The sequence below is a fragment of the Xanthomonas sp. 3498 genome, assembly GCF_014199795.1.
GTDB classification, from domain to species: Bacteria; Pseudomonadota; Gammaproteobacteria; order Xanthomonadales; family Xanthomonadaceae; genus Xanthomonas_A; species Xanthomonas_A rydalmerensis.
Map to the genome: position 1 here is coordinate 55,088 of NZ_JACHOH010000005.1, position 114,848 is coordinate 169,935.

Genomic DNA, 114,848 nt, shown 5'->3' on the forward strand with positions numbered 1-114,848 from the left:
TTGCGCTAGCCAATCTCGATCAGCGGTAACACGCGGCACTAACGCCAATCCGTACTGGTTCGCTCTGGGGAATAATTCATCCGAGCGGTTCAGCGCTTATCGCGCCTCTTTTCATGAAGTCCTGAGCGACGAACTGCTTGCCGACATCCGCATTCACCTCCAGCGACAGCGGGCTCTCAGCCACAATGCGTTTCGCGACATGTTGAGGCCAAGACCTGCCACTTCGCGGGTGTCAGGCCAGCCCATCGGCCACGCAAATCCACCACGATCAACGAATAAGTCAATCCGACCCCGTTATCCCCCGTTATCGCCTTATGTCTCGCTCTTTGGGCGCCCGGCACCAAACAGAAAGGGTCGCACTTCTTCAATGATTGCGAGTTTGATGTCCTCGGCGCTCGCTCCGCGAGGAACCTCGATTGCTACCACGTCCTCGACTAACTCAGCAGTATTGTTTACATACTTCTTGGCGCGCGCGAAGGTTTTCTGCCTATGGGCTGCTGCGCCCTTGGGCAGGACGAACACAACAAGCAGATTGTCAATCCTGCGCCTACTGCCATCGCTAAGGTCCACAAAGATTCCGGTACTAATTTTTGTCAGAAATGCTTTGCCCAAAGGATTGGCTTTTACTTGAGAGGTTGCATCCTCCGATTGGATCACCACCCCAAAGGTTAGATGCGTAGCTTCAACAGGCTGCCTCCCATCTCCGCCACTTACAGTCCGCCAAGCAACTAAAGTCCCATCTGACTCCATTACCTTCATCCAGCGGTACTTTCCTGCGGCATACAGCGGCGTGTAAAGAGAGTTGCTAGTTGCTTTTACACACTTGAAGTTATCTGCGTCGTCAATTGCAACGATGGCGTCGCGCAGCCGTGTAGTGAACCGAGTGCCCATGCTGCTCCTAGAGAGACATAACACCTGAATTAATCCGAACCGCGAAGCGGTCTCGGCTGAACAAATTGTTAGCAGTCAATCTCTGATGAACTCGCGAACAATACGCCTATCGGCTCCAGGGTCAAGTTGCTCTAGGCGCGCAATCAGTGGAGCGATCCCAGCATCAGAGATGGCGGAGACCTGCACATGCAGAACTGGGATGATATTGCCTGGATGATCTGCCCCGACTAACGGAAGCAGTCGCAGGCTTCGCCAAACCTCACGACAATATTCCTCTCCTGGCGCATAAGCAAAAATTGTCCAGTAATGCAAGAGGTGATCCCGGCTTAGCTCTTCTACACTTACAGAATCCATAATAAAATCTCCTTGACGGCTAAAACCAGAATTAAGCCGGCCCGCGACGTGGATTTGGCTTGAATCAATTGTTAGGCCCACCGGTAAGCGGCGCTTTTTCTTAGTCGTCCGACCCGCATTCGCATAAGTAGCAAATCGCGCCTGCATCCTTAACAGTTTCGCCAAGACCCGCCAGCTTCGCTGGTGTAAGGCCAGCCCATCGGCCACACGAGCCCACCATAATCAATGAGTAAGTCAACCTGACCCCGTTATCCCTTGCCGACATCCGTATTCACCTCCAGCAACAGCGGGCTCTCGGCCACGATGCGTTTCGCGGCATGGTCGAGGCCAAGACCCGCCGCTTCGCTTATGCCAGACCAGCCCCATCGGCCACGCAACCCCACCATGATCAACGACTAATTTAACCTGACTTCTTTATCGTGGCGCACACACAAAATTTCACTCTAACTCCTATTTTTTCTCGAAGCGGCGTCTTCTTTAATGAATTCTTAGGTGCCAAAGCCGTAGAACGCTCCGATTGCTGTGGCAAGAATATTGCCTGCGGCTGCTTTTGTTACTTCCCACGCGGTCGTTCCGGCCTTACCTATCATTGACCCCACCCACCCACTCACCCTTGGCCCCCACTGGCGCTCGGCAAGCTCCGCAGAGGAAGCATCACTCTCGATCGCGCTTTGCAAATCTGATAAGTCTGCTTGTTGCACTCCGACGTTATGGAGCCCCCTCAGCAATGACTGGATATCACCTTTATTGACTGAATTCGTGATGTCACGGATTGACCCGCTGCCAACTACGATCGTTGCGTTGTCGCCGAAAACTGCGTTACGAAAAATTTCATTCGCTCCAACGTTTTCTGCCTTATTACGCACATCCTTCTCCGGGGTATCTGCAGGGATCTTGTCGGATATCTTTAGGCAGAACTCCAGCAGGCGCGAGCGAACCTCCGTCAGGATGCCCTGACCGGCCCCGATTCCGAATCTTCCCCATGCTTGTTGAACATAGTAAGTGTCGGAGAGAGGCTTCGACAGAAGCGCCATTACCTCGGATGGGATCGTGACCGCGATATTGTCTTTTTGAGCCCAATCTTCGATTGCGGATACACTATCGGCTATCCGATTCGTGGTCAGCTTTTCGCGAATATCCGGGTCTAGATGATGAGTGGGTAGCGTCTGATTGCTGTAGTGATAGTAGCCGTTGCTAACGTGGCCAACGAGCATTAGGTGAAGAACCCGGTAGGGTGGCACTCCCGCGTCACTCGGATAGCCCCGAAGTTCGTGCTCAACCCAGCGACCAAGTTCTTCGTCTCCAAGACGGTGCGCGAGAATCTGCGCCTTGATCAGCGACGACTTCAGGCTTGCGTTGTCGTCACCGAGTAGTTCGATCAGGTCATCGAGTAACTTCATCTTGGCACCTAACCCCTGAATTACGTCGCGCCGCGAAGCGACGTCGGCTTGGGCGAATTGTTGGCGCGCATCTGCACTGCTCGCGGGATCGTCCATGACCGCAAGACGGTACTGATGACTGGGCTCCACCCGAACGAAGCCACGTGTTTAGCTGGGTCAAAGTAGTATTTAAATAGCGGACCAATACCTATCCCACCACGAAAGGCTAGGATTTATGCCGACGGTACTGATTGTTGGTACTCGGGCTACGGTAGCTACCACCCTTGTGCGAAGACCCATGGCCCGACGCGTAATGCCCACCATGACTGGTTGTATGGTGTGAACCAGACGCACGCACACGTGCGTCCGCAGATGCAGCAGCCAGGCACATGGCCAATCCAGCCAGCGCCGCGATGATCGAGACTTTGGTAAACATCGATTTCCCCCTGAGAATAACGTGGCGTTCTAGCGTTCCCATTGCAGATGCACGCGCTGCGCCGCGTATCCCGCAGGCGCAACCGTCCAATCAGGTCCGATGGAAGTCCGTTCTCCCCCACAGACGATCCTGTTCTAGCACGGCGTCACACTTTTTGGGGAGACAAATGCGGCCGTCAGTCGGGAACATTCCGAGGTGAGGGCGGCCCGCTAGGCAAAGGGTGTGTCTTGATTCAGGCCCCGATTAAGTCAGGGCACATCCAATGCATTGTTTCTCTGGGTCAGTTCCGCCACGTCGCCCTCGGTGACGACACGCACCCGTCCTCCCTTGGCGCTCTTTCCACCCGGCACCACCAACCACACCTGCGCCGTCCTCGGCTCCAAATCCCGCGGCGCTTCCAAGGTAGGAAACGCCGCCCGTGCCAGTTCCCGGCCACGCGCATCCTCCAACACCACGTATCCCGCCGGCGCATCCGCATGGCCAAGGCTGTGCACAATCACCTCAATAGCATCGCCAGCCACCCGCACATCCCCACGCCCAATCCCCAGATCCGGCCGCTGCTCGACCGGAACCGCCGCAGACACAACCAGCTCGAACTCCATCACCACCGTCTTGCCGGCCGGGAACTCCACATCCACCGCCCCGCTCCTCTCGAACGTGAACTCGCGCGTGGCGGCCTTGCCATCGATCTTCCCATCACCATCGCGATCGACACCCGAGCGCATGCGCCATTGCCCAGCGGTGACATTCCATCCGGTCATCTGCGCCTGCTGCGTCTTACCGCTGGTGTTGTAGCCGATAACGGTGAAGCGATCCTGCCGCGGTTTCGGTAGCAGCAAGGCCACCTGCACCGCGCCTTCGGGGTCAGCGAAGCGCCAGCTGACGGTGTGCCCCGGGTAGGTCTGGTTGCGCTTGAGGGCGACGCCACCGAGGCGGGCGCGCTGCAGGTTCACGGTGGGCGATTCGACGCGGTCGCTCCACCAATGGCCTTCGGTGTTCATGTAGAAGGTCTGCAGTTTGTCGCGGGTCTCGGCGCGGTACAGGGTTTCCAGCCAGCGCGGGTCGCCGCTCTGTTCCCAGGCGACGTGGTGGGCGAAGTCCGGGGCGTCGTCGGCCTCGGCGTCGGCCGCCGCCTTGGCCAGGCTGGCGCCCCAACTGTCGCGCTTGCCGAGCACGTCGAGGAAGTTCTCGTTGAGCATTGACAGACCGCCGGGGCCGGCCTTGGCCACGCGGTAGTCGATGGGCTGGAAGTAGCGGGCGTCGCCGGTCCAGCGGTAGGCGGCCCAGAAGGTGTGCAGGGTGTCGGGGCCGCCGCTGCCGTCGAACAGGCTGCCGCCGCGGGTCTTGCCGGTGGCCCAGTTGATCTCGTTGGGCAGCGCCCACTGGCCCTTGGCGTCGGTGTAGGCGTGGGCCAGGTAGCCGTCGGCCAGGCCGGTGACGATGCGGCGGCTGTTGGGGTCGGCGTTGTAGCCGCCCAGCAGCAGCGCCGGGTGCAGGATCGGGAACGAATAGGGTTTTTGCCACTGCCAGTTCGGCTCGCGGTAGACCTTGCGCCCGCCGAACCAGTTGCTGGCGAACAGCAGGTGGCCCTGCGGGTTGACCTGGATGATTGTGTCGAAGGCCTTCACCGTGCGCATCAGCCGCTCCACCGTCAGCGGGTCGCCCCAGTTGAGATAGAGCATGGCGCTGTTGATGTTGATGCCGTCTTCGTAGGAATGCAGTTCGTCGGTCTCGATGGTGGAGAGGCCGTCGGTGAACATGCCGTTGCGGTAGTTGGCGTCGGACAGCGCGGTGAGCGAGGCGTTGAGCTTGTCCGGGTCCACGCCCATCAGGGCGACGCCGGGCCATTGCTGGGTGAGGTCGGAATCGTCGGAGATGCCGCCGCCGAAATCGCCGTAGTCGACCTGGCGCTGGTCGATCCACCAGTGGATGTAGCGGCGCGTGGCCTTCAGGTCTTCCAGCTGCCAGAACGCCCATCCCGGCACGCCCTTGGGCGGCTGCGGCAACTGCACCGGCAGCGGGCCCTGGTTGCCGTAGCTGATGTCGGCCCAGTACTGGCGGCCCAGCGCGTTGTCCGGATCCACCCGCAGCAGGTCGTGGATGTCGGCATCCAGGCGCGCGTACAGGCGCTGGCGCTTGGAGGTGGTGTGTTCCTCGACCAGGAAGCCCCAGTTGTCCTTGACCTGGTTGAAGCGGTCGGCGATGTGCTCGGCCTTGGCCTGCGCGCGCGGCTTGAACAGCAGGCGCAGTTGCGCGCCGTCCAGCGCGCGCGCGTCGAAGCCGGGGGCGGCCGAGGCGATGCTGAGCATCAGGCTGTCGTCGCCGAGGATGCGGTCGCGCAGGTCAAGCCACAGCGTGCGCGCCCGCCCGGGCGCGACCGAGACCGACACGTCGAGCATGTCGCGGCCGGGCCAGATGGGGTCCTTGACGCGGATGTTGAGCGGGATCAGGCCGTTGTGCGTGGCCGGCAGCTGCAGCGCCGGCAAGTCGATGGCGATGCCGTCCAGGCCGTCGTGCATGTTCTCCCAGCCGTACGACCAGCTACGCATCAGCGGCTGCGCGGCCGGGGCGTCGCCGAGGTTGGAGGGGATGAGCATGTGGACGATGGGCAGCGGCGGCACCGCGGTCTTTTCCTCGGCACGCTTGCGCGACGGCGCCTTGCTCGGCAGCGCGACCACGGTGCTGCGCTCGTCCGGCGGGTAGCGCCCGGCGATGTAGGCGCGCAGTGCGGCGAGGTTGGCGTAGTCCGGGGCGATGTCGCTGTGCACGGTGTAGCGCAGCGTGGCGCTGGGGTTGGCCGGCTCGGCGCCGGCGCCGACGTCGTAGGCCCAGATCTCCTGGATCGGGGTTTCCTGAGCGACGTTGGTGAAGCGCAGGTGGCCGCCGCGTCTGCGTTCGAACTGATCGACGCTGCGCACCGTGCCCTGGGCGCGCGAGAACAACGGCGCAGGCGTGGCGCCATCGGCGGCATAGGTGGCCTGGCCGTAGGCGGCGCCGCGCAGTTCGATGCGGTTGAACGGTTCGTCGGGCAGGGCCAGGTCCAGCGCCTTGCCGCCTTCGACGTAGACGTTCCAGTCGGGCAGCTGGAAGTAGTCGTTGCGGCCGGGCAGGCGCGAGCGGTTGTACACGCCGGGCCAGGTGGTCTCGGCGATGCCATCCGTCGCCTTCCACATCCACTCCTTCAGGTCCTTGGCGTCGGCGAACTCGACCTTGCGGATGCGCGTGGATGGCGCGTCCAGCACCGGCGGTGCACGGCCGTGGTCCCAGCCGAAGCGGTGCAGCCAGGCGTTGCGCGCGGCGCTGTCGGGTACGGCCTCGGCGCTGCGCGGTTCCTGCTGCCGGGCCAGGGCGGCGACACCCGCGGCATCGAGCATGCGGTCGTACACGCGGATCTCGTCGAAGTCGCTGCCGCGCAGGAAGTTGTAGCGGCTCTGCACCTGGTGCGGCGCCAGCACGCGCGCGGCCAGGCCGAGCTGGTCGAGCGCGGCGTCGAAGTCGAGCGAGCCGCCATCGGCGCAGGCCTGCGTGCAGTCCACGCGCGCCGCTTCCTTGCCGTCCACGTACAGGCGTACGCCGCGGGTCTCATCCCAGGCGAAAGCCAGGTGAGTCCAGGCACTGGGCGCCGGGTTGCGGTCGAGCTTGAAGGAGACGCGGGTGCGCGCCAGGTTGGCATCGGTGACGAAGGCATCGAAACCGTGGCCGTTCCAGTCGATGCGCAGCCAGGCCATGTCCCAGCTGGTGTGGTCGGCGTAGCCGACGCGGAAGATCACGAACGGCGCTTCGCCCACCGGGTAGCGCGACCGCCAGAAGAACGACAGCGTGCCGCGTTGGGTGTAGATGTTGCCGGGGGCATTCCAGGACAGCACACCGTCGTCGGCCCATTCGATCGCCTGCCCGGACACGCCGGTGGGGACCAGAGCGATCTTGTCGCGGAAGTTGGGGGTTGCATCGCCCTGGGCGACGTCGGCGTCCAGGCCGTGGTCGGCGGAGACGCGGAACAGGAGTTCGGGTGCGGCGGCTGCGGCGATGGTGGGGAGTGCGAGGGTGCAGAGCAGGGCCAAGCAGTGTGCGATGCGGCGTGGAGCCTTCGCGTTGGCGATGCGTGCGTTACAGCTCTGGAGTGCCAAAGTGGATCGGGAAAGCCCGTCGCGGCTGAAGCCGCTCCTACGAAGAGCAGATGCTGGTGTAGGAGCGGCTTCAGCCGCGACGCGCGATGCCGGCACATCCGATGGCGTGCATACGGAGCCGATGGCGGTCAGGCATCGCATCGCATATGCCTCCAGGCGCTGCCATCCCCGGACCCCCATTGCCGCCACACCACGGGCAGCGCACATGGCGCTGCGGCACATTGCCTGTTTCATCTCGCTCCTTTGCGATCGGCGCGCGCCATGACAGCGCGCGGCGACCTCCCTCCCCGGCCCGCGAGTATGCGGGCAGCGGGGCGTTGCCGATGCCGCAGCGCGGCACCGGCGAACGCAGTCTTCAGAACTTGTAGCGCACGCCGATCGCGTACTGGCGGCCGGTCTCGCTGTAGGTCAGCGGCAACTGCGCGCCGCCCGCACTGGTCTGCACCCACTCGTAGTACGGCACGTTGGTCAGGTTCGACCCTTCCAGGCTGATGTCGATCTTCTCGTCGATCTTGTAGGTCAGCTTGGCGTCCACGACGTTGGTGCCGCGCATGCCGTGCACGTCGAAGCCGGTTTCCGTGGCCGGCACCTGGGTCAGGTAGCCGTCGCGGTGGGTCAGCGACACACGCCCGCTGAAGCGCTCGCCTTCGTAGAACAGCGTGGCGTTGTAGGAGTTCTTCGACAGGCCGGTGAGGTCGGTGTTGAACGACAGCGCGCCGGTACCGGTGACGTACTGGATCTTCGACTGCACGTAGGTGTAGTTGAGCTGGGTGCCGAAGTTGGCCCACTTGCCCGGCAGGAAGCTGAAGGGCTGGATGTAGTTGAACTCGGCGCCCTTGAGCTTGCCGCCCGGGGTGTTGAGCGGCACGCTGAAGACGAAGTCGTCGCTGGCCGCCGCGCCGGTGCCGTCGAGCAGACTGACCGGCAGGCCGCTGCTGGAGTACGGGGCGATGGTGCGCGCAGTCTGCACGAAGCTGTCGATGTCCTTGTAGAACAGCGCCAGGCCGAGCATCGCGCCTTCCTGCAGGTACCACTCGAAACCGAGGTCGGCGGTCTTGGCGCGGATCGGATCCAGGTTCGGGTTGCCGCCGCTGACCGTGCGCGCGCCGCCGGCGACGGCGACCGTCACGCCCGGGGTCAGGCTGCCCAGGCCCGGCCGCGTCATCACCTTGGCGGCGCCGAAGCGGATCAGGAAATCCGGGGTGATCTCGGCGACCAGGTTCAGCGACGGCAGGGTGTCGTTGTAGGTGCGCTCGACCGTGGTGTTGATCAGGTTGGAGCCGACCAGGGCGTAGCCGGTGGAGGACTGGGTGGTCTTCACGTAGCGCACGCCGACGTTGCCGGAGAACGGAATCGCGCCGATGTCGAAGGCGAAGTCGCCCATCAACCACGCGCCGCGGTCCTTCTCTTCCACGCTGCGGGTGTTGACCGCGCGCTCGGTCAGCGTCCAGGTGCCGGTGCCGCTGTAGATGCCCAGCGCGTCGGCGATGCCGTTTAGGTCGGGTACCGCCCAGTTCGACGGCGTGCCCTCGATGCCCTTGAGCCCGGCCAGCGCGACCAGGTCGGTCGGCACGATGCGGTTGCCGGTAGCGAAGGTCGGCACGCTGGTCTCGGAGGCGCGGCGGAACTCCTTGGTGTCGAAGCCGTAGTTCTTGGCCAGCACGCCGCCCTTGAGGGTGAAGTTGGGGCCCAGGTTCCACTCGAAGTTCAGCGAGCCGGTGTCGAAGCTGTTGTTGGCCGACTGCGGACGCATGCGCACTTCGGCCAGGGTCCAACCATTGGCGGCGGTCGGGTCGATGCCGTAGTTGAACACCGGCGAGGTGTAGCTGTTGCGGTAGTCGTAGCTGTACCCGGCGACGTTGTTCTTGTCCATGATCACCGTGGTCTGGATCGGGTTCCGGTGCTTGGAACTGGAGGTGCCGATCTCGCCGGTGATCTTGAAGGTGTCGCTGAAGCGGTGCTCGCCGTTCAAGGTGAGCTGCTTGAAGACCGTGTTCCACTCGTCGTGGCGGTTCTCCGAGCGGATGTCGGTGTTGTCGAAGCGGCCGTACAGCAGCGCACCGGAGGCCGGGTCGACGTAGCCGTCGCGCACGATCATGTCCGGCTTGCCGTTCTGCGAGCGGCCGCGGCTGAAGCTGATCGCCTCGATGTAGTGCTCGTCGCGCTTGGCGTCGATCTTTGAGTACAGGCCGTCCAGCGAGAACTCGGTGCTGTCGTTGGGCTTCCACTGCAGCGAGCCGGTGACGCCCAGGCGGTTCTGCTCGTGCTCCATCTGCGTGTAGCGCGGGATACGCGGGCTGAACACGTTGGCGCTGTTGGCGGCGGCGAACGGCGAGGTGGGGCTGTAGCCGTTGTTGCTGGGGCCGTTGGCCCAGCGCGTGGTGCCGCTGCCTTCCTCGAGCACCTGGCGCTCGGAGTAGGCCACCGACATCAGCGCGCCGAAGGTGCCGTCGGCCCAGGTGTTGGCGACCAGCGCGGCGATGCGCGGATCGGCCTTCTGCGACATGCCGTTGTAGGTGGCCTGGCCGTTGGCGGCGAAGGTGAAGCCGTCGTAGTCGAACGGCCGCGCGGTGCGCAGGTCGACCGTGGCGCCCAGCGAGCCCTCCTCGACGTCGGCCGAGGCGGTCTTGCGCACCACCATCTGGGTGAACAGGTCCGAGGCGAACACGTTGAAGTCGAAGCCGCGGCCGCGGTTGGTGCCACCGCTCTGGTCGCTGGCGCCCACCGTGGTCAGCGCTTCCATGCCGTTGATGCGCACGCGGGTGAAGTCCGGGCCGAGGCCGCGCACGGAGATGTTGCGGCCTTCGCCGGCGTCGCGGGTGATGACCACGCCGGGGATGCGCTGCAGCGATTCGGCCAGGTTGGTGTCGGGGAACTTGCCCACGTCCTCGGCGACGATCGCGTCGACCATGCCTTTCTCGGCGCGCTTGATGTCCAGCGCCTTCTCGACACTGGCGCGGTAGCCGGTGACGACGACGGTGTCGAGCTCGGTAGTGGCATCGGCCGAGGCCGTGGCCGGCGGCGCGGACGCCGGCGCCTCCTGCGCCTGCAGGGCACCGGCCTGCAGGGCACCGGCCTGCAGGGCCAGGCCGATCGACAGCGCGAGCAAGGTAACCGGTGTCTTCCGGCGTTCGGTACGTGATTGCATGTCCTCCCCTCCCAAGGGTTACATGACGGCGTGGAACTGCGGGCGTTGTCGCGAATGACACCGCTGGTCAAAATCAACGTTAACAGTTGCGAAACATTGCGGCATCTTGCAGCGCAACAGAGTGCTAGGCGGGAAGAGGGTCTTTGCAGTCAATGAGATAGCGCAAGAGCGCGACGCCGGCCAGTGCCGAAGCGCCTGCTGGCGCACAGAAATGACACCGCTGGTCACTTGTTCTGGCCGACGTCCGCGTTTCGCGGCATGCTTGGCGTCCTTTCGGCCGCCGGACCCGCCCGCCATGACCGCTTCCCGCATCGTCTGCTTCGGCGAACTGTTGCTGCGCCTGGGCGCGCCCGGCCACGAACGCCTGCTGCAGACCCCGCGCCTGGAGGTACAGGTGGGCGGCGCCGAGGCCAACGTGGGCGTGGCGCTGGCGCATTTCGGCCACGCCGTCTCGGTGGTCAGCGTGCTGCCGGACAACCCGCTGGGCCAGGCCGCCGCCGGCGAACTGCGCCGGCATGGCGTGGACACCGCCGGGGTGCGCTTCGTGCCAGGGCGCATGGGCCTGTACTTCCTCAGCACCGGCGCCGGGCATCGGCCCAGCGAAGTCACCTACGACCGCGCCGGCTCGGCCTTCGCGCTGGATGCCGGCGACCAGCACGACTGGCCGGCGCTGCTGCACGGCGCGCAGTGGCTGCACCTGTCCGGGGTGACCCCGGCACTGGGAGAACGCGGCGCGGCGGCGGCGCTGGCGGCGGCGCTGGCGGCACGCGCGGCCGGAGCGCGGGTGTCGTTCGACGGCAACTACCGCCCCAAGCTATGGGAGGCCTGGAACGGCGATGCGCCGGGCATCCTGCGGCAGCTGCTGGCGCAGGCGGACGTGCTGTTCGCCGACTACCGCGACCTGGAAGTGGTGCTGGGCCACCGCTACCCGCAGGACAGCGTGCAGGCGCGGGTGGAGGCCGGCGCGCGCGATGCCTTCGCCGCGTTCCCGCAGCTGCAGGCGATGGCCTGCACCCAGCGCGTGGCGCACAGCGTGGACCGGCACAGCCTGGGCGCGATGCTGCTGCGCCGCGACGGCAGCGTGGCGCAGGCACCGGCCGAGGAACTGAGCGGCATCGTCGACCGCATCGGCGGCGGCGACGCCTTCGCCGCCGGCGTGCTGCACGGCTTGAGCCAGGGCTGGGACGACACCGCCACGATCCGCTTCGGCCTGGCCGCCGGCTGCCTCAAGCACACGCTACCGGGCGACGTGCTTGCGCTGAGCGAGGCCGAGGTGCAGGCCTGCGTGGGGGCGACGCGGTTCGATGTGAGGCGTTGAAAGGCCGGGATTGGGGATTGGGGATTGGGGATTGGTTTTGCGGCGCTGGCGGTGTGGGTTTTACTTGCGGATTGGCGCTGCGCTGCGGCGGGTTTTTTAGTCCTGATGCTTGATGCTGTGCGGGCAGTTCCGGCACCGCGGCTTCGCTTGTCGCGGCTGAAGCCGCTCCTACGGGGGGAAGCTGCCGCGGGGATGGATGGGTCTTTGTGGGAGGGACTTCAGTCCCGACGCGGTTCGGTCAACTCACGCATTGCCGCTTCGCTTGTCGCGGCTGAAGCCGCTCCTACGGGTGCAGCGGGCGCTCTTCTTGTAGGAGCGGCTTTAGCCGCGACCGGCAATCGCACGTTGGCGATGCGCGGTGCGAGCGCAATGGCGCACATGTCGCTGCTTCGGTGTTGCGGGCAGCGCCGCTAATCCACTGCACGGCCTTGGCCTGCCGCAACTGCATCGCCCTCGCCTGCTTCGCTACGCAGGTACCGCTCATCTCGGCCTCGCCATCGCCGCGGTGGCCACCGGAAAAAGAAAACGGCCGACATCGCTGCCGGCCGCATGTTCTGTCCGGGCTTCGGGATCAAGACGACTCCCGAATCCCCACTCCCGAATCCCCGCGCCTCAGAGCTCCACGCAATCGAACTTCACGTCGGGGTCGACCTCGGCATCGTAATCCACGTCCTTGCGCTCGAAGCCGAACAGCTTGAGGAACTCGTGTTTGTAGCCGGCGTAGTCGGTGAGTTGGAACAGGTTCTCGGTGGTCACCTGCGGCCACAGCGCCTTGCAGGCGTCCTGCACGTCGTCGCGCAGTTCCCAGTCGTCCAGGCGCAGCCGGTTCTCGTCGTCGGTGGCCGCCGGCTGGCCATCCTCGCGATACAGGCGCTCGCGGAACAGGCGGTCGGCCTGTTCGATGGTGCCTTCGTGCAGGCCCTTTTCCTTCATGATCTTGTAGACCATGGAGATGTACAGCGGCATCACCGGGATCGCCGCGCTGGCCTGGGTCACCACCGATTTCAGCACCGCCACGTTGGCCGTGCCGCCCTGCGGTTGCAGGCGCGCGTGCAGGCGCTGCGCGGTCTGGTCGAGGTCGACCTTGGCCTTGCCCAGCGCGCCGTGCCAGTAGATCGGCCAGGTGATCTCGGTGCCGATGTAGCTGAAGGCGACGGTGCGCGCGCCCGGGGCGAGCACGCCGGCGGCGTCCAGTGCGTCGATCCACAGTTCCCAGTCCTGGCCGCCCATCACGGTGATGGTGTCTTCGATCTCCTGCTCGGTGGCCGGCTCGATCGAGGCCTCGATGATGGCGTCCTTGTTGGTGTCGATGGCGGTGGCGGTATAGGTCTGGCCGATCGGCTTGAGTGCCGAGCGCTTCACTTCGCCGGTGCTCGGCAGCTTGCGCACCGGCGAGGCCAGCGAATACACCACCAGGTCGACCTGGCCGCCCATGTCCTGCTTGATCAGCTCGATCACCTTCTCGCGCGCCTGGTCGGAGAACGCGTCGCCGTTGATCGACTTGCTGTACAGGCCATCGGCCTTGGCCTGCTTGTCGAACGCGGCGGCGTTGTACCAACCGGCGGTGCCGGCCTTCTTCTCGCTGCCGGGCTTCTCGAAGAACACGCCGAGGGTGGCGGCGCCGAAACCGAACGCGGCGGTGATGCGCGAGGCCAGGCCGTAGCCGCTGGACGCGCCGATCACCAGCACGTTCTTTGGCCCATCGTGGCGCACGCCGCGCGCGCGCGTGGCGGCGATCTGCTCGAGCACGTTGCGCTCGCAACCGAGCGGATGCGTGGTGGTGCAGATGAAACCGCGGACTTTCGGATGGATGATCAACGTGAATTCCTCATCGGCACAATGCCCGCGGCATCTTAATGTCTGCGGCCGGCGCGCAGAAGTCCCGGCGGCAGCACACGGCGGGGTATGGAGTTCGGTGTGGGTGGAGGCGCGCGCGTTCGGGGGTGTCGCGTCGCGACTGAAGTCGCTCCCACATGGGGCGGCGTCGCGGTGGCGGATGTTGTGCTGACTGGAGGGAAAAGCGCTGAGCGGCGAGCCGCGCACCGCGGCGTCGGTTGTCGCGGCTGAAGCCGCTCCTACGGGATGGGACGGTACCGCCATTGGGACGGTGCCGCCATGTCGGATGGAGACACTGTGGGAGGGACTTCAGTCCCGACGCAGTGCCGCTGGCCGGTGCAGCGCTGCCACTTTTGCGCGCATCAGATGATGCGCAAGGTGATCGCCTTGAGCACGGCGCGGGTGCGGTCGCGGGTGCCGAGCTTGTCGAGGATGGTGGAGACGTAGTTCTTCACCGTGCCCTCGGCCAGGAACAGGCTACGCGCGATCTCCTTGTTGGAGTAGCCGCCGGCGAGCAGGCGCAGGATCGCCACTTCGCGTTCGTTGAAGGTGTCGCGCGGGGCGTCCTCGTCGCGGTAGCGGTAGCGCGCGCGCACCGGGTCGGTGCTGACCGGCTGCAGCAAGGTCTCCCCGGCGGCCACGCGCGCGATCGCCTCGCGCAGGTCCTCCGGTGCGGCGTCCTTGAGCAGGAAGCCCTGCGCGCCGGCGTCGGTGGCGCGCAGCAACAGGTCGGATTCGTCGAAGGTGGTCAGCAGCAGCACCGGCGTGCGGTCGCCGCGCGCGCGCAGTTGCTGCAGCGCCTGGATGCCGTCCATGCCCGGCATGCGGATGTCGCTGAGCACCACGTCCACCGGCGTGGCCGCGACCGCGTCGAGCAGGGCCTGGCCGTCGTCGGCCTCGCAGGCGACGACGATGCCCTGGGTCTGCAGCAGCGCGCGCAGGCCTGCGCGCACCAGCACCTGGTCGTCGGCCAGGGCGATCCGCAGCGCGCTCACAGCGGCAGCCTCGCGCTCAACTGCATGCCGCCCAGCGGCGTGCGGCCCAGCTCCAGGCGTCCTTGCAGGGCGGCCAGGCGCTCGCGCATGCCGGCGATGCCGTTGCCTTCGCGGATGCGCTCGGCGCGGTGGCCGTCGTCCTCGATGTCCAGGCACAGCTGCTGCCGGTCCTGGCCCAGCCGCACCCGCACATGCGCGGCGTCGGCATGCCGCGCGGCGTTGGTGAGTGCTTCCTGCACCAGCCGCAACAGGGTCTCGGCCAGGTGCGGATCGGTGATGCGCAGCGCCGGGTCGATCTGCAGCTGCAACTGCGGTCGTGGGAACGGCGCGGCCAGGGCGCACAGCGCCGTCTCCAGATCCACGCCGCGGTCGTCGCGCAGCGACTGCACCACCGCACGGATATCGGTCAGCAGTTCACCGGACAGCTGCTCCACGGTCGCCACCTCCGTGCGCTGCGCCAGCGCCGGATCGGCCAGCAGCAGGCGCAACTGGATACGCATGGCGGTGAGCTTGTGCCCGGCCACGTCGTGCAGTTCGCGCGCCAGGCGCAGGCGCTCGGCATCGCGGGTGCTGTCGGCCAGCAGCGCGCGGGTGGCCAGCAGGTCGGCGTTGACCCGCGCCAGCGCCTCGCGCGCCAGCTCGGCGGTGCGCGCGTAATGCGCGCTCAGGCCGGCGAAGGCGTGGAAGCCGGCGTAGATCAGCGTGGTCGGCAGCGGATGCCGGATCCCGGCGGCGGACAACGCCAGGAACGTGCCGAGGTTGGCCAGCAACGCCAGCGCCAGCACCTGCCGCGGCGGCCACTGCAGCGCCACCTGCGCGACCACCACCACCAGCAGCACCGGCGCGGTGCCCACGTGCGGTTCCAGCCAGACCAGGGCCATCGCGGCCGCGGCCTCCAGCCATAGTGCGGCGTCGCGCCAACGCCCGGGCAGGTAGTGGGCGCCGATCAGCGGCAGCAGGAACAGCGCCGCCGCGATCCAGCGCCAAGCCGCCAGGGCATGCGGCGCGAACTGGAACGACCACAACACGGTGGCCACGGTCAGCAGCCCGGCCAGGCGCTTGGGTTCGATCAGGTCACGCAGGAATCGATTCATGCGACGGATGCTGACCGGGGGTCGACGCCGCAGCAATGGGGCGCACGCAGAAAGTGACTTCCGGCAGGCGGCCGGCATGACCAGCGGCCACTGTCGCGCCACCACGATGGCGGCACACTGCGTCCATGCCCGCTGCATGCCGGACGATCGGCACACAGGACGGACCCGATTCATCCACCCTGCCACGCACTGCGTGGCGCACGCTGCCATGAGGAACACCGCCATGCTCCTGACCCTGCGCCATCCGGATCTGCTGTTCCTGCTGCTTAGCCTGAGCTGGGGTGCCTACGAAATGGTGCTCGGGCGCCGCCGCCGCGCTGCCGACGGCGGCGCCCGCGACCAGGGCACGCTGCGCCTGCTGTGGCGCGTGCTGTACGCCGCGGTGGCGCTGGGCGTGTTGCTGTCGCTGCTCGGCGTGTGGCGCTACGCGCCGCACTTGCGCGAACCGCTGCGCTGGACCGCCTGCGCGCTGCTGGCCGGCGGACTGGCGCTGCGGCTGTGGTCGATCCGCGTCCTGGCGCGCTGGTTCACCGTGGACGTGACCATCCAGGAGGGCCACCGCCTGGTCCGCCACGGACCGTACCGGTATCTGCGGCATCCCTCGTACACCGGCGTGCTGCTGGCGTTCTACGGGCTGGCGCTGGGCATGGGCAACGTGCTGTCGCTGCTGGCGATCGTGCTGCCGGTGACCTGGGCGTTCCTGCGCCGCATCCAGGTCGAGGAAGCGATGCTGACCCAGGCCTTCCCCGAGGAGTACCCGGACTACGCCGCGCACAGCTGGCGGCTGCTGCCGTGGGTGTGGTGAGGCCGCGGCGATCGCCCTGCGGGTCCTGATCCTGGCCGCCCTGCACCACCTGGCGATGCCGCTGCTGATCACGCACCGATGGCGGGACGCATGCTGGCCATGGCGGTGGACCATTGCCGCATCAGCTGATTGGTATTACCAATATTCGCGAGCATCTCGTTGAAGTGATTGACGCCGCCTGAGATCCGGCGCCTAATGGCCCTGCCATCGCTTTCCCACCGCGCAATTGGTATGACCAAAAGTTTCATGGCTACTAGCCCGCCGGTTGCCGCCGAGCCCCCTGCCCGGCTCAGCGACCGGGTCGCCGCGCAGTTGCGCACGCTGATCGCGCAACGCGGCCTGGCGGCCGACGCGCGCCTGCCCGCCGAGCGCACCCTGGCGGCGGAACTGGGCGTCTCGCGCCCGGTGCTGCGCGAAGCCATCGCCCAGCTCGCCAGCCAGGGGCTGCTGCGGGCCCGGGTGGGCGGCGGCACCTACGTGCAACGGCCACCGACCCCGGAGGACCAGGTGGTGGCGCCGCTGCAGCCGTTCCTGCCGCTGCTGCACGCCGACCCCGAGTACCGCTTCGACGTGCTGGAGGCCCGCCACGCCCTGGAAGGCGCCACCGCCTGGCACGCCGCGCTGCGTGCCACCGACGACGACCGCGCGCGCATCGACGCCGCGTTCGAGGCGCTGCAGCAGACCCATGCGCAGGCCGACGCGGCGGCGCAGGCGCACGCCGACGCCGCCTTCCACCTGGCCATCGCCGAGGCCACCCACAACCGCGTGCTGCTGCAGGTGATGCGCGGGCTGTTCGACCTGCTGCAGGCCAACATCTCGCAGAGCCGGCAGCAGCTGTTCGCCTCGCCGCGCATCTTCGCCGCGCTGCACGCGCAGCACCGCGCGCTGCGCGACGCGATCCTGGCCGGCGACCCCGAACGCGCCCGCGCCGCCGCGCACGCCCACCTGGAATTCGTGCACAGCGCGCTGCGCACCCTCGACGAGGACGATGCGCGCCGCGCCCGTGCCTCGCGCCTGCCTTCCTCTCCCTGACCGCCCTGCCGCCATGATCATTTCCGCCTCCACCGACTACCGTGCCGCCGCCCAGCGCCGGCTGCCGCCGTTCCTGTTCCACTACATCGACGGCGGCGCCTATGCCGAGCACACCCTGCGCCGCAACGTGTCCGACCTGAGCGACATCGCCCTGCGCCAGCGGGTGCTGCGCGACATGTCGGCGCTGGACCTGCACACCGAACTGTTCGGCGAACGCCTGGCCTTGCCGGTGGCGTTGGGGCCGGTGGGCCTGACCGGCATGTACGCGCGCCGCGGCGAGGTGCAGGCGGCCAAGGCCGCAGCGGCCAAGGGGGTGCCGTTCACCCTGTCCACGGTCTCGGTGTGCCCGATCGAGGAAGTGGCGCCGGCGATCGATCGGCCGATGTGGTTCCAGCTGTACGTGCTCAAGGACCGTGGCTTCATGCGCAACGCGCTGGAACGGGCCAAGGCGGCGGGCGTGACCACCCTGGTGTTCACCGTGGACATGCCGGTGCCGGGCGCGCGCTACCGCGACGCGCATTCGGGCATGAGCGGCCCCAACGCGCCGCTGCGGCGCATGCTGCAGGCGGTGACGCATCCGCGCTGGGCCTGGGACGTGGGTCTGCACGGGCGTCCGCACGACCTGGGCAACATCTCCACCTACCGCGGCCACCCCACCGGACTGGCCGACTACATCGGCTGGCTCGGCGCCAACTTCGATCCATCGATCGCGTGGAAGGACCTGGAGTGGATCCGCGAATTCTGGACCGGGCCGATGGTGATCAAGGGCATCCTCGACCCGGCCGACGCGCGCGACGCGGTGCGTTTCGGCGCCGACGGCATCGTCGTCTCCAACCATGGCGGGCGCCAGCTCGACGGCGTGCTGTCCAGCGCGCGGGCGCTGCCGGCGATCGCCGATGCGGTGAAGGGCGAGCTGAAGATCCTGGCCGACTCCGGCGTGCGCAGCGGCCTGGACGTGGTGCGCATGCTGGCGCTGGGCGCCGACACGGTGCTGCTCGGCCGCGCCTTCGTCTACGCGCTGGCCGCCGCCGGCCAGGCCGGGGTGGAGCATCTGCTGACCCTGATCGAGAAGGAGATGCAGGTGGCGATGACCCTGACCGGCGCCAAGTCGATCGCCGCCATCTCGCGCGATTCGCTGGCGCAGGTGACGCGCGAGGGGATGGTCGCGGCGTAGCGCCGCTGCGGCCCGAGCGCCGCCGCAACCTGCCTGACTCTGCCCTACCCGGCCTTGCGCCGCGCCGGCGCCTTGCGCGCAGCCGGCTTGGCCTTGGCCGCCGCCGGTTTGGCGCGTGTCGCCTTCTTCGCCTTGCCGGCCGCCGTCTTGGTGGCCTTTTTCGCGGTCTTGCGCACCGGCACGCGCTCGTCCTGCTTGGCCGGCGTGCGCTTCTTGGCATCCAGGCTCTTCTGCAGCAGCGACATGAAATCGACCACGTTGGTGGTGGCATCCTCGCGCTGCGGCGACTCGGCGTCCTCGTCGACCTGGGTGGTGCCCTCCTGCGCCTTGATCCGCTTCTGGATCACCGCGTGCAGCCGCTCGCGGAATTCGTCGTGGTAGGAATCGGGATCCCAGCGCCCGGACATCGAGTCGATCAACTGCGCCGCCATCTCGGTTTCCTTGGCGCTGATCCGGTAGTCGGCGGCCTTGCCGCTGGGCAGCGTGTAATCGTCCAGGTCGACAAGTTCCTGCGGATAGCGCAGCAGGATCAGCACCAGCGCGTCCTGCAGCGGCATCACCGCCGACAGATACTCACGGGTGCGGATCACCACCCGCGCGATGCCGACCTTGCCGGTATTGCGCAGGGTCTCGCGCAGCAGCACGTAGCCCTTCTCGGCCTTCTTGCCCGGCACCAGCACGTAGGGTTTCTCGAAGTAGCGCAGGTCGATCTCGGTGGCGTCGACGAAGGCCTCCACCTCCACCGTCTCGTGGCTTTCCGGCGCGGCCGAGGCGATGTCCTGCTGCTCGACCACCACGTAGTTGCCCTTGCTGTATTCGTAGGCCTTGACGATGTCCTTCCACGGCACTTCCTCGCCGGTGTCGGCGTTGACCCGCTCGAAGCGGATCGGGCGTTTGTCGCGCGAGTCGAGCATGCGGAAGTGCAGATCGATCCGGCGTTCGCCCGACATCAGCGACACCGGCACGTTGAGCAGGCCGAAGGACAGCGTGCCGGTCCAGATCGGGCGCGGCATCAGTGCGCCTCCCCGCCGGCGGCCTGCGCCGGCAAATGGTCCAGCGCCTGCCAGGCGTCCTCGATCACCTGCCGCGCCTGGTTCCAGTCCAGCCGCGAGTCGCCACGCATCAGGTCCCAGTGCGCGGCGAGTTCGTCCTCGGTCTCGGCCCCCGGCCCGCGCGGCCAGCCGCGGGCATGGGTCTGCAGGGCGAAGGCGTAGGCCGGGCACAGGTCGCGCCATGGGGTGCGGTGGCGGGCGCGGCGCTGGCGGTAGTCGGCCAGGCTGTAGCGGCGATAGTCCGGCGCGTCGTGCGGACGCGGCGCGGCGCCACGGCGGCGGTATGCCGGTGCGCTCGGCAAGGGATCCAGATGGGCGTTGAACAGCAGCGGGTCGGGGCGGTCGCTGGGGCGCATGGCAGGCTCCGGGCGGCAACGTCGGCGGGGGGATGCGCAGCAGTAGCGCTGTGGCCGTTAGCGACCCGTGACCGACGCGTGGAGGATGCGCGATTCGCAATGGCTTCACCGCGGCGGCGGTGAACTGGACTTCCGCCGCCATTCCCTGGAGGAACCGGACATGTCCACACCTACCGATCCGCTGCGCCGCGCGGCTCCCGTTCCCGGCGAACAGCGCGGCAAACGCGATACACAACTCAACGAAGACCGCGGCGCTGGCGACAGGCCCGAGACCATCGTCGAACACGAACCGCGCACCGGCGAACACCGCCCTGCCCCGCAGGACACGCCAGCGCACTCCACGCCGGACACGGTGCACGGACGGCATGCCGACGCGAACCAGGACGAAGCGCTGGAAGAAACCTTCCCGGCCAGCGACCCGGTGTCGCCGTTCGTGCCCGCGAAGCCGCCGAAGGCGTCTTAGGGCGTCGAAGACGTCGTTATCGCTGTATTGCCGCGGTCGCTGTAGTGCTGCGCATGCCTCATCGTTGTAGGAGCGGCTTCAGCCGCGACCGAGGCGTTCCCGAGAACGCCCGTCGCGGCTGAAGCCGCTCCTACAGAGGCATCCGGGTGCGCGCTTTCGCCTACACCTTGCCCGCCGCCTCCAGCGCGGCGTACTCGCTGTCGCTGAACAGCCGCGAGCGCACCAGGAACCGCACGCCCTCGCCGTTCTCCAGCGAGAACATGCCGCCGCGGCCGGGCACCACATCGATGATCAGCTGGGTGTGCTTCCAGTAGGCGAACTGCGACGGGCTGATGTAGAACGGCGCCTCGCCGATCTCGCCCAGCAGCACGTCGCGGTCGCCGACGATGAAGTCGTCCTGCGGATAACACATCGGCGAGGAGCCGTCGCAGCAGCCGCCGGACTGGTGGAACAGCAGCGCGCCGTGCCGCGCCCGCAGCGTCGCGATCAACTGCAGGGCCGGCAGCGTCGCCAGCACCTGCGGCGGCGGCGCGGCCTCGGGCGCGGACATGTCCATCAGGCGGCCATGTCCAGCACGATGCGGCCTTCGATCTTGCCGGCGTGCATGCGCGCGAACACGTCGTTGATGTTGTCCAGGGTGTCGGTGGCCACCGTCGCGGCGACCTTGCCCTGCTCGGCGAATTCCAGCGATTCCTGCAGGTCCAGGCGGGTGCCGACGATCGAACCGCGCACGGTCACGCCGTTGAGCACCATGCCGAAGATGTCCAGCGGGAACTGGCCCGGCGGCAGGCCGTTGAGCGAGACCGTACCGCCGCGGCGGACCATGCCGATGGCCTGCTCGAACGCCTTCGGCGAGACCGCGGTGACCAGCGCACCGTGTGCGCCGCCGATTTCCTTTTTGAGGTACGCCACCGGATCGGTGGTCCGCGCGTTCACCGTCACCGTTGCGCCCAGGCGCGTGGCCAGCGCCAGCTTGGCGTCGTCCACGTCCACCGCGGCCACGTTCAGGCCCATTGCCTTGGCGTACTGCACCGCCATGTGGCCGAGCCCGCCGATGCCGGAGATCACCACCCAGTTGCCGGGCCTGGTGTCGGTGACCTTCAGGCCCTTGTACACGGTGACGCCGGCGCACAGGATCGGCGCGATCTCGACGAAGCCGATGTTCTTCGGGAGATGGCCGACGTAATTGGCATTGGCCAAGGCGTATTCGGCGAACCCACCGTTGACCGAGTAGCCGCTGTTCTGCTGCGCCTCGCACAGGGTTTCCCAGCCGCCCAGGCAATGCTCGCAATGGCCGCAGGCCGAGTACAGCCACGGAATGCCGACGCGGTCGCCTTCCTTGACGTGGTCCACGCCGGCGCCGACCGCCACCACATGGCCCACGCCCTCGTGGCCGGGGATGAACGGCGGATTCGGCTTCACCGGCCAATCGCCTTCGGCGGCGTGCAGGTCGGTGTGGCACACACCGCAGGCCTCGATCTTGACTAGAATGTCGCCGGCCTGCGGCCGCGGCACCGCCACTTCCTCGATCGCCAGCGGCTTGCCGAACTCCCGCACCACGGCGGCTTTCATCGTCTTGTCCATTGCAATGCTCCTGAGAAAAACGGTACTTCACCATCGCGCGTCCAGCGACGGATTGCCTTGATCCAGATCAGTTGCCGGGCCGGACGACGCCACGCCTGCCGCGTGGCGCCGGCCGGCCCCGTGCCTCAGAAAAAGCCCAGCGCCTTCGGCGAGTAGCTGACCAGCAGGTTCTTGGTCTGCTGATAGTGGTCGAGCATCATCTTGTGGTTCTCGCGGCCGATGCCTGACTGCTTGTAGCCGCCGAACGCGGCGTGCGCCGGATAGGCGTGGTAGCAGTTGGTCCACACGCGCCCGGCCTGGATCGCGCGGCCCATGCGGTACAGCCGCGCCGCATCGCGGCTCCACACGCCGGCGCCGAGTCCGTACAGGGTGTCGTTGGCGATCGCCAGCGCCTCGGCCTCGTCCTTGAAGGTGGTCACCGACACCACCGGGCCGAAGATCTCCTCCTGGAAGATGCGCATCTTGTTGTGGCCCTTGAACACCGTCGGCTTGACGTAGAAGCCGCCGGCCAGGTCGCCGTCCAGCGCGTTGCGCTCGCCGCCGATCAGCACTTCGGCGCCCTCCTGCTTGCCGATGTCGATGTAGGACAGGATCTTCTCCAACTGCTCGCCGGAGGCCTGCGCGCCGACCATGGTGTTGGGATCGAGCGGGTTGCCCTGCTTGATCGCCGCCACTCGCTTGAGCGCCTTCTCCATGAACTTCTCGTAGATCGATTCCTGGATCAGCGCGCGCGACGGGCAGGTGCACACCTCGCCCTGGTTGAAGGCGAACAGCACGAAGCCCTCCACCGCCTTGTCGAGGAAATCGTCGTCCTCGGCCATCACGTCGGCGAAGAAGATGTTGGGCGACTTGCCGCCCAGCTCCAGCGTCACCGGGATCAGGTTCTGGCTGGCGTACTGCATGATCAGCCGGCCGGTGGTGGTCTCGCCGGTGAAGGCGATCTTGGCGATGCGCGGGTTGCTGGCCAGCGGCTTGCCCGCTTCCAGGCCGAAGCCGTTGACCACGTTGAGCACGCCCGGCGGCAACAGGTCGCCGATGACCTCCATCAGCACCAGGATCGAGGCCGGGGTCTGCTCGGCCGGCTTCATCACCACGCAGTTGCCCGCGGCCAGCGCCGGCGCCAGCTTCCAGCACGCCATCAGCAGCGGGAAGTTCCACGGGATGATCTGCCCGACCACGCCGAGCGGTTCGTGGAAGTGGTAGGCGATGGTGTCGTGGTCGATCTCGGAGATGCCGCCTTCCTGCGCGCGCACCGCGCCGGCGAAGTAGCGGAAGTGGTCCACGCACAGCGGCACGTCGGCGTTGAGCGTCTCGCGCACCGGCTTGCCGTTGTCCCAGGTCTCGGCGTAGGCCAGCAGCTCCAGGTTCTGCTCGATGCGGTCGGCGATCTTCAGCAGCACGTTGCTGCGCTCGGTGCTGGAGGCCTTGCCCCAGGCATCCTTGGCCGCGTGCGCGGCGTCGAGCGCGGCCTCGATATCCTCGGCGTTGGAGCGCGCCACCGAAGTGAACACCTTGCCGCTGATCGGCGTGCTGTTGTCGAAGTACTGCCCGCTCTTCGGCTCCACCCACTTGCCGCCGATGAAGTTGCCGTAGCGCGACTTGAAGATGGACTGCGGATCGGTGGCATGCGGCTTGGCGGTGCTGACGGCATTCATCGTGGTGTCTCCTTCGGCGGTCGAGAAGGACAGGGCAGGCCCGTCCGGGTAGCTGCGTAGGCGCAAGACCGATGCCAGGTTTTGCGTGCTGCGCCGCGTCACGCGGTGGTGCCGCGACACAACGACGCATACGCGCCGGTTTTGCTGCGTCGCGTCACGCCTGCCGATTGCACCGTGCCGGCGGATGTGCTGTTTATCGGAACACCCGTATCAACAGGTGTCGCAATCTGCGACAGCGGAGCCGGACATGGCGCAGCAACCTTCCCAACATCAGCTCGGCCAGGCCCGCCGCGCGTTCTTCGAACGCGGCGGCGCGCCGGTCGGGCAGGTACCCGATACCATCCTGCAGTCGTGGCAGCGCTGCCAGCGCCTGGGCCTGGCCGCGGATGCGCAACCGGCGATCGAGCCGCTGGGAGCCTCGCGCCTGCGCGCCCTGCGCGAGGCGCACGAGCGGCTGTGGCGGCTGGCCCGCGCCGAACTGGAGGGCCTGGCCGGCGACGCCGCGGCCACCGGCAGCATCGTGCTGCTCACCGACGAGGCCGGCTGGATCCTCGACGCCGAAGGCAGCCCGCGCTTCCTCGACAAGGCGGGCAGGGTGGCGCTGATGCCCGGCGCGTGCTGGAGCGAGACCCAGGTCGGTACCAATGCGATCGGCACCGCCATCGTCGAAAGCCGCTCGGTGGAAGTGCGCGGCGGCGAACACTATTTCGCCCCGCACCAGATCCTCAGTTGCGCCGCAGTGCCGATCTTCGATCCGTACGGCCGCCTGGCCGGCGTGCTCGACATCTCCGGCGACGCCAGCGTGCAGCACATGCATGCGCTGGCGCTGGCGCGGATGGCGGTGGCCAACATCGAGCACCGCTACTTCGACGACGGCATTCCCGGATGCGAACTGCTGCGCGTGCACCACGACCCCGCGCTGCTCGGCACGGCGCGCGAGGCACTGCTGGCATTCCGCAACGGCCGCCTGGTGGCGGCCAACCAGGCCGGGTTGCGGCTGTTCGGGCTGGAACGCCACGAACTCGGGCGCGCGCCCTACGAGGCGCTGTTTGAGGAACCGCTGTCGCGGCTGCGGCAGCAGGGCAGCGTGTTCGACCTGCAGGGGCGGGCGCTGCATGGACGCATCGATAGTCCGGCCGACGACCGCCCGCGGCGGCGCCCGCAGCAGGCGCCGATCACCGTGACGGCGTCGCGGCCCTCGGCCGCGGCCGCGTCCGACGCGCCGCTGTTCGACGCCGCACAGGAGCTTGCGCTGGAACGCGCGCGACGCGTGCTCGACGCGCAACTACCGGTGCTGGTGCAGGGCGAAACCGGCACCGGCAAGGAAGTGTTCGCGCGCGAACTGCACCGGCGCAGCGCGCGCGCCGGGCGCCCGTTCGTGGCGGTCAACTGTGCGGCGCTGCCGGAAGGGCTGATCGAAGCCGAGCTGTTCGGCTACGAGGACGGCGCCTTCACCGGCGCGCGCAAGCACGGCAGCCCGGGCCTGCTGCGCCAGGCCGATGGCGGCGTGCTGTTCCTGGACGAGATCGGCGACATGCCGCTGGCCTTGCAGCCGCGGCTGCTGCGCGTGCTGCAGGAACGCGAACTGCTGCCGCTGGGCGGCGGCAAGCCGGTGAAGCTGGATTTCGCCCTGGTCTGCGCCACCCACCGCGACCTGGACGCGGCGATGGCCGAACAGCGTTTCCGGCCCGACCTGTACTACCGCATCGCCCACCACTGCGTGCAGGTGCCGTCGCTGCGCGCGCATCCGGACCGGCGCGCACTGGTCGGCGAACTGTGGGCGCGGCTGGGGCAGGGCAGGCGCCTGACCGAGGCGGCCCTGGCGACACTGGGCGCCTATGCGTGGCCAGGCAATCTGCGCCAATTGGTAGCCTGCCTGCGCACGCTGGTGGCGTTGAGCGAGCCGGGCACGCTGGTCGATACCGACGCCTTGCCGGCCTATCTGCCCGGCATCCGCGCGGCGGAGCAGGGCGGCACCCACGTCGCACCGTCGCCGCTACCGGCCGCCGATCTCGACAGCCTGGCGCTGCACGCCATGCGCCAGGCCCTGGACGCATGCGACGGCAACGTCTCGCAGGCCGCACGCCGATTGGGCATCAGCCGCAGCACGCTGTATCGGCGGCTGCAGTTGGGGGCGCAGTAGCGCGGGCGGTGCAGACGCGGGGGACCTCTTCGGCAAGAAGCCGCGCGATCCGCTAGCCCTGGATCGTCTGTAGGAGCGGCTTCAGCCGCGACAACGATTCATGGGAATGCCTGTCGCGGCTGAAGCCGCTCCTACGGCGGTTTGCCGCGGTCGGGAAGCGGCAGCGGCAAGCGCATGCACGACGGCTCAGTCGTAGCTGTTGTTCATGCACGGCGAGCTGACCGGCGTCAGCACACTGAAGCTGCTCGCGTACAGCGCGATGATGCAGGTCCCCGGCGCATCGCTCTGCACGTAATTGCATTGTTTGCTGTTGCGGCTACGCGAGCTGCCGTCGCTCATCTGGAACGACAGGTTCCAATAGTCGTTGGAGCCGGTTTGCGCACGTAGCGGTATGGAGGCGATCGTGCCACCCGCCGGCAGCGACGCCGAAGCGGCCGGATCCATGTAATCGCCGCAGGTGTGTTTGACGCTGACGTTGTTGATCGTCTGGCCGGTGCAATTGACCACCGTGAAGGTGCCTTGGTACGGCGTGGCACTGACGCCTTCGGCCAATGCGGGTTTGCTCTTGGTGCCGGCGTTGTCGCGGCTGTCGTCGGATGTGCTCATGGTGCGTCTCCTGGAGAGTGCATGGCGGTGTGCGGGGGGTGTCGCTACGCTAGCGCCGCCGCAAAGCGCGCCGCCAGCGTCCGCTGCCGGTTCGCGTAGACAGGTGCAGTGCGTTTGGTAGACGGCTTGCAGTGGCGGCGCAACGTGTAGACACCACGGCACCTCGTACGGATTCACACGAGGCTGCCAAGCGCCTCCTGCCGCAGCGCCGCTACCGCGTGTGCCTCGCGCTGCATCCGGGCTTCGAACTTGCCGTAGTTCGACAGGTGCAGATGCTGATGGACGCATCGACCGTCATCGGCGTACAGCTGTGGTAGGCCATCGCCGATCAGTGGCTGCGCACGTAGCCAGCCGAACGACGGCAGGCGACGCAGCAGTCTCGCAACGCCAGCGGAGACGAATACGTGCCGCGCTCGCCCCTGACGCATCGCCATATCGAGCATGCGCAGGTGGCTGGGATCCAGATCGGACACCACCAGGGAGTTGCGTCCGACCGTTGGCAGATGCAGCAGTTCGACGAACGACACCTCCGCGGCGTCTCCCGGCAGGAAGCCCAGTCGCGCGAAGTTGCGGTGGTAGCGACGGCCATCCCCGCGGTAGCCGGGCAGGAGAAACGGATGGTGGAAACGGTGCTGGCGCCAGAAGTCCACGCCGTCCTGGTGATAGCGCAGCAGTTCGGGGAAGATCGGGCTGCGCTCAATGTCAGGTGCATAGTTCGCATCGAGCCCAACGAACAAAAAGCGTGCGTCCCATGGAGCTGCTCCTTGAAACGGACGTTCGCTGAAGTGCCGGCGAAGTTCTGCGCTGGGATGCAGGGTATACATGTGGCGTCCGGAGGCGGCACCTCCAACAGGTGATCGAGTGGCAGTTTCTCTCGGCTAGTGCGGCAAATCCCACTGCAGCCCGATCGTATAGCTGCGATCCGGACCCGGCTCGTAGTAGCGGCCGTTGCCGTCGTTGACGATGACCGAGCCGATGTAGCGGCGATCGAACGCGTTGTCGATGCGCGCGAAGGTGCGCAGGGTGCCGTGCGCGGTGGTCCAGCGCCGCGCCGCTTCCAGGTTGAGCAGCGCGTAGCCGGGTGCGGACTCGCTGGCCAGGTCGTTGACCACGGTGTCGCCGGCGGCAACGCCCTCCACCGCGAACTGCCAGGCGCGCGGCTGCCACTGCCAGCGCGCGAACAATTGCTGGCGCGGCACGCCGGGCAGGCGGGTGCCGGCCGCCACCACCGCGGTGGGCGTGGCGCAGCCGCTGCTGGCGCAGGTCAGGTAGGCCTGGCGCACCGTCGCCTGCAGCCAGGTGTAGGCCACCTGCAGTTGCGCGCTGTCGCCCAGCGGCAGGGTCAGGCTGGTCTCGGCGCCCTGGCGGCGGGTGCGGCCGATGTTGCGGTAGGTGCTGCGGCCATTGAGGTTGCTGGCCACCGCCAGTTCGTCGTCGGTGCTGGCGCGGAACAGCGCCGCGTCCCAGCTGGCGCCGGCGGCGTTGCGCCACTTCGCACCCAGTTCCAGGTTCTGGCTGCGCGCCGCGGCCAGGTCCAGCGCCAAGCCGGCACCGCCATCGCGGCGGTAGCCCAGCTCGTTGAAGGTCGGGGTCTCGAACCCGCGCCCGGCCGAGGCATAGAGCCGCAGGTCGTCGCTGACGCGGAACACCAGCCCGGCCACCGGCGTGGTCGCTGCGTAGTCGGTGCGGCCGCTGTCGTCGGGATTGCGGCCGACGATGTACGCATCGTCCGAGCGGAATCGCACCTGGCTGTGGCGCAGGCCGGCCAGCAGCGACCAGCGCTCGGCGAACTGCCACCAGGCCTGGGCGAACTGGTCTACGTTCTCCACCCGGTCCTCCTGGTCGCGGCGCAGCCGGCCCTTCACCCCGAGCGTGCTGCCGACAAAGTTCTCGTAGCCGGTGCGGTGCTGTTGCTGGCGGTCGGCGTTGGCGCCGACGGTGAACTGGAACGGGCGGCCGCCCAGCGCGCCCTGCCAGGCCCAGCGCGCGTCGAGGCCGCCGTAGTCGCCGTCCAGGTCGATCACGCCACCCGCGTTGAGCGGATTGCTCTGTGCGCCCACCGGAACCGAGAGGTATTGGGTGACGTCGCGGCGTCCGGCGTAGCCCATCAGCCGCCAGGTCTGCTGATCCACCTGCTGGGTGAAGATGGCGCCGGCCTGCACCTGGCGGGTGGACTTGCGGGTGTCGAACTGGCCGGCCGCGGCGGTGGCCTGGCGCGGGTCGGCGGCGGCCTGGGCGCGGCTCAGGCCCAGCGGATCCTGCGCATCGGGCGCTTCCAGCGCGTTGAGCAGCAGGTCCAGGCGCCGCCCGGGCGCCAGGTCGATGCCGATCTTGGCGTTGAAGGTGGTGCGCTGCGCACGGCTGTGGTCGCGGTAGCCGTCGGTGCTGAAGTGGGTGGCGGCCAGGTTGTAGTGGACCTCGCCTTGCTGGCCCAGCGCCTGCGCGCTGAGGGCCGCGGTGCCGTGGCTGCCGATCGCGCTGCGCAGCCGCCATGGATCGTCCGGCTGGCCGTCGGCGCTCCACAACTGCACCACGCCGCCGGAGGAGTTGCCGTACAGCGCCGAGAACGGCCCGCGCAGCACCTCGACCCGCTCGCTGCCGAACAGGTTGAAGTTGGACAGCTGGCCCTGGCCATCCGGCATCGTCGCCGGGATCCCGTCCAGCAGCAGGCGCACGCCGCGCACGCCGAACGCCGAACGCGCGCCGAAGCCGCGGATCGACAGCTGGGTGTCCTGCGCATAGTTCTGGCGGTCGCGGGCGAGCAGGCCGGGCACCCCGGCCAGGGCCTCGGAGGCCTGCACGCCGAGGCGGTCGCTGTCGCCCAGGCCGGTGGTGGTCAGCGACGCCGGCAGGTCGAAATCGGCCACGCCGCCGACGCGGGCGGCCTGGACCTGCAACGCGGGCAGGGTGGTGGCGGGGTCCTCGCCGGGCGCGGCGTGGGCAAGGGAGGACAACGCCAAGGCGCAGGCCCCGCAGAGCAGGGCGGAGGGCAGGGGAACGGACATGCGCCATCATCGCCCATGTGCCGCCGGGCCGCACCCGGCCAAGCGCGGCAGCGTTTGTTAGGATGAGGTGTTTGACCGCGCCGGCTCCGGTCCCCCCGGCCCCCACCTCCGCCACCGAACGAGTACCGCCGTGTCCTTCTTTGCAAACGTGGAACAGGTCCCAGGCGACCCGATCCTGGGCCTGACCGAGGCCTACAACGCCGACTCCCGCCCGACCAAGGTCAACCTGGGCGTGGGCATCTACTACGACGAAAACGGCCGCATCCCGCTGCTGCGCGCCGTGCAGCAGATCGAGCAGCAGCTGGCACAGGACGCCAAGCCGCGCGGCTACCTGCCGATCGACGGCCTGCCCGCCTACGACCTGGCCACGCAGAAACTGCTGTTCGGCGCCGAGTCGCCGCTGCTGGCCGCCGGCCGCGTCGCCACCTCGCAGACCGTCGGCGGCAGCGGTGCGCTGCGTGTGGGCGCGGACCTGCTGAAGAAGCTGCTGTCCACCTCGACCATCGCCATCAGCAACCCGAGCTGGGAGAACCACCGCGCGGTGTTCGGCGCCGCCGGCTTCGACGTGGTCGAGTACACCTACTTCGATCCGGCCAGCCACGGCCTGAACTTCGACGGCATGCTCGCCGACCTGCGCCAGCTCGCGCCCGGCAGCGTGGTGCTGCTGCACGCCTGCTGCCACAACCCCACCGGCGCCGACCTGAGCCAGGCGCAGTGGCGCACCGTGGCCGAGCTGCTGAAGGAACGCAACCTGTTCCCGTTCGTGGACATCGCCTACCAGGGCTTCGACAAGGGCATCGACGCCGACGCCTACGCGGTGCGCCTGCTGGCCGAGGTCGGCATCGACAGCTACGTGGTCGCCAGTTCCTACTCCAAGTCGTTCTCGCTGTACGGCGAGCGCGTCGGCGCGCTGTCGGTGGTCTCGGCCAACGCCGCCGAGAGCAAGGCGGTGCAGTCGCAGGTCAAGCGCATCATCCGCACCATCTACTCCAGCCCGTCCACGCACGGCGCCGCGCTGGTCGCCGGAGTGCTCAACAGCCCCGAACTGCGCACGATGTGGGAGCAGGAGCTGACCGAGATGCGCGAGCGCATCCACGCCCTGCGCGCCGGCATGGTGCAGAAGCTGGCGGCCCTGGGCGCGCCGGAGTTCGGCTTCATCCAGCAGCAGGCCGGCATGTTCTCGTACTCGGGCCTGAGCAAGGCGCAGGTGGACCGGCTGCGCGATGAGTTCGGCATCTACGCGGTCGGCACCGGCCGCATCTGCGTGGCTGCGCTGAGCCAGAAGAACCTGGACTACGTGACCCAGGCCGTGGCGACCGTGCACAAGGGCTGATCGCGCGCGGAAGCGTCGCAACACGAAGCCGGAAGCGCCTGCGCTTCCGGTTTTTTTGTGCCTGCGCTTGCGCACGTGCTGTGGGAGGGGCTTCAGCCCCCGACGCATGCCGTCCTCCTGACACGCCAATCTCCCATCGGCCATGGCGTTGCGACGCCATTGCATGCCATCGCTCGCGCGCTAATCGAAATCTCATGCAACAGCCGCGACAATAGGCGCCTTCCCTCAACGAAAGGCTGCCTGCGCCCATGTCGCGAACCTCGCTGACCCGCTTCCTGATCGAAGAACAGCACGCCGGCCGCATCGGTCCGGAGCTGCGCCAGCTCATCACGATCGTGTCCCGCGCCTGCAAGCGCATCTCCATCGCGGTCAGCAAGGGCGCCCTCGGCGGCGTGCTCGGCGACGCCGGCACCGGCAACGTGCAGGGCGAGGCGCAGAAGAAGCTGGACGTGCTCAGCAACGACATCCTGCTCGAAGCCAACGCCTGGGGCGGGCACCTGGCCGCGTGCGCCTCGGAAGAGATGGACCACTGCCAACCGGTGCCCGACAAGTATCCCAGCGGCGATTTCCTGCTGCTGTTCGATCCGCTGGACGGCAGCTCCAACATCGACGTCAACGTCTCGGTCGGCACCATCTTCTCGGTGCTGCGCGCACCGCCGGGCACGGACAAGCCCGGCGACGAGCACTTCCTGCAGCCGGGCACCGCGCAGGTCGCCGCCGGCTACTGCATCTACGGCCCCAGCACGATGCTGGTGCTGACCCTGGGCCACGGCACCCACGCCTTCACCCTGGAACGCGAGGAGGGCAGCTTCCTGCTGACCCAGGCCGACATGCGCATCCCCGAGGACACCGCCGAGTTCGCGATCAACATGTCCAACCAGCGCCACTGGGAAGCGCCGATGCAGCAGTACGTGGCCGACCTGCTGGCCGGCAGCGAAGGCGTGCGCGGCAAGAACTTCAACATGCGCTGGATCGCCAGCATGGTTGCCGACGTGCACCGCATCCTCACCCGCGGCGGCATCTTCATCTATCCGTGGGACAAGAAGGATCCGGGCAAGGCCGGCAAGCTGCGGCTGATGTACGAAGCCAACCCGATGGGCATGCTGGTGGAGCAGGCCGGCGGCGCCGCCAGCACCGGCCGCGCGCGCATCCTCGGCCTGCAGCCGGAGCAGTTGCACCAGCGCGTGCCGGTGTTCCTGGGCTCCAAGAACGAAGTGGCCGAGGCGGTGCGGTATCACCTGGAGCACGACGCACGTCCTCAGTGAGCTTTCGCCATGCGAGCGGACTGCCCGGTGGTAGTCCGCCGATAGCGGTTGCGATCGACGACGTCGTATAGTCGCAGGCGAAGCGGCTCGACGTATGTAACCGGTTGTCTGCACAGGGGTGTTTTTGCAGGCGCCGCGATGCAAGCGGGGATCTTTATTGTTCGTATCGCCCGCGTTGGCCTGGTGCCGACGCGGGCGTGCCGATGGCTGTGTTTCATCGCAGGATGTCCCATCGCCGATGCCGCATCGGTAATGGGTGGACGCAACGGTTTTCAACTCAGGGGGAAACGCAATGAAAGTCGTACTCGGAATGCTGTTGCTGCTTGTCTGCGGAAACGCGCTTGCCGACACCGCGCAACAAGGGAAAATCATCCGGTTCGTGGTCGAAGGCAATTACGCATCGATCTGGTTGGAAAACCAACCGACCAACAACGAGTGTCTTGCGAACTCGGATGGACGATGGGTCATCGATTTTTCGGTGGACTCGATCGCGAAGGAAAAGTATTCAGCCATCCTCGCCGCGGCGAGTACGCGGACTCCGGTCGTCCTGCACTACGCCACCAGCGAAGGCTGCAGTGCGTTCGGTGCCAAGCGGGTTCAGTACGTCGATCTTTCGTACTGACCCGCGACTTGGGTGCGGACGCCGGTTCGCGTCTGACCAGCCGTGCCCGAGGCGGTCCGCAGGTCGTATCGGAAGCATGTCACCGCCGCCGGCGCAGCGGCCGGTGCGTGGCGTCCTGACTGCGGTAGGGTAGCGGCTGTCCGGCCGCGTGCGCCGAGGGCGATGGCCGCCGACGGTCGTCGCCCGTGCACCCGGTCGTCCCGGGCGGGAGGAAACCATGAATCAGACCCTTGTCGTGCTGTTCTTCTTCGCCACCGCACCGGTCGCGCTGATGCCCACCGTCATCGCGCTGTTCACCCGCCATCGCTGGCGGCGGCGGATTGTGCTGGTCAACCTGGCGCTGTGGACGCTGCTGTTCTTCGCCGCCAGGAGCTTCACCCTGTACAACTCCAGCCGCTTCGAGCTGCCGACTCTGCTGGCATTGACGGTGTGGCTGGCGCTACTGGGCATTGCGATCCGCGGTAATCCTGCGCAGTCGAAGGAACCCTAGCGGAACCCCACACCCGGCAAGCGGACCTCTCTGCATCGGCATGCGCAGCATCGCAAGCCGAGTCCAATGGGGTCAGGACCGCAGGACCTTTTCCATCCGCTACCGCAAGCCGAGCGGTGCCGAGACCGAATACGAAAAGCGCCTGGCGGCGATCAGGCATCCTGAGCTTGGCCTGAGCTATCCGCACCTCACGGTGCAGGCTTTTCTGGATGAGCGCGGCGGTCGCGTCTGCAGCGTCGCCGCGATCACCACCGAACACCTGATCCTGCAGGCGGAAAAGTTGCTTGGCTGGGGTCGTCTGGTCGACGGTTCGGATAGACGCTTCGGACTTCGACGGCTCCCGGACGGCACCGAATTCCTGTACATGCATTGGGACTATTTGCTGTTCACCCAGTTGGCCCCACACCTGACGATCTTCGCGGGAGCGGCGGCCGACGTCGGCTGAACCCGGCAGTGGCGTTCGCGGGGCGAGGTGCGCCACTGGGGGCCGACGTTTGCTGGGGCAGACCTCGGCGCGGCCGGGCATGGCAAACCGTCCTCTGCTGGCAACATGCGCACGGGCGTCCGCCATAGCTGCGGCGCCGGCAGATCGCTGGTAAGGTCGCGCGATGTCCGACACGCATCCCGATTTCATCGAAGTGTTCGAGGGCGCCATGTCCCGCGAGGACTGCGCCGCCATCCTGCGCCGCCTGCGCGGCAGCACCCAGTTGCGGCCCGGCGAGGTCGGCAGCGGCGTGTTCCCCGAGCTCAAGCGCAGCCGCGACCTGCGCATCAGCGGCCTGGAACCGTGGCGCGACGTGGAACAGCGGCTGCAGCAGGCCGTCTTCGGCGGGCTGCTCGGCTATCTGCGCAAGTACCCGCAGACCCTGATCTCGCCGCTGATGCTGCAGGTGCCGGGCGCCGACGGCCAGCCGCACCGGCTCGGTGCCGACGACTTCGCCCTGCTCGACGATGCCGCGCTGTCCAACCTGGCCCGTACCTGCCTGCGCCCGGGCGCGATCAACCTGCAGTGGTACGAGGCGGGCGAGGGCGGCTATCCGTACTGGCACTGCGAACTGTATCCGCGCGATCCGAGCGCCGAGACCCTGCACCGACACCTGCTGTGGACCCTGTACCTCAACGACGATTTCGAAGAGGGCGAGACCGAATTCCTGTTCCAGCGCCGCAAGATCGCCCCGCGTGCGGGCAGCCTGCTGATCGCCCCCACCGCCTTCACCCACACCCACCGCGGCAACCGCCCGCAGCGCGGCGACAAGTTCATCGCCACCAGCTGGATTCTGTTCCAGTCGGCGCAGGCGCTTTACGGCCGGGAGTAGGGATTCGGGAATGGGGATTCGCAAGAGCGGCGTGGCGCGGCGGCCTGACGCAGCCACTGCAATCCAGCTGCCAAGAAAGCAGCTTTTACGAATCCCCAATCCCGAATCCCCAATCCCCGCTCAAAACAACTCGCCCTGCGGCGATGGCGATCGTGGTGGCAGAGGTTTGACGAAGTGGCTGCAATCCAGGCGGCGGCGCGGGGATTCGGCATAGCCCAGCCGTTTGTGCGCCAGCGCGAAGCGCCGCGCCAGCAGGTCGGCATAGACCCCTCCGCCGCGCATGCGCTTGCCGAAGGTGCTGTCGTAGTCCTTGCCGCCGCGCAGTTGCTGCACCGTGCTCATCACATGCGCGGCGCGGTCGGGATGGTGCGCCTGCAGCCAGTCGCGGAACAGCGGCGCCACCTCGTGCGGCAGGCGCAGCAGCACGTAGCCGGCGGACTCGGCGCCGGCGTCGCGGGCCGCCTCCAGCACCGCCTCCAGGGCATGGTCGTTGATCCACGGGATCACCGGCGCCACCATCACCCCGACCTGCACCCCGGCCTCGTGCAGGGCCCGCATCGCCCGCAGCCGTGCGTGCGGCGCCGAGGCGCGCGGCTCGAGCTTGGCCGACAGCCGCGGATCCAGCGACGTCACCGAGAAGTGCACGCTGACCAGGTTATCGCGGGCCAGCGGCGCCAGCAGATCCAGGTCGCGCTCGACCAGCGCGTTCTTGGTGATCAGCGAGAACGGGTGGCGGGTCTCGGCGAAGACCTCGATCAGGCGCCGAGTCAGCTGCAGCTTGCGCTCGATCGGCTGGTAGGCGTCGGTGTTGATGCCCAGTGCGATCGGGCTGGGCACGTAGCCGGGCTTGGCCAGTTCGCGGCGCAGCAGCTCCGGGGCATTGGTCTTGGCGAACAGCCGCGTCTCGAAATCCAGCCCCGGCGACAGGTTCAGATAGGCGTGGCTGGGGCGGGCGAAGCAGTAGCTGCAGCCGTGCTCGCAACCGCGGTACGGGTTCACCGACTGCGCGAACCCCACGTCCGGCGACTGGTTGCGGCTGATGATGCTGCGCGCGGTCTCCTCGCTCACCTGGGTGCGCAGGCGCGGTTCGGCGAACTCCTCGCTGTCGTCGGGGTGCCAGCCGTCGTCCTCGGCCTGGCTGACGGTCCGTTCGAAGCGGCCAGGCAGGTGGCTGCCGGCGCCGCGGCCCTTGATGGCAGTGCTCATCGGCATAGGCTACGCGCCGGCCGTCTCGGCGGATGCGACGGCGCGCGCCGGTGCGCTGAATCTTTCAGACCGATGCCTGCCGTATGGCCACATGCGCGGCTCGTGCAGGCATCGAGCGCGACGGCAACGCAGCCGATCGACGCTCCATGCCGACCGGTCGCGACGATGTCGCCGTTCGCCGGAGCGGAACCCGTCGCTCGCGAACGCGATACGACAGGCGTCACGCGGCTGCCGCGAACACGTGGCATACACCATGAAGTGCCGCGCCGGTTCGCAGAACGGGTCGCCACCAGCAAGCCCGACAGCAACCGCGCGCGATCTGGTCGGTCGCCGAAGACCCGCACCGGCATCGCCATCGCCGCAACGGCCACCGCACCCTCTAGAATCCGCCGATGCTCGTGATCGCGACTCTGCAGAACACCTGGGACCGGCTGACCGGCATCCCGCACATCGGCGCCTACCTCACCGCCGCCTACCTGCTGTACATCCTGTGGCTGAGCGGCTGGATCGTGCTGCAGAAACGCGAGCCGGCGGCGACGCTGAGCTGGGTGCTGTCGCTGGCCGCCTTGCCCTACCTGGGCTTCGTCATCTACTACCTGCTGGGCCCGCAGAAGGTGAAGCGGCAGCGCCTGCGCCGCGGCCGCTCGCGTTCGGGCATGGAGCACTACAGCAGCGTGTGTCCGCCGGACGCCGACTGCACCGAGCTGGCCAAGATCGCCCAGGCCACCACCGGCCTGGCGCCGAGCTCGGCCACCGCGGTGCAATGGCTGGTCGACGGCGCGGCCACCTACGAGGCGATCGTGCGCGACATCGGCACGGCGCAGCACCACGTGCACCTGGAGTACTACATCTTCAACCCCGACCGCACCGGCACGCGCATCCGCGATGCGCTGGTCGAGCGCGCCCGCGCCGGCGTGCGGGTGCGCCTGCTGCTGGATGCGGTCGGCTCCTCGCAGGTGCGCAAGCGCTTCCTGCGGCCGCTGCTGGAGGCCGGCGCCGAGGTGGCCTGGTTCCATCCCACCCAGTTGCTGCGGCCGTTCAAGTTCAAGCGGCCCTGGGTCAACCTGCGCACCCACCGCAAGATCGTGGTGATCGACGGGCGCATCGCCTTCACCGGCGGCATCAACGTCACCGACGAGGAGAACGAGGCGTTGCGCGCAGACGCCTACCGCGACCTGCACGTCCGCTGCGAGGGCCACGTGGTGCGCAGCCTGCAACTGGTGTTCGTGGAGGACTGGCTGTACGCCACCCGGCAGGGCCGCGACGCCTTCGACATGGCGCGGATCTGGCCCAACGACATGCCCAGCCGCGACGCTGGCACCATCCAGGCGCAGGTGCTGGTGTCGGGGCCGGACTCGTCGTGGGAGAGCATCCATCGCCTGCAGGTCGCATCGATCTACGAGGCGCAACGGCGGGTGTGGCTGGTCACGCCGTACTTCGTGCCGGGCGAGGCCGCGCGCATGGCGCTGACCTCGGCGGCGCTGGGCGGGCTGGACGTGCGCCTGCTGGTGCCCAAGCGCAGCGACTCGCGACTGGTGACGCTGGCCGCGCGTTCGTACTTCGACGAACTGCTGCAGGCCGGCGTGCAGATCTACGAGTACGGCCCGCGCATGCTGCACACCAAGGCGCTGATCACCGACGAGGACCTGTGCCTGGTCGGCAGCGCCAACTTCGACAACCGCAGTTTCCGGCTCAACTTCGAGGTCGCCACGCTGTTCCGCGACCGCGGGCTGACCCGGCAGCTGGCCGAACTGCTGGAAGGCGAGATGGCCGACGCGGTGCGCGTGCGCGACGACCGCAAGCGCTCGCTGTGGCGCTACCGGCTGCCGGAGGCGGTGGCGCGACTGACCTCGCCGCTGTTGTAGCCGCGACCATCGTGGTGCCCCCGCGCCCGGACGACCGTGGCGCGCCGGCCGCGCACCACGTGGAACCGGCACGCCCGGCGGCGCTACACTGCGCCATCCTTGGGGAGATCGTCATGTACTGGCTCTTTCTGCCGCTCGCGCTGGGTGCTTTCGTTCTGGCGTTCACGACGCCGCACATGTGGTTGCTGGTGGTGAGCCTGCTGGCCGCCCTGGCCTTCCTGCTGGCCTGGGCACGCGGCTGGTACGTGGCCAAGATCGGCGACGCCAGCCAGCGCGACGCGATGCCGATGATCGATCCGGCCGAACTACGCCGGCTGCGCGAGCAGGCCGAGGCGCGCCGCGCCGCGGCCGCCGCCAGCGACGACGCCGCGGCGCCGTAAGCGGCACGCCGGCGATGACCAAGCTCAGCGTCAACGTCAACAAGATCGCGGTGTTGCGCAATTCGCGCGGCGGCGACCTGCCCAGCGTGCTCGAGGCGGCGCGTACGTGCCTGGATGCCGGTGCGCACGGCATCACCGTGCACCCGCGCCCGGATCGGCGCCACATCCATGCCGAGGATGTGCTGGCGCTGGCCGCGCTGACCCGCGAGCGCGGCGTCGAATTCAACATCGAGGGCAATCCGTTCGCCCCGCCGCGGCCCGGCTATCCGGGGCTGATCGCCCTGTGCGCGCAGACGCGTCCGGCGCAGGCGACCCTGGTGCCCGACGGCGACGGCCAGCTCACCTCCGACCACGGCTTCGATTTCGGTCGCGACAGCGACCGCCTGCGTCCGCTGATCGCCGAACTGAAGGCGCTGGGCTGCCGCGTCAGTCTCTTCGTCGATGCCGACAATCCCGACCTGGCGGTGGCGGCCGAACTGGGCGCCGACCGCATCGAGCTCTACACCGGCCCTTATGCCGCCGCGTGGGACGAGGGCGACAGCGCCGCGGCGGCGCCCTTCGCGTCCGCCGCACGCCGCGCCCAGGCCGCCGGGCTGGGCGTCAACGCCGGCCACGACCTGGCCCAGGCCAACCTCGGCGCGTTCCTGGCGCACGTGCCGCAGGTGCTGGAAGTGTCGATCGGCCACGCGCTGATCGGCGAGGCGCTGTACGCCGGGCTCGATGCGACGGTGAAGGCCTATCTGGCGGTTCTGGACGCGAACCGGTAGCCGCTAGACCCTAGCTGCGCTGCTCTGATCGCAGCCGCATGCGGCGACGGCCACACAACGTCCGCGATGCGCGTGAAACGAGGCTCGGCACGCCACCGGGCTGGAGTCCGACAAGCACGGAACCTCACGCGCGCCAGTATCGCTGCTGACGCGCGCTACAGCCGCGCCGACTAGTGCGCCTGGACGAAACCGATCCGTTGCACGTCGGCGTTCTTCGCCGCCGCAAGCACCTTGGCCATCGCCGCGTACTCCGCATCCGGGCTGGCGTCGATGCGCAGCTCGGGCGGGTTGCCGGCCGCCTGCGCCATCGCCTCCTGCAGGCGCGGCTGCAGATCGCGCAAGGGCAGCGGCGCGGCGTTCCAGAACAGCTGGCCGCTGGCATCCAGACGCAACTGGATCGGGTCGGGCGGCGGCAAAGGCGTGGACGGCGCCGACGTTCGTTGCGGCAGGTCCATGGTGATCGTGCGCGTCAGCATCGGCGCGGTGACGATGAAGATGATCAACAGCACCAGCATCACATCGACCAGCGGGGTGACATTGATCTCCGCCAGCGGTCCCCGATTCCCTGCAGCACTGAACGCCATGGCCAGCCTCCTGTGGGTGTGGTGTCGCGGACCCAGCCTACACCCGCGACGCGGCGGTGTGCGAGGGAGGGCGACAGCGGCGTGGCGTGGCCTCGCTGCGGATGGCGAACCAATCCGGTCGCTCGGGCGCAGATGCCGTCAGCCGCGCGATGTGTACAGCGAGGCGGACGGCGCATCGCGCTGGACCACACGGCGACAGCGTCGAATGGGCAGACAGCGGGCAATCTACGCGCATAAAAAAACGCCACCGTTGCCGGTGGCGTTTGCAGTCGCGTCATGACTGAGGTATTGCGGTGAAGCGAATTGCGGTGAAGCTTATTGCTGCACGAAGCCGATCTTCTTCATGTCCGAATTCTTGGCGGCGGCCAGCACCTTGGCCATCACTTCGTACTCGGAATCCGGATTGGCATCGATGCGCAGTTCCGGCTGGTTGGTCGGATCGCGCTGGACTTCGTTTTCCATCATCTGCGGGAGCGCAGTCACTGCCACCGGGCTGTTGTTCCAGAACACCTGGTTCGACGCATCGATCCGCAGATCGATCGGCGGTGGCGGATCGCGCAACTGCGGCGGCGGGTTGATGACCCGCTGCGGCAGATCCACGTCGATCGGGTAGGTCATGATCGGCGCGGTCACGATGAAGATGATCAACAGCACCAGCATCACGTCGACCAGCGGCGTGACGTTGATGTCGGCCATGGGACCACGGCCGCCTCCTGAGCTGAACGCCATGGCTCAGTTCCCCTTCTCTTTGGTCGCAACGAAACCGACGTCCAGCATGCCCTGACTCTGCGCGATCTTGGTGATCTCGTTGATCGTGCGCATCTTGGTGGTGCGGTCGCCACGCAGGTTGAGCGGCGGCTGCGGGGTCTGCTGTGCGGCGGTCGAGAAGCGCGACTCCAGGGCTTCCTTGGAGATCGGCTCATCGTTCCAGTACAGCGACCCGTCTTCCTTGACCGCCAGCGTGATCGGATTCGAACGCTTGTCGTCCTTGTCCGGATCCTGCTTCAAGTTGGCTTGGGGCAGTTCCACCTTGACCTTGTGGGACATCAGCGGTGCCGTGATGATGAAGATGATCAGCAGCACCAGCATCACGTCCACGAGGGGCGTGACGTTGATGTCGGCCATGGGGCCGCCGCTGTTACCACTACTGAAAGCCATAACGGGCTCCGTTAACGTTGCGTGGACGACTTAGCCGGGATCAGCGAACGCGCGAGCCGGTGGCGAAGAAGTCGTGCAGGTCGTGAGCGAAGGTGTCGAACTTGGCGATCACCGAGCTGTTGACCTTGCTGAAGAAGTTGAAAGCGAACACGGCCGGGATCGCGACGAACAGACCGATCGCGGTCATGATCAGCGCTTCACCGACCGGGCCGGCCACGGCGTCGATCGAGGCGGAGCCGGTGGCACCGATCTTGATCAGCGCGCCGTAGATGCCCCACACGGTACCCAGCAGACCGACGAACGGCGCGGTCGCACCGACGGTCGCCAGCAGGGTCATGCCCGACTGCAGCTTGGTGCTTTCGCGGGTCACGGCCTGGCGCAGGGCGCGGTCGACGAACTCCGAACGGCTCAGGGTCTCGCCCAGGCCATTGCCGGCACCGGCTTCGGCGCGCTGGTGGTGCGCGGCGGCCTGCGCAGCGTCCAGGGCGATCTTGGAGAACGGCTCGGAAGCCGGCTGCTCTTCCATCGCACGGATGGCGTCCTGCGCGTTCGGGGTGTCCCAGAACAGGCTGGTGACGCGGTCGGCCTGGCTCTTCAGGCGGGTGGCGCGGAAGATGTTGATGATCGTCCAGTACCAGGACGAGGCCGACATGATGATGAGGGTGATGAGCACCACCCAGGAGACGGCGAAGTCACCCGGCTTGGAGGTCATTTCGGTGATGAGGTGCTCGAAGCCCATCTGCGACAGGGCGTTCGACGCGTTGTTGCCCCCCGCAGCGGCGGCAATGAAAATTTCCTGCAGCATGACGCGTACCTTTGTTGTGTGTGGTGGTGATGAGGGTGGTGCAAAGAGTAGACAGGGCGGGTGGACCTGCGGTGCGCAGGCCCACGTGCCTTTGTATCAGTTCAGCGCGAAGTTGACCGGGACGCGGACGCGGCCGGCGGTCTTCTGTCCATTGGCCGTAGCGGCGTTGAACCGCCACTTGCGCGCTGCTTCCATGGCGGCGCGGTCCAGGTCGCGGTTGCGGCTGGATTTTTCGACGGCAACGTTCGTCACGTTACCATTCGCATCGACATCGATGATCAGGATCACCTCGCCCTGCGCACCCGAGCGGAATGCGGCCGGCGGATACTTCGGCGGATTCATGTTCTTCGACGAGATATCGACGCTGGCGCCGATGTCGGTCGGCTGCGACGGCGGCGCGGGCGGCGACGGCGGGGTGGCCACGTCGTTCGGACGCGGTTCCGGCACGTCGATCACCGGGGCTTCCGGCGGCGGCGGCAGCGGGGTCGGCTTCGGCGGCGCCAGGTTCTTCACCGGCGGCGGCGGCGTTTCCGGCGGCTTCGGCGGCGGCGGCGGCGGCGGGGGAGGCGGCGGCGGTGCGTCCACCAGGGTGACCATGATGTTGCGTTCCTTCTCCGCCACTGCCTTGGGCGCAACGGCTGGAATCAGCAGCAACATCAGCGCTGCAAGGTGCAGCGCGATTACGAAGGCAATACCGATGATGCGCGGCCAGCTGAGGCCGGAGGCGTCATCTTTGTCGTAATGCCGATGGATGACCAGTTGTTCCGTCATGCGCCAATGACTCGATTAAGGGGGGCGGATTTCGCTGTGGAGCGGAACCCAAGTTCACGCGGGGATGACACCGCAGGAACCTCCAAGCTTATACCAATCCCTGTTACCTGCACTACTTTCAGCACTGGTCGTCGGGGGCTTTTTTTGCGTGCTACTTCAGGTTGATGATCTTCTTGGCGTCTTCCGGCTTTTTGACGCCCTTGGCCAGTGCCTGCTGCGCGGCCTGCTTGGCTTCGGCAATGCGGCCTTCCGAATGCAGCACCTTGGCCAGGTTCAGATAGGTTTCGCCGTCCTTGGACAGCGGCGCGGCCTTCTGCCAGTTCTCGATCGCCTGCGGCAGCTGGTCGGTGTAGTAGTACGACTGCGCCAGGGCGAGGTAGGTCTGGTAGTCCGGCTTCAGAATGCCCTTCTGCATGCCTTCGTTGATGACCCCGATGACGTCCTTTTCGTGGCCCTCGGTGTTGGCGTAGATCGAGTACAGCTGCTTGTATTCCTTCTCGTCGGTCAGCTGACCGGCGGCACGCAGCTTGTCCATCACCGCTGCGGCCTTGTCCATCTGGTCGGCCTGCATGTACATGCTGGCCAGGTTGAGCTGGGTCTTCTTGTCGTTGGGCGACTTGGCGGCCAGCGCCTCGGCGGCCTTGACCGCCTCACCGGTCTGGCCGGCTTCGGCGTAGGACGCCATCAGCAGCTGGTTCCAGCTGTCCTTCGGCTCCGGCGAGGCGGCGATCGCCTGCTTCAGCACGGGGATCGCTTCCTGGTAGCGCTGCGCCTGGTACAGGGCCTGGCCCTTGAGGATCAGGTCTTCCGGGCGGGTCGACTTGGACTCGGCGAGGAACTTGTCCAGCGAGGCCAGGCCTTCGGCGGTCTGGTCGTCCTGCAGCTGCAACTGCGCCAGCATCAGCATCGACTGGAAGTGGCCGTTGTTGTCCAGGCCGTTGAACTGGATCGCCTGCTTCAGGTACGCCTGCGCGGCCTTGCTGTCGTCGAGGTTGTAGGCGGCCTGCGCGGCCAGCTGCGCGGCCAGCGACTTGTCGTACTCGTTGGCGCCGCTGTTGGCCAGGATCTCATCGGCCTGGGTGCGCACCGATGCGTAGTCCTCGCCCTTGTTGTAGGTGTCGATCAGCTTCTGCAGCTTGCTGCCGAGCTTGGACGACGGCTTGCCGTTGGGCTCCTTGCGCTCGGCGTTGGGGAACAGCACCGTCGCCTTCTCGGTCTTCGCGTTGCGCGAGGAGCGGTGGTCGGAGCGATCGCTCTGCGCTGCGGCATCGGTCACCACCGCGCCACCGAGGGCACCTGCGATCACCAGGGACAACAACGCTTGCTTGCGGATGCGGAATTTCATGGGTCACCTCGGTGGAAACCGCCCGGAGCGGCACGGAAGACGGAGCGGCCATTCCTCGGCCGAGCCAGCAAACCTATCAGAAACCTGTACGCCGTGAAAACGTTTTTAGATGCGTTTTCCGTGACAGGCGCGGTGACGACGACCGACTCAGCCGCACTTGGGCGTCCTGCCGGCGCTGCGCGCCTGCGCATACACCGGCTCGAGCGCGGCGACGTCGCGCTGCAGCTCGCCGATGCGTGCACTGGGATCGGGGTGGGTGGAGAGCCATTGCGGCGGACGATCGCCGCCGGCGGCCATCATGTTCTTCCACAGATCCACCGCTTGCGCCGGATCGAACCCGGCCTGCGCCATCAGGCGCTGGCCGACGATGTCCGCCTCGGTTTCCTGCTGGCGCGAGCCCGGCAGCAGGAACAGCGTCTGTGCCGTCATGCCGCCGACCTGGCCGACGGTGTCGGCCGCGCCCTGGCCGTAGCGCGCGCCGGCCAGCGCGCCGATCACGCTCAGGCCCGCCTGCGCGCCGAGCTGGCGGGTGATGCGTTCTTCGTGGTGGCGCGAGATGACGTGGCCGATCTCGTGGCCGAGCACGGCGGCGAGCTGGTCCTGGTTCTTGGCCACGCTGAAGATGCCGCTGTTGACCCCGACCTTGCCGCCGGGCAGGGCGAACGCGTTGGGTTCCTTGTCGTTGAACAGCGCGGTTTCCCAGCCGGTGCCACGCCATTCGGCGGGCAACTGCGCGACCAGCGTGTTGACCACGCAGCGCACGTAGGCGTTGCGCTTGGGATCGGTGTCCAGCTGTTCCTTGGCCTTGGCTTCGGCGAACGCCTGCGCGCCCATCTGGTCGAGTTGTTGTTGCGAGATGCCGCCCACGACCTGGGTCCGCCCGGTTGGCGATGTCGTCGTCGCACACGCTGCCAGCAGCATCGCAAGCGACGCGCCAAGTACCACTTGCTTCATACGGTCCCCCCTCCTAACACGCGTCGCAGTGTGGGGGCCCGTGTCTTAACATTTCGTCAAACAAACCTTCAGGTTGCGCCAAACCAATAGAGGCCGGCGACCGCCAGGGCGTTGTTGAGCCCGTGCGCGGCGATCGGCGCCCACAAGGTGCCGGTGCGCTTGTACAGCCAGGCGAACGCCGCGCCCATGCCGCCATAGATCAGCCACAGCTGTGCGGTTGCGGCCAGGCTGTTGCCGGTGGTCCCCGGCACCTCGTGCACCAGGGCGAAGGCGGCGCCGCTGAGCAGCATGCCCAGCCGCGGCCGGCCGGCATCCCACAGCCGCCCGAACAGCACGCGACGGAACAGCAGTTCTTCGTAGGCTGGAGCGATCACCACCGCGAACACGATCAGGAACAACGGCATCTGCGCCATCGCCTCCTGCATCAGCGGCAGGTTGGTCGGCACCGGCTTGATGCCGATCTGCGCGGCCAGCGCGGAGATCACCGCGCTGCCGAAGAACACCCCGGCCGCAACCAGCAGCACCCAGCCCCAGGTCGACGGGAGGCGCGCGGCCTGCCACGAGGCGCGACGCTCGGCGGCGTTGGCCGGCCGCCGCAGGAAGTACAGCAGCAGCGCCGCGGACAGGGTGCTGACCAGGGCGATCAACAGCTGCGCCAGCGCGCCCGGCTGGCCGACCTGCTGCGCGACCAGCGCAGCCAGGCGATCGGCAGGGATGCCCTGCGCCTTCAACTCCATGGCCAGCTGGGCGCCGCGGATCACGCCCCACACCAGGCCGCACAGCACGCTCACCGCCAGCAGCACCACCGCCGCCAGCAGCACGTCGAGGAAGAAACCGAGGATCGGCCGGCGCGGGCGGGCCGGCGGCGTGGAAGGCAACGGCAGCGGGGGGACGGGCAACGGCGGTGCGGTCATCGCGATCCAGGGCGGAAGCGGGCGGAAGGCACAACGGGACGCCCGCCCCGGCGCAGGCCAGGGGCGGGAACCGCCGCGGTCAGATGTCGAGGTTGGCGACCTTCAGCGCGTTTTCCTCGATGAAGTCGCGGCGCGGTTCGACCACATCGCCCATCAAGGTGCTGAAGATCTGGTCGGCGGCGACCGCGTCCTCGATGCGCACCTGCAGCAGGCGGCGCGTGTCGGGGTTCACCGTGGTCTCCCACAGCTGCTCGGCGTTCATTTCGCCCAGGCCCTTGAAGCGCTGGATCTGGCGGCCCTTCTTGGCTTCTTCGAACAGCCAGGCATGCGCCTGGGCGAAGCTGCTGATGGCCTGGGCCTTGTTGCCGCGCACGATCTGCGCGCCCTCGCGCACCAGCCCATGCAGGGCCAGCGCGACCTCGCGCAGAGCCCGCAGTTCGCCGCTCTCGAAGGCGGCCATCGGCACCCAGCTGGTGAGTTCTTCGCCCATGTGGCGACGGATCACCTTCAACATCGCCGGCTTCTGCTCGTTGCCGCGTTCGAAGTGCAGCGCGTAGCGCGCCGAGCCCAGGCTGCCGCGGTTGAGCACCGCCTGCAGCGCGTCCAGGCTCGGATGCGCCTCGCCCTCGGCCTCGAGCTGGGCCACGTCCAGCGGCGGCAGGTCGATCAGCGCGGTCAGCAGCGCCGGGTCGTAGCGGTGCGCATTGCGCGCCACCGCTTCGTTGGCGCTGGCGAACAGCAGCAGCAACTTCTCCAGCGCCGCACCGGTGATCGGCGGCTCGTTGTTGGCCGGGACCAGCGCCGCGCCTTCGACCGCACTGCTGGCCAGGTAGGCGTTGAGCGCGTTGTCGTCCTTCAGGTACAGCTCCTGCTTGCCCTGCTTGAGCCGGTACAGCGGCGGCAGGCCGATGTAGACGTAGCCGCGCTCGATCAGCTCCGGCATCTGCCGGTAGAAGAAGGTCAGCAGCAGGGTGCGGATGTGCGCGCCGTCGACGTCGGCGTCGGTCATGATGATGATGCGGTGGTAGCGCAGCTTGTCCGGGTTGTACTCGTCGCGGCCGATGCCGGTGCCCAGCGCGGTGATCAGCGTGCCGACCTGGTCGGAGGACAGCATGCGGTCGAAGCGCGCGCGCTCGACGTTGAGGATCTTGCCGCGCAGCGGCAGCACCGCCTGGTTCTTGCGGTTGCGGCCCTGCTTGGCCGAGCCGCCCGCCGAGTCGCCCTCGACGATGAACAGCTCCGACAGCGCCGGGTCCTTTTCCTGGCAGTCGGCCAGCTTGCCCGGCAGGCCGGCGATGTCCAGCGCGCCCTTGCGACGGGTGAGGTCTCTTGCCTTGCGCGCGGCCTCGCGGGCGCGGGCGGCATCGACGATCTTGCCGGCGATGGCCTTGGCTTCGTTGGGGTTCTCCTGCAGGAACTCCTCCAGGCGCGCACCGAAGGCGTTTTCCACCGCCGGGCGCACGTCGGAGCTGACCAGCTTTTCCTTGGTCTGGCTGGAGAAGCTCGGATCCGGCACCTTCACCGACAGCACCGCGATCATGCCTTCGCGCATGTCGTCGCCGGTCAGGTTGATCTTGGCCTGCTTGGCGATGCCGTTCTGCTCGATGTAGGTGTTGAGCACGCGGGTCAGCGCGCCGCGGAAGCCGGCCAGGTGGGTACCGCCGTCCTTCTGCGGGATGTTGTTGGTGAAGCAGTACATCGTCTCCTGGTAGGAGTCGGTCCACTGCAGCGCCACGTCCACGGTGATGCCGTTGTGCTCGCCGGTGACCGAGATCACGTTCGGGTGCAGCGGGGTCTTCAGCTGCGCCAGGTGCTCAACAAAACTGCGGATGCCGCCCTCGTAGTGGAAATCGTCGCGGCGGCCCTCGCCACGCTCGTCGGCGAGCACGATCTTGACCCCGGAATTGAGGAAGGACAGCTCGCGCAGGCGCCGGGCCAGGATGTCGTAGTGGTACTCCACGTTGTTGTGGAAGGCCACCACCGAGGGCCAGAAGCGCACGGTGGTGCCGCGCTTGCTGGTTTCGCCCAGTTTCGCCAGCGGGGCCACGGCCGCGCCGTTGCTGAATTCCTGCTGGTAGTGGAAGCCACCCTGGAACACGTCCAGCAGCAGCTTCTCCGACAGCGCATTGACCACGCTGACGCCCACGCCGTGCAGGCCGCCGGACACCTTGTAGCTGTTGTCGTCGAACTTGCCGCCGGCGTGCAGGACGGTCATCACCACCTCGGCGGCGGAGACCTCGCGCCCGAGCTTGGCGCTCATCTGCGCGTGCTTGCCGACCGGGATGCCGCGGCCATTGTCGGACACCGACACCGAACCGTCGGCGTGGATGGTCACCGCGACATGGTCGGCATGCCCGGCCAGGGCTTCGTCGATCGAGTTGTCGACGACCTCGAACACCATGTGATGCAGACCGGTGCCGTCATGGACGTCGCCGATGTACATGCCGGGCCGCTTGCGGACCGCCTCCAGGCCTTCCAGGGCGGTGATGCTGTTGGCGTCGTAGTTGCCGTTGCTGGGCGGGGTGTTCTGTTCGTCGGTCATGCGGGTGCCGTAGGCTCCACGAGGCGGCGAAGACAGGCCGGGGCCGGTTCGCGCCGCTGGATAGGGGATTGGTGGAAATTATAGCAGCCCGGGCGGCTGCCCCCCGTGGCGGCCTAGGAGGGAACCAGGATTTGTCCATGTTCCACGTGGAACCGCGCAATCGGCAGGCCGGCACCGGCCAGCGCCTGCGGGGTTTCGGTGGCGGTGACGAAGACCTGGGCGGGTCCGGCCCGCAGACGCTCCAGCACACGCCCCTGATGGTGCCGGTCCAGTTCCGAGGCCAGATCGTCCAGGGCGATCACCGGCCATTCGCCACGTTGCTCGGCATAGTCCTCGGCTTGCGCCAGCAGGCAGGCCAGGGCGGTGAGCTTGGCCTGGCCGCGGGAGAGGGCGTCGCGGCCGGGGATCTCGGCGAAGCTCAGGCTCCAGTCGGCGCGGTGCGGGCCGGCCGAGGTGTAGCCGAGCTGCCGGTCGCGCTCGCGGTTGAGCAGCAGGGCATCGGCAAGCGAGACGTCTTGGCGGCGCCAGCCGGGCGCGAACTGCAGGTGTGCGATTTTCAGCGTCGGCGCCAGCTCGGGGGCCAGGGCGAGCAGGCGCTGCAGCAGCCGGTCCAGGTAGTCCTGGCGGCGCGAGGTCAGCGGCTCGCCCGACTCGGCCAGCTCGTGGTCCCAGGCATCGAGCGCCGCGCCGCTGCCGCCGCTCTTGAGCAGGGCATTGCGCTGCTTGAGCGCTCGCGCGTAGCGCCGCCACAGCGGCAGGAAGTCAGGTTCCACGTGGAACAAGCCCCAATCGACGAAGCGGCGCCGCGGCTCGCCCCCCCCGCTGACCAGCAGATGGCTGCCCGGCTCGAAGGTGACCACCGCCAGCGCTGCGCACAACGTGCCGAGGTGGGCGATGTCCTGGCCGTCGAGGCGGCCGCGCCACTCCTGACCGCTGTGACGCAGTCCGGCGCGGCGCCGACGTGTCGCACCGGCCTCGCCCGACTGCTCCTGCCATTCGACGAAGACGTCCAGCGCTTCCTGGCCTTGGCTGACCAGTCCGTCGCGCACCCGGCCGCGGAAGCTCCGCCCATAGGCCATCAGGTGCATCGCCTCGAGAACCGTGGTCTTGCCGGCGCCGTTGTCGCCGGTGATCAGGTTCAGCCCGGGCGCAGGCGCCAGCTCGAGCGTCGCGAACCTGCGCAGATGGTGAAAGTCGAGGCGGGAGACGTGCATGCGGGAATGGAGGCGAAAGCGCTCGCGCCGGGCGCACGCAGATCGGGATCAGGGGGAGGGCGGCAGCATACCCAAAACGGCTGGCTGGCGTTGTGCAGTCGGTGCGCCGGGCACCAGGTCGCAGTGCGATGGACGGAATGCTTCGGGCTGGCGCCGGAGGCTTGTCGGCCGAGCCGCGGAAGGGAGATCGAGCAGGGCGCAATTGGAGCAGGCGAAAATGTCGCTATTCGCTCTGTTTGCCGGCGGACCGACAAAGGAGCGTATCTCCCATGTCGGCGCAGTTGGTCCTAAGCTCGCGCAGCTAGGCGTAGCAGCGCCTCCGTACGTGCCGCCACGGTTAGGGGGCCGCGCGTCAGGTTGCGTCGATGTGTGACCTCGGCGCTTGGACCCATCCGTCCACAGAAAAAGAAAACCCGGCACAAGGCCGGGTCGCTTTCCGCGCGTGTTCCACGTGGAACACGAAGCGAAACGTCAGAGACGCAGCGGCATCACCACGTGACGCGAGCGGGCACTGCTGGCTTCGCGCACCAGCGCGGACGAGTTGGCGTCGCGCAGCTGGATCACCACGAACTCCTCGCGCAGCGCGGACAGGGCATCGAGCAGGTAGTTCACATTGAAGCCGATCGCCAGGTCGCTGACCTTGGTGTCGGCTTCGACTTCTTCCTGCGCTTCTTCCTGTTCCGGGTTATGCGCGCTGATCTTCAGCTGGCCCGGCGACACTTCCACGCGCACGCCGCGGTACTTCTCGTTGGACAGGATCGCCGCACGCTGCAGCGCCGCGCGCAGGATCTCGCGATCCAGCTTGACCTCGCGGTCGGCACCGATCGGGATCACCGCTTCGTAATCGGGGAAGCGGCCGTCGATCAGCTTGGAGGTGAAGGTGACATCGTCGCGCTTGACCCGTACGTGCGCGCGGCCGACTTCCAGTTCGACTTCGCGCTCGCCGCCTTCCAGTAGACGCTGCAGTTCGGTCACGCCCTTGCGTGGCACGATGATCTGGCGCTTGGCGCCGCCGGCGTTCTCCAGTTCGGTCTCGCACAGCGCCAGGCGATGGCCATCGGTGGCCACACAGCGCAGGGTCTGGTTGTGCAGGTCGAACAGCAGGCCGTTGAGGTAGTAGCGCACGTCCTGCTGCGCCATCGCGAACGCGGTGCGCTCGATCAGTTCCTTCAACGCCGCTTCCGGCACCACCACCCGCTCGGTGGCTTCCACTTCGTCGACCGACGGGAAGTCGTTGGCAGGCAACGTGGCCAGGGTGAAGCGGCTACGCCCGGCCTGCACGGTGATCTTGTCGCCGGATTGGGACACGGTGACCTTGCTGCCGTCGGGGAGCGCCCGGACGATCTCGAACAGCTTGCGCGCCGGAATCGTGGTTTCGCCGTCCTGGGCATCGTCGACCGCAATGCGCGAGACCATTTCCACTTCCAGATCGGTACCGGTCAGCGACAGCTGCCCGCCGTGCACCTGCACCAGGAAGTTGGCCAGAACCGGCAAGGTCTGGCGGCGTTCGACCACATTGACGACTTGCGCCAATGGCTTGAGGAAGGCTTCGCGCTGCAGTGTGAAACGCATGTGGTTCCGTGCCCCTATGCTTTAAAAGATGTGGAATAAATCAAAAGCTTGGTGGTGATGGTAGAGCGAAATTCGGTGCAAATGTAGCTCAAACCACTGAATACAAAAGATTTTTCACGCCCTCAATCCCGTGTACTACTGCCCCGGAACTGGTGGGGAAACCTGTGGATAGTTTTGCCGTCGCCGCCGCGTCGCGCTTTATCCACAGTTTCTCCCGGATTTGTCGCGAAGTCATGCACCGATTTATCAAGCGGCCCCCCGGTAGTCCCGCTTGGGCTCACTCGCTGAGCTTGCGGATCAGCTTGTCCCAATCCTCGCGCAGCTTGCCGTCGGTCTCCATCAGGTGCTTGATCTGCCGGCAGGCGTGCAGCACGGTGGTGTGGTCGCGCCCGGCGAACGCGTCGCCGATCTCCGGCAGGCTGTGTTCGGTCAGTTCCTTGGTCAGCGCCATCGCCACCTGCCGCGGCCGCGCCAGCGAGCGCGTGCGCCGCTTGGACAGCAGATCCTTGATCTGCAGGCCGTAGTAGTCGGCCACGGTCTTCTGGATGTTGGGGATGCCGATCGCCTGCTGCTGCGCGCGCAGCAGGTCGCGCAGGGTCTCCTGGGCGAACTCGGTGGTGATCGCGCGGCCAGTGAAATTGGCGCGCGCCGCCAGCGTGTTGAGCGCGCCTTCCAGATCGCGCACGTTCGAGCGCATCTTCTTGGCGATCAGGAACGCCACGTCGTCGGGGATCTCCGCGCCGCGCTCGCGCGCCTTGGCCAGCACGATCGCCGCACGGGTCTCGAAATCGGGCGGATCGATCGCCACCGACAGGCCCCAGGCCAGGCGCGACTTCAGCCGCGGCTCCAGCCCTTCGACCTCGCGCGGATAGCGGTCGCATGTCAGGATGATCTGCTGGCGGCCATCGAACAACGCGTTGAAGGTGTGGAAGAACTCTTCCTGGGTGCGGTCCTTGCCGGCGAAGAACTGGATGTCGTCGATCAGCAGCGCGTCCACCTGCTGGAACTGGCGCTTGAACTGGTCCATGGTCTTGTCCTGCAGCGCGCGGATCATCGCGCTGAAGAACTGTTCCGAGCGCAGGTACATCACCCGCGCATTCGGATTCTGCTCGCGCATGGCGTTGCCGGCGGCGAACATCAGGTGGGTTTTGCCCAGGCCGGTGCCGCCGTACAGCAGCAGCGGGTTGTGCGCGCGGTCGCCCGGCTTCTGCGCGGCCTGCACCGCAGCGGCCAGGCCGAGCTGGTTGCTGCGCCCTTCGACGAAGTTGGCGAAGGTGTAGTGCGAATCGAGGTTGCCGGCGAACGGCTCCAGCAACGGCGGCGTCGGCGTGCGTGCGGCCGCGCTCTCGCTGGGCGGTGCGGCAGCCGGTTCCGGCGCGCGCGGGCGCGAACCGACCTGCAACAGCACCTCGCCGCTGCCGGCGAAATAGGTCAACAGCTCGCGGATGCGCGGCAAGTAGCGCTCGCGCACCTGCTCGACGATGAAGGCGTTCGGGGCGTACAGCACCATGCTGTTGTCATGGCGCTGTTCGGCTTGCAGCGGTTTCAACCAAGTGTGAACGTCCTCGGCTGGAAATTCGGCTTCCAGACGTTCCAGGCAACGGGGCCAAGCATCCATCAGATCTAAATTCGTCGATAGACCGGGCATGAAGGGCGCGCTCGGGCGCGGCGCATTCGGCCGGTGGGAGAGGAAAGCGGATGGATCAGACTACCACCGGCGCGCAGGGTCGGGAATGGTTTTCCCACGGCTATTCACAGATCCATCCACAGGCCGGGTGCTGCCGTCCTCTGCCGTGGGCAATACAGGGAGTTGACCGCGGCGTGAGTGGTCCTATAGAATTTCCGGTTCTTTCCGCCCCATTCAGATCAGAGCGCCCCGATGGCCACCAAGCGCACCTTCCAGCCCAGCAACCTCAAGCGCAAGCGCGACCACGGCTTCCGTGCCCGTATGGCCACCGCCGACGGCCGCAAGATCCTGGCCCGTCGCCGCGCCAAGGGCCGCAAGCGCCTGAGCGCTTGATTGCTTCGCCGCCCCAGGCGGCGCCTGCAATCCGGACCGTGAATCATCCCGACCCGCGTAGGCGATTTCCTCGCTCTGCGCGGGTTCGCACGTCTGCGGAATACCGCGTCGTGTTCGATGCCGCGCGCCGCTGTTCCGAGCCGCTGATGAGCCTGCACTGGCGCAGTTCGCCGCACCCGGCGCGGCTGGGCCTGGCGGTGTCGCGCAAGGTCGACAAGCGTGCAGTCGTGCGCAATCGCATCAAGCGCGTGCTGCGCGAGGCCACGCGGCAGCTGCTGCCGTGGCTGGCGCCCGGCGATTACGTGGTAGTGGCGCGCAGCGCCGCCGCCCAGGCCAGCGGCGATCAACTGCGCCAGGCCTATCTGCGCCTGCTGCGTCGCGCCGGCGCATTGCCGGCCCCGTCCGCGGACGGCACAATGCCGCCGCCCGATCGTCCTTCTTCCCCCACATCCACGTCAGAACCTGCTTCTGGCTGAGCCGAGCTTGCCTGTCCGATGAACCAGACCCGCCTTTTCCTGATTTTCGCCTGGCTGATGGTCGCGGCGCTGTTGTGGATGGAATGGAACAAGGAACACGCGCCGAACGCCAACGCGGCGACGGTCGCGGCGGCGACCACGGTGCCGCCGGCGCAGGACGCCGACGCCGGCGCCACGCATGCGCCGGCCGTTCCGCAGGCCACGGTGCCCGGCACCGCGCCGGCCAGCACCACGCCCGAGACCGCCGCCGCCAGCGCCGCGCCGCGGGTCACCGTCACCACCGACGTGCTGCGCCTGACCCTGGACGGCCGCAGCGTGTTCGACGCCGACCTGCTGCTGTTCCCGCAGACCAAGCAGCCCGGCAGCCCGCCGGTGCAGCTGCTGACCGAAGATGCGGCGCATCCGTACACCGCCACCAGCGGCTGGGTCGGCGAGCGCAATTCGCCGTCGCCGGGCCCGGGCGGTTTCCGCCCCGAGCAGCCGGGCAAGGACTACGTGCTGGCCAAGGGCCAGGACAGCCTGCAGGTGCCGTTCGTGTGGAACGGCCCGGACGGCGTCAGCATCCGTCGCATCTACACCCTGCAGCGCGGCCACTACGCCGTGCAGGTGCGCGACGAGGTCGTCAACCACGGCAGCAAGCCGTGGCAGGGCTACGTGTTCCGCAAGCTGAGCCGGGTGCCGACCATCGTCAGCCGCGGCATGACCAACCCGGATTCCTTCAGCTTCAACGGCGCCACCTGGTTCAGCCCGGCTGATGGCTACCAGCGTCGTGCGTTCAAGGACTACCTGGAAGACGGCCCGCTCAACCAGACCATCTCCGGCGGCTGGATCGCCCTGCTGCAGCACCACTTCTTCACCGGCTGGATTCCGCAGGCCGACCAGCAGGCGCTGTACGTGCTGTCCAACGACGGCCCGCGGCATGTGATCGAAGCGCGCGGCCCAGGCTTCACCGTGGCGCCGGGCGCCACCGCCAGCACCGAGGCGCGGCTGTGGGTCGGCCCGAAGCTGGTCAGCCAGATCGCCAAGGAGAACGTGCGCGGCCTCGACCGCGTGGTCGACTACAGCCGCTTCTCGCTGATGGCGCTGCTCGGCCAGGGTCTGTTCTGGATCCTCAGCCACCTGCACAACCTGCTCGGCAACTGGGGCTGGTCGATCGTCGGTCTGGTGGTGCTGCTGAAGCTGATGCTGTATCCGCTGTCGGCCGCGCAGTACAAGAGCATGGCCAAGATGCGCAAGTTCCAGCCGCGCATCCAGCAGCTCAAGGAGCGCTACGGCGACGACAAGCAGAAGTTCCAGACGGCGATGATGGAGCTGTACAAGAAGGAGAAGATCAACCCGATGGGCGGCTGCCTGCCGGTGCTGATCCAGATGCCGATCTTCTTCGCGCTGTACTGGGTGCTGGTGGAGTCGGTGGAACTGCGTCAGGCGCCGTGGTTCGCCTGGATCCAGGACCTGACCGCGCGCGATCCGTACTTCATCCTGCCGGTGATCAACGTGGCGGTGATGTGGCTGACGCAGAAGCTGACACCGTCGCCGGGCATGGATCCGGTGCAGGCCAAGATGATGCAGTTCATGCCGCTGGTGTTCGGCGTGATGATGGCCTTCGTGCCGTCGGGTCTGGTGCTGTACTGGGTCACCAACGGTTCGCTGGGTCTGCTGCAGCAGTGGTGGATGACCAAGCGCCACGGCGAACCGGCGACCGCCGGCGGTGGTGGCGGTGGCGGTGGCGGTGGCGGCAAGCCACCGGTCAAGACGAAGAAGTAGACACGACAACGCCCGCCCTCCGGCGGGCGTTGCGCATGCGGCCGGGGAAGGCGCCGGCTGCATGCGTTTTCCGCATCGCCTTGCTCGCGAGTCCGTGGTCATGCGCAAGCGCCGTCGTCCGTTGTCGCCGTCCTTGGCCGTGATCGGCCTGCTCGCGTTGGCCCTGGCCGCCTGCCAGCGCCAGCCTGCGAGCAGCGAGGCCACTGCCGCCAAGCCCGCGGCGCCCGCCCCGACGATCGCCATCCCCGGCTCGCCGGCGTTGCAGTCCCAGGCGACGGCGCTGCTGCAGGGCCTGCAGGCGCAGCTGGCGGCGCAGCGCAAGATCATCGTGTTGCTGGCCGACGAGGCCAAGCAGTCGCCGGCCGACCGGCAAACCTCCAGCGGCGTCGGCCAGCAGCTGTTCCACGAGGGCCTGGAGCGCCGCGAGGCGCTGGCCAAGCAGTTCGATGCGCTGCTGGCGCTGCCGGACCCGCAGCGCTTCGCCGCGGTCGGCAGCTTGCTGGACTACGTCGAATCGGCGCCGGACCTGTACGACGCCGACCGCCTGGCGTTCCGCGAGGTCCTCGCCGACTGGCAGCTGCGCATCGGCAAGGACTCCTCGCTGCCGGCGATCAAGCTGCACCAGCGCATCGGCGAGGACCTGGAAGCGCTCGACGAGATCGAGCGCACCTACAACCGCGAGATCACCGCGATCTTCAGCCGCTTCGACCGCACCCGCGCGATCGTGCAGAAGCGCGAGAAGTGGGAGGACTACGTCGCCCACCTCGGCACGCTGTACACGCGCGAGGCGATCCTGCGCGACTACGGCGTGATCACCCCGTACCCGATGTCGATGAAGGACAGCGACCGCGAGGTGTTCGGCCGCGACCTGCCGCCCAAGACCGTGGTGCTGAGTTTCGACGACGGCCCGCATCGCGAGTACACCGACGAGATCGTGGCCATCCTCAAGCGCTACGACGTGCCGGCCACGTTCTTCGAGGTTGGCCGCAACCTGGGCAAGCTCGAAGCGGACGGCAAGGTCGATCTGTCGCCGCTGGCCAGCGTCAGCCGCAGCCTGATGGAGCAGGGCTACACCGTCGGCAACCACAGCCTGACCCACGCGCAACTGTCCAAGGAAACCGGGGCCGCGCTGCGCAGCCAGATCCTCGACACCGACCGCATGCTGCGCGCGGTCGACGCCAAGCGTGCGCCGCTGTTCCGCTTCCCCTACGGCGCGCGCAACGCCGAGGGCATGCAGATCCTCGGCGAGGCCGGCCTGAAGTCGGTGATGTGGAATGTGGATTCGCTGGACTGGGCCGACCCGGTGCCGGAGTCGATCGTGCAGCGCGTGCTCGAGCAGGTCGGCCGCGAGCAGCGCGGCATCCTGCTGTTCCACGACATCCACGAACGCACGGTCAAGGCGCTGCCGCAGATCCTGGACCGGCTCAGCGCCGACGGCTACCAGTTCGCCGCCTGGAACGGGCGCGACTTCAGCGTGGCGCGCGCGGCCAGCAACGCCGCCGCACCGGCGGTGACCAGCGGCTACGACAAGTCCTGGGCCATCGTGATCGGCATCGACGACTACGCGCACTGGCCCAAGCTGCAGTACGCGGCCAACGACGCGCAGGCCATCGCGCAGACGCTGACCGGCAGCTTCGGTTTCCCGTCGTCGCAGGTGATCGTGCTGAAGAACCAGGAGGCCACCCGCAACAACATCCTGGCCGCCTTCCATGACCGCCTGGCGCATGGCGGCGTCGGCAAGAACGACCGCGTGTTCGTGTTCTTCGCCGGCCATGGCGCAACGCGCAAGCTGGCCTCCGGACGCGACCTCGGCTACATCGTGCCCGCCGACTCGGATCCGGCGCAGTTCGCCACCGACGCGATTCCGATGACCGAGATCCAGGACATCGCCGAGAGCCTGGAAGCCAAGCACGTGCTGTTCGTGATGGACGCGTGCTACAGCGGCCTGGGCCTGACCCGCGGCGGTGGCACCAGCGCCTACCTGCGCGAAAACGCGCGGCGCATCGCCCGGCAGATGCTCACCGCCGGCGGCGCCGACCAGCAGGTCGCCGACAGCGGCCCCAACGGCCACTCGGTGTTCACCTGGGTGCTGCTGCAGGCGCTGTCGGGCAAGGCCGACCTCAACGGCGATGGCCTGATCACCGGCACCGAACTGGCCGCGTACGTGGCGCCGGCGGTGTCGAGCATCTCGCAGCAGACGCCTGCGTTCGGCAGCCTGCCCGGTTCGCAGGGCGGCGAGTTCGTGCTGCAGGTGCCGGAGGGCGAAGAGTTCCTCACCGCCAGCACGCAGCAACTGTCCTCGGCCGCGATCGCGATGAACGATCGCGTCGATGCGGCCGCGCCGGCGTCGACCGCGACGCCGAACGCCAGCACCAGCAGCGCCGCCGCGCCGGCCGCTCCGTCCAAGCCGGCAGTGGTGGTCAAGGACCTGCAGGGCGGCGAACGGCCGCTGGCGGTGCCGGTGGCGGCCGGTCCAGTGTCCGATCGGCAGCGTGCGCTGCGCGCCAACGACCGCGGCCTGCAGCTGTACAAGGAGAAGCGCTACGACGAGGCCGAAGCGCAGTTCACCGAGGCGCTGAAGCTGCGCCCGGACTTCGCGCTGGCGGCCAACAATCTCGGCTTCATCTACTATCGCCAGGGCAAGTTCGCGCAGGCCGTGCGCTGGCTGGAGAACACGCTGAAGATCGATCCCTCGCGCGCGGTGGCCTACGTCAACCTGGGCGACGCCTACCGCCAGTTGGGCGATGCGGCCAAGGCCAAGCGCGCCTTCGAGACCTACCTGGAACTGCAACCCAACGGCGCGTCGGCGGCTTACGTGCGCGGGCAATTGCAGACGCTGTAATCCACCGCGCTATCGACCTGCTGCCTCCGCCATGCCGTCTTCCGCCATCGACACCATCGCCGCCATCGCCACCGCTCCTGGTGCGGGCGGTGTCGGCGTGGTCCGCGTGTCCGGTCCGGCGGCCGCGGCCATCGCCGATGGACTGGGCCTGGGCCCCTTGATGCCACGCAGCGCGCGCTACGCGCGCTTTCGCGACGCGCACGGCGAGATCGTGGACGACGGCATCGCGCTGTGGTTTCCGGCGCCGCGCAGCTTCACCGGCGAGGACGTGCTGGAACTGCAGGCGCACGGCAGCCCGGTGCTGCTTCGGCACCTGGTGGCGCGCTGCTGCGAACTCGGCGCGCGGCCAGCGCGCCCAGGCGAGTTCAGCGAGCGCGCCTTCCTCAACCGCAAGCTCGACCTGGCCCAGGCCGAGGCGATCGCCGACCTGATCGCCGCCGGCGACCTGCGCGCCGCACGCGCGGCACGACGCTCGCTGGACGGGGTGTTCTCGCGTCGCGTCGACGAGCTGGCCGAACAGCTGATCCGCCTGCGTATCCACATCGAGGCGGCGATCGATTTCGCCGACGAGGCGCTGGACACGCTGGGCGGCGAGCAGGTCCGCGCCGGCCTGGCGCAGGCGCGCGCGGACCTGGCGCAACTGCGTGCCGACGCCGAACGCGGGCGGCGCCTGCGCGATGGCCTGCATGCGGTGCTGGTCGGCCCGCCGAACGCAGGCAAGAGTTCCCTGCTCAACGCGCTGGCCGGCAGCGATCGCGCCATCGTCACCGACATCGCTGGCACGACCCGCGACACCTTGCACGAGACCGTGCGCCTGGACGGCGTGGAACTGACCCTGGTCGACACCGCCGGCCTGCGCGAGGGTGGCGATGCGATCGAGCGCGAGGGCATGCGGCGCGCGCGCCAGGAACTGCAGCGCGCCGACCTGGCGCTGATCGTGCTCGATGCGCGCGAGGCCGAGGCCGGCCATGCGGCGATCGCCGACGCCATCGCCGACGTGCCGCAGCGCCTGTGGATCCACAACAAGAGCGACCTGCTCGCCACCGTGCCCGTGGCCAGCGCCGAGCGCGTCTATGTCTCCGCCGCGACCGGGAGCGGCCTGGAGCAACTGCATGCGCAGCTGCGTGCGATCGCCGGCGCCGCGGCCGGCGAGGGCAGCGACGGCGAGTTCTCCGCGCGCGCCCGCCACGTCGATGCGCTGCAGCGTGCCGCGACTCATGCCGATGCGGCGACGGCCGAACTGCAGCACGAACGCCTGGAACTGGCCGCCGAGGAACTGCGCCTGGCCCATGCCGCGCTCGGCGAGATCGTCGGCACGCTCAGCGCCGACGACCTGCTCGGGCGGATCTTCTCCAGCTTCTGCATCGGCAAGTAGCACGCACCTGCGTGCGCGCGCCGCCGAATTCGCTTACGGCTTCAACGCCGTCAACTGCGCGCGCTGGTCCTGCAGCCACTGTTCGAACGGCAGCGGCGCCTGCCCGGTCAGCGCCTGGTAGTCGCCGGTGACGGTAGCGACGCGGCCGGCGGCGGTGTTGGTGTCGAACGAGGCATAGATGCGTGCGACCGGCTCGGGCAGGCCGGCGCCGACCATGCCCTGCACCAGGCCCTCGACCGGTACCGGCACCACCTGGATCTGCACGTCCAGCACCTGCGCGACCAGCGCGGCGATGTCGGCGGTGGTGTAGGCGCGCGCACCACTGAGGGTGAGCGTGCGCTTGCCGTCGCCGCTGGCCAGGGCGACCGCGGCGGCGCGGGCCAGGTCGTCGCGGGCGATGTGGGCGATGCCGCCGTCGCCGGCCGCGCTGTACCAGTGGCCCGAGGCCAGCACCGGCGGCAGGCTCATGAACAGGTTTTCGAAGTACCAGTGGTTGCGCAGCACGGTCCAGGCGGGCAGGGCGCTGGCGGCCAGGCTGTCCTCGGTGCCGGCGTGATCGGCAGCCAGCAGCAGCGGCGAGTCGCGCGGTTCCGGGCACGACGTGTAGACCAGGTGGCCGACGCCGGCGCGTTCGGCGGCGGCGATCGCGGCCTGGTGCTGCTGCAGGCGGTGGCCGGGGCGGTCGAGCGCGTCGGTGCTGATCAACAACACGCGGCCGGCGCCACGGAACGCGGTGTCGAGCGAGGTGGCGTCGTCGAAATCGCCGTGGCGCACGTCCACGCCGCGCGCGGCCCAGGCGGCCAGGCGGTCGGGCTGGCGGGTCATCGCCACGACCCGCGACGGCGCCACTTGGAGGGTGTCGAGCAGGTGCGTGAGCACGCGCTGGCCGAACTGGCCGCCAGCGCCGGTGACGAGCAGGGAATCGGAAGATACGGACATGACAGGTCTCCTGAAGAAAGGGAGGCGTCGCAGGACGCCATGGTCTGGAAAAGGAACCTGGTCTATCCTAGAGACCTTGGCCGGGCTGTAAAGACGGCACTTTTTCCGCCCCTGATTACCTCGAGGTAACCACCATGGATCGCGTCTTGCCGTCGGTCGCCGCCGTCGACGGATTGATGAGCCAGCAACTGCAGGACCACCAGCGCGCCGGCATGGCCATCGACCAGTGCCCGGTGCGCGACGTGCTGGCGCAGATCGGCGACAAGTGGAGCACCCTGTTCGTGATGCTGCTGGCCGAACGCCCGCACCGCTTCGGCGAACTGCGCCGCGCGGTGCCGGACATCTCCCAGCGCATGCTCACTCAGACCCTGCGCGACCTGCAGCGCGAAGGGCTGGTCGCTCGCGAGGTGCTGCCGACGGTGCCGCCTGGGGTGGAGTATCGGCTTACCCCGCTAGGGCAGTCGCTGAGCGTGGTGCTGGCGCCGCTGGTGCGTTGGGCCGCCGATCACCATGCGCAGATCCGCGGCGCGCGCGCCGCGTTCGAAGCAAACGCACCGGCGCGAGGATCGAGCGCGGCGTTTGCCTGAGCGCATTCGGCACGGTTACCGGAACTCCCGATGACGGTGGACGTCCCGCGTGTGGAAGCGGCTTCGGGGCGGCTCTAACCAACGACGAAAGGCCATCTGCAGGAGCGGCTTCAGCCGCGACAGGCGTTACCGGGAATGCCCGTCGCGGCTGAAGCCGCTCCTACAGACATTCCCGCATCACCTGCGACATTGCGCAGACCGCAAGCCCGCGGCCCCGAGGGTTCGTGGGCTTGCGCGGATCAGCCCTCCGCAACCACCCGCGCGCTATAGCTGTCGCCATCGCGCTGCACCCGCACCGGTCCGCCGAACACCGCCGACAGCGGCGCATCGGCCAGCAGTTCCTCGCGCGTGCCGTCGGCGTACACCTGACCCTCGCGCAGCAGGATCACCCGCGCGATCTCCGGCACGATCTCCTCGATGTGGTGGGTGACCAGCACCAGGGTGATGCCTTGGCGGGCGAGGTCGCGCATCGTCGCCAGCAGGTGCTCGCGTGCGATCAGATCCAGGCCGGTGCTGGGTTCGTCCAGCAGCAGTGCCTGCGGCCGGTTGACCAGGGCGCGCGCGATCATCACGCGTCGGGTCTCGCCGGCCGACAGCTCGGCGTAGGCGCGTCGCAACAGCGGCAGCGCGTGCGAGGCCTGCAGCGCCTCGCGCGCCCGTGCCCGCATCGCGTCGGTCACCTCACGGTGCGGCGGCACCACATAGCTGGCGAAGAATCCGGACAGCACCGCACTTTCTACGTCCAACCCCGGCATGTCGGCGAGATTGACGCTGAGGTCGCCGCTGACGATGCCCAACTGGCTGCGCAGCCGATCCACCTGCCAGCGGCTCTGGCCGAGCACCCGCACCGCCGGTTCCTCGCCGGCGCGCGCCAGCGGATACAGCTCGCGGGTGATCAGTTTGATGAACGAGGATTTGCCGCAGCCGTTCGGGCCGAGGATGGCGGTGTGTTGGCCGAGCGCGATGCGCAGGCTCAGCGCGTGCAGCACGCGAACCTGGCCGCGGATCACGCTGGCGCGCTCCAGTTCGATCAACGGCGCGGCCGCTGGCATGGGGGTTGCTTGGGAAGAGGCGGCTGACATGGAACCGACACCGTTCTGTGATCGGAAGCGCTTGGCGGCTGAATACCATACGCGAGCGCCGGGTGAAGTTTGCCCGCACAACCCCCATCATGTCGTCATCCCCTCACGCCGTCTTACGCTCTGGAGCTTCTGGCAATGTTCGACGCGATCCTCGACTTCCTTGGCAACGGCCTGCTCGGCGTCGGCTGGTGGGGCATGCTCGCCGTGCTGCTGCTGTTCACCCAGCTCACCATCTTCGCGGTGACCTTGTACCTGCACCGCAGCCAGGCGCATCGCGGTGTGGATTTCCATCCGCTGCTGTCGCATTTCTTCCGCTTCTGGACCTGGTTCACCACCTCGATGATCACCAAGGAGTGGGTGGCGATCCATCGCAAGCACCACGCCAAGGTCGAGACCGAGGAAGACCCGCACAGCCCGCAGACCAAGGGCATCGCCCGCGTGTTCTGGCGCGGCGTGGAGCTGTACCGCGAAGCGCGCACCCAGCGCGGCGACATCGAGCAGTACGGCAAGGGCGCGCCGGACGACTGGATCGAGCGCCACCTTTACACCCCGTACGCCAACCTGGGGCCGGTGGCGCTGTTCGCGTTCAACTTCGCGCTGTTCGGCCTGCCCGGCATCGCGCTGTGGGCGCTGCAGATGGCCTGGATTCCGTTCTGGGCCGCTGGCGTGATCAACGGCCTGGCCCACTGGTGGGGCTACCGCAACTTCGAGTCCGCCGACACCTCGACCAATCTGACCCCGTGGGCGCTGTGGATCGGCGGCGAAGAGCTGCACAACAACCACCATGCCTTCCCGAGCTCGGCGCGCTTCTCGATGCGTCGCTGGGAACTGGACATCGGCTGGATCGCGATCCGCGCACTGGCCGCCTTGCGCCTGGCCAAGATCCTGCGCGTGGCGCCGACCCTGGACGTGCGCCCGAACATCGCCGTGCCGGACGCCGACACCCTGCGCGCGCTGCTGTCGCACCGCTTCCAGGCGATGACCGATTACCAGCGCAACGTGTTCACCCCCGCGCTGAAGGAAGAAGCCGCGCAGGCCGGCGCCAAGTTGCGCAAGCTGCTGCCGCGGCGCCTGCGCAAGGGCCTGGTCGACGACGGCCGCTGGCTCAAGCCCGACGCCCGCGAACAACTGCAGCACTGGGTGGCGCAGCGCCCGCGCATGCGCACGCTGGTCGAGCACCGTGCGCGCCTGGCGGCCCTGCTGGAAGCGCGTAGCCACGACGCCAGTGAACGCCTCAAGCACCTGCAGGCGTGGTGCCACGATGCCGAAGCCAGCGGCATCGCCGCGCTGCAGGCGTACGCGGCGCGACTGAAGGGCTACGCCCTGGCATGAGCCGCGGCGTACCGCGCACCCCGTTGCACGAACGCCGCCTCGCGCGGCGTTCGTCGTTGAGGGCCGGGCTGACGCTGGGCATCGCCTGCGTCCTCTTCGCCGGCAGCGTCGCCAACGCCGAGGCGCAGGCCATCGACAGTACCGCCAGCTACCTGCAGCGCATGGACCGCGACGGCGACGGCCGCGTCAGCCTGGACGAATACCTGGTCTGGATGAGCTACGCCTTCGACGCGCGCGACCTCGACCACGACGGCGTGCTCAGCCCCGCCGAACTGCCCGGCGGCCGCGGCCCACCGATCACCCGCGCACAACACATCGCCACCCTGACCGCCCGCTTCCGCAAGCAGGACACCAACGGCGATGGCTACCTCAGCGCGCGGGAGCTGGCGGCGCCGCCGCAGTGAGCACGGCCGTGTCGCCACACGCGCTGTGCGTTCCGTCGCGCAGCGCGCGGAGTGTCTGCTCAACAATCCCCAGCTTCAGCAGAAGCGCACCTCGCGCCCGCTAAGCTTGTCCATCTACCTGCGACATTCGACGAACCCATGCCCGAACTCCCCGAAGTCGAAACCACCCGGCGCGGCCTGGAGCCGCATCTGTCGGGGCGGCGCATCCATGGGGTGATCCTGCGGCGGCCGGATCTGCGCTGGCCGATTCCGCGGGAAGTGGCCGAGCAATTGCCGGGGCAGCGTATCGACGGCATCCGCCGGCGCGCGAAGTACTTGCTGCTGGACACTGCGGTCGGCAGTGCATTGCTGCATCTGGGCATGTCCGGCAGCCTGCGCGTGCTGCCCGGCGACACGCTGCCGCGGGCGCACGACCATGTCGACATCAGCCTGGAAGACGGCCGCGTGCTGCGCTTCAACGATCCGCGCCGGTTCGGTTGCCTGCTGTGGCAGGCGCCGGGCGAAACCCATCCCTTGCTCGCCGAGCTGGGGCCGGAGCCGCTGTCGGATGCGTTCGACGGCGATCATTTGTTCCGGCTCAGCCGCGGCCGCACCGCGCCGGTGAAGACCTTCCTGATGGATCAGCGCATCGTGGTCGGGGTGGGCAACATCTACGCCGCCGAGAGTCTGTTCCAGGCCGGCATCAGTCCGCTGCGCGAAGCCGGCGAGGTCTCGCGTGCCCGCTACGCGCGTCTTGCCGAGGCCGCCAAGGCGATCCTGGGCTATGCGATCCAGCGCGGCGGCACGACCCTGCGCGATTTCATCAGCCCGGACGGGGCGCCGGGCTACTTCGAGCAGGAACTGTCGGTCTACGGCCGCGAGGGCGAGGCCTGCAAGCGCTGCGGGCGCACGCTGCGCCATGCCAGCATCGGTCAGCGCGCCAGTGTCTGGTGCGGCCACTGCCAGCGCTGAGCGATGAGCCTGACACAGGCGGTTCGGCGCCTGCGGGGCACCTCCAACAACGCGGTTTTGTGGCGGCGCAGCGAGCCATGCCGTCGCGACCGTGAGGGCGACTTCGGCCGCGACATACATTCGCGTTAACGCGTCGGCTCAAGCGCTTCTATCAGTGGCTTTCTCGCGTTAGTAGACGCTCCTCTAAACGCCTTGCCCGCTCCCCGCGTCGCCGCCGCCGATGCGGTTGGGTGGGAAAGCGATGTCGCCAGCAGCAGTGCGCCGCCGCCGGAGCGGCGGCGCCTGGGATGCATCCGGTGAGCCCATCACCGCCGCCTTCGGCGCCGCTTGTCTATCATGGGCATCCTCTTTCGTTTCGGTCCGGCCATGCAACGACGCGATTTCCTCAAGAACGCCGCCGCCGCCTTCGCCGCCATGGGCTTGCCGGGGATGCCGATGCTCGGCCAGGCCGCTCCTGCGGTGGGCCTGCGCCGCCTGGGCAAGCCGCAGCCGTTCGACTACGCCTGGCTCAAGGGCCACGCGCGGGCCATGGCCGATGCGCCATACCAGAGCCACAAGCGGGTGCTGCCGGCGCCGGTGGAGGCGTTGACCTGGGACCAGTACCAGTCGATCCGCTACCGCCAGGACCACGCGCTGTGGGCGGCCGACCAAGGCCCGAAGTTCCAGGCCAAGTTCTTCCACCTGGGGCTGTACTTCAAGACGCCGGTGCACATGTTCGACCTGGTCGACGGGCAGGCGCAGGAACTGGCCTACGACAGCGCGGCGTTCGACTACGGCAGCAGCGGGCTGAAGGGCGCGCACCTGCCCAAGGAACTGGGCTTCGCCGGTTTCCGCCTCAACACCAAGCAGGACACCGAGCGCGACTTCGCCGCGTTCCTCGGCGCCAGCTACTTCCGCGCGGTGGGCAAGGAGGGCCAGTACGGGCAGTCGGCGCGCGGGCTGGCGATCGATACCGGTACCGGCGGCCCGGAGGAATTTCCGGATTTCATCGCCTACTGGCTCGAGCAGCCCCAGGCCGGGTCGGACACGGTGGTGGTGTACGCGCTGCTGGATTCGCCCAGCGTCGCCGGCGCCTACCGCTTCGCCATCACCAACGGCGACGTGCTGCTGATGGACATCGACAGCGCGCTGTATCCGCGCAAGACCATCGAGCGCCTGGGCCTGGGTCCGTGCACCAGCATGTACCAGGTCGGCGAGAACGACCGCCGCATGGATTGGGACTGGCGCCCGGAGATCCACGACACCGATGGCCTGGCGATGTGGACCGGCGGCGGCGAGTGGATCTGGCGGCCGCTGTGCAATCCGCCGCACCTGCGCTTCAACATGTTCGTTGACGACAACCCGCGCGGTTTCGGCCTGCTGCAGCGCGACCGCAACTTCGATCACTACCAGGACGACGGCGTGTTCTACGAGAAGCGCCCGTGCCTGTGGGTGGAGCCGAAGCAGGGTTGGGGCAAGGGTTCGGTGCAACTGGTGGAGATCCCCACCGTCGACGAGACCTTCGACAACATCGTCGCGTTCTGGAATCCGCAGGACAAGCCGCAACCGGGCCAGGAGCTGCTGTTCGGCTACCGCCTGTACTGGGGCGCGCAGCCGCCGGCGTCCTCGCCGCTGGCGCATTGCGTGGCCACCCGCACCGGCCTGGGCGGCGTGGTCGGGCAGAAGCGCCACTACTTCTCCTGGCGCTTCGCGGTGGATTTCGCCGGTGGCGAACTGGCCAAGCTGGGCAAGGAGAAGGACGCCAAGGTCGAGGTGGTGCTGCAGCTCAACCGTGGTCGCACCGAAATCGTCTCGGCCCGGCCGCTGCATGAGATTGCCGGCTACCGCGCGATGTTCGACGTGGTGCCGCCGGACGACGGCAGCGAGCAGATCGACATTCGCCTGTACCTGCGCAGCGGCGAGCGCCCGCTGACCGAGACCTGGCTGTATCAGTGGACGCCGCCGCCGGTGGCCGAGCGCAAGTTGTACTGAGGAGGCGCGCGTACGCGGTGCCGATGCTTGGCATCGGCGCGTGGACGTTCATCCCGGGAGGCGCGGCGATGCGATGTCGTCGCGCTTCGCTCGTCGGGACTGAAGTCCCTCCCACAAGGGGGATTGCACTCGGTCGAGAGAAACGCGCAGCCGCGCCTGCAAAGCAGGGCGATACATCGAACGCGTCCTGTGGGAGGGACCTCGGTCCCGACGCTGTCCGCCTCGCACTCAGTGCTTGGCCGGTTCCTGCGGCGGCGGCGGCGCGCCTTGCGTGCTGATGTCCTCGACATCGCCGATGTCGACCCGGCCCGGTGTGCGGCCGTCCCACACCTGGTCCTGCAGCTTCCAGTACGCGCTCGGTTCCCAGAACTGCTTGGCGTAGAACACTTCCGGATCGATGCTGCCGCCGCGCGGGCCGTTGATCGACAGCGGGCCGGCCGCGCCGGAGTGGCCGAGCAGGCCGCCGGTGCTGCGCATCGCTTCGCGCCGCAGCACCGCTTCCTGGCGCGGCTTGGCGACCTGGTCGCCGTACTCGGCCAGCATCGACTTGTCGAGCTTGGCCGCGCGCTTGCGCTCGTCCGGGGTCAGCTGATTCCAGTACTCCATCTTGCGCGCGCCGAACTGGTCGTAGCCGCGCTCGGCGGCCAGCGCCATCCACAGGAAGCCCATCGTGTGGTCGGCGGCGCCGCCCTGGCCTTCCCAGTACATCTCGCCCAGCCGTGCCTGCGACGGCTTGTCGGCGTAGCGCGCGGCCAACTGGTACTGCTTCCTGGCCTCGGCGTAGTCGCCCTTCTTGTCGGCGCGGATGCCGGCGCGACGATAGAACAGATCCAAGTGCGCCTCGAGGAAGCCGTCGGTCAGCACCTGCGCCGGGATGTCCTGGAAGGTGTGGTCGCCCGGGGCCGCTGCGGCCTGGCCGGGCAGGGCGAGCAGCAAAGCGCAGGCCAATGCGGTGCCGCTGCCGGCAAAAAATCCTTTCAACGAAAGCATATTCCTCATCCCATGAGTGCGATCGGCGCGATTCTAGGCATGCCGCCGGGCGCGCTCCATAGACTGATGGCATAGGCACAGGAGCCTGCGCGGCAAGCGTCAGCGGCGGTTCATCGCGGCCAGACCCGACGCACCAGCGCGGTGCATCGAGCGTTGCATCCGGGTTACAGCGGCAGGGCGATCTGCAGCGGATCGATGCGGCCTTCGCCGCGCATGATCTTCTTGAACTCGGGGCGGCTGACCGACACGTAGCGCTCGTTGCCGCCGATCTCCACCTGCGGGCCGTCCTGCACCGCATGGCCGTTCTCGTCCACGCGCACGGTCATCGTCGCCTTGCTGCCGGTGTGGCAAATGGTCTTGATCTCCTGCAGTTCGTCGGCCCAGGCCAGCAGGTACTGGCTGCCCTCGAACAGCTCGCCGCGGAAATCGGTGCGCAGGCCGTAGCACAGCACCGGGATGCGCAGCCGGTCGACCACTTCGCTGAGCTGCCAGACCTGCGCGCGGCTGAGGAACTGCGCCTCGTCCACCAGCACGCAATGCAGCGGGCCGTGGCTGGCGATGTCGGCTTCGATGATGGCCAGCAGATCGGTCTCGGCGCCGAAGCCCATGCCGTCGGCGCGCAGGCCGATGCGCGAGGCGACCACGCCGCTGCCGGCGCGGTGGTCCAGCCGCGGCGTCAGGATCGCCGTGCGCATGCCGCGTTCGCGGTAGTTGTGCGCCGACTGCAGCAGCGTGGTGGTCTTGCCGGCGTTCATCGCCGAATAGTAGAAGTACAGTTTCGCCATGCCGCCGATTCTAGCGCGGCGGCCGCGCACCCCGGCCGCCAGGCGGATCGCGAACCGGTTCAGCGCCGGCGCGGCGGTGAGGCGTCGGCGCCGGCCGGCGCCCGTTACAATGCGCGGCCAAGGGAAGTCTTCATGCACGGTCTCAATCCTCCCCAACGCGCCGCGGTCCTGCATTGCGAGGGTCCGTTGCTGGTGCTGGCCGGCGCCGGCAGCGGCAAGACCCGCGTGATCGTGGAAAAGATCGCGCACCTGATCGCCAGCGGCCGCTATCCGGCCAAGCGGATCGCCGCCATCACCTTCACCAACAAGTCGGCCAAGGAAATGCGCGAACGCGTGGCCAAGCGCATCCGCAGCGAGGCCGCCGACGGCCTGACCATCTGCACCTTCCACGCCCTGGGGCTGAAGTTCCTGCAGATCGAACACGCCGCGGTGGGGTTGAAGCGCGGCTTCTCGATCTTCGACGCCGACGATGCCGCCGCGCAGATCAAGGACCTGATGCCGGGGGCCAAGCCCGATGCCATCGAGGACGCCAAGAACCTGATCTCGCGCGCCAAGAACGCCGGGCTGTCGCCGGAGCAGGCAATGGCGGCGGCGCGCAGCAACCGCGAGCAGGAAGCGGCCAGCCTGTACGAGCGCTACCAGGCGCGGTTGAGCACCTTCAACGCGGTGGACTTTGACGACCTGATCCGCCTGCCGGTGCAGGTGCTGGAGGAGAACGAGGACATCGTGATGGCCTGGCGCGAACGCATCGGCTACCTGCTGGTGGACGAAAGCCAGGACACCAACGACGCGCAGTACCGGCTGCTGAAGATGCTGGCCGGCCCGCGCGGCAACTTCACCTGCGTGGGCGACGACGACCAGAGCATCTACGCCTGGCGCGGGGCCAACCCGGAAAACCTGATGCAGATGGGCCGCGACTATCCGGCCCTGCAGATCATCAAGCTGGAGCAGAACTACCGCTGCTCAAACCGCGTGCTGCGCGCGGCCAATGCGTTGATCGCGCACAACCCGCACGAGCACCTGAAGACGCTGTGGAGCGACCAGGCCGACGGCGAGCGCATCCGCGTGTGGGAGTGCCGCGACAGCGAGCACGAAGCGGAGAAGGTGGCCGCCGAGATCGCCTACCTGGGCACCGCCAAGCAGGTGCCGTGGAGCGACTTCTGCATCCTGTTCCGCGGCAATTTCCAGTCGCGGCCGCTGGAAAAGGCGTTGCAGATCGCCGGCGTGCCGTACCACATCACCGGCGGCACCGCGTTCCTGGAGCGGCAGGAGGTCAAGGACGTGCTGTCCTGGCTGCGCCTGTTGGTCAATCCCGACGACGACGCGGCGTTCCTGCGTGCAGTGCAGGCGCCCAAGCGCGAGGTCGGCGCGACTTCGCTGGCCAAGCTGGCCGAGCTGGCCTCGGCCAAGCACCTGCCGATGTCGCGCGCGGCCGAGTCGGTGGGCGCGCTGCAGCAGTTGCCGCCGCGCGCGGCCAACGGCCTGAGCGACTTCGTCGACATCCTGCACGAATTGCGCGCGGCCTCGACCACGCTGTCCTCGGCCGACGTGGTGCGTCAGCTCGCCGAGCAATCCGGGCTGATCCGCGAACTGCGCCATCAGTGCAAGGACGAAGCGAGTTTCCAGCGCCGCCGCGGCAACCTGGAGGAACTGGCCAAGTGGTTCGAGGGCGGCCCGCGCGGCGCCACCGTCGGCGACCTGGCCGCGCAGCTGGCGCTGCTGTCGCGCAACGACAAGGACGACGGCGGCAACCAGGTGCGGATGATGACCATGCACGCGTCCAAGGGCCTGGAGTTCCGCTACGTGTTCATCGTCGGCTGCGAGGACGGGGTGCTGCCGCACGAGGTCAGCCTGGAAGAGGGCAACCTGCAGGAAGAGCGGCGCCTGCTGTACGTGGGCATCACCCGCGCCAAGGAGCAGCTGTGGATGAGCTACAGCAAGCTCACCCGCAAGTTCGGCGAGCACATCCGGCTCAAGCCCAGCCGCTTTTTCGACGAGATCCCGGCCGAGGAAATGCAGCGCGACGGCGCCGACCCGGTGGCCGATGCGGCGCGCAAGAAGGAGCGCGCCAATGCGGGGTTGGCGGCGATCCAGGCGTTGTTTGATTAGACGCCGGGATTGGGGAATCGGGATTGGGGATTCGTAACGGCGGGGCGCGTCGCGCCGCTCCCTTCTCCCCTCGGGATCACGCAGAGGAGCTAGTCGGCTTTTCCTTCTCCCCTCGGGAGAAGGTGCTCCGAAGGGGCGGATGAGGGTACGGGCGAAGCCTCGTGCACTCACACGCTGCGAGTCGCTTCGCGCCGTACCCTCACCCCAACCCCTCTCCCGGGGGGAGAGGGGCTAGTCGGCTGTTCCTTCTCCTTTTGGGAGAAGGTGCCCCGAAGGAGCGGATGAGGGTACGGGCGAAGCCTCGTGCACTCACACGCTGCGGGTCGCTTCGCGACGTACCCTCACCCCAACCCCTCTCCCGGGGGGAGAGGGGCTTGATTGCGGGCGCTCACACACTGTCCGTTGTGTGCAGGGTTGCAGGCCTCCGGCCGGCGCGTTCTCTCCTGCCGTGTGAGTGCTTGGTTCTTTCGTCGCGGCGGAAACACGCGCGGCTCCTGCCGAGGCTTGCGGACCACATGGGCAACCCACTGTGGGAGGGACTTCAGTCCCGACGCATTGCGGTGTGCCGAAGCCAGTCGCGCCGCATCGCGGCGGCAGCCATCTCGATGAAACGAGAACGGGCCGCGCTAGGCGGCCCGTCTCTCGTTACGGCGGCGCTGACGCTTACGCCGACAGGTGTTCGATCGCCGCGACGCTGCCGAGGCGGTCGCCCAGACGCTTGAGCAGGGCCAGGCGGTTGCGGCGTAGCGCCGGGTCGTCGGCGTTGACCATCACGCCGTCGAAGAACGCGTCCACCTGCGGACGCAGCCGCGCCAGGAAGTTCAGTACGGTGACGTAGTCGTGTTGGCGCAGCGCGCCGTCCGTCTCCACGATCACCGCTTCCACCGCCTCGGCCAGCGCGCTTTCGGCCGGCTCGCGCAGCAGGGTCGGGTCGATCTGCCCCGGAATCTCGCCCTCGGCCTTGCGCAGGATGTTGCGGATGCGCTTGTTGGCCGCGGCCAGCGCCTCGGCTTCCGGCAAGGCGGCGAAGGTACCGATCGCGTCGATGCGGCGGTCGAAGTCGTACAGCGAACCAAGTGCCACGGTCGCGGTTGAAACCGCTCCTGCAGCGCCCGCGGTGCCACCTGTAGGAGCGGCTTCAGCCGCGACCGAGAACAATGCAGCGACCGCATTGAACTGCGTCGCCGGCACGCCCTTGTCGGCGTAGTAGCCGCGCAGGCGGTCGAGGATGAAATCGAACTGCTCTTCAGCTGCCAGTTCTTTAGACAACAGAGCAGGATCGATCTCAATGCTTTGCTTCAACGATACCTCTGACTGCAAATCCGACTTGAGATAAGCGCGAACCAGTTGCGCCACCTGTTCCAAAGAGGCTTTCGCCTTAATTTTTGCCCATGCCTGGATTGATGCATGCGTCACTAATTTCCGCACATCCACATCAAACCCACTCTCAATCACCGTCCGCGCCAACCCCAGCGCATTGCGCCGCAGCGCGAACGGATCCTTGTTGCCGGTGGGCTTCAAGCCGGCGGCGAACCCACCGGCCAGCGTGTCCAGGCGTTCGGCAATCGCCAGCACCTTGCCCAGCGGCGACAGCGCGATGTCGTCGCCGGCGAAGCGCGGCTGGTAGGCCTCGTCGATCGCCAGGGCGATCTCGCTGGGCTCGCCGGCGGCGACGGCGTAGTGGCGGCCGGCGATACCCTGCAGTTCCGGGAACTCGTTGACCATGCGCGACTGCAGGTCGTTCTTGCTCAGTTCGGCGGCGCGGCGCGCCTGCGCCGGGTCCACGCCGACCTGCGCGGCGATCGCTTCGGCCAGCGCGGCCACGCGCTGCACCTTGTCGGCGATGCTGCCGAGCTTGGCCTGGTAGGTGACGCTGGCCAGGCCGGCGCCCATCGCTTCCAGGCCCTGCTTGAGGTCTTCGTCGAAGAAGAACTTGGCGTCGGCGAAGCGCGGACGGATCACCCGCTCGTAGCCCTTGGCCACTTCGGCGACGTCGCGCGAGACGATGTTGGCGATGCCGATGAAATGCTCGGTGAGCTTGCCGCCGTCATCCAGCACCGGGAAGAATTTCTGGTTGCTCTCCATGGTCTCGATCAGCGCTTCCTGCGGCACCGCCAGGAACGCCGGCTCGAACTTGCACAGCACCGCCGACGGCCATTCGACCAGGTTCACCACCTGCTCCAGGTTGTCCTCGGCGATGCGCGCGCTGCCGCCGGCCTCGCGCGCTGCCTGTTCGACCTCGGCGACGATGCGCGCGCGGCGCACGTCCGGGTCTACCAGCACCTGCGCGGCCTGCAGCGCGGCCACGTAGTCGCCCGGCTGCGCCAGCGGCACCGGCGCGTCGTGCAGGAAGCGGTGGCCGCGGCTGTCGCGGCCGGCTTCCACGCCGAACAGCGGCATCGGCACCACCTCGCTGCCGAACAGCAGCACCAGCCACTGCACCGGCCGCGCGAAGCCGTAGTCGTGATCGCCCCAGCGCATCGGCTTGGGGATCGGCATCGCCGCGATCGCCTCGCGCAGGATCTCCGGCAGCAGCGTCGCGGTGCGCGCACCCGGGTTCACCGCACGGTGCACGAAGCGCTCGCCCTTGGCGTCGCTGGCGCGCTCCAGCGCGGTCCAGTCGATCCCGGCCTTGGCGGCGAAGCCCTGCAGCGCCCTGGTCGGTTGGCCGTCGGCGTCCAGCGCGATGTTGACGTAGGGGCCGAGCACTTCCGCGCGCTGCTCCGGTTGCTCGACGGCCACGCCCGGCAGCAGCACCGCGAGCCGGCGCGGCGTGGACAGCGGCTTGGCGTCGCCGCGCTCGACCGCGATGCCGCGCTTCTCCAGCCCGGCGATCACGCCGTCGAACAGCGCCTGGGCCAGGCCCGGCAATGCCTTGACCGGCAGTTCCTCGGTGCCCAGTTCGATCAGCAGGGGAAGGTGTTGGCTCATGTGTCAGACCTTGCTTAGCGGTTCCTTCTCCCTGTGGGAGAAGGTGCCCCGAAGGGGCGGATGAGGGTGCGGGCGCCTGGGGGGCGGAGTAGCCGGCCTTGCGTACCGGCGTACCCTCACCCCAACCCCTCTCCCGGGGGGAGAGGGGCTTGCATCACTTCTTGACGCCGGGAAAGCCCAGCTTCTCGCGCTGCGCGTAGTAGGCCTTGGCCACCGCTTGTGCCAGCGCGCGCACGCGCAGGATGTAGCGCTGGCGCTCGGTCACCGAGATCGCGCGGCGTGCGTCGAGCAGGTTGAAGGCGTGGCTGGCCTTGGTCACCTGTTCGTAGGCCGGCAGCGGCAGCCCGACCTCGACCAGCGCCTGCGCTTCCTGCTCGCACGCGTCGAAGCGGTGGAACAGTTCGGCCACGTTGGCGTGTTCGAAGTTGTACGCGCTCTGCTCCACCTCGTTCTGGTGGTAGACGTCGCCATAGGTGACCGGCGTGCCATCGGGTCCGTAGGTCCACACCAGGTCGTAGACGTTGTCGCAGTTCTGCAGATACATGCACAGGCGCTCGAGACCGTAGGTGATCTCGCCCAGCACCGGCTTGCACTCCAGGCCGCCGGCCTGCTGGAAGTAGGTGAACTGGGTGACTTCCATGCCGTTGAGCCACACTTCCCAGCCCAGGCCCCAGGCGCCGAGCGTGGGCGATTCCCAGTTGTCCTCGACGAAGCGCAGGTCGTGCACCAGCGGATCGATGCCCAGCGCCTTGAGCGAATCCAGGTACAACTGCTGGATGTTGTCCGGGTTCGGCTTCATCGCCACCTGGTACTGGTAGTAGCGCTGCAGGCGGTTCGGATTCTCGCCGTAGCGGCCGTCGGTGGGGCGGCGACTGGGCTGCACGTAGGCCGCATTCCACGGCTCCGGTCCGAGCGCACGCAGGAACGTGGACGGATGGAAGGTGCCGGCGCCCACTTCCAGGTCCAGCGATTGGATCAGCACGCAGCCGTGCTGCGCCCAGAACTGGTTGAGGGTCTGGATCAGACCCTGGAACGTGATCGGTACGGACCGGGTGACGGACATCTAGCAGGGGCCGGTTGAGGGGTGCGCTAGTATAGCGACCGACTCGCGGGGACTTCCGCGCACCGGACCTGGACCATGGATTCGCGCCCTGCCGCGCCCCCCGCGTCGTTGCCCGCCGAGCCCGCCGTGGCATTGCCGCCGGGCCGGTTGAGCTTCGAGCGCGTGGCCGCCGCACTGCTCGCCGACGGCCTGGTCGCGCCGGCCGAACGTGGTCGCGTGCAGTTCTCGGCGCAGACCGCGCGCACCGTCAGCGACGTGCATCCGCTGGTGCTGCTGTCCAACCTGAAACTGGCCGCGACCCGTCCGCCGGGCAGCGAGCTGAGCCTGGAACGGCTGACCGAATGGCTGGCGCAGCGCTGCGGCCTGCGCTACCTGCGCATCGATCCCACCCGGGTCGACGTGGCCGCGGTCACCGGCGTGGTCTCGCACGCCTACGCGCGCCGCCACCGCATCCTGCCGCTCGCCCTGCAGCCCGAGCGCCTGCTGGTGGCCACCAGCGAACCGCTGGCGCTGGACTGGCTCGGCGACGTGCAGCACCTGGCGCGGCGCCGCATCGAAGTGGTGGTGGTCAACCCGCTGGACCTGCATCGCTACACGATGGAGTTCTTCGGCGTGACCCGCTCGGTGCGCGGCGCCAAGGACGGGCGCACCGAACAGAGCAGCGGCCTGCCCAGTTTCGAGCAACTGGTGGAACTGGGCCGCGGTGGGGACGTCAACGCCGACGACCACCACATCGTGCACATCGTCGACTGGCTGCTGCAGTACGCCTACGAGCAGCGGGCCAGCGACATCCACCTGGAGCCGCGGCGCGAGGCCGGGCGCATGCGCTTCCGCATCGACGGCGTGCTGCACAAGGTGCTGGAAGTGCCGCCGGCGGTGATGACCGCCATCGTCAGCCGCATCAAGGTGCTCGGGCGCATGGACCTGGCCGAGCGGCGGCGGCCGCAGGACGGGCGCATCAAGACCCGCTCGCCGGGCGGGCGCGAGACCGAGATGCGCCTGTCGACCATGCCCACCGCCTTCGGCGAGAAGTGCGTGATGCGCATCTTCGATCCTGATGCCGCGTTCAAGAGTGTGGACCAGCTCGGCTTCAGCCCGCAGGAAGCGGCCGGCTGGAACGCGCTGGTGGAACGCCCGCACGGCATCGTGCTGGTCACCGGCCCCACCGGCTCGGGCAAGACCACCACGCTGTACTCCACGCTCAAGCGCCTGGCCACGCCGGACGTGAACGTGTGCAGCGTGGAGGACCCGATCGAGATGATCGCCACCGAGTTCAACCAGATGCAGGTGCAGACCAACATCGATCTGGATTTCGCCAGCGGCGTGCGCACCCTGCTGCGGCAGGACCCGGACATTATCATGATCGGCGAGATCCGCGACCTGGAAACCGCACAGATGGCGGTGCAGGCCTCGCTGACCGGACACCTGGTGCTGTCGACCCTGCACACCAACGATGCGCCCTCGGCAATCACCCGCCTGCTCGACCTGGGCGTGCCGCACTACCTGGTCGCCTCCACCCTCAACGGCGTGCTGGCGCAGCGCCTGGTGCGCACCCTGTGCGGCCACTGCAAGCGCCCGCACACGCTGGAGCCGCACGAGTGGGACGCGCTGCGCGAGCCGGGCGAGGCCTTGCCCGAGCCGCTGCAACCCTACGCCCCGGTCGGCTGCCTGGAGTGCCGCCGCACCGGCTACCTGGGCCGGGTGGGCCTGTACGAACTGTTGCCGGTGACCCCGCGCCTGCGCACCCTGATCCGCGCCGACATGGACCTGGCCGGCTTCAGCCGCGCCGCCCAGGACGAGGGCGTGCGCACGCTGCGCCGCGCCGGCCTGGAAAAAGTGGCTGCCGGGCTGACCACCATCGAGGAAGTGCTGTCGGTGTTGCCGCCGCGGGAGTGAGCGGGCGGGGGCGGCGTGGTCGGCATGGGTCTCCTCGCGCGCTGGTCTGCCGCACACGATGCGCTTGCGGGAGCGCATCGCCAAGCCGCGACCACAGAGAATGAGCGCACCGCCCACGCGTCGGATGAGAACGCCGTCCGCAGCGCCGTGATTCGCGCCGCCGTTATTTCTTCCCGGCCATCGGCGTGAGGCCGCTCTCCGCGATGGCCTTGGCCGCCGCAGGAGACGCCAGGTAATCCAGCAGCGCCTGCGCCGCCTGCGGCTGCGTGCTGGCGGTGGCGACAGCGCCGGAGTACAGCGTCATCTGCTGCGCCTGCTTGGGGATCAGGCCGACGATGGCGATGCCCGGAACCGGCTTGAGTTCGCTCAGTTGCTGGAAACCGAGTTGTGCCTCGCCGCGCGCGACCACTGCGCCGACCGGCTCGGCGGGAATCATCCGCGCCTTGGCGGCGAAGCCGGCGCCGAGCCGCATCCGCGGGAACAGCGTGCGCGACAGATAGACGCCGCTGGCGCTGTCGGAATAGGCCACCGATTGGCTGTCGAGCAAGGTCTTGCGGAAGGCCTCCATCGTGGAGATGTCCGGTTTCGGTGCACCCTGTTTGACTGCCATGGCGATGTAGGACTCGCCCAGGTCCACGCGGCTGGCGGGGCGCGCCTGGCCGTTGGCCACCAGCGTGTCCAGCGCCGCGCCGACCATCAGCAGCACGTCCGCCGGCTCGTGCCGGGCGAGGCGGTTGGGAATGGCCTGCGGCGTGTCGCCCATCGACGGCGCCGCCTCGATGTGCAGCCTCACTCCCGTACTGCGTTCGTAGTCGGGCGCGACGGCGCGGATGGCGCCCATGATGCCGCCGGAACTGAGCACCGTCAGCGTCGTGGGCTGGGCGGGACGGCCGGACTCCGGCGCCGCCGCCACCGATGCGGACACGCTCAGCAGCGTGACCAGGACCAAGGAAATCAGCGGACTGCGCATATCGAACCTGCCAGGAAGGAAGAGCGACAGCCTGCGCGCGCCGCGCTGAAGCGGATGGGAAGCCGTGGCCGCGCACCGACCCGACCGCATGCCCCGCCGGATCGCTTGTGCGCCACCGCGCTGCCATCCCACCGCGGCTCCGTCATGCCGGGGATCAGGCCCGGCCGCGTCGCGGCCGCCTCCCCTTGCTCGCAGTTATATGCTTATGCCATCGACACCTTCGGCGCTCGGAAAAAGCCGCGCGCTGCCGTCTAGAATCCCACCATGCCGTTGGCTTCTCCCGTCCGTCGCCGTGCTGCGCCCTTCCTGATCCTCGAAACCGGCGAACCGGTGGCGACGATGCGGCGCTACGGCCGCTTTCCGCACTGGATCCGTGTCGCCGCCGGCCTGGCCGAGCGCGAGACGGTGGTGGCCAATGTCGCCGCCGGGGAGGCCTTGCCGGCGCGGGGCGACTTCGCCGGGGTGATCGTCACCGGCTCGGCGGCGTTCGTCACCGACCGGGCCGACTGGAGCGAGCGCTCGGCGGCCTGGCTGCGCGAGGCCGCCGAGGACGGCACGCCGCTGCTGGGCATCTGCTACGGCCACCAGCTGCTGGCGCACGCGCTGGGCGGGGAGGTGGCCTACAACCCGGCCGGGCGCGAATCGGGCACGGTGCACATCGAACTGCATCCGCCCGCCGCCGAGGATCCGTTGTTCGCCGGCCTGCCGGCGCGGTTCCCTGCGCATGCCACGCATCTGCAGACGGTGCTGCGCGCGCCGGCCGGCGCCACGGTGCTGGCGCGCTCGGCGCAGGACCAGTGCCACGCCTTCCGTTGGGGCGAGGCGACCTGGGGCCTGCAGTTCCATCCGGAGTTCGCCACCCACCACATGCGCGGCTACGTGCAGGCGCGTGCCGACTGTCTACGCAGCGCCGGACGCTGCGCCCGTACCATCGCCCGCGAGGTCAGCGCCGCACCGCTGGCACGCAAACTGTTGCGGCGCTTCGTTCAGCACGCACGCGGGCAGCACAGCAGCGGCCAGGTAAAACCGCGATAATCTGTGCAGTCGCCGCGCTGTACGGCGTCCCCCACTTCGGATTGGCAATGATCGAGATTCGCAAGCTGCCGGCCTCGGCCGGCGCGGAATGGCTGTTGGCCGGCATGTCCCTGCTGCGACGGGCGCCGTGGGCGTTGGGCCGGCTCGGACTGGTCTGGGGCCTGGCGGCGCTGATCGCGCTGTTCCTGGGCGTGCTCAACCCCACCCTGGGCATGTTGGCGCAACTGCTGATGGGCTTGGCCGGGCCGCTGCTGTTCGGCGGGCTGGTGTGGGCCGTACGCGAGGTCGACCAGGGCCGCAGCGCCGAGCCGGCGCACCTGCTGCAGGGCCTGCAGGGCGGCCGCACGCCGAACCTGCTGGTGGCGCTGCTGCCGCAGGTGGTGGTCGGGCTGGCGCTGGCGCTGCTGGCCGTGGTGGTGATCGGTCCGGGCGGGCTCGAACAGCTGACCACGGTGATGAACAAGCTCAACGAGTTGGGCCAGTCCGGCGCGCAGCCGGATCCGCTGCAGGTGGAGCAACTGGTCGCGACCCTGCCGGCGCTGCGCATCCTGCTGTGGCTGATGCTGGTGGCGGTCGGCTTCGTGGCGGTGGCGCTGACCCTGTTCCTGTTCGCGCCGCAGGTGATGTTCGACGGCCGCAACGGCATCGCCGCGATCGGTCACGGCCTGCGCGCCTGCCTGCACAACCTGCCGGCGATGCTGGTGTTTTTCGTCCTCGCCTTCCTGGCCATGTTCGCGTTCTATTTCGCGCTGACCGTGGTGATGCTGGTGCTGCAGTTCCTGGTTGGCACCGCGGTGGCGGCCCTGGTCGCGCAGTTGCTGCTGATGGCGCTGCTGATGCCGGTCTTGGCCGGGATCGTGTACGCGGCCTGGAAGCAGATGTTCGTGCACGCCGGCGATGCCGCGCCGGCGGTGCCGCCGCCGCCTTCGAACGTCTTTGTGGCTTGAGGGCTGGGATTCGGGAGTGGGGATTCGGGATTCGTAGAGCGACAGCAACAGCAAAACGGCCCCTCGGGGCCGTTTTGCTGTGTGCAGGCGAGCGCTATCTGGTCCTAGGATGCGTCAGACGCAGCGAACCGCGCTTACGAATCCCTATTCCCGAATCTCCACTCCCGGCTTCTTCGTCACCGCCGCCGCGGCGATGATGCCCAGCTCGTACAGCAGGCACATCGGGATCGCCAGCATCAGCTGCGAGACCACGTCCGGCGGGGTCAGGATCGCCGCCAGGACGAAGATGCCGACCACCGCGTAGCCGCGGCCCTCGCGCAGTTGCTGCGGGGTTACCCAGCCGAGCAGGGCCAGGATCACCAGCGCCACCGGCAGTTCGAAGCTGGCGCCGAAGGCGAAGAAGATCGCCAGGACGAAGTCCAGGTAGGCGCCGGCATCGGGAGTGAGCTGGATCACGTCCGGCTTGAACGTGGTCAGGAAGTGGAACACCGCCGGCAGCACCAGGAAGTAGGCGAAGCCGCAGCCGAGGTAGAACAGCAGTACCGCCGAGGCCAGCAGCGGCAGCGCCAGGCGCTTCTCGCGCTGGTACAGGCCGGGCGCGACGAAGGCCCAGGCCTGGTATAGCAGCCACGGCGCGGACACGAACAGGGCCAGGAAGAACGCCAGCTTGAGTGGGGCGATGACGGCGCCGGCCGGGTGCGTGGCGATCACGCTCTGGCCCACCGGCAACTGCGCCAGCATCGGCTCGGCCAGCCAGGAGTACAGGCGCTTGGAGAAGGGCAGCACCACCACCACCACCAAGCCCAGGCCGATCAGCGCGCGCATCAGCCGCGCGCGCAGTTCGATCAGGTGTTCGATCAGGCTGCTTTCGGCTTCGACGTTCATCGTGGTGCCTCCGGCTCACTGGAGGGCGGCTGGACGCTGCCCGTCGCCGTGGCGGAGGGCGCCGGATGTGGCGCGGCGGCACCGCGCGCGGCGGCCGGCACGGCGGACGCTGCTGGTGCCGTCGACGGTGGCAGTGGCGTGGCCGAATCGGCAACGCGCGGCGTCGAAGTGTCGGTTGCGGCGGCGGCCGCTGGCGGCACTGTCGCCGAAGCGCTGTCGGCAGGCGGCACCGGCGGGTGCGGGTCGATCTCGCGGCGCAGCGCCTCGGTCTGCCGCTGCAGTTCCTCGCTGCCGTCGCGAAACTGGGTCTCGGCCTGGCGCAGCGAACTGTGCACGTCGTGCAGGCTGCGCTTGAGTTCCTCGGCTTCCAGTTCGCGTTCCAGTTCCTGCTTCACCGAGTCCCACTGCGCGCGGGCGCGGCGCACCCACAACCCGGCGAAGCGCGCGGCCTTGGGCAGGCGCTCGGGGCCGAGCACCACCAGGGCCACCACCGCGATCACCAGCAGTTCGCTGAATCCGATATCGAACACGCCGGCGGTGTCCCGTCAGTGCGCGTCGCGGTCGCGCTCGGCCTGGGTCTGGCGGGACGGCTCGCTGCTGCTGCGCGTCTCGTCGCCGAGCTGGCCGGCGGGCTTGTCCTCGTCGCGCATGCCTTTCTTGAATTCCTTGACCGCGTTGCCCAGATCCTTGGCGCCGCTCGTCAGCCGCTTGGTGCCGAACACCAGCAGCACGATCACCAGCACGACCAGCCAGTGCCAGATGCTAAGACTGCCCATGATCCGCTCGCAGAAAAGTCGTAAGGAACCCGCAGGATAACGCACCGCGCCGTGCCGCGTTACCTTTCCCGGCCGTGCAGGCATGCCTGCACGGCGGGATGGACAGGTGGCGTTGGGAACGACGCTCAGCGATCGCCGTCGAGCTTCTCGGTACGGATCTCGCCGTCGGACACCGGCTGGAAGCCCTGCTGCGCCGGTTGTGCCTGGCCCTGCAGGGGGGCGGTGCTGGCAGCGGCGTCGGGCGCGGCGGTCGGTTCCGGCGCGGCCTGCGGTGCCGGCATGGCCGGTGCCGGGGCCGCGGTCGAATCGCCGCTGCTGTCGGTGCCGCGGCTCTGCCGCGCGGCGTAGGTGGCTTCCTCGAGCTTGTCGCGGAAGGCGACGATGTCGTTGGACGGCCGGTTCGTGGTGCGGCCTTCGAAGATCATCCGCGGGGTGGTGTTGGGGCCGTAGGCATTGAGGTCGGCGGCATCGTCGATCTGCAGCGCGGCGCCGTCGAGGGCGACACCGGCGAACAGGCCGCGGGCGCGCGACCACGACCAGATCTCGGCCTTGAGCTGGCCATCGGTGGCGGCGGCGGCGTTGCGCCCGACCGGGCCGGCGGCGACGCCGGCATCGGCGCCGAGGGTGAACTTGCCGTTGACGATGTTGTCCAGACTGCGGTCGTTGCGGAACACCAGCACCACGTCGGAGGACTGCACGCCGACCTGGAAGCCGATGCTGCCGCCGGTGAGCTTGACGAACACCGGATTGGACCAGGTGCCATCGGGGCGCTTGACCGACATCAGGCCATGGCCGCGACGCCCGCCGATCACCAGGCCGGCCTTGAGCGTGTCCGGGATCACCACGATGGCGCGGCCCTCGTCGAGCAGCTTGTCGGGGATGGACTGTTCGGGGATCTTCTGGATGTCGGTCAGCACGCGCAGCGCATTGCGGGCGCGCTCGTCCTCTTCCGGACCGGCCACGGCGTGGCCAGCGAACAACACGGTGCTCATCAACAGGGCGAGGCGCGGCAGGAGGGGCATGGCGGGCTCCGAAGTAGGTCCGCAGCAAGATACTGCAAGTGCTTGAACTTAGTCACAGGGCAATGAATCGGCAATGAGTGGTGCCGGCGCCATGCACAGGCGCCATCGATCGCCGCGATCGAGCGGATCGACACGCCGCGACGCGCGCGCTCTGCCACAATGCGCGCATGTCCGACGCACCCGAGACCGCCATCCTGGTGGTGAATCTAGGCACGCCCGAGGCGCCGACCGCGCCTGCGGTCGCCCGTTATCTGGCCGAGTTCCTCGGCGACAAGCGCGTAGTCGCGATCCCGCGGCTGTTCTGGTGGCCGCTGCTGCACTGGGTGATCCTGCCGCGGCGCTCGCCCAAGTCGGCGGAGAAGTACGCGCAGGTGTGGCTGGCCGACGGCTCGCCGCTGGCGGTGTACACGCGGCGCCTGGCCGAGGGCATGCAGCGCGAACTGCCCGGGCACCGCGTGGCCTGGGCGATGCGCTACGGCACGCCGGCGCTGGCGCCGGCCCTGGACGCGCTGCGCGAGGCCGGCGTGCGCCGGATCGTGGTGCTGCCGCTGTACCCGCAGTATTCGACCACCACCACCGCCTCGATCGAGGACGTGGTGCAGGCCTGGCAGGCGCGCCATCCGCAGCTGCCGGTGCACCTGATCGAGGACTACCCGACCGATCCGGCCTGGGTCGCCGCGGTGGCGGACAGCGTGCGCGCGCACTGGGCGCAGCATGGCCGCGGCGAGCGCCTGTTCTTCTCGTTCCATGGACTGCCGCAGCGCGTGGCCAACAACGGCGATCCCTACCCGCAGCGCTGCGAAGCCAGCGCGCAGGCGATCGCCACCGCGCTGGGCCTGGAGGCCGGGGAATGGGAGCTCGGCTACCAGTCGCGCTTCGGCGCCGAGCGCTGGCTGCGCCCCTACGCCGAACCGCGGCTGTGGGACCTGGCCGCGCAGGGGGTCAAGCAGGTGGACGTGATCTGTCCCGGCTTCGCCACCGATTGCCTGGAAACCCTGGAAGAAGTGGCGATGGGCTTCGTCGAGACCTGCGCCGAACGCGGTATGCAGGTGCGCTACATCCCCTGCCTCAACGACGCCCCGGCGCACGCGCGCGCACTGGCGCAGCTGGCGGCCCGCGCCGCATGAGTGTGCGTCCCTTCGCCTGCCCGTCGCGGGTGGGCGCGCTGGCCGGGCTGCGCAGCGGCAATCCGGATGGACCCAAGGCGCTGGCCTTGCACGGCTGGCTCGACAACGCCGCCAGCTTCGTGCCGCTGAGCCGGCACCTGCCGCAGTTGGACCTGGTGATGCTGGACCTGCCCGGCCATGGCCACAGCAGCGCCTTGCCCGAGGGCGCCGAGTACCTGCTGGCCAGTGCCCTGCATCCGGTGCTGGACGCGGCCGATGCGCTGGGCTGGGAGCGCTTCTTGCTGATCGGCCATTCGATGGGCGCGGCCATCGCCAGCCTGCTGGCCGCCGCGGCGCCGCAGCGCATCGAGAAGCTGGTGGCGATCGAGATGCTGGGCGGCCTGGCCGAGAGCGAGGACGGTGCGGTGGCACGGCTGCGCAATAGCGTCGCCAGCACCCGCCGCGCCAACGCCGCACCGTTGCGCGTCTTCCCGGACCTCGCCGCGCCGGTGCGCGCGCGGATGCTGGCCAACCAGCTCAGCGAGCCGGCGGCACGGTTGTTGGTGGAACGCGGCGTGCGCGCGGTGGACGGCGGCTACGTGTGGCGCAGCGACCGCCGCCTGACCTTGCCGACGGCGATCCGTTCGACCGAGACACAGATGCAGGCGCTGCTGGCCGGCATCGAGTGCCCGACCGCGGTGGTGTTCGCCGATCCGGCGCAGGACATGCTGCCCGAGCCGCTGCGCCTGCAGCGCGCGGCGTGCCTGCGCGATGGCCGCGTGCACACGCTGCCCGGCACCCATCATCTGCACATGGAACAGCCGGCGGCCGTGGCCGCGTTGCTGCACGACTTCCTCTGAGGCGGCCGCGGCGGCGCGCGCTGCGCGGCCATGCCGCCGGACAGCGCGCACGCATACTGCGACGCAGTGACAGCCAGCGCTGCGCACTACGCCGCGGTCCTCCTCCTCCCGGCGTCACAGTTCGACATGTTGTCGCCGCGCCGTCGCGTTTCGGAAAACTTCGGCGCACAGCGTAGCGGGCACTCTTCGCCCTGACGCCGCACTTCCGATGATCCGCCTCCTTCGCCGCTACCGGGTCGGCCCGCGCCTGACCTTCGCCTTCGCCGCCCTGCTGTCGATCTGCGGCGCCCTGATCGTGGCCAGCCTGGCGTCGATGGCGCTGGCGCGGCATCAGCTCGACGACATCGCCCTGGATAAGATGGAGAAGATCCGCCTGTCCAACGCGATGGTCGCGGCGCAGGCGCGGCTGGAGATCGGCTTGCTCAACGATGTCATCCTGACCAATCCCGACGAGAAGCAGGCGGTGGTGCGCGCCATCGGCGCGGCCCAGCAGGACTACGCGCAGGCGCGGCGCAAGTTGTTCGCGATGCGCCTGGACCCGGCCGACCGCACCGGCGCGCAGTTGCGCGCGGCGATCGACAAGGCCTATGCGCAGGTGCAGCCGTTCCAGTCGCAGGTGCTGGCACTGGCCGCCGACAACCAGAACCTGGATGCGCAGACCCTGCACCTGTACACCCTGCAGCCGCTGCTGGCGCAGTGGCAGCAGGCGATCCAGCGCAATGCCGCGCACCTGCGCACGCTCAGCGACGGTTCCTATGCGCAGGCGGTGACCACCATGGCCCATGCGCGCTGGCTGCTGCTGCTCGGCGGCGGCCTGTTGCTGGCGGTCAGCGCCTGGCTGGGCTGGTGCATCACCCAGAGCCTGGTGCGGCCGCTGCGCGAGGGCACCCGCGTCGCCGCGGCCATCGCCGCCGGCCAGCTCGACGCGGTGGTGCCGGCACAAGGCAACGACGAGGCCGCCGACCTGCTGCGCAGCATGCAGACCATGCAGACGCAGCTGCGCGCGGTGCTGGCCGAGCAGCGGCAGATGGCGCAACAGCATGCCGACGGCGCCATCGCCTGCCGCGGCGACGCGGCGGCGTTCCCCGGCGACTACGGGCAGCTGCTGCGCGACGCCAATGCGCTGGTCGACCTGCACGTGGGCACCGCGCAGTCGATGGTGGCGCTGATGCGGCGCTACGCCATCGGCGATCTCAGCGAGGACATGCCGCGCCTGCCCGGCGAGCAGGCGGCGATCTCCGAGGCGATGGATGCGATCAAGGCCAACCTCGGCACCCTCAGCCGCGACATCTGGCACCTGGCCGAGGCCGCCGCGGCCGGCGACTTCAGCGCACGCGCCGACGTGGGCGCGCACCAGCACGATTTCCGCATCATGCTCGAGAGCCTCAATCAGTTGATGGCGACGGTGGACGGCAACCTGGGCGAGTTGTCCGGGTTGCTGCGCGCCATCGCCAGCGGCGACCTCGGCGTGCGCATGCGCGGCGACTTCCGCGGCGTGTTCGCCGACATGCGCGACGACGCCAACGCCAGCGCCGACCAGCTGGCGGCGATCGTGGCCGGCATCCAGCACGCGGCCGCGGCGATCGACGCCGAAGCCGGCGCCATCGCTGGCGGCCATCAGGACCTGTCGCAGCGCAGCGCCGAACAGGCCGGCACGCTGGAACGCACCGCCTGTGCGGCGGCGCGCCTGACCGAGACCGTCCGCCAGAACGCCGCCCATGCGCACCACGCCAACGAGCTGGCCGACGCGGCGGCGACGGTCGCCGGTCATGGCGGTGCGTCGATCGACGCGGCGGTCGGTGCGATGCAGGGCGTGGAAGTGGCCTCGCGCAAGATCGGCGAGATCATCGGGGTGATCGACGGCATCGCCTTCCAGACCAACATCCTGGCGCTCAACGCCGCGGTCGAAGCCGCACGCGCCGGCGAGCAGGGCCGCGGCTTCGCCGTGGTCGCCAGCGAGGTACGCGCGCTGGCGCAGCGCTCGGCCGATGCGGCCAAGGAGATCAAGCGCCTGATCGAGGCATCGGTGAACCAGGTCGCGGTGGCGTCGGCGCAGGTGCACGATGCCGGCAGCACCATGGGCCGCGTGCTCGCGTCGGTGAGCGAGGTCAATGCGCTCATGGCGGGCATCGCGGCGGCCTCGCAGGAGCAGGCCGCCGGCATCGACGAAGTCGGCCAGGCGATGGCGCAGATGGACCGCAGCACCCAGCAGAACCTGGCGCTGGTGGAACAGGCCACCGCGGCCTCGCGTGCGTTGGAGCAGCAGGCCGGCAGCCTGAGCGAGGCGGTGGCGGTGTTCCGGTTGGCCGACGCGGCAACGCCGGTGCCGCACGTGGAGGAGCCGATTCTGGCGATCCAGCCTGCGCCCGTCGGTTTCGAGTACGCGCGCAGCGCCTGACCGAAGGCGGCTGTCGGGCGGGATCGGGCGCCATGCGCGCAGCGCCGGCGGTGCCGTGTGTCTTCCGCCGGCATGCCGAATGCGTGGCTGTCAGGGGCCTGCGGACAGTCGTGTAGGTGTGCTCCCTACACACTCAAAGTGAAGCTTGTGTGTAGAAAAATTTTCGCTTAAGTTGCGCCCACGCCTGCCGTCAACAGGCGTAGACGCGATACGTCCTGTGTACGCGGCTCGATCCCGGCGTCCTGACATGCCGGCGTAGCGCCGCACGGACCGTACCGCCTCGCTGGCGCCGGAGGACGCGCCTGATTCGCGGTAGGCGGGAGGAGAGGGGGCCTGCCGGGCGCTGCATGGAGTTCTGCTTCCGCAGCGCTGGGGTGACACATCGCGATGCGACCGCATCGGCGCCCACTCGCACCCTCATCCCTCTTGTTCGCATCTCCGCTTGCGCGCCATGTCGTGCCGCAGCGCAGCATGTGTGCCCGATCCGCTCCCCAACCACACCCTCGCCGCTCACGCCGATCGCATCGCGTTGTTCGGCGTTCAGTCGCGGGCCGGGCGCAACCGCCGCAGCGTCTTCCGTGCCCTTCGAAGAACGTGCTTTCGCCCAGGCCGACGTGTGCAGCCGCTCCTACGGCGCGTTTGCCACCGTTGGTGGATGCGCGCTTCAGTCGCGCTCCGGCCGCAGCAGCCAGCGCAGATGCGCCTTGAGTTGGCGGCCGTGCTGGTGGAACCAGGTGCGCTCGGCGCGCCAGTCCGGGAAGCGCGCTTCCACTTCGTGCCAGAACGCCGGCGAGTGGTTGGCCTGGATCAGGTGACAGAGTTCGTGCACCAGCACGTACTCGAACGCCGAGGGCCGCCCCAGCACCAGCGCCAGGTCCAGCGCCATGCTGCCGTCGGGCGCCAGCGAGCCCCACTGCGAGGACATGACCTTGTAGCGCACCGCGCGCGGGGCGCGCGGCAGCGATGGCAGGTATTGCGGCAACCAGCGGCCGACGTCGGCACGGGCCTGGGCTTCGTAGAAATCGCGCAGCGCCCGGCGCAGCGCCGCATCGCCGCCGCGCGGCGGCAGGTGCAGGTGGGCCACGCCGTCGGCGACCTCGATGCGCGCGTAGCGCGCGTCGTGCCAGGTCACCGGCAGCGACTGCCCGCGCAGCGGCAGTTCGCCGGCTTCGCCCGGCCGCAGCGGCGTCAGCGTCTCGGCAGCGACATAGCGCGAGAGCTGCTGTGCCAGCCACTGCCGGTTCTCCAGCAGGAAGCGTTCGCCGGCGATCAGGCTGGCGCGCAGCGGCAGGGTCAGCCGCGCGCCGCGTTCATCCACGCTGAGCTTGATGCGCCGCGCGCGCGGGTCGCGCACGCGCAGCACCTCGACTTCGCGCTCGTCCAGGCGGAAGCGGACGAGGTCGCGTTCGACGGCCGCCGGGGGCGGCGCGATCAGGCGACGGAGCAGATCGGGCATGGGCACAGCATACCGCCGGCGCGGGGGCGCACGGTGACAGCCGCGTGCGGCTGCCTCCGCCGCATCAGTCGGCCTTGCTCAGCTTCAGCGCCTCTTCCAGCAGCAGGAACAGGCGCCGCACCTCGGCGCTCATCAGCGCGAAGCGCGCGTCCAGCTCGGCGCGCACGCCATCCTGGTCGGCATGCTCGAGCTGGTCCAGCGCACCGTCGAGGAACTTCAGCTTGCGGATCACCAGGTCGTCGCCGAGCACGAAGGACACGTGGTCGTCGAGCACCAGCGCCAGCTTGGTGACCTGCTTGCCGGCTTCCAGGTGCTTGTCGATCTCGTCGCAACGCAGTTCCTGGTGCTGGCACTTGACCACCGCGCCGCCTTCGATCGGGTCCTTCATCTCGCACTCTTCGCCCAGGCTCAGGCCTTCAGGCAAAGGCTCGCCGGCGATCCAGCCGGTGAGGATCGAGCGCGGCGCCACTTCGGCGTTCAGCGGCAACGCCGGGAAGCTGCCGAGCAGGCCGCGGATCTCCGACATCACGTTTTCGCCGGTCTTGCGGCTGGAGGTGTCCACCGCGACGTAGCCGTGCTGCAGGTCGAGCATGGCGTCGGTGCGCGAGGACTTGACGAAGGCGCGCGGCAGCAGCTCGTGGATCAGGTCGTCCTTGAGTCGCTTGCGCGCGCGGCCGCCGGGGCGCCGGCCTTCCTTCTCCTCGATCTCGGCGACCTTGCGCGCGAGCAGGTCGTTGACCACCGAGCCGGGCAGGATCTTGTCCTCGCCGCCGACGGTCAGCCACAGGAAGTCGGCGATGCGGTGCGAGAGCGCTTCCTGCTCGTCGCGACCGAACGGGGAGATGAAGCCGCGCGAACTCATTTCCAGCGGGCCGACCGATTTGAGCTGGGCCTCCGGCAGGAGCTTTTCGACCTCGGAAAAATCGAGCGTGGTGGGGAAACGGAACAGGGTCAGATTGCGAAAGAACATCGAGCATCCAGCTGAAGGAAACGGAACGGTCCGGCGGCAAGCGCCGGGGAGCGGCGGCCATTGTCGCATCGCGCCCGCCCGGGCACCGCATTGGGCGGTTCAGCGAGGGGCCTCAGCCCGGCGCGTCGTCCGCCCAGGCGCCGGCCGCTGCCGTGGCCGCGCCGCCGAGCGCGGCGAAGTCGAACAGCGCGCGGTCGGCCAACTGCGCCGGATGCACGTTGCCCAGGGCGCGGGCGATCTGCTCCACCCGCCCCGGATGCTCCCGGTCCCACTGTTGCAGCAGTTGCCCGACCTGGCGGCGCTGCAGCGTCTCCTGGCTGCCGCACAGCGTGCAGGGGATCAGCGGGAAGGCCTGCGCCTGTGCGTAGGCGGCGATGTCGTCCTCGCGCACATAGGCCAGTGGCCGGATCACCACGTGACAGCCATCGTCGCTGCGCAGCACCGGCGCCATCGCCGCCAGCTTGGCGTGGAAGAACAGGTTCATGAAGAAGGTGGCGACGATGTCGTCGCGGTGGTGGCCCAGCGCGATCTTGGTGAAGCCGTGCTCGGCGGCGTAGCGGTACAGCGCGCCGCGGCGCAGCCGCGAGCACAGCGAACACAGGGTCTTGCCTTCCGGCACCACCCGGGTGACCACCGAGTAGGTGTCCTGTTCGATCACATGCCAGGGCACGCCGCGCCGGCGCAGGTAGGTCGGCAGCACGTCGGCGGGAAAGCCGGGTTGCTTCTGGTCCAGGTTCACCGCCACCAGTTCGAACGGCACCGGCGCCTTGCGCTGCAGTTGCAGCAGGATGTCCAGCAGGGTGTAGCTGTCCTTGCCGCCGGACAGGCACACCATCACCTTGTCGCCGGCGCCGATCATGCCGAAATCGGCGATGGCCTGGCCGACCTGCCGGCACAGGCGCCTGCCCAGCGCCGCGGCGTTGCGCGCGCTGGGCGGTGCGGGATCGGCGAGCGGTTGCAGTGGCGGCAGGGGCAGGGGCGAGGTCATCGGCGGTAGTGTAGTCGGCGCGGCACGCGCGGCGGCGTTGCGGGTCACTCCAGTCCCGCCACCGCGACCGTCCTGAACGTGCCGGTCAGGCCGGCAATGACGGTGCCGAGGCCGCGCAGCTCCTCGCTGTTGTTCGCGCAGAAGGACAGGCCGTCCGTGGTGCATTGCATCACCGCGGACCGTAGCGGCCGCGCTGGCGCCGAGGCAGTGCCGTCTTCCGCGAAGGACGCGCATCCGGCGCGGTCCGTCCTCCGCCGTCATGCCGCACCGGGACCGGCCCGCTACACTCGCCGCTGGCCACGCACGCAGGGTCCTCGCATGTTCAAGAACCTCATTCCCAAGATCTTTTACGAGCGCCTGCAGGATGGACTGCCGTTCTTCGTCGATGGCCTGGGCTTCCAGGTGCTGTATCAGGACGAGACGATGGCGGTGATCGCGCGCGACGGCGCCAAGGCCTACCTGGTGGAAAACGCGGAATGGGCGGCGAAGGATCGGCCGGAACTGGGCATCGAAACCGACTGCATCGACACGATCCATGCGGAGTTGTCCGCACGCGCACCGCAGTGGCTGCATCCCAACGCCCGCACCGTCGCGCTCAAGCCCTGGGGCGCGCGCGAATTCGCGATGCTGGACCCCACCACGGTCTGTGTCGTGTTCCGCGAGTGGCCGGCGCAGACTTAAGCGATGCCGCGTTGAGCGAGCCGCGGATGGGCATGCGCAAAAAGCACCAGTTGCCGGAAAAGCCCTGCCTGCATTGCGGCCGGCCGTTCCGCTGGCGCAAGAAGTGGGAAAAGGTCTGGGACGAAGTGAAGTACTGTTCCGACCGCTGCCGTGGCGAGCGCAAGCGCGTGTCCGTGCCGGGGCCGCCATGAGCCGCAGCATGGCGCGCCGCCGCGGTGCGTGGTCGCGCGCCTGCCGCGCTGCATGAGCCCGATGCAGCCCACCGCCCACACCTTGCGTCTGGTGCTGGGCGATCAGCTCGATCCCGAACATCCCTGGTTCGACGTGCGCGATCCCGGCGTGGTCTATGTGTTGATGGAAGTGCGGCAGGAGACCGACTACGTCCTGCACCATGCGCAGAAGATCCTCGCCATCTTCGCCGCCATGCGCGCATTCGCCGGCCAGCTGCGCGCGGCGGGCCACCGCGTGCGCTATGTGGCGATCGACGACGCCAGCAATCGCCAGTCCATCCCCGCCAATCTCGCTGCGCTGATGGCGCACTACGGTGCGCAGCGCCTGCAGTACCAGGACCCCGACGAATGGCGCCTGGACCAGCAACTGCGGCAGTGGGGCGCGACGCAGGCCTTCGCCACCGAAGCGGTGAACAGCGCGCACTTCTACACTCGCCGCGGCGAACTGGCGGAGTTTTTCCGTGGGCGTCCGCAATGGCTGATGGAGCACTTCTACCGGCACATGCGCAAGCGCCACCAAATCCTGCTGGTGGCCGACGGCACGCCCGAGGGCGGGCAGTGGAACTACGACCACGATAATCGCCAGCCCTGGCCCGGTGATCCGCCGCCGCCGCCGGATGCGCGCCCAGTCCACGATCACAACGCACTGTGGGCAACCATCCAGGCGGCCGGCGTGGACAGCTTCGGCCAGCCGCAGGCAGATGCGGTGCGCTGGCCGCTGAACCGCGCCGAGGCGCTGGCCTGCCTCGATCGCTTCATCGCCGACGGCCTGCCGCACTTCGGCCGTTACGAAGATGCGATGAGCACGCGCAGTCCGCGCCTGTTCCATTCGCAGCTCTCCTTCGCCCTCAACACCAAGATGCTGCGGCCGCAGGAAGTAGTGCAGCGCGCACTGTCGGCCTACGACGCCGGCACCGCGCCACTGGCGGCGGTCGAGGGCTTCGTTCGGCAGATCCTGGGCTGGCGCGAGTACGTGCGCGGCATCTACTGGGCACACATGCCCGACTACGCCGCACGCAACGCGCTCGGCCACGACACGCCGCTGCCGGCCTGGTTCTGGACCGGCGACACGCACATGCGCTGCCTGCACCACGCCATCGGCCAGTCCCTGCAGGATGCATACGCCCACCATATCCAGCGGCTGATGGTCATCGGCAACTTCGCACTGCTCGCCGGCCTGGATCCGGCGGCGGTGCACCGTTGGTACCTGGGTGTCTACATCGATGCGTTCGAATGGGTCGAGCTACCCAATACCGTGGGCATGAGCCAGTTCGCCGACGGCGGCCTGCTCGCGACCAAGCCCTATGTCAGCAGCGCCGCCTACATCGACCGCATGAGCGACTACTGCCAGGGCTGCCGCTACGACCGCAAGCAGAAGACCGGCGCGCGTGCATGTCCATACAACGCGCTGTACTGGGACTTCTTCGCGCGGCACCAGGACACGCTGGGGCGCAATCGCCGCCTGGACATGGTCTACCGTCAGCTCGGCAAGCTGCCGGCCGCGCAACTGCAGGCCTTGCGCACGCATGCGCAACACCTGCGCGGACGCCTGGACACGCTGTAGCGCGGGCCAGGCGCTTCGCGCGCGCGTGCAGCAACCGGATGCGCTGCCGGAACGTGCCCTGCAACGCACCCAAACCGTGCCACGCGCCGCGCATCGGCGCGCTGTCGCATGTGGTGTGTGCGCAATCGTGCGATCTGCTACCTGCGTTCTGGTCGATCGACACGCGCTCAAGCACCCTATGCCGCCGGTCGGCCTGGCGGCCGTCCTGCACTCGAGGTGTCAGCGACATGCATGACAGTCGAATGACTGCCGCGTGTCGCGTTGTTCCCCCGCAACCCTATCGAGCACGATCATGACCACGACGCGTTCCCTGAAAGCCAGCGCGCATGCTGCTGGCGTTATCGCCCTGATGACCGCCGCCACGGCGATCGCCGCCGTCCCCGCGGCGCCACAATGCAGCGTGCCGCAGGCTTGGGCGCTCCCGACCGCGGCCACGGTGGTCGGCAACGGCACGCAGGCCAGCTGCACCGCCAGTGCGCTGGCCGCCGCCGTCGCACAAGGCGGCTACATCACCTTCAACTGCGGCGCCAAACCGACCAGCATCGCGATCGACCGCTCGATCACCATCGCGGCGACCACGCCCACCGTGATCGATGGCCAGGGCAAGATCACCCTGGATGGCCGCCAGTCCACCCGGATCCTGCTGGTCAACGCCGGCAGCGCGCTGTCGGTGCGCAACCTGAAACTGCAGAACGGCAGTTCGGTGCAGCCGGCATCGAACCAGGCCTACGACCCGGGCACCTGGGGCGGCGGCGCGATCAAGGTCGGCTACCGCGGCAAGCTGGAAGCCATCAACAGCCAGTTCCTGGCCAACCGCAGCAGCATCGGCGGCGGCGCGATCTTCGCCGGCAGCGACGCGGAGGTGACCATCGTCCGCAGCGGCTTCTACAAGAACACCGCCTGGCTCGGCGGCGCGCTGTATACCCAGCTCAGCCGGCTGACCATCGTCGGCTCGGAGTTCGCCAACAACCAGGCGATCAACGCCCCGCAAGGATTCCCGGATGCCGGCAATTTCGGTGGCGGCGGGGCGATCGACACCGACGGTGCGTCGCTGGCCGGCTATCTCAAGGGCGGCGTCGGCAGCGGCGGCACGCTGGCGATGTGCGGCACCGTGGTCCGCAACAACGTCGCCGCCAACGGGTCCGGCGGTGCCACGCTGTGGGCGTATGCGCCGGACACCATCGACGTGAAGTACTCCACATTCGCCAACAACGTCGCCACCGGCGGCCCGGGCGGCGGTGCGCGCATCAGCATGGGCTTCACCGATACCTCGCATGCCGGCACCGCCATCACCACGCCGGGCACCATCAACATTGCCGAGACCAGCTTCCTGTCCAACACCGCCGAACAGGGCAACGCCGGCGCGCTGTACCTGGATTGCTACGGCGCCTGCGACGTCAGCAACAGCACCTTCCACGGCAACTCCGCCAAGGGCGTGGGCGCGGCCATCCAGCATGTCGGCTGGCAGCCGGCCAACGGCGACCAGGGCAGCCCCAGCGTGCGCTTCAACAACGTCACCTTCGCCGAGAACACGCCGTGGGTGACGCTGTTCGGCGACAAGTTCGACATCCGCAACAGCATCCTGTACTCCAAGACCGAGCGCGTGTTCTGCAACAACCAGAGCAACACCGGCAACAATCTCATCGAGTACTCTGCCAAGGGCGCGGTCTGGCCGAACGCCTGCCTGGCCGCGGGCAACGTGAAAGCGGCCGATCCGCTGCTGTCCGCCCCTGCGAACAATGGCGGACCGACGCTCACCCAGCTGCCTGCGGCCAACAGCCCCGCGCTGAACGCCGGCGCCGGCTGTACCGCCATCGACCAGCGCGGCAATCCGCGCAATACCGCGGTGTGCGATCTGGGTGCGGTGGAGATCAAGTAAGTCGGTTGGCCGTCGTTAGCTGCAGGACAATGCGTGGTCGCGCCGGCTTGGCCGGTGCGACCGCGCGTCCGTCGCCGGGATGAGAAGCGCGTGCGGTGACGCCGCTTCCCGCGCCGATGCGCCGATGCGGTAATGCGGTACCCAGGCGGCGCGGCGGCCCCGTCGTACGCACTGCGATGGTGTCGGGTCGCAGACCAGTCCGCTGCATGCGGCCCCCGCGCCGAGCGATCGCGCCGCGACCGTGCGCTCGACATACGCCGCACCCTGTCCGGTGCGCCTGCCAACGTTCGTCAGGCGGCGGTCGACGTCGCGCAGGCCTCACCACCGCTGCAGGCATGACCGCGCGTTGCAGTGGGCGCCAACAACGCCATTCGAGCCTACCGCGCGCGCCGCGGGCAATATGGTGGCGTATCTTCTTTTGTGGGCATCGGCGGTGCCGCGCGATGGCGCGGCGCCAGCGACGTCTGTGTCTGCGACTTTCCGGATTTGGGACCTGGGTCGCTCGCAGGGGGTCAAGTTCGCGATGCAGATACCGATAAAGGTACCCCCCTCGCGAGTCCCCCCCGATGCATTTCTTTCACTCCTTCAAGGTGAGTCAGCGCCTTGCGCTGTCGTTCGGCCTGCTGATCGTGCTGCTTGGCGCTTCCTCTACCTTGGCGCTCTACCAGTTCCACAACGTACGCCAGGCGGTCGACAAGATCGTCCACGAAAACAATCAGAAGACCGGACTGCTGTACACCATGCTGCGCAACAACATGAGCGCGGAGCGCTACCTGCGCGACATGATGCTGTCGCCGGCCGACAAGCGTCCGGCGATCGCCGCCAAGATCCAGGAGATCCGCGCCGACAACGACCGCCTTCGTCAGGCCCTGGACGCCCTGCCAGGCACGGCGGCAGGTCTGGCCATGCGTAAGGAGATCCATGCTGCGCAGGCGGCGGCGCGGTCGGTCAACAGCCGGGTACTGGCGCTGGCCAGTGCCGGCGAGATCGAGGCGGCCAGGCAACTGCTGTACGGTGAAGCCGCGCCGTTGCTGGCGCGGCGCGTGGAGGTGATCCAGAACGCGGTCGATCTGCAGATCCGGCAGAACGCGCTCAGTTCCGAGCAGATCCAGGCGGCCCTGCTCTTCAGCAATCGTGCCTTGATCGGGTTCGGCCTGCTGGCGGCGGTGCTCGGCGCGACCTTGAGCGTGCTGATCACCCGCAGCCTGGCCGGACCGCTCGGGCGCGCGACCGAAATCGCCGAATCCATCGCCCAGGGCCGGCTGGACCATCGCATCCCGCCGCAGCCCAAGGACGAGACCGGCCGCCTGCTGACCAGCATGGACCGCATGCAGGCGCAGCTGCAGGCGGTGATGGCGGCGCAGTCGCAGATGGCCAGGCACCACGAGCGCGGCGACGTCAGCCAGCGCATGGACGAGCACGCGTTTCCCGGCGAGTACGCGCGCATGGTGCGGGAGAGCAATGCGTTGCTCGACATGCACGTGAGCCTCCAACAGCGCTTGCTCGAGATCATGGGACGCTATGCGATCGGCGACCTGTCGCAGGACATGGATCGCCTGCCCGGCGAGCAGGCCGCGCTCACCGAGACCATGGACCAGGTCAAGCGCAATCTGTCGGCGATGAATGCCGAGATCGGGCAACTGGTCGACGCCGCGGCCGCCGGCGACTTCGCCGTGCGCGGCGACAGCGCGCGCTTCCAGTACGACTTCCGCGACATGGTCGAGGGGTTGAACCAGTTGATGGCGACTACCGACGGCAACCTGCAGGCGCTGTCCAAGCTGCTGCAGGACATCGCGAGCGGCGACCTGACCACGCGCATGGAGGGGCAGTTCCAGGGCGTGTTCGCGCAGATGCGCGAGGATGCCGATGCCACCGTGGCCCAGCTGACCGGGATCGTCGGCCGCATCCAGCATGCGTCCGGGCAGATCACCGGCGCCGCCGGCGAGATCGCCGCCGGCAACGCCGATCTGTCGCGCCGCACGGAGCAGCAGGCCGCCAGCCTGGAGGAAACCGCCGCCTCGATGGAGGAACTGACCTCCACCGTGCGCCAAAATGCCGAACGCGCCAGCCAGGCCAATCAGCTGGCCATCGGCGCGACCGCGGTGGCCTCGCAAGGCGGCGCGCTGGTGGCCCAGGTCATCGACACGATGAACGGCATCCAGACCTCGTCCCGGCGGATCGCCGACATCATCAGCGTGATCGACGGCATCGCCTTCCAGACCAACATCCTGGCGCTCAACGCCGCGGTGGAGGCTGCGCGCGCCGGCGAGCAGGGCCGCGGTTTTGCCGTGGTCGCCAGCGAAGTGCGGGTGCTGGCGCAACGCTCGGCCGAGGCCGCCAAGGAGATCAAGCAGCTGATCGACGACTCGGTGAGCAAGGTGGACGCCGGCTCCCTGCTGGTCAACAGCGCCGGCAGCACCATGCACGAGATCGTCGTCAGCGTGCAGCGCGTGACCGACTTCATGACCGAGATCTCGGCCGCCTCGCAGGAGCAGTCGAGCGGCATCGAGCAGGTCACCCAGACCATCACCCACATGGATCAGGCTACCCAGCAGAACGCCGCCCTGGTGGAAGAAGCGGCGGCGGCGGCCCAGTCAATGGAGGAGCAGGCGATCCAGCTCAGCGACGCGGTGAAGGTGTTCGTCCTGTCCGGCGGCAACCGGGACCTGACGGCGCGGCGCCAGGCCAAGCCCTTGGGCACGGCCGGTACCTCGACCTCCCGGCGTGGTCCGCGTCAGGTGGCGCCGTTGCTGGTCGAACAAGCCTGCTAGGAACGCCGAGATGGCGCGCGCTGCTGGCCGCAGCGCGCTCGCCACGGCTCTCCCCGGTTCCCCCGGGAGAATGGTGCACGGCGTGCGTTCGCAGGAGCGCGGCCCATGGTCGCGGATGATGTTTCATGGCACCGTCAGTTTCCGTCGGCTCGGCCGCCTGCTGTTCCGTCGTGGTGCAGCGTTGCGCGTGCGTCAGGCGTACATGCAAGACGAGGCTAGGCAGGCGTCTCGCAGCAGGGACGCGCCGGCGTCAACAGTCAGCCAGTGCGTCGGCTCCCGCTCCCGCCGGCGCCTGCAAAGCACGCGGGCGATGCGGGGATCTGCCACGACGCAGAGACCTCCTGTGACCCATCCCGAGGCGCTGCAGCGACGGCTGACGTGTGGAATCATGGATGGTCCCGAAAGCCCGCAGGCGCTGCCATGAACGAATCCGATGCCTACGTGTACGACGCGATCCGCAAATGGGTCTGGTCCGGGTTCTACTCCCAGGACGAGATCCAGGAGATGATCGAGGACATCCTCGAAGAGGACTGCGACGAGGCGATGCTGCGCGCCTCGGTCGCCAGCCAGTGGCAGGCCAAGCAGCAGGCCGAGCAGACCTGGCCGGCGCAGACCGATTGCGACCGGCTGGATGCGTTGTTCGAGCGGCTGCACGAGGCCGGCATCTGCGCCCTGGCCAATGCCGGCTACACCATGTCCGACGGCCACGTCGAAGTGAACCAGGCGGTGGCCGACACGCCGGACCGGCGCTACCACGGCTACTGCTTCTATCACGGCCAGGACATGGAGCGGGCGATCGACGGCGACGGGTTGATGCTGGCGTTCGGCGATCTGGACGGGCGCGAGGACGCAGACCTGGCGGTCGGCCAGCAGGTCGCCGCGGCGTTGCGCGCGGCAGGCTTCACCCTGGACTGGGACGGCACGCCGCGCAAGCGCATCGACCTGCCCGGCTTCGTCTGGCAGCGCCGCGCCGATTGGGATTGACGCAGCGGCGCAGCCCTGGGCTGCCAGACGTCGACGCCCTGGCTACAATCGCACGCTCATGCCCGACCGCGTCCCGATGCGCGGAAGGCGTTTGACGGAGAGGCGTTTCATGGAGCGGATGTTGTATCGCAATCGCCGCAGCGCGCGGCACGCAGCCGGCACGCGCCCGGCGCTGCGCGCGGCCTTGGTGCTGGCCACCACGTTGCTGGCCGCCTGTGCCGGCGCGCATTCCTCTTCCCCCTCGATCACCCCTGCAGACAAGGAGCGGGCCATGGCGGAGATGACGCCAGAGCAACTGACACAAGGCGTAGTACGGCTGATCCTGGCGATCGGCGGCAAGCAGGATCTGGTCGCCACCCAGGTCGCCGCGCAGACCGGCGTGCAGGTCGAGGACGAGGGCGGTCACGCGTTCAGCGCGTCCGGCACGCTCGCCGGCGGTGGCGGCTACACCCTGGAATCGGTCGCCGATGCCGACGATGCACCGCCGTCGCGGCTGGACCTGCGCTTCACCCCCGCGCCGGGCGCGGCGCCGGCGCAGTGCACGCAGTCGCTGGCCGGATATCGCCAGGCGCTGGTCGCCGCGGGCTTCGTGCCGCACTGGATCGCGCCGCCGCGCCAGGGCAGCGCCGGCCGCTGGCATTTCGAACGCGGCGCGGTCGCCGTGTACGCCTTCCTCGGCAAGGACGCTGGCGAACACGACGCGCAGGCGTGCGTGGAGATGCTGCAGATCCTGGTCGACGCATAAGGGAGAGCGGAGATGGCACACGACGACGAACGCCTGAAGGGCATGGTCGACACCTTCGCGCAGGCGCATCCGAGGGAAGGCCAGGCGCTGCGGCAGATGCTGGACAACACGCCGGAGCTGCGCTCGCGCGTGGAACAGGCGATCGGGCAACAGCAGCTGTCCGGCTTCGCGCCCAGCCCCGAGGCGGGCACCGGCTCGTACAGCCCGCGCACCGGGCAGATCGAGCTGCCGATGGACGTGCTGGCCACGGCCAAGATGAACGCGCCGCGCGACGATTCGGCCAACACCGCCCGCATCGTGCTGGGCCACGAGATCGGCCATGCGATCAACAAGGCCGCCATCGACCGCAGCGACGCCGCGTTCGCCGCCAAGGTCGACGGCATCGCCGCCTCGCCCTCGCCGCACGACTACACCGCCACGCTTCAGGCCTACGGGCAGGAACAGCGCACCCGCGAGGCCAAGGACGAGATCGCCGGGGTCAACACCCTGGCCGACTACGTCACCCGCAACAACCCCAAGGCCACGCTCAAGGACCTGTACAACGCCAGCAGCGAGATGGCGAGCTACATCGACAAGCAGGGCGTAGGCAGCAAGGCCACCTACACCGCCAGGGACGGGCTGAGCTTCGGCAAGGATCTGAAGATCGACGCCGACAACCCCCGCAACGTGGAGGCGATGGGCAAGCTGTTCTACGACGCGCGTGGTTATCCGCAGAACTATGGCGAGCGCGCGCTGGCGCAGATCGCCAACGCCGAGGACCGGGCGCAGGCGCAGCACCCCGAGCGCACGCCGCCGGCGGTGCATGCCGACCTGAAGGCGGTCGGCATCGATGCCGCGCAGGTGCCGCGCGACCTGCTTCCGGCGGGATTCCGCGACGGTCCCGCACCGGCGCCAGCGCCGGCACAGCCGCCCGAGCCGCAGGCGCAACCACCCGCGCCGCGCGCCGGCGAGCCGGCCGGCGCTCCGGGCGCCGCCGACCGCGCCCTGCATGACCGGGTCCGCAGCGGCGTGGCCCAGGCCGAACAGGCGATCGGCAAGGGCTGGGACGACAACAGCGAGCGCATGACCGCCAGCCTGACCCTGCTGGCCAGGCAGAGCGGCTTCAGCGAGCGCGACCAGCTGTCGGTGGGCTTCAACCGGCCCACCGCCTCCCACCAGGGCGGGGAACTGGCGTTCGTGTACCGCAGCGGCGGCGATGTCTCGCCGGATCCCTATGCCAATCGCGCGCACATGCCGACCAGCGAGGCGATCGCGCGGCCGGCGCAGGAGACCTACCAGCAGCTGCAGCAACTGGGGGCGCAGCAGGGGCAGGCACAGCGCCAGGTGCAGGAGCAGGAACAGGCGCTGCAGGCGTCGCAACAAGGCCCGACGCGGACCGAGCCGCCGCAGGTGTTGAGTCGCTGATTGCAGCGGGCGGCGGCGCGCCGCGCCGCATTCCCGGTGCGCCATGGTCGCGGCAGGCCGCGGCCATGGCGCACGGTTCGCGCCGCCTCCGCCGGATCGGGAGCGCGGCGCTATGGCGCGCAGTGACGCGCCGGGATTACGGCTGCCAGACCAGGTTCTGGGTCTTCGGATCGGCGGTGACCTTGTCGACCTTGCCGGCACCGTCGAAGGACACCTGGAACTCGTTGAAGCTGTCGAGCCAGTAGCGCCACAGCGGCGCGTCCAGGCTCGGGTTCTCGCTGCTGATCGGATAGCCCAGCGCCATCAGCACCTGCTCGCGGGTCATGCCCTTGGTCACGCGGTTGGCGGCGATCGCCTCGCGGATCTTCGGGGGGTAGGTGGCCAGCTTCAGCTTGGGATCCTGCGCGACCACGTAGCGCTGGGCGAAGGCCTCGTTGCCCAGGTCGCGGCTGTAGTCGTTGCCGATGGACTGCTTCTTGCCGTCGATCAACACATTGGCCCGGTAGCGGCCGTAGCCGGTCACCTGCACGGGCGTGCCGGCCGGGATCACCCGCTTGCCGTCTTCGGCGTAGTTGCTGTCGCTGATCCAGCTGCCGTCGCTGCGCATGTTGCAGCACAGGAAGCCGGAGAACTTGGTATCGGCCGCCGCGGCCAGTTGCGGCAGGGCTGCCGCCAGGGCGAGGGCGAAAACGAACGGGGAACGGAACGAACGCATGCTGACTCCTTTCGGCGCGGCGATCCTGCCGCGGGTGGCACGAGGGTGGGAGGGTGCCGCCTCCGCCGCGGCGCCCGTGCGCATTGTGCAGGCTGGCCCGCGCCCGGGATAGCGGCGCGCTGCACGGTGACGACGGACCGGTGGCCTGTGTATGCTCGAACCTCGTGGACACCCTGACGCCCGCCGAGATCTCCCTGCGCATCGACGCCCTGCGTCGCGAGCACCGTGCGCTCGACGAACAGCTGCAGCGCATCCCGGCCAATCTGGACGACGAGCTGGAGGCCAAGCGGCTGAAGAAGCGCAAGCTGCAACTGAAGGACTGCATCCTGCGCCTGGAGCATCTGCTGATCCCCGACGAACCGGCGTGAGCGCGGCGACCTTCTTCAGCGTCGGCCATTCCACGCGCAGCCTGGAGACCTTCCTGCAGATCCTGCAGGGCGCCGGCGTCACCCGCCTGGCCGACGTGCGCGCGTTTCCGTATTCGCGGCGGTTCCCGCAGTTCGACGGCAGCGCGCTGGCGCCGGCGCTGGCTGCCGCGGGCATCGCCTACCGGCATTTCCGCGCCCTGGGTGGGCGCCGCGGCAAGCAGCCGGGTGTCGATCCGCAACGCAACGGCTACTGGCGCAGCGTCAGCTTCCACAACTACGCCGACTACGCGCTGGGCAGCGAATTCGCCGAGGCGCTGACCGAACTGCAGGCGTTCGGCGGGGACGGCGCCTGCGCGGTCATGTGCGCCGAGGCCTACTGGCGCCAGTGCCACCGCCAGATCATCTGCGACCACCTGCTGCACCATGGCCACCCGGTCGTGCATCTGATCGATGTCGGCCGCCAGGAGCCGGCGGTCCCCAACCCGGCCGCACGCGTCGGTGCGCAGGGGCAACTGACGTACCCGCCCGATGCGGCCGATCCCGGGCCGCGCACTGGGGATCTGTTCGAGGCCTGAGCCGCGCCTCGGTAGCAGGGACCAGGGTGTTTGGCACGTCGTTTCAGGAGTCCACCGCGGATCGCGACACGCGCTGCAGCGCCGGACTCACTTCTGTGGGACCGGCGGCACCGCGACCGCGTTGCCGCGCGGCGCATCGATGCTGGTGACGCTGGTGGTGCCGGGCCCGGTCACGCCGTCCTGGGTCGCCACGAGCAGGCGCAGCGGCTGGCCGTGATAGCGGTACTCCAGCGCCTGCTGCAACTGATCCAGGTGCGCGACCCGCGTGCACAGCGCCGCGGCCTTGGCTTCGACGCGCTTGCTGCGCGCATCGAGGCGGGCGTCGACGGTGGCGTCCATGCCGTCGGCGCGCTTGTCGATGGCCTCGGCGCGGCCGGTGACGATCTGCCACATCATGTGGCGGGCGATGCTGCCGGAGAAACTCTCGGCCTGGGTCTGAACATAGCGTTCGAAATTGCTGTCGAATGCGGTCTGGTCCCAACGCCCCATGCCAAGCGTTCCGTCGACGTACGCATTGGCCTGCTTGCGTAACCGCTCGATCTTGCGCGCGTTGCCGGCGCTGCCGGTCAGCACGTCGACGATGACGCCGAGCACGTCGTAGCTGAGGTCGACCGTTTCGTGCGAGAGATCGGCCACTTCCGGCATCAGCGCGCGGGTCTCGCGCTCCATCTCCAGCAGCCGTTGCGCATCGGCCTGGCCGATCTGCTGCACCCGATGATCCACGCTCAGTTCGCCGGCGTGGAAGAAGACCTCGCGCGGCCCCTCGCCGCCGTCGCGGGTGAGCCAGATGCCGCCGCTGTCGGCCAGCACGTTGAACGGCGTGCTCAGGCCGCACTGGCGCGAGGACACCTGCGGCCGATGGTCGTGCTTGCCATCGGGTTCGCCCTGATCGGCCCACGCGGGTCCGCTGGAGGCGGCAAGCAGCAACAGGACGAAGAGGGGAGCTGTGCGCATTGCCGGAATCCGCAGCAGGGAGTCTGGAGCATGCTCGCGGCGGCACCGGCCCGCGGTCGCGTGTCGGAAGTCACTGTGCCGCGCCGCAGCGATAGCGGGTCGCCCTTGTGTTTGACGCGTCGCCACGCGCCGCGCTGTAGTGATAGACGGGCGCCCTCGTGTTTGACGCGTCGCCACGCGCCCGGCTCCTACCGCGTCACGACCGGAGGTACGGCAGCCGCCTCAGTCCTGCGGCACCGGCGGCTCCTCCACCTTGGCCGCTTCCGGGCTGACCCGCTCGATGGTGTGGCGCAACTCGCGGCCAAGAATGAACTTCGCATCCTTGGCCCACGCGTCCAACCGCTCGTCGAACACCAGCTTGCTGTTCTCGTCCGGCCACACCAGCTTCAGCTCGCGCAGCTTCTGGATGAAGCCGCGGAACAGGGTCTTGTCGAAGAACTCCGGCGCGGCCGGTGCGTACAGCAGGCTCAGGCGTTGCGCGGCCTGCTGGCACAGGCTCTCCAGTTCGCCGGCGCCGAGCTTGCCCGGGCCGTTCTTCACCAGCACCGAGATGGCGATGTAATAGCGCTCGAACGCCTGCTGCAACGAATGGCCGATGGCGCGCAGGCGGAACACCTCGTCGGTCTGGCCGGTGTTGCGCGCCAGCACGCTGCCGTCGTCCTCGTTGAGTTGCAGCAGCAGGCCCTCGCGCACGAACACCTCGATGGTGCGTTCGATGCGCTCGGCGAACTGGTCCTCGCTCCACGGGAGGAACAGCTCCGTCTGCAGGAACGGGTACACGGTGCGGCCCAGCCGCAGCAGGCCGGCGCGGCTCATGCGGCGGTTGTTCTGGAAGCAGCACGCCACCCACGAGGAGGCGGTGAACAGGTGCAGCACGTTGTTGCGGAAATAGCTCAGCAACACCGCGTTGTCGCCGTTGACGCTGAGCACGTCGCCCAGCGGATGCGGCGTGCGGGTGAGCACGTTGATCTCTTCGGCGTGGGCGATGATGCGCTCGGGCGAGTGCGGGGTCACCGTGACCCGGTCCGAGTACGGCAGTTCCGCCAGCAGCTTCTTGCACAGTTCGATCTGCGCGATCAGGTCGGCCTCGCCCATGGCGTGCTTGGGCGTGGACAGCAGCGCCAGCGCCAGCAGGTTGACCGGATTGACGTCGGCGGCGGCGTTGATGTGGACCTGGATCTGCTGCGCCAGCGCATCGACGGTGCCGTTCAACCAGGCCGGCTTCTCGTCCTCGCCCAGCGGGTGGCCGTCCCATTCCGGCGCGCGCTGCGCCAGCATCTGGCTCAGCGCGATCGGCTCGCCGAAGTTCACCACCACTTGGCCGTAGTTCTGCTTGAGCACCTTGGGGATGCCCCACAGCAGCGCCCAGATCGATTCCTTCTCCTTGGGCCGGCCGCTGAGTTCGTCGAGGTAGCTGTTGCCCTCCATCAGCTTCTCGTAGCCGACGTAGATCGGCTGGAACAGCACCGGCTTGCGCGGCTGGCGCAGGAACGCGCGCAGGGTCATCGCGATCATGCCGCCCTTGGGCTGCAGCAGCCGGCCAGTGCGCGAGCGTCCGCCCTCGACGAAGTATTCGATCGAATAGCCGCCGGCCACCAGCTGCGCCACGTACTCGCTGAGCACCGCCGAGTACAGCGCGTTGCCCTTGATCGAGCGGCGGATGAAGAACGCGCCGCCCTTGCGCAGCAGCGTGCCGACCACCGGCAGGTTGAGGTTGATGCCGGCCACGATGTGCGGCGGCACGATGCCGCGTTCGTACAGCAGGTAGGACAGCAGCAGGTAGTCCATGTGGCTGCGGTGGCTGGGCACGTAGATCACTTCGTGCCCGGGTGCGGCGTCCTTGAGCTTGTCCAGGTGGTGGACCAGCACGCCGGCGTAGATGCGGTTCCACACGTGGGTCAGCAGGAAGCTGGCCGAGCGCACCACCGGGCTGGAATAGTCGGCGGCGATCTCCCAGGCATAGGCATGCGCCTTGCGCCAGGCGTCCACCGGCTTGCTGTTGTCGCGCTTGGCCTGCGAGGCGATCGCCTCGCGCACCGGCTCGGCGGCCAGCACCTGGTCCACCAGCAGGCGCCGGGTCGACAGGTCGGGGCCGATCACCGCCTCGCGGATGCGCCGGAAGTGCGTGCGCAACACGCGCTGCAGTTTGCGCACGGTGCGTTCGGGCGGCAGCCCTTCCTCCACCGTCTGCCGCATCGACACCGGCGGGGCGAAGCGCACGATGGTGCTGCGGCCGTTGAGCAGCACGCCGAGCAGGCGTCGGAAGCTGCCCACCAGCGCCCAGTTTTCCGAGAACAGCACGGCGAACCAGCCGCTCTGCTTGTCCGGGGCGCGGCCGACGAAGATCGACACCGGCACCAGGTGGATGTCCAGGTCCGGGCGCTCGCGGTGCGCCTGCAGCAGCTTGGCCAGCGAATCGGAGTGGGTCTTGGCGCCGCGCTGCTCCGGCAGCAGCGCGTGGTTGCTGCTGCGCCGGGACAGCGCCAGGTAGGCGCGCTTGCGCCCCAGCGGATCGCCGGGCAGCGGCACCAGCGGCGAGGGCAGGCCGGATTCGCGGCAGGCCTTGTCCAGGATCAGCGCGTTGGACAGGCCGTAGTCCTCCAGCACGTACACCACCGGGCGGCCGTCGTTGTACTGGCCGGGCTCGGCCGGTTCGATCTTCAGCCCCAGCCAGGGGTCGGCCAGGCGGCCGAGCAGGCGCGCCCACAGCGGCCCCTTGGCCTGGCGTGGGGCGGTCGCCGCCACCGGCAGGGCAGCGGCAGTCGAAGCGGGGGAGGCGCCGGGGTCGGCCGGGGAGGCGTCGGCGGGCGCACGTGCCGCGTCGGCCGCGCGTGCAGCCGCGGCGTCGTCGGGGAACGGAAGGGGGTTTTGTTCTGGCATCGGGGCCATTATCGCTTAGCCGGCGGGGCGGGGTCGGCGGCGGGTGCCGTGGCCGTGTCGGCGGTGCCGGCGCTGGCCGCCAGCACTGCATCCGCCTCGCTCAGGGTGTCGCGCAGGTACCAGTGCCCGTCGCGGCGCACCAGCACCGCGGTGGTGTCGATCTGTTCGCCGTCCAGCGGGTACTGGATGCGCACCACGGCCTGGTCGCCCTGCTGGTTCACCAGGCCGGTGCGCAGCGCACCGGCGCTGGCGTCCAGGTCCAGGCCGTAGTCGGCCAGCACCGCCTTGAGGTCGGCCAGGAACGGGCCCAGCCGGCGCAGGCTCTCGTCCATGCCCAGCTGGCGCAGGTCGGCATCGCTGCGCACGCCGGTGCGGCGCGCGGCGGCGCACAGCCGGGCGATCGCCGCCTGGGCGCGCTTGCGCTCGGACAGCGGCGCGCGCGCTGCCCACGCGCTCAGCGCCTGCACCAACTGCACGTAGTGGCCGCGCTGCTCGGGCGTGTAGTGGCCCTGGTTGCGCAGAAACTGCACGCCGAACAGGCCCAGCGAGTGCGCCGCCTGCTTCAGGCTCGCCGCCTGGCCGCCGAACTGCGCATCGAAGGCACGTTGCAGCTGGCGCTCGGCGTCCGGCGCGGCGAGCGTGTCGAGCACCTCGGGCAGGCGTTCGGCCAGCGGCAGTTCGGTCAGCGGCCAGCGGCTGCGGCCCTCGCTCCAGGCCTGCTGCAGGCGCTGGTACTGGGCCGGCGGCACCGCGGCCTGGGCGTAACCGAGCAGATCGTTGCGCTGCAGCGCGTGCGCCAGCGTGCGCACCGCCGCGGCAGGCTCGGCGCTGGCGCCTGGCAGTTCGGCGGGCGTGCGCTTGCATCCGCCCGCGGCCAGGGCGAGCATCGCCAGCAGCAGGATGCACAGCGCGCGCGAGGAGATGACCCGGGTCGGGCAGGACGACATACGGTACGGGCTCGTTCCCCAAAACGTCCCGCATCTTGCTGGGCGCGGGCGATTCCGGCAAGCCGGACGGTACGGCAGTGCGGAGGCGACCCGGCAGGCATCCAGGGGGCGGGGCTGTCGCGGCAGGACATTTCATGACCCGGCCTGGGACTGCCGGGACAGACATGTCGGCGGATCGCCCGATGTGCCAGGGGATTGCACATGTTGCAACGCATCATGTAACCGCTTGCAGTTGCTGCTAACGTCCGCCCACCTCGATTGAGGCGGTGCTGGCCGGGGGACCCAGTGCGATATTCGTCAGAGATCATCCGAGTGCTCGGTCACGGTGGCGCGCGCCGCTGCGGCTGGGTGTTGTCTGCAGTCCGGTGCGGACTTGCGATGACGGCCCCAGCGCAGGCGCAGGACCGCCGCTTGCCGCCACGTGCGCAATGGCGGGCGGCGCGTTCGTCCCGTGCGCTGCGAGGCACCCATACCGTGTCCGTCGCTCCGCGCCTGTCTGCCCACCTGCGCGTCGCCACGCGCAGGTCCGACCGGACCCTGGAGGCACGCTGGTGAGCCCGCCCCCCGTTCCGGCGCCGGATCCGCGCGCCAACATCACCATCAAGGACGTGGCGCGCCTGGCCAACGTGTCGGTCGCCACCGTGTCGCGCACGATGAACGGCCATCAGCACGTGGCCGAAACGGTGCGCGCGCGGGTGCTGGAAGCCGCGCGCACCCTGCACTACGTGCCGCACCATGCCGCGCGCAGCCTGAGCAGCCGCCGTACCCACACCATCGGCGTGGTGCTGCCGGACCTGCACGGCGAGTTCTTCTCCGAGCTGATCCGCGGCATCGACACGGTGGCGCGAGAGCGCGGCCTGCACCTGCTGGTGTCCAGCTACCACGGCGAACCCGAGCAGCAGCGGCTGGCGGTGCGGCGCATGCCCGGGCGCGTCGACGGGCTGCTGATCATGTCGCCGTACCTGGCCAACGATGCCGAGGACCCGGCCGACATGCTGCCCGGCACGCTGCCGGCGGTGCTGATGAACTGCGCCGAGCGCCTCGGCGAGGCGCAGGTGCTCAACGTCGACAACTACGGTGGCGCGCGCGCCATGACCCGCCATCTGCTGGACGTGGGTCATCGCCATATCGCCTTCATCGCCGGGCCGGACGACAACTTCGACGCGCGCGAGCGCCTGCGCGGCTACCGCGACGAACTGCGCGAGCGCTGCCCGCAGGAGGCGCCCCTGGTACTGCCCGGCGCCTTCGACGAGGCCTCCGGCTACCGCGCCGGCGAAGCCCTGCTGCAGGGCCAGCGGCCGGACGTGGTGTTCGCCGCCAACGACATGATGGCGCTGGGTTGCCTGTTCGCCTTCACCCATGCCGGGCTGCGCGTGCCCGAGGACATCGCCCTGGCCGGCTTCGACGACGTGCCGATGGCACGTTACGTGCATCCGGCCCTGACGACCATGCGCGTGGACATCGCCGGCTTCGGCGCCCGCGCCATGCAACTGCTGCTCGCCGCGCTGGAACCGCATGCCGCTCCGGCGGCATCGGCAGCGTCGGCCAGCGCGATCGCCCCGCAACTCATCGTTCGTGCTTCCAGTGCTCAGCGAGGGACCGCCATGGACTGACACCGACGCATGCCGCACCGATGTCGTTTTTTTGCTGCACCTAGAAGAACACAACAATGATCCCGTTTACCGCCCTGGGAGGGCTTTTGTCATGAAGAAACCGCGTTCCGCTTCCAACCTGCCCGCACGCAGCCTGCTGTGCTGCGCGCTGGCCACCTGCCTGTTCGCCACGATGCCGGCGATGGCCCAGTCCAGCAACGCGACCCTGCGCGGTCAGGTCGCCGCCGCCCAGGCCGGCACCGAAGTCACCGTCACCAACATCGCCACCGGCTCGGTGCGCCGCGCGCCGGTCGCCGCCAATGGCAGCTATACCGTGGTCGGCCTGCAGCCGGGCACCTACAAGGTCGAGGCCAATGGCGTCACCAAGACGGTGACCCTGCAGGTGGCGTCCTCGTCCACCGTCGATCTCGACGCCGCGACCCCGGCCGCCGGCGGCAACGCGACCACCCTGGACACCGTCACCGTCAGCGCGCCGTTGCTGAAGGACGTCAAGACCTCGGAAGTGGGCAACGTGGTGTCGCTGCACCAGATCGAGCAGCTGCCGCAGGCCACCCGCAACTTCCTGGAGTTCGCCGACACCGTGCCGGGCATGGTGTTCCAGATCGATTCTCAGGGCCACACCACGCTGCGCGGTGGCGCCTCCAACAGCAGCGCCGGCAACCTCTACATCGACGGCGTCAGCCAGAAGAGCTACGTGGCCAAGGGCGGCATCGCCGGCCAGAACGACAGCCAGGGCAACCCGTTCCCGCAGCTGGCGATCGGCGAGTACAAGGTCATCACCTCCAACTACAAGGCCGAGTTCGGCCAGGTGAGCGGCGCGGCGGTCACCGCGGCCACCAAGTCCGGTACCAATGAGTTCCACGGCGAGGTGTTCTACCGCTATACCGACCAGGATCTGCGCGACAAGAGCCCGGCGGAGGAAGCGACCGGCAGGAAGGTGGACTCGCAGACCAAGGAATACGGCTTCGCGATCGGCGGCCCGATCCTGCAGGACCGCATGCACTTCTTCTTCGCCTACGAAGGCAAGGACAACGTCGTGCCGCGCACGATCTATCCCGATGCCAAGGCGGCGCCGTATGTCGGTTTCCTGCCGGCGAACCTGTCCGGCCAGTACGGCGCGGCCAACCTGCCGTTCACCGAAGACCTGTACTTCGGCAAGATCGATTTCGAGCCGACCGATCGCGACCGTTTTGAATTGAGTGCGCAGGTCCGCGACGAAACCCAGACCGACAACGTCGGTGGGCAGAACGCTACCGATCACGGTCTGGACAAGATCAACAAGGACAAGCGTGTTGCGCTGCGTTGGGCGCACAGCGCCGATGCCTGGTACAACGAATTGATCGTCAGCCGCGAGGACGGCCGCAACGATCCTTTGCCGATGAGCACGGGCAACGGCGTCATCTACAACTACCTGGATTACACCGATCCGAACATCGGCGAGTACAACTTCCTGTCCACCGGACCGGCCGGTGGCGCCAGCGTGCAGAAGCGTCAGCAAGAGGGTTGGTCGCTGCAGAACGACCTGACCTTCACCAGCTTCCAGTGGCACGGCGACCACACCATCAAGATGGGCGTGAACTACAAGGACATCAAGCTGACGGCGCAGGACGCCGCGTCCTTGAACCCGCAGTTCAGCTACTCGGTCGACGCCAACGGTGTGGCCTCCACGCCCTATCGCGTGGACTTCTATTCGCCGTACGCCACCCCGGGCCAGAGCGCGATCGTCTCCACCAAGGCCAAGCAGTACGGCATCTACCTGCAGGACGACTGGGCGGTCAACGACAAGCTGATGCTGAATATCGGCGTGCGCTGGGATTATGAGGACAACCCGGCCTACACCGATTTCGTCACCTCGCCCGCGTTTGTGCAGGCGCTGTATTCCGACGATCCGGCCAACCCGGGCCAGCCCTGGGCCAACCGCCTGTTGCCGAGCGGCGTCAACGCCGCCGACTACATCAGCAACGGCCACAACCGCAAGAACTTCAAGGATGCGTGGCAGCCGCGCCTGGGCTTCTCTTACGACTTCTTCGGTGACCAGTCTGCCGTGCTGCATGGTGGTGCCGGGCGGTCCTACGACCGCAACCTGTTCGAGCAGATGGCGTACGAAACCAGCAAGGCAGCGCTGTCGCCGGTGGCGGTGTTCTTCCAGAACCCCGCCACCGGCCAGTGCTACCGCAGCGATCGCGTGTGCGTGCCGTGGGATACGAAGTACCTCAACGGCATGGACAATCTCAATGCCATCGCGGGCGTCAGCGGCAGCGGCGAGCTGTTCATGTTCAACAACCACCTCAAGACCCCGTACAGCGATCAGTACAGCATCGGCATCAGCAACCAGGTCGGCGACTGGCTGACCGACGTGACCGTGCAGCGCAACCTGAGCTACGACGGTTTCGCCATGTCGTTGATCAACCGCTACCCGAACGGCGCGTACTTCCAGAACGGCAGCGCGCCGTGGGGCGAACCGGTGCCGGGCTACAAGAACACCATCATCGGCATGAATGGTCTGGAACAGCGGACCACCCAGGTGCTGCTGTCGGCGGAGAAGCCCTACACCAAGGAATCGGGCTGGGGCCTGACCTTGTCCTACACCCATACCAACGCGCGTCAGAACCGCAACATCGACGAGCCCTTCGGCTTCGACAAGGCCACCATCCACGACTATCCGTTCGTGAAGTCCGACGCCGTGGCGGGCCACCGCTTCGTCGCCTCCGGCTCGATCGACGGCCCGTGGGGCATGACCTTCGGTGCCAAGGTGGTGCTGGCGACCCCGGAGCCGATCAACACCATCGCGTGCTATGGCAAGACCGATCCCGATGGTGCGACCTGCCAGCAGGTCGCGGCGATTCCGCCGGGCAATGGCAAGTTCCTGGTCGGCGGCAAGATCTGGGGCTATCGCACGGTCGACTTCCAGGCGTCGAAGGACTTCACCGTGTACAAGGACTTCAAGCTGTCGGCGCGCGTGAACCTGCTCAACGCCTTCAACTTCAAGAACTACAACACGTACGTCTACAACGACTTCGGCAGCAATGGCCGGTACGATCCGAACATCAGCATCAACAAGACCGGCGACATCATGTACGTGCCGCGCACCGTGACCTTCGAGATCGGCGCCAAGTTCTGATCCACGGCATGACCCACGCGCGTGCCCGACCGGCGCGCGTGGGGTTTCAACGGACGGGGCCACGTGGCCCCGTCCGCGTTTGCGGTCGCCCCTTTCTTCGGTACAGGACCACGCACGCATGATCGCCGCCCCTCTTCGCAACCTGGTCATCGTCGGCGGCGGTACCGCCGGCTGGATGGCCGCTGCCGCGCTGGCGCGTGTGCTGGGTCCGGACTACCGCATCACCTTGATCGAATCCGAGCAGATCGGCATCGTCGGCGTCGGCGAGGCCACCGTGCCGCACATCAAGGCCTTCAACAACCTGCTCGGCATCAACGAGGCCGAGTTCGTGCGCCACACCCAGGGCAGCTTCAAGCTCGGCATCGAGTTCGCCGACTGGCAGCGCCCGGGTACCTCCTACGTGCACGGCTTCGGCACCGAGATCGGGCATCCGCTCGGGCTGCTGTCGTTCCAGCAGTACTGGTTCAAGCAGGCGCTTGCCGGCAAGGCCAGGCCGCTCGGCACCTACACGCTCAACACCGTCGCCGCCAAGCGCGACCGGTTCATGACCTCGGCCACCGACGTGCCGCCGAATTCGCCGTTGGCCAACATCGCCTACGCCTACCATTTCGACGCGGCGCTGTATGCGGACTTCCTGCGCCGCTACGCCGAACAGCGCGGGGTGACCCGGCGCGAGGGCATCGTCGAGGAAGTGCAGCTGCATCCGGAATCGGGCGACGTGAGCGCGGTGCGCCTGGCCTCGGGCGAGGCGATCGCCGGCGACCTGTTCATCGATTGCTCCGGCTTCCGCGGCCTGCTGATCGAGCAGGCGCTGCACACCGGCTACCACGATTTCAGCCATTGGCTGCCCTGCGACCGCGCGCTGGCGGTGCCCTGCGCCAAGGTCGGCCCGCCCACGCCCTACACCCGCGCCACCGCGCGCGCGGCGGGCTGGCAGTGGCGCATCCCGCTGCAGCACCGCACCGGCAACGGCTACGTCTATTGCAGCGCACACATCAGCGACGACGAGGCCGCGGCCACGCTGCTGGCCAACCTCGACGGCCCGGCCCTGGCCGATCCGCGACCGCTGCGCTTCGTCACCGGCCGCCGCAAGCAGGTGTGGAACCGCAACGTGATCGCGCTGGGCCTGGCCAGCGGCTTCATGGAGCCGCTGGAATCGACCAGCATCCACCTGATCCAGTCCGGCATCTCCAAGCTGCTGGAACTGTTCCCGCGCGAAGGCATCAGCCCGGTGCTGGTGCGGCGCTACAACGAGCGTATCGCCTTCGAGTTCGACCGCATCCGCGACTTCCTGCTGCTGCACTACCACGCCACCGAGCGCGACGACAGCGCGTTCTGGCGGCACTGCCGCAGCATGCCGATCACCCCGGAGCTGCAGGAGACGCTGGACCTGTTCCGCGACAGTGGCCGCTTCTACCGCAACGGCGATGAGATGTTCGCCGAGATCAGCTGGGTGCAGGTGATGGTCGGGCAGGGCATCCTGCCGCGCGCCTATCATCCGCTGGTGGACCAGGTCCCGCAGGCCGACCTGGAGCGCTTCATGGCCAGCGTCGAGCAGACCATTGGCCATTGCGCCGACGCGATGCCACCGCATCAGGCCTTCATCGACCGCTACTGCGCGGCCAAGGCTCCGTAAGCACCGCCCACGCCACGCGGGCACAAAAAAAGAGGCCACGCGCACCAGGCGCGGGCCTCTTCAAATCCGACCGAAGCCGGAGAACGGTATGGCACATCTCCGGCAGAGCCGGACGCTGGGCATGCTACCGGCATGCCGAAGCTAAAGCAATACTTTAGGATTCGTCATCTAAGTTATTGATTTGAAATCGGTGTTGCTGGCCAGCGTCGCCGCAATCTCCCGCTGGATGGCCTCCGCCGCGGCGCGCGGGTCGCTGGCCTGGCGAATCGGCCGGCCGACCACGATCGCATCGGCGCCGTCGGCAAAGGCCTGGGCCACGCCCACCGTGCGCTGCTGGTCGTCGCCGACCGGGCCGCCGGGGCGGATGCCCGGGCAGACGATGGAGAAACCGGCGCCGGTGGCGCGGCGGATCGGCGCCGCTTCCTGGCCCGAGGCGATCACGCCGTCGATGCCCTCGGCCTGCGCGGCCAGCGCGCGTTCCACCACCACGTCTTCCGGCGCGCGGTCGATGCCCATCGACGCCAGGTCGGCGCGGCCCATCGAGGTCAGCACGGTCACCGCCAGCAGGCGCATGTCGCTGCCGTTGGCCTCGGCCGCGGCCTGCATCATCGGCGGGTGCCAGCCGTGGATGGTGCAGTAGTCCACCGGCCACTGCGACAGTCGCCGGATCACCCCGCCCACGGTGGCCGGGATGTCGAAGAACTTCAGGTCCACGAACACGCGCTTGCCGCGTCCGGCCAGCGTGTCCAGCACGTCGAAGTACTCGCCCGAGGCCAGCAGTTCCATGCCGATCTTGTAGAACGCCACCGCATCGCCGAGCCGCTCGATCCACTCCAGCGCCTCGCTGCGCCCGGGCACGTCGAGGGCGAAGATCAGGCGCTCGTGCGGCGCCAGCGGCAGCGGCGCACGGCTCACTGCGCCAGCTCCAGCGCCTGCACCTTGGCCTGGTGGCGCGCCGCCCGCGACTGGGTGAAGTCGTTGTTGAACAGCGCCGGCTCCCAGGAACCGTAGCTGGGGTTGGGCAGCATCCACCAGCGCTCGCCGAACCAGTCGTGGTACTGCTGCAGCAGCTGCGCGCGGCCTTCCGGGGTATTGGACACCACCTGGGCGAAATCGCCGAGCTGGTCGCCGAACTGCATCAGCACGCGGTACTGCTGGCCGACCAGCTTGCGCCGGCAGTTCTTCTCCGAGCCGTTCTGCTCGCAATCCTTGACCACCGTGCCCAGGCCAAGCAGCACGCTGTTGTCGGCCACCGGCAGGCCGGCGCTGCGAAGGTTGGCCAGGGTCGCGTCGGTCAGGTGCACGGCGCGGTTGGTCACGTACAGCACGGTGATGCCCTTGGCGTCGGCGGCCTTGGCGAAATCGACCACGCCCGGAATCGGCTTGGCCTTCTTCTCGGCCACCCACTGGTCCCAGCTGACTTCGTCGTATTCCTTGCCGTTGCGGATCAGCCGCGCCTGGTACGGCGAGTTGTCCAGCACGGTTTCGTCCACGTCCATCACCACCGCCGGCTTCAGCCCGGCGGCAGCGTTGCCGCGCTCCTCCGGCACCAGCGCGTCCCAGTTTGGCTCCTTCAGCGCTGCATCCAGGCGGTCGGCGGCAGCGCGATAGGTCTGCTCGGCCAGGGCCTGGTACTCGGCCGAGCGCTGCATCCACAGCACCGCGTTGAGGTTGTCGTCGGCGGCGCCCGGCGCGGCGGCAGACGCGTCAGCGGATGCAGTTGTGGCCGGCTTGACGGCCGGGTCGGCGACCTGCGTCTGCGGCTTGCAGGCGGACAGGGCGAGCACGGCGCAGGCCAGTGCGGTGCGGGCGATCGGAGTCATCGGGCGCAGGAACCTAGGCAAATGAACCGCGGATTTTAGCCGGTTGCGATGACAGGTGCGGCGCAACGCAGGCGGGCCGCCACGCTCAGGGCACGAACGTCAGTGCGCGCAGATCCGGGGCGAGCACCGCTTCGACGGGGGGGGCGCTGTCGTGGCCGGCATAGGTGCTGAAGCGGATGCGCAGGCGGCCATCGCGCACGGTGTAGGGCGTCAGGTCATCGAGGTCGGGCGCGTCCAGATCGATGTTGTCCAGGCAACTGGACACCGGCACGCGTGCCAGGATCGTGGGCGTGCCGTGCAGGCCGACCACGGTCAGCGCCATCTCCGCACCGGCGCCGCAGTAGCCGTGTCCGTCCCCGGGCGAGGAACGGCGCACGGACAGGTACAGCAGGCGGTCGCGCGCCAGATACGGCTGCAACCGGGTCGGCAACAGGCGGATGGCGTGCTCGGTGCCGATCCGTTCCGGTGCGTA

97 protein-coding genes (1 of these 97 cut by a window edge) are annotated in these 114,848 nt (G+C 68.4%); 45 read left to right on the plus strand and 52 right to left on the minus strand.

Features of this window, described 5'->3' with window-relative positions:
• Positions 1-312: 312 nt before the first annotated feature.
• From GGR66_RS14940 to GGR66_RS14965, 5 genes are all read right to left on the minus strand, one after another.
• Positions 313-891: a hypothetical protein gene (locus GGR66_RS14940; RefSeq protein WP_184448801.1), complete on the minus strand. Its 579-nt coding sequence runs from the start codon at positions 889-891 to the stop codon at positions 313-315.
• A 75-nt stretch (positions 892-966) separates the two neighbouring features.
• Positions 967-1,452 (minus strand): hypothetical protein, encoded by a 486-nt coding sequence (locus GGR66_RS14945; RefSeq protein WP_184448802.1) that lies wholly within the window; start codon positions 1,450-1,452, stop codon positions 967-969.
• 281 nt (positions 1,453-1,733) lie between these two features.
• Positions 1,734-2,741: a hypothetical protein gene (locus GGR66_RS14950; RefSeq protein WP_184448803.1), complete on the minus strand. Its 1,008-nt coding sequence runs from the start codon at positions 2,739-2,741 to the stop codon at positions 1,734-1,736.
• Positions 2,742-3,308: 567 nt separating this feature from the next.
• Positions 3,309-7,121, minus strand: coding sequence for a LamG-like jellyroll fold domain-containing protein (locus GGR66_RS14960; RefSeq protein ID WP_184448805.1), 3,813 nt, complete (start codon positions 7,119-7,121; stop codon positions 3,309-3,311).
• A 421-nt stretch (positions 7,122-7,542) separates the two neighbouring features.
• The gene (locus tag GGR66_RS14965; protein ID WP_184448806.1) at positions 7,543-10,335 is read right to left on the minus strand and encodes a TonB-dependent receptor; all 2,793 of its coding nucleotides are present in this window, start codon (positions 10,333-10,335) and stop codon (positions 7,543-7,545) included.
• Positions 10,336-10,630: 295 nt separating this feature from the next.
• Between GGR66_RS14965 and GGR66_RS14970 the strand changes: the two genes are divergently transcribed.
• Positions 10,631-11,653, plus strand: coding sequence for a sugar kinase (locus GGR66_RS14970; protein WP_184448807.1), 1,023 nt, complete (start codon positions 10,631-10,633; stop codon positions 11,651-11,653).
• Between the two features lie 612 nt (positions 11,654-12,265).
• On the opposite strand, the gene fabV is transcribed toward GGR66_RS14970, so the two are convergent.
• The 3 genes from fabV to GGR66_RS14985 form a co-directional block, all read right to left on the minus strand.
• Positions 12,266-13,471 carry an enoyl-ACP reductase FabV gene (gene fabV, locus GGR66_RS14975; protein WP_160967222.1) on the minus strand — a complete coding sequence of 402 codons (1,206 nt, stop codon included), beginning with the start codon at positions 13,469-13,471 and terminating at the stop codon, positions 12,266-12,268.
• Between the two features lie 380 nt (positions 13,472-13,851).
• Positions 13,852-14,484, minus strand: a complete 633-nt coding sequence (locus GGR66_RS14980; protein ID WP_160967220.1) for a response regulator transcription factor — start codon at positions 14,482-14,484, stop codon at positions 13,852-13,854.
• A complete protein-coding gene (locus tag GGR66_RS14985; protein ID WP_184448808.1) occupies positions 14,481-15,578 on the minus strand; it encodes a histidine kinase in 1,098 nt (365 codons plus the stop codon). Before GGR66_RS14985 ends, GGR66_RS14980 begins: the two co-directional genes overlap by 4 nt.
• A 223-nt stretch (positions 15,579-15,801) precedes the next feature.
• Between GGR66_RS14985 and GGR66_RS14990 the strand changes: the two genes are divergently transcribed.
• Positions 15,802-16,383 carry a PEMT/PEM2 methyltransferase family protein gene (locus GGR66_RS14990; protein ID WP_184448809.1) on the plus strand — a complete coding sequence of 194 codons (582 nt, stop codon included), beginning with the start codon at positions 15,802-15,804 and terminating at the stop codon, positions 16,381-16,383.
• 68 nt (positions 16,384-16,451) lie between these two features.
• On the opposite strand, the gene GGR66_RS14995 is transcribed toward GGR66_RS14990, so the two are convergent.
• The gene (locus GGR66_RS14995; RefSeq protein WP_184448810.1) at positions 16,452-16,631 is read right to left on the minus strand and encodes a hypothetical protein; all 180 of its coding nucleotides are present in this window, start codon (positions 16,629-16,631) and stop codon (positions 16,452-16,454) included.
• Here GGR66_RS14995 and lldR point away from each other — a divergent pair.
• Together lldR and lldD are read left to right on the plus strand one after the other, a co-directional pair.
• The gene (lldR, locus tag GGR66_RS15000) at positions 16,630-17,415 is read left to right on the plus strand and encodes a transcriptional regulator LldR (RefSeq protein WP_184448811.1); all 786 of its coding nucleotides are present in this window, start codon (positions 16,630-16,632) and stop codon (positions 17,413-17,415) included. The two genes, GGR66_RS14995 and lldR, sit on opposite strands and share 2 nt — an antisense overlap.
• A gap of 13 nt (positions 17,416-17,428) precedes the next feature.
• Positions 17,429-18,589: an FMN-dependent L-lactate dehydrogenase LldD gene (gene lldD / locus GGR66_RS15005; RefSeq protein ID WP_184448812.1), complete on the plus strand. Its 1,161-nt coding sequence runs from the start codon at positions 17,429-17,431 to the stop codon at positions 18,587-18,589.
• 44 nt (positions 18,590-18,633) lie between these two features.
• Here lldD and GGR66_RS15010 read toward each other — a convergent pair whose 3' ends face one another.
• Both GGR66_RS15010 and GGR66_RS15015 read right to left on the minus strand, forming a co-directional pair.
• A complete protein-coding gene (locus tag GGR66_RS15010) occupies positions 18,634-19,602 on the minus strand; it encodes a Ku protein (RefSeq protein WP_184448813.1) in 969 nt (322 codons plus the stop codon).
• Positions 19,602-19,997 carry a hypothetical protein gene (locus GGR66_RS15015; RefSeq protein ID WP_184448814.1) on the minus strand — a complete coding sequence of 132 codons (396 nt, stop codon included), beginning with the start codon at positions 19,995-19,997 and terminating at the stop codon, positions 19,602-19,604. The genes GGR66_RS15010 and GGR66_RS15015 overlap by 1 nt, the downstream gene beginning before the upstream one ends.
• Positions 19,998-20,157: 160 nt before the next feature.
• On the opposite strand from GGR66_RS15015, the gene GGR66_RS15020 reads away from it, so the two are divergent.
• Complete coding sequence (locus tag GGR66_RS15020; protein ID WP_184448815.1) at positions 20,158-20,460, plus strand: hypothetical protein; 303 nt, start codon at positions 20,158-20,160, stop codon at positions 20,458-20,460.
• A gap of 160 nt (positions 20,461-20,620) precedes the next feature.
• Here the strand turns inward: GGR66_RS15020 and GGR66_RS15025 are convergent, their stop codons facing one another.
• The 3 genes from GGR66_RS15025 to adh form a co-directional block, all read right to left on the minus strand.
• Positions 20,621-21,016, minus strand: coding sequence for a DUF779 domain-containing protein (locus tag GGR66_RS15025; protein ID WP_184448816.1), 396 nt, complete (start codon positions 21,014-21,016; stop codon positions 20,621-20,623).
• Entirely contained in the window at positions 21,016-22,044 is a 1,029-nt protein-coding gene (adhP, locus tag GGR66_RS15030) for an alcohol dehydrogenase AdhP (protein WP_184448817.1), read from the minus strand. Before adhP ends, GGR66_RS15025 begins: the two co-directional genes overlap by 1 nt.
• A 125-nt stretch (positions 22,045-22,169) precedes the next feature.
• Positions 22,170-23,699, minus strand: a complete 1,530-nt coding sequence (gene adh / locus GGR66_RS15035) for an aldehyde dehydrogenase (RefSeq protein ID WP_184448818.1) — start codon at positions 23,697-23,699, stop codon at positions 22,170-22,172.
• A gap of 247 nt (positions 23,700-23,946) precedes the next feature.
• Between adh and GGR66_RS15040 the strand changes: the two genes are divergently transcribed.
• On the plus strand, positions 23,947-25,842 hold the full coding sequence (locus GGR66_RS15040) for a sigma-54-dependent Fis family transcriptional regulator (RefSeq protein WP_184448819.1): 1,896 nt from the start codon (positions 23,947-23,949) through the stop codon (positions 25,840-25,842).
• Positions 25,843-26,028: 186 nt separating this feature from the next.
• Here the strand turns inward: GGR66_RS15040 and GGR66_RS15045 are convergent, their stop codons facing one another.
• The 3 genes from GGR66_RS15045 to GGR66_RS15055 all read right to left on the minus strand — a co-directional run bounded on the left by GGR66_RS15045 (position 26,029) and on the right by GGR66_RS15055 (position 29,453).
• Positions 26,029-26,448 (minus strand): hypothetical protein, encoded by a 420-nt coding sequence (locus tag GGR66_RS15045; RefSeq protein WP_184448820.1) that lies wholly within the window; start codon positions 26,446-26,448, stop codon positions 26,029-26,031.
• 173 nt (positions 26,449-26,621) lie between these two features.
• Complete coding sequence (locus GGR66_RS15050) at positions 26,622-27,272, minus strand: hypothetical protein (RefSeq protein ID WP_221236468.1); 651 nt, start codon at positions 27,270-27,272, stop codon at positions 26,622-26,624.
• A gap of 54 nt (positions 27,273-27,326) precedes the next feature.
• Complete coding sequence (locus GGR66_RS15055; protein WP_184448821.1) at positions 27,327-29,453, minus strand: TonB-dependent receptor; 2,127 nt, start codon at positions 29,451-29,453, stop codon at positions 27,327-27,329.
• A gap of 130 nt (positions 29,454-29,583) precedes the next feature.
• On the opposite strand from GGR66_RS15055, the gene GGR66_RS15060 reads away from it, so the two are divergent.
• From GGR66_RS15060 to GGR66_RS15085, 6 genes are all read left to right on the plus strand, one after another.
• Positions 29,584-30,786: an amino acid aminotransferase gene (locus GGR66_RS15060; RefSeq protein ID WP_160967194.1), complete on the plus strand. Its 1,203-nt coding sequence runs from the start codon at positions 29,584-29,586 to the stop codon at positions 30,784-30,786.
• A 248-nt stretch (positions 30,787-31,034) separates the two neighbouring features.
• A complete protein-coding gene (locus GGR66_RS15065) occupies positions 31,035-32,051 on the plus strand; it encodes a class 1 fructose-bisphosphatase (protein ID WP_184448822.1) in 1,017 nt (338 codons plus the stop codon).
• A 292-nt stretch (positions 32,052-32,343) separates the two neighbouring features.
• The gene (locus tag GGR66_RS15070) at positions 32,344-32,673 is read left to right on the plus strand and encodes a hypothetical protein (protein WP_184448823.1); all 330 of its coding nucleotides are present in this window, start codon (positions 32,344-32,346) and stop codon (positions 32,671-32,673) included.
• A gap of 217 nt (positions 32,674-32,890) precedes the next feature.
• Positions 32,891-33,163 carry a hypothetical protein gene (locus GGR66_RS15075; protein ID WP_184448824.1) on the plus strand — a complete coding sequence of 91 codons (273 nt, stop codon included), beginning with the start codon at positions 32,891-32,893 and terminating at the stop codon, positions 33,161-33,163.
• 40 nt (positions 33,164-33,203) lie between these two features.
• Positions 33,204-33,608, plus strand: coding sequence for a hypothetical protein (locus GGR66_RS15080; protein WP_184448825.1), 405 nt, complete (start codon positions 33,204-33,206; stop codon positions 33,606-33,608).
• A 163-nt stretch (positions 33,609-33,771) separates the two neighbouring features.
• Positions 33,772-34,479: a 2OG-Fe(II) oxygenase gene (locus tag GGR66_RS15085; RefSeq protein ID WP_160967185.1), complete on the plus strand. Its 708-nt coding sequence runs from the start codon at positions 33,772-33,774 to the stop codon at positions 34,477-34,479.
• A 120-nt stretch (positions 34,480-34,599) separates the two neighbouring features.
• Here the strand turns inward: GGR66_RS15085 and GGR66_RS15090 are convergent, their stop codons facing one another.
• Complete coding sequence (locus tag GGR66_RS15090) at positions 34,600-35,685, minus strand: PA0069 family radical SAM protein (RefSeq protein WP_184448826.1); 1,086 nt, start codon at positions 35,683-35,685, stop codon at positions 34,600-34,602.
• A gap of 392 nt (positions 35,686-36,077) precedes the next feature.
• Here GGR66_RS15090 and cls point away from each other — a divergent pair, with 392 nt between their 5' ends.
• The 3 genes from cls to GGR66_RS15105 all read left to right on the plus strand — a co-directional run bounded on the left by cls (position 36,078) and on the right by GGR66_RS15105 (position 38,697).
• Entirely contained in the window at positions 36,078-37,550 is a 1,473-nt protein-coding gene (gene cls / locus GGR66_RS15095; protein WP_184448827.1) for a cardiolipin synthase, read from the plus strand.
• Between the two features lie 113 nt (positions 37,551-37,663).
• Positions 37,664-37,930 carry a hypothetical protein gene (locus tag GGR66_RS15100; RefSeq protein ID WP_010340662.1) on the plus strand — a complete coding sequence of 89 codons (267 nt, stop codon included), beginning with the start codon at positions 37,664-37,666 and terminating at the stop codon, positions 37,928-37,930.
• A gap of 14 nt (positions 37,931-37,944) precedes the next feature.
• Positions 37,945-38,697, plus strand: coding sequence for a pyridoxine 5'-phosphate synthase (locus GGR66_RS15105; RefSeq protein WP_184448828.1), 753 nt, complete (start codon positions 37,945-37,947; stop codon positions 38,695-38,697).
• Positions 38,698-38,867: 170 nt separating this feature from the next.
• Here GGR66_RS15105 and GGR66_RS15110 read toward each other — a convergent pair whose 3' ends face one another.
• The 12 genes from GGR66_RS15110 to dnaA all read right to left on the minus strand — a co-directional run bounded on the left by GGR66_RS15110 (position 38,868) and on the right by dnaA (position 52,174).
• The gene (locus tag GGR66_RS15110) at positions 38,868-39,281 is read right to left on the minus strand and encodes a biopolymer transporter ExbD (protein WP_160967177.1); all 414 of its coding nucleotides are present in this window, start codon (positions 39,279-39,281) and stop codon (positions 38,868-38,870) included.
• Positions 39,282-39,596: 315 nt separating this feature from the next.
• Positions 39,597-40,010 (minus strand): biopolymer transporter ExbD, encoded by a 414-nt coding sequence (locus GGR66_RS15115; protein WP_026143210.1) that lies wholly within the window; start codon positions 40,008-40,010, stop codon positions 39,597-39,599.
• Between the two features lie 3 nt (positions 40,011-40,013).
• Positions 40,014-40,439: a biopolymer transporter ExbD gene (locus GGR66_RS15120; RefSeq protein ID WP_010340666.1), complete on the minus strand. Its 426-nt coding sequence runs from the start codon at positions 40,437-40,439 to the stop codon at positions 40,014-40,016.
• A 40-nt stretch (positions 40,440-40,479) separates the two neighbouring features.
• Complete coding sequence (exbB, locus tag GGR66_RS15125; RefSeq protein WP_160967176.1) at positions 40,480-41,244, minus strand: TonB-system energizer ExbB; 765 nt, start codon at positions 41,242-41,244, stop codon at positions 40,480-40,482.
• A 96-nt stretch (positions 41,245-41,340) separates the two neighbouring features.
• Positions 41,341-41,901 carry an energy transducer TonB gene (locus tag GGR66_RS15130; protein ID WP_184449011.1) on the minus strand — a complete coding sequence of 187 codons (561 nt, stop codon included), beginning with the start codon at positions 41,899-41,901 and terminating at the stop codon, positions 41,341-41,343.
• 265 nt (positions 41,902-42,166) lie between these two features.
• Positions 42,167-43,360 (minus strand): tetratricopeptide repeat protein, encoded by a 1,194-nt coding sequence (locus GGR66_RS15135; RefSeq protein WP_184448829.1) that lies wholly within the window; start codon positions 43,358-43,360, stop codon positions 42,167-42,169.
• A gap of 147 nt (positions 43,361-43,507) precedes the next feature.
• Positions 43,508-44,314 carry a M48 family metallopeptidase gene (locus tag GGR66_RS15140; protein ID WP_160967171.1) on the minus strand — a complete coding sequence of 269 codons (807 nt, stop codon included), beginning with the start codon at positions 44,312-44,314 and terminating at the stop codon, positions 43,508-43,510.
• 68 nt (positions 44,315-44,382) lie between these two features.
• On the minus strand, positions 44,383-45,228 hold the full coding sequence (locus tag GGR66_RS15145; RefSeq protein WP_184448830.1) for a type II CAAX endopeptidase family protein: 846 nt from the start codon (positions 45,226-45,228) through the stop codon (positions 44,383-44,385).
• Between the two features lie 79 nt (positions 45,229-45,307).
• Positions 45,308-47,770 (minus strand): DNA topoisomerase (ATP-hydrolyzing) subunit B, encoded by a 2,463-nt coding sequence (gene gyrB, locus GGR66_RS15150; protein ID WP_160967169.1) that lies wholly within the window; start codon positions 47,768-47,770, stop codon positions 45,308-45,310.
• Positions 47,771-47,883: 113 nt separating this feature from the next.
• A complete protein-coding gene (gene recF, locus GGR66_RS15155) occupies positions 47,884-48,984 on the minus strand; it encodes a DNA replication/repair protein RecF (RefSeq protein WP_184448831.1) in 1,101 nt (366 codons plus the stop codon).
• A 471-nt stretch (positions 48,985-49,455) separates the two neighbouring features.
• On the minus strand, positions 49,456-50,556 hold the full coding sequence (gene dnaN / locus GGR66_RS15160; protein WP_184448832.1) for a DNA polymerase III subunit beta: 1,101 nt from the start codon (positions 50,554-50,556) through the stop codon (positions 49,456-49,458).
• Positions 50,557-50,833: 277 nt separating this feature from the next.
• Positions 50,834-52,174, minus strand: coding sequence for a chromosomal replication initiator protein DnaA (gene dnaA / locus GGR66_RS15165; protein ID WP_184448833.1), 1,341 nt, complete (start codon positions 52,172-52,174; stop codon positions 50,834-50,836).
• 261 nt (positions 52,175-52,435) lie between these two features.
• On the opposite strand from dnaA, the gene rpmH reads away from it, so the two are divergent.
• The 5 genes from rpmH (at position 52,436) to mnmE (ending at position 59,033) form a co-directional block, all read left to right on the plus strand.
• Positions 52,436-52,576: a 50S ribosomal protein L34 gene (gene rpmH, locus GGR66_RS15170; protein ID WP_003469983.1), complete on the plus strand. Its 141-nt coding sequence runs from the start codon at positions 52,436-52,438 to the stop codon at positions 52,574-52,576.
• Positions 52,577-52,614: 38 nt separating this feature from the next.
• Positions 52,615-53,052 (plus strand): ribonuclease P protein component, encoded by a 438-nt coding sequence (rnpA, locus tag GGR66_RS15175; protein ID WP_184448834.1) that lies wholly within the window; start codon positions 52,615-52,617, stop codon positions 53,050-53,052.
• A gap of 18 nt (positions 53,053-53,070) precedes the next feature.
• Positions 53,071-54,816 carry a membrane protein insertase YidC gene (gene yidC, locus GGR66_RS15180; protein WP_184448835.1) on the plus strand — a complete coding sequence of 582 codons (1,746 nt, stop codon included), beginning with the start codon at positions 53,071-53,073 and terminating at the stop codon, positions 54,814-54,816.
• A 100-nt stretch (positions 54,817-54,916) separates the two neighbouring features.
• Entirely contained in the window at positions 54,917-57,658 is a 2,742-nt protein-coding gene (locus GGR66_RS15185) for a tetratricopeptide repeat protein (protein WP_184448836.1), read from the plus strand.
• Between the two features lie 31 nt (positions 57,659-57,689).
• Positions 57,690-59,033, plus strand: a complete 1,344-nt coding sequence (mnmE, locus tag GGR66_RS15190; protein WP_184448837.1) for a tRNA uridine-5-carboxymethylaminomethyl(34) synthesis GTPase MnmE — start codon at positions 57,690-57,692, stop codon at positions 59,031-59,033.
• 33 nt (positions 59,034-59,066) lie between these two features.
• On the opposite strand, the gene GGR66_RS15195 is transcribed toward mnmE, so the two are convergent.
• Entirely contained in the window at positions 59,067-59,972 is a 906-nt protein-coding gene (locus GGR66_RS15195) for an NAD(P)H-binding protein (RefSeq protein ID WP_184448838.1), read from the minus strand.
• A gap of 134 nt (positions 59,973-60,106) precedes the next feature.
• Here GGR66_RS15195 and GGR66_RS15200 point away from each other — a divergent pair, with 134 nt between their 5' ends.
• Positions 60,107-60,559, plus strand: coding sequence for a helix-turn-helix domain-containing protein (locus GGR66_RS15200; protein WP_184448839.1), 453 nt, complete (start codon positions 60,107-60,109; stop codon positions 60,557-60,559).
• A gap of 239 nt (positions 60,560-60,798) precedes the next feature.
• Here the strand turns inward: GGR66_RS15200 and GGR66_RS15205 are convergent, their stop codons facing one another.
• Positions 60,799-61,641 carry an ATP-binding cassette domain-containing protein gene (locus tag GGR66_RS15205; protein WP_184448840.1) on the minus strand — a complete coding sequence of 281 codons (843 nt, stop codon included), beginning with the start codon at positions 61,639-61,641 and terminating at the stop codon, positions 60,799-60,801.
• A 135-nt stretch (positions 61,642-61,776) separates the two neighbouring features.
• Here GGR66_RS15205 and GGR66_RS15210 point away from each other — a divergent pair, with 135 nt between their 5' ends.
• The 4 genes from GGR66_RS15210 to GGR66_RS15225 all read left to right on the plus strand — a co-directional run bounded on the left by GGR66_RS15210 (position 61,777) and on the right by GGR66_RS15225 (position 66,299).
• Positions 61,777-62,973 (plus strand): fatty acid desaturase, encoded by a 1,197-nt coding sequence (locus tag GGR66_RS15210; protein WP_184448841.1) that lies wholly within the window; start codon positions 61,777-61,779, stop codon positions 62,971-62,973.
• Positions 62,970-63,377 (plus strand): EF-hand domain-containing protein, encoded by a 408-nt coding sequence (locus tag GGR66_RS15215; protein ID WP_184448842.1) that lies wholly within the window; start codon positions 62,970-62,972, stop codon positions 63,375-63,377. The genes GGR66_RS15210 and GGR66_RS15215 overlap by 4 nt, the downstream gene beginning before the upstream one ends.
• A gap of 138 nt (positions 63,378-63,515) precedes the next feature.
• Complete coding sequence (mutM, locus tag GGR66_RS15220) at positions 63,516-64,328, plus strand: bifunctional DNA-formamidopyrimidine glycosylase/DNA-(apurinic or apyrimidinic site) lyase (RefSeq protein ID WP_184448843.1); 813 nt, start codon at positions 63,516-63,518, stop codon at positions 64,326-64,328.
• A gap of 366 nt (positions 64,329-64,694) precedes the next feature.
• Entirely contained in the window at positions 64,695-66,299 is a 1,605-nt protein-coding gene (locus GGR66_RS15225; RefSeq protein ID WP_184448844.1) for a glucan biosynthesis protein D, read from the plus strand.
• Positions 66,300-66,527: 228 nt separating this feature from the next.
• On the opposite strand, the gene GGR66_RS15230 is transcribed toward GGR66_RS15225, so the two are convergent.
• Positions 66,528-67,289 (minus strand): sel1 repeat family protein, encoded by a 762-nt coding sequence (locus tag GGR66_RS15230; protein ID WP_160967142.1) that lies wholly within the window; start codon positions 67,287-67,289, stop codon positions 66,528-66,530.
• Between the two features lie 164 nt (positions 67,290-67,453).
• Positions 67,454-68,074, minus strand: coding sequence for a thymidine kinase (locus tag GGR66_RS15235; protein ID WP_184448845.1), 621 nt, complete (start codon positions 68,072-68,074; stop codon positions 67,454-67,456).
• A gap of 132 nt (positions 68,075-68,206) precedes the next feature.
• Here GGR66_RS15235 and rep point away from each other — a divergent pair, with 132 nt between their 5' ends.
• Positions 68,207-70,183, plus strand: coding sequence for a DNA helicase Rep (gene rep / locus GGR66_RS15240; RefSeq protein ID WP_160967138.1), 1,977 nt, complete (start codon positions 68,207-68,209; stop codon positions 70,181-70,183).
• A gap of 663 nt (positions 70,184-70,846) precedes the next feature.
• On the opposite strand, the gene glyS is transcribed toward rep, so the two are convergent.
• Both glyS and glyQ read right to left on the minus strand, forming a co-directional pair.
• Positions 70,847-73,114 (minus strand): glycine--tRNA ligase subunit beta, encoded by a 2,268-nt coding sequence (glyS, locus tag GGR66_RS15245; RefSeq protein ID WP_184448846.1) that lies wholly within the window; start codon positions 73,112-73,114, stop codon positions 70,847-70,849.
• A gap of 154 nt (positions 73,115-73,268) precedes the next feature.
• Positions 73,269-74,177 (minus strand): glycine--tRNA ligase subunit alpha, encoded by a 909-nt coding sequence (gene glyQ / locus GGR66_RS15250; protein WP_184448847.1) that lies wholly within the window; start codon positions 74,175-74,177, stop codon positions 73,269-73,271.
• A 75-nt stretch (positions 74,178-74,252) separates the two neighbouring features.
• Here glyQ and GGR66_RS15255 point away from each other — a divergent pair, with 75 nt between their 5' ends.
• Positions 74,253-76,073: a GspE/PulE family protein gene (locus GGR66_RS15255; protein ID WP_160967132.1), complete on the plus strand. Its 1,821-nt coding sequence runs from the start codon at positions 74,253-74,255 to the stop codon at positions 76,071-76,073.
• A gap of 163 nt (positions 76,074-76,236) precedes the next feature.
• On the opposite strand, the gene GGR66_RS15260 is transcribed toward GGR66_RS15255, so the two are convergent.
• Positions 76,237-77,043, minus strand: coding sequence for a substrate-binding domain-containing protein (locus GGR66_RS15260; RefSeq protein WP_184448848.1), 807 nt, complete (start codon positions 77,041-77,043; stop codon positions 76,237-76,239).
• Positions 77,044-77,307: 264 nt separating this feature from the next.
• Here GGR66_RS15260 and GGR66_RS15265 point away from each other — a divergent pair, with 264 nt between their 5' ends.
• Positions 77,308-78,078: a glutamine amidotransferase gene (locus GGR66_RS15265; RefSeq protein ID WP_184448849.1), complete on the plus strand. Its 771-nt coding sequence runs from the start codon at positions 77,308-77,310 to the stop codon at positions 78,076-78,078.
• 47 nt (positions 78,079-78,125) lie between these two features.
• Positions 78,126-79,025: a BPSS1780 family membrane protein gene (locus GGR66_RS15270; RefSeq protein ID WP_160967128.1), complete on the plus strand. Its 900-nt coding sequence runs from the start codon at positions 78,126-78,128 to the stop codon at positions 79,023-79,025.
• A 144-nt stretch (positions 79,026-79,169) separates the two neighbouring features.
• Here GGR66_RS15270 and tatC read toward each other — a convergent pair whose 3' ends face one another.
• The 4 genes from tatC to GGR66_RS15290 all read right to left on the minus strand — a co-directional run bounded on the left by tatC (position 79,170) and on the right by GGR66_RS15290 (position 81,708).
• Positions 79,170-79,910 carry a twin-arginine translocase subunit TatC gene (gene tatC / locus GGR66_RS15275; RefSeq protein WP_184448850.1) on the minus strand — a complete coding sequence of 247 codons (741 nt, stop codon included), beginning with the start codon at positions 79,908-79,910 and terminating at the stop codon, positions 79,170-79,172.
• Positions 79,907-80,440 carry a Sec-independent protein translocase protein TatB gene (gene tatB, locus GGR66_RS15280; RefSeq protein WP_184448851.1) on the minus strand — a complete coding sequence of 178 codons (534 nt, stop codon included), beginning with the start codon at positions 80,438-80,440 and terminating at the stop codon, positions 79,907-79,909. Before tatB ends, tatC begins: the two co-directional genes overlap by 4 nt.
• A 15-nt stretch (positions 80,441-80,455) precedes the next feature.
• Positions 80,456-80,686 (minus strand): Sec-independent protein translocase subunit TatA, encoded by a 231-nt coding sequence (tatA, locus tag GGR66_RS15285; RefSeq protein WP_019798768.1) that lies wholly within the window; start codon positions 80,684-80,686, stop codon positions 80,456-80,458.
• 125 nt (positions 80,687-80,811) lie between these two features.
• Positions 80,812-81,708: a YSC84-related protein gene (locus tag GGR66_RS15290; protein WP_184448852.1), complete on the minus strand. Its 897-nt coding sequence runs from the start codon at positions 81,706-81,708 to the stop codon at positions 80,812-80,814.
• A gap of 167 nt (positions 81,709-81,875) precedes the next feature.
• Here GGR66_RS15290 and hemH point away from each other — a divergent pair, with 167 nt between their 5' ends.
• From hemH to GGR66_RS15305, 3 genes are all read left to right on the plus strand, one after another.
• A complete protein-coding gene (hemH, locus tag GGR66_RS15295; protein ID WP_184448853.1) occupies positions 81,876-82,835 on the plus strand; it encodes a ferrochelatase in 960 nt (319 codons plus the stop codon).
• Positions 82,832-83,674 carry an alpha/beta hydrolase gene (locus GGR66_RS15300; protein WP_184448854.1) on the plus strand — a complete coding sequence of 281 codons (843 nt, stop codon included), beginning with the start codon at positions 82,832-82,834 and terminating at the stop codon, positions 83,672-83,674. Before hemH ends, GGR66_RS15300 begins: the two co-directional genes overlap by 4 nt.
• A 208-nt stretch (positions 83,675-83,882) precedes the next feature.
• Positions 83,883-86,072, plus strand: a complete 2,190-nt coding sequence (locus GGR66_RS15305; protein ID WP_184448855.1) for a methyl-accepting chemotaxis protein — start codon at positions 83,883-83,885, stop codon at positions 86,070-86,072.
• A 664-nt stretch (positions 86,073-86,736) separates the two neighbouring features.
• Here GGR66_RS15305 and GGR66_RS15310 read toward each other — a convergent pair.
• The 4 genes from GGR66_RS15310 to GGR66_RS21225 form a co-directional block, all read right to left on the minus strand.
• Positions 86,737-87,528, minus strand: a complete 792-nt coding sequence (locus GGR66_RS15310; protein WP_184448856.1) for a SprT family zinc-dependent metalloprotease — start codon at positions 87,526-87,528, stop codon at positions 86,737-86,739.
• Positions 87,529-87,592: 64 nt separating this feature from the next.
• Positions 87,593-88,498 carry a recombination-associated protein RdgC gene (locus GGR66_RS15315; RefSeq protein ID WP_160967112.1) on the minus strand — a complete coding sequence of 302 codons (906 nt, stop codon included), beginning with the start codon at positions 88,496-88,498 and terminating at the stop codon, positions 87,593-87,595.
• A 112-nt stretch (positions 88,499-88,610) separates the two neighbouring features.
• The gene (gene ttcA, locus GGR66_RS15320; protein WP_184448857.1) at positions 88,611-89,486 is read right to left on the minus strand and encodes a tRNA 2-thiocytidine(32) synthetase TtcA; all 876 of its coding nucleotides are present in this window, start codon (positions 89,484-89,486) and stop codon (positions 88,611-88,613) included.
• A gap of 44 nt (positions 89,487-89,530) precedes the next feature.
• The gene (locus tag GGR66_RS21225) at positions 89,531-89,656 is read right to left on the minus strand and encodes a hypothetical protein (RefSeq protein ID WP_255421720.1); all 126 of its coding nucleotides are present in this window, start codon (positions 89,654-89,656) and stop codon (positions 89,531-89,533) included.
• A gap of 148 nt (positions 89,657-89,804) precedes the next feature.
• On the opposite strand from GGR66_RS21225, the gene GGR66_RS15325 reads away from it, so the two are divergent.
• From GGR66_RS15325 to GGR66_RS15360, 8 genes are all read left to right on the plus strand, one after another.
• Positions 89,805-90,167, plus strand: coding sequence for a hypothetical protein (locus tag GGR66_RS15325; protein ID WP_184448858.1), 363 nt, complete (start codon positions 89,805-89,807; stop codon positions 90,165-90,167).
• Between the two features lie 26 nt (positions 90,168-90,193).
• Positions 90,194-90,358, plus strand: a complete 165-nt coding sequence (locus GGR66_RS15330) for a DUF2256 domain-containing protein (RefSeq protein WP_184448859.1) — start codon at positions 90,194-90,196, stop codon at positions 90,356-90,358.
• A gap of 52 nt (positions 90,359-90,410) precedes the next feature.
• Positions 90,411-91,961, plus strand: coding sequence for a cryptochrome/photolyase family protein (locus GGR66_RS15335; RefSeq protein WP_184448860.1), 1,551 nt, complete (start codon positions 90,411-90,413; stop codon positions 91,959-91,961).
• 292 nt (positions 91,962-92,253) lie between these two features.
• On the plus strand, positions 92,254-93,840 hold the full coding sequence (locus GGR66_RS15340) for a choice-of-anchor Q domain-containing protein (protein WP_184448861.1): 1,587 nt from the start codon (positions 92,254-92,256) through the stop codon (positions 93,838-93,840).
• 566 nt (positions 93,841-94,406) lie between these two features.
• Complete coding sequence (locus GGR66_RS21350) at positions 94,407-96,611, plus strand: methyl-accepting chemotaxis protein (protein ID WP_184448862.1); 2,205 nt, start codon at positions 94,407-94,409, stop codon at positions 96,609-96,611.
• Positions 96,612-97,031: 420 nt separating this feature from the next.
• The gene (locus tag GGR66_RS15350; RefSeq protein ID WP_184448863.1) at positions 97,032-97,595 is read left to right on the plus strand and encodes a hypothetical protein; all 564 of its coding nucleotides are present in this window, start codon (positions 97,032-97,034) and stop codon (positions 97,593-97,595) included.
• Between the two features lie 109 nt (positions 97,596-97,704).
• Positions 97,705-98,340, plus strand: a complete 636-nt coding sequence (locus GGR66_RS15355) for a hypothetical protein (RefSeq protein ID WP_184448864.1) — start codon at positions 97,705-97,707, stop codon at positions 98,338-98,340.
• 12 nt (positions 98,341-98,352) lie between these two features.
• Entirely contained in the window at positions 98,353-99,744 is a 1,392-nt protein-coding gene (locus tag GGR66_RS15360; RefSeq protein ID WP_184448865.1) for an XVIPCD domain-containing protein, read from the plus strand.
• Positions 99,745-99,880: 136 nt separating this feature from the next.
• Here GGR66_RS15360 and bamE read toward each other — a convergent pair whose 3' ends face one another.
• The gene (bamE, locus tag GGR66_RS15365) at positions 99,881-100,459 is read right to left on the minus strand and encodes an outer membrane protein assembly factor BamE (RefSeq protein WP_184448866.1); all 579 of its coding nucleotides are present in this window, start codon (positions 100,457-100,459) and stop codon (positions 99,881-99,883) included.
• Between the two features lie 164 nt (positions 100,460-100,623).
• Here bamE and GGR66_RS15370 point away from each other — a divergent pair, with 164 nt between their 5' ends.
• Complete coding sequence (locus GGR66_RS15370; protein ID WP_017908896.1) at positions 100,624-100,827, plus strand: DUF465 domain-containing protein; 204 nt, start codon at positions 100,624-100,626, stop codon at positions 100,825-100,827.
• Positions 100,824-101,402: a DUF488 domain-containing protein gene (locus tag GGR66_RS15375; RefSeq protein WP_184448867.1), complete on the plus strand. Its 579-nt coding sequence runs from the start codon at positions 100,824-100,826 to the stop codon at positions 101,400-101,402. Before GGR66_RS15370 ends, GGR66_RS15375 begins: the two co-directional genes overlap by 4 nt.
• 87 nt (positions 101,403-101,489) lie before the next feature.
• Here GGR66_RS15375 and GGR66_RS15380 read toward each other — a convergent pair whose 3' ends face one another.
• The 3 genes from GGR66_RS15380 to GGR66_RS15390 form a co-directional block, all read right to left on the minus strand.
• Entirely contained in the window at positions 101,490-102,329 is an 840-nt protein-coding gene (locus tag GGR66_RS15380; RefSeq protein WP_160967265.1) for a DUF2884 family protein, read from the minus strand.
• 249 nt (positions 102,330-102,578) lie between these two features.
• Complete coding sequence (plsB, locus tag GGR66_RS15385) at positions 102,579-105,245, minus strand: glycerol-3-phosphate 1-O-acyltransferase PlsB (protein ID WP_184448869.1); 2,667 nt, start codon at positions 105,243-105,245, stop codon at positions 102,579-102,581.
• The gene (locus GGR66_RS15390) at positions 105,245-106,183 is read right to left on the minus strand and encodes a hypothetical protein (RefSeq protein ID WP_184448870.1); all 939 of its coding nucleotides are present in this window, start codon (positions 106,181-106,183) and stop codon (positions 105,245-105,247) included. The genes plsB and GGR66_RS15390 overlap by 1 nt, the downstream gene beginning before the upstream one ends.
• Before the next feature lie 551 nt (positions 106,184-106,734).
• Here GGR66_RS15390 and GGR66_RS15395 point away from each other — a divergent pair.
• From GGR66_RS15395 to GGR66_RS15405, 3 genes are all read left to right on the plus strand, one after another.
• Entirely contained in the window at positions 106,735-107,796 is a 1,062-nt protein-coding gene (locus GGR66_RS15395) for a LacI family DNA-binding transcriptional regulator (protein WP_184448871.1), read from the plus strand.
• A gap of 91 nt (positions 107,797-107,887) precedes the next feature.
• Positions 107,888-110,917 (plus strand): TonB-dependent receptor, encoded by a 3,030-nt coding sequence (locus tag GGR66_RS15400; RefSeq protein WP_184448872.1) that lies wholly within the window; start codon positions 107,888-107,890, stop codon positions 110,915-110,917.
• A 118-nt stretch (positions 110,918-111,035) separates the two neighbouring features.
• Positions 111,036-112,553 carry a tryptophan halogenase family protein gene (locus GGR66_RS15405; RefSeq protein WP_184448873.1) on the plus strand — a complete coding sequence of 506 codons (1,518 nt, stop codon included), beginning with the start codon at positions 111,036-111,038 and terminating at the stop codon, positions 112,551-112,553.
• A 168-nt stretch (positions 112,554-112,721) separates the two neighbouring features.
• Here GGR66_RS15405 and pyrF read toward each other — a convergent pair whose 3' ends face one another.
• From pyrF to GGR66_RS15420, 3 genes are all read right to left on the minus strand, one after another.
• The gene (gene pyrF / locus GGR66_RS15410) at positions 112,722-113,468 is read right to left on the minus strand and encodes an orotidine-5'-phosphate decarboxylase (protein ID WP_184448874.1); all 747 of its coding nucleotides are present in this window, start codon (positions 113,466-113,468) and stop codon (positions 112,722-112,724) included.
• The gene (locus tag GGR66_RS15415; protein ID WP_184448875.1) at positions 113,465-114,376 is read right to left on the minus strand and encodes a 5'-nucleotidase, lipoprotein e(P4) family; all 912 of its coding nucleotides are present in this window, start codon (positions 114,374-114,376) and stop codon (positions 113,465-113,467) included. Before GGR66_RS15415 ends, pyrF begins: the two co-directional genes overlap by 4 nt.
• Before the next feature lie 85 nt (positions 114,377-114,461).
• Positions 114,462-114,848, minus strand: the 3' portion of a protein-coding gene (locus tag GGR66_RS15420; protein WP_184448876.1) for a hypothetical protein. 237 nt of this gene lie beyond the right edge of the window; the window shows 387 of its 624 coding nt (coding positions 238-624); the start codon falls outside the window, past its right edge; its stop codon occupies positions 114,462-114,464.

Bases quoted from the DNA above. Each gene is read 5' to 3' on its own strand.
- GGR66_RS14940 (WP_184448801.1), bottom strand. From the start codon at position 891: ATGGGCACTCGGTTCACTACACGGCTGCGCGACGCCATCGTTGCAATT.
- GGR66_RS14950 (WP_184448803.1), bottom strand. From the start codon at position 2,741: ATGGACGATCCCGCGAGCAGTGCAGATGCGCGCCAACAATTCGCCCAA.
- GGR66_RS14965 (WP_184448806.1), bottom strand. From the start codon at position 10,335: ATGCAATCACGTACCGAACGCCGGAAGACACCGGTTACCTTGCTCGCG.
- GGR66_RS14970 (WP_184448807.1), top strand. From the start codon at position 10,631: ATGACCGCTTCCCGCATCGTCTGCTTCGGCGAACTGTTGCTGCGCCTG.
- GGR66_RS14985 (WP_184448808.1), bottom strand. From the start codon at position 15,578: ATGAATCGATTCCTGCGTGACCTGATCGAACCCAAGCGCCTGGCCGGG.
- GGR66_RS14990 (WP_184448809.1), top strand. From the start codon at position 15,802: ATGCTCCTGACCCTGCGCCATCCGGATCTGCTGTTCCTGCTGCTTAGC.
- lldR (WP_184448811.1), top strand. From the start codon at position 16,630: ATGGCTACTAGCCCGCCGGTTGCCGCCGAGCCCCCTGCCCGGCTCAGC.
- GGR66_RS14995 (WP_184448810.1), bottom strand. From the start codon at position 16,631: ATGAAACTTTTGGTCATACCAATTGCGCGGTGGGAAAGCGATGGCAGG.
- lldD (WP_184448812.1), top strand. From the start codon at position 17,429: ATGATCATTTCCGCCTCCACCGACTACCGTGCCGCCGCCCAGCGCCGG.
- GGR66_RS15010 (WP_184448813.1), bottom strand. From the start codon at position 19,602: ATGCCGCGCCCGATCTGGACCGGCACGCTGTCCTTCGGCCTGCTCAAC.
- GGR66_RS15015 (WP_184448814.1), bottom strand. From the start codon at position 19,997: ATGCGCCCCAGCGACCGCCCCGACCCGCTGCTGTTCAACGCCCATCTG.
- GGR66_RS15020 (WP_184448815.1), top strand. From the start codon at position 20,158: ATGTCCACACCTACCGATCCGCTGCGCCGCGCGGCTCCCGTTCCCGGC.
- GGR66_RS15025 (WP_184448816.1), bottom strand. From the start codon at position 21,016: ATGGACATGTCCGCGCCCGAGGCCGCGCCGCCGCCGCAGGTGCTGGCG.
- adhP (WP_184448817.1), bottom strand. From the start codon at position 22,044: ATGGACAAGACGATGAAAGCCGCCGTGGTGCGGGAGTTCGGCAAGCCG.
- adh (WP_184448818.1), bottom strand. From the start codon at position 23,699: ATGAATGCCGTCAGCACCGCCAAGCCGCATGCCACCGATCCGCAGTCC.
- GGR66_RS15040 (WP_184448819.1), top strand. From the start codon at position 23,947: ATGGCGCAGCAACCTTCCCAACATCAGCTCGGCCAGGCCCGCCGCGCG.
- GGR66_RS15045 (WP_184448820.1), bottom strand. From the start codon at position 26,448: ATGAGCACATCCGACGACAGCCGCGACAACGCCGGCACCAAGAGCAAA.
- GGR66_RS15050 (WP_221236468.1), bottom strand. From the start codon at position 27,272: ATGTATACCCTGCATCCCAGCGCAGAACTTCGCCGGCACTTCAGCGAA.
- GGR66_RS15055 (WP_184448821.1), bottom strand. From the start codon at position 29,453: ATGTCCGTTCCCCTGCCCTCCGCCCTGCTCTGCGGGGCCTGCGCCTTG.
- GGR66_RS15065 (WP_184448822.1), top strand. From the start codon at position 31,035: ATGTCGCGAACCTCGCTGACCCGCTTCCTGATCGAAGAACAGCACGCC.
- GGR66_RS15070 (WP_184448823.1), top strand. From the start codon at position 32,344: ATGAAAGTCGTACTCGGAATGCTGTTGCTGCTTGTCTGCGGAAACGCG.
- GGR66_RS15075 (WP_184448824.1), top strand. From the start codon at position 32,891: ATGAATCAGACCCTTGTCGTGCTGTTCTTCTTCGCCACCGCACCGGTC.
- GGR66_RS15080 (WP_184448825.1), top strand. From the start codon at position 33,204: ATGCGCAGCATCGCAAGCCGAGTCCAATGGGGTCAGGACCGCAGGACC.
- GGR66_RS15085 (WP_160967185.1), top strand. From the start codon at position 33,772: ATGTCCGACACGCATCCCGATTTCATCGAAGTGTTCGAGGGCGCCATG.
- GGR66_RS15090 (WP_184448826.1), bottom strand. From the start codon at position 35,685: ATGAGCACTGCCATCAAGGGCCGCGGCGCCGGCAGCCACCTGCCTGGC.
- cls (WP_184448827.1), top strand. From the start codon at position 36,078: ATGCTCGTGATCGCGACTCTGCAGAACACCTGGGACCGGCTGACCGGC.
- GGR66_RS15100 (WP_010340662.1), top strand. From the start codon at position 37,664: ATGTACTGGCTCTTTCTGCCGCTCGCGCTGGGTGCTTTCGTTCTGGCG.
- GGR66_RS15105 (WP_184448828.1), top strand. From the start codon at position 37,945: ATGACCAAGCTCAGCGTCAACGTCAACAAGATCGCGGTGTTGCGCAAT.
- GGR66_RS15110 (WP_160967177.1), bottom strand. From the start codon at position 39,281: ATGGCGTTCAGTGCTGCAGGGAATCGGGGACCGCTGGCGGAGATCAAT.
- GGR66_RS15115 (WP_026143210.1), bottom strand. From the start codon at position 40,010: ATGGCGTTCAGCTCAGGAGGCGGCCGTGGTCCCATGGCCGACATCAAC.
- GGR66_RS15120 (WP_010340666.1), bottom strand. From the start codon at position 40,439: ATGGCTTTCAGTAGTGGTAACAGCGGCGGCCCCATGGCCGACATCAAC.
- exbB (WP_160967176.1), bottom strand. From the start codon at position 41,244: ATGCTGCAGGAAATTTTCATTGCCGCCGCTGCGGGGGGCAACAACGCG.
- GGR66_RS15130 (WP_184449011.1), bottom strand. From the start codon at position 41,901: ATGTTGCTGCTGATTCCAGCCGTTGCGCCCAAGGCAGTGGCGGAGAAG.
- GGR66_RS15135 (WP_184448829.1), bottom strand. From the start codon at position 43,360: ATGAAATTCCGCATCCGCAAGCAAGCGTTGTTGTCCCTGGTGATCGCA.
- GGR66_RS15140 (WP_160967171.1), bottom strand. From the start codon at position 44,314: ATGAAGCAAGTGGTACTTGGCGCGTCGCTTGCGATGCTGCTGGCAGCG.
- GGR66_RS15145 (WP_184448830.1), bottom strand. From the start codon at position 45,228: ATGACCGCACCGCCGTTGCCCGTCCCCCCGCTGCCGTTGCCTTCCACG.
- gyrB (WP_160967169.1), bottom strand. From the start codon at position 47,770: ATGACCGACGAACAGAACACCCCGCCCAGCAACGGCAACTACGACGCC.
- recF (WP_184448831.1), bottom strand. From the start codon at position 48,984: ATGCACGTCTCCCGCCTCGACTTTCACCATCTGCGCAGGTTCGCGACG.
- dnaN (WP_184448832.1), bottom strand. From the start codon at position 50,556: ATGCGTTTCACACTGCAGCGCGAAGCCTTCCTCAAGCCATTGGCGCAA.
- dnaA (WP_184448833.1), bottom strand. From the start codon at position 52,174: ATGGATGCTTGGCCCCGTTGCCTGGAACGTCTGGAAGCCGAATTTCCA.
- rpmH (WP_003469983.1), top strand. From the start codon at position 52,436: ATGGCCACCAAGCGCACCTTCCAGCCCAGCAACCTCAAGCGCAAGCGC.
- yidC (WP_184448835.1), top strand. From the start codon at position 53,071: ATGAACCAGACCCGCCTTTTCCTGATTTTCGCCTGGCTGATGGTCGCG.
- GGR66_RS15185 (WP_184448836.1), top strand. From the start codon at position 54,917: ATGCGCAAGCGCCGTCGTCCGTTGTCGCCGTCCTTGGCCGTGATCGGC.
- mnmE (WP_184448837.1), top strand. From the start codon at position 57,690: ATGCCGTCTTCCGCCATCGACACCATCGCCGCCATCGCCACCGCTCCT.
- GGR66_RS15195 (WP_184448838.1), bottom strand. From the start codon at position 59,972: ATGTCCGTATCTTCCGATTCCCTGCTCGTCACCGGCGCTGGCGGCCAG.
- GGR66_RS15200 (WP_184448839.1), top strand. From the start codon at position 60,107: ATGGATCGCGTCTTGCCGTCGGTCGCCGCCGTCGACGGATTGATGAGC.
- GGR66_RS15205 (WP_184448840.1), bottom strand. From the start codon at position 61,641: ATGTCAGCCGCCTCTTCCCAAGCAACCCCCATGCCAGCGGCCGCGCCG.
- GGR66_RS15210 (WP_184448841.1), top strand. From the start codon at position 61,777: ATGTTCGACGCGATCCTCGACTTCCTTGGCAACGGCCTGCTCGGCGTC.
- GGR66_RS15215 (WP_184448842.1), top strand. From the start codon at position 62,970: ATGAGCCGCGGCGTACCGCGCACCCCGTTGCACGAACGCCGCCTCGCG.
- mutM (WP_184448843.1), top strand. From the start codon at position 63,516: ATGCCCGAACTCCCCGAAGTCGAAACCACCCGGCGCGGCCTGGAGCCG.
- GGR66_RS15225 (WP_184448844.1), top strand. From the start codon at position 64,695: ATGCAACGACGCGATTTCCTCAAGAACGCCGCCGCCGCCTTCGCCGCC.
- GGR66_RS15230 (WP_160967142.1), bottom strand. From the start codon at position 67,289: ATGCTTTCGTTGAAAGGATTTTTTGCCGGCAGCGGCACCGCATTGGCC.
- GGR66_RS15235 (WP_184448845.1), bottom strand. From the start codon at position 68,074: ATGGCGAAACTGTACTTCTACTATTCGGCGATGAACGCCGGCAAGACC.
- rep (WP_160967138.1), top strand. From the start codon at position 68,207: ATGCACGGTCTCAATCCTCCCCAACGCGCCGCGGTCCTGCATTGCGAG.
- glyS (WP_184448846.1), bottom strand. From the start codon at position 73,114: ATGAGCCAACACCTTCCCCTGCTGATCGAACTGGGCACCGAGGAACTG.
- glyQ (WP_184448847.1), bottom strand. From the start codon at position 74,177: ATGTCCGTCACCCGGTCCGTACCGATCACGTTCCAGGGTCTGATCCAG.
- GGR66_RS15255 (WP_160967132.1), top strand. From the start codon at position 74,253: ATGGATTCGCGCCCTGCCGCGCCCCCCGCGTCGTTGCCCGCCGAGCCC.
- GGR66_RS15260 (WP_184448848.1), bottom strand. From the start codon at position 77,043: ATGCGCAGTCCGCTGATTTCCTTGGTCCTGGTCACGCTGCTGAGCGTG.
- GGR66_RS15265 (WP_184448849.1), top strand. From the start codon at position 77,308: ATGCCGTTGGCTTCTCCCGTCCGTCGCCGTGCTGCGCCCTTCCTGATC.
- GGR66_RS15270 (WP_160967128.1), top strand. From the start codon at position 78,126: ATGATCGAGATTCGCAAGCTGCCGGCCTCGGCCGGCGCGGAATGGCTG.
- tatC (WP_184448850.1), bottom strand. From the start codon at position 79,910: ATGAACGTCGAAGCCGAAAGCAGCCTGATCGAACACCTGATCGAACTG.
- tatA (WP_019798768.1), bottom strand. From the start codon at position 80,686: ATGGGCAGTCTTAGCATCTGGCACTGGCTGGTCGTGCTGGTGATCGTG.
- GGR66_RS15290 (WP_184448852.1), bottom strand. From the start codon at position 81,708: ATGCCCCTCCTGCCGCGCCTCGCCCTGTTGATGAGCACCGTGTTGTTC.
- hemH (WP_184448853.1), top strand. From the start codon at position 81,876: ATGTCCGACGCACCCGAGACCGCCATCCTGGTGGTGAATCTAGGCACG.
- GGR66_RS15300 (WP_184448854.1), top strand. From the start codon at position 82,832: ATGAGTGTGCGTCCCTTCGCCTGCCCGTCGCGGGTGGGCGCGCTGGCC.
- GGR66_RS15305 (WP_184448855.1), top strand. From the start codon at position 83,883: ATGATCCGCCTCCTTCGCCGCTACCGGGTCGGCCCGCGCCTGACCTTC.
- GGR66_RS15310 (WP_184448856.1), bottom strand. From the start codon at position 87,528: ATGCCCGATCTGCTCCGTCGCCTGATCGCGCCGCCCCCGGCGGCCGTC.
- GGR66_RS15315 (WP_160967112.1), bottom strand. From the start codon at position 88,498: ATGTTCTTTCGCAATCTGACCCTGTTCCGTTTCCCCACCACGCTCGAT.
- ttcA (WP_184448857.1), bottom strand. From the start codon at position 89,486: ATGACCTCGCCCCTGCCCCTGCCGCCACTGCAACCGCTCGCCGATCCC.
- GGR66_RS21225 (WP_255421720.1), bottom strand. From the start codon at position 89,656: ATGCAATGCACCACGGACGGCCTGTCCTTCTGCGCGAACAACAGCGAG.
- GGR66_RS15325 (WP_184448858.1), top strand. From the start codon at position 89,805: ATGTTCAAGAACCTCATTCCCAAGATCTTTTACGAGCGCCTGCAGGAT.
- GGR66_RS15330 (WP_184448859.1), top strand. From the start codon at position 90,194: ATGGGCATGCGCAAAAAGCACCAGTTGCCGGAAAAGCCCTGCCTGCAT.
- GGR66_RS15335 (WP_184448860.1), top strand. From the start codon at position 90,411: ATGAGCCCGATGCAGCCCACCGCCCACACCTTGCGTCTGGTGCTGGGC.
- GGR66_RS15340 (WP_184448861.1), top strand. From the start codon at position 92,254: ATGACCACGACGCGTTCCCTGAAAGCCAGCGCGCATGCTGCTGGCGTT.
- GGR66_RS21350 (WP_184448862.1), top strand. From the start codon at position 94,407: ATGCATTTCTTTCACTCCTTCAAGGTGAGTCAGCGCCTTGCGCTGTCG.
- GGR66_RS15350 (WP_184448863.1), top strand. From the start codon at position 97,032: ATGAACGAATCCGATGCCTACGTGTACGACGCGATCCGCAAATGGGTC.
- GGR66_RS15355 (WP_184448864.1), top strand. From the start codon at position 97,705: ATGGAGCGGATGTTGTATCGCAATCGCCGCAGCGCGCGGCACGCAGCC.
- GGR66_RS15360 (WP_184448865.1), top strand. From the start codon at position 98,353: ATGGCACACGACGACGAACGCCTGAAGGGCATGGTCGACACCTTCGCG.
- bamE (WP_184448866.1), bottom strand. From the start codon at position 100,459: ATGCGTTCGTTCCGTTCCCCGTTCGTTTTCGCCCTCGCCCTGGCGGCA.
- plsB (WP_184448869.1), bottom strand. From the start codon at position 105,245: ATGGCCCCGATGCCAGAACAAAACCCCCTTCCGTTCCCCGACGACGCC.
- GGR66_RS15390 (WP_184448870.1), bottom strand. From the start codon at position 106,183: ATGTCGTCCTGCCCGACCCGGGTCATCTCCTCGCGCGCGCTGTGCATC.
- GGR66_RS15400 (WP_184448872.1), top strand. From the start codon at position 107,888: ATGAAGAAACCGCGTTCCGCTTCCAACCTGCCCGCACGCAGCCTGCTG.
- GGR66_RS15405 (WP_184448873.1), top strand. From the start codon at position 111,036: ATGATCGCCGCCCCTCTTCGCAACCTGGTCATCGTCGGCGGCGGTACC.
- GGR66_RS15415 (WP_184448875.1), bottom strand. From the start codon at position 114,376: ATGACTCCGATCGCCCGCACCGCACTGGCCTGCGCCGTGCTCGCCCTG.